Genomic DNA, 114,350 nt, shown 5'->3' with positions numbered 1-114,350 from the left:
GCACGGGGGAAGCCCGGACGCGGACGCGGGTGCACGGTCGGGGCCGTGACCGGGTGCTCGGTCGGGTCGGGGGTCGGGTTCTTTCGCATGGTACGTCCTCCTTCATCGGGTGAAGGGGTGCGGTGTGGTCACTTGGTTGGATGCGTCCCGGAGCGGAAAAGTTGTGGGCCGGCGCCGGGAACGTGGTGGACGGGTACCCGCCGGACGACGGCGCACGGCGGTGGTCCCTCTTTCGTAATCGCCGCGCATGGCTGATCGTTGAGCCGTGCATCGATGACGAACGTCAGGGGGCACAGGATGACGATCAGTCGCAGGACGCTGCTGGCCGCGGGCGCGGGAGCCGCCGGACTGCTCACGGCGTGCGGGTCGAACACCGGCCGCTCGGGCGGTGGTTCCGGGCCGCGGCTGTCGCACTGGTACCACCAGTACGGCGAGGCCGGCACCGAACAGGCCGTCCGGCGGTACGCCGCCGATTACGGCAAGGCGCGCGTCACGGTCCAGTGGCGGCCGGGGAACTACGACCAGCAGACCGCCGCGGCCCTGCTCACCGACTCCGGGCCGGATGTCTTCGAGGTCAACGGGCCCACCATCGACCAGATCCGGGGCGGGCAGGTGCTCGATCTGACCGAGCTGCTGGCGGGGGTCGCGGACGACTTCCATCCGGCCGTGCTCGGGACCAAGACGTACGAGGGGAGGATCTACGGCGTCCCGCAGGTCGTCGACACGCAGTTGCTCTACTACCGGAGAAGTCTGCTGGACGACGCCGGGATCGAGCCGCCCACCACCCTCGACGCGCTCGTCGACGCGGCGAGGAGGCTCACCGGCCGTACGGTCAAGGGGCTGTTCCTCGGCAACGACGGGGGCGCGGGCGTCCTCGGCGGAACCCCGTTGTACGCGGCCGGACTCCGGCTCGTCACCGACGACGGCAAGGTCGGCTTCGACGACCCCGCGGCCGCCCGCACCCTCGGCAAGCTGCGCCGGCTGTACGCCGACGGGTCCCTGCTCCTCGGCGCGCCCACCGACTGGTCGGACCCGTCCGCCTTCCTCCAGGGGCTGACCGCGATGCAGTGGTCCGGGCTGTGGGCGCTGCCGCGGATCGAGAAGGAGCTCGGGGACGATGTCGGGGTACTGCCGTTCCCGGCGGACGGCAGCGGGGGGCGGCCCTCCGTGCCGGTCGGGGCGTACGGCGCCGCCGTCAGCGCCCGCAGCCGGCACCAGCAGGCCGCCAAGGCGTACGTGAAGTGGCTCTGGGTGGAACGCACCGACCACCAGCGCGACTTCGCGCTGTCGTACGGGTTCCACATCCCCGCCCGGCTCTCCCTCGCCGAGAAGGCCACCGCCCTCCGGGACGGCCCGGCCGCCGACGCCGTCCGGTTCGCCACCGACCACGGCTACGCGCAACCGCTGCTGTGGACCCCGGCGAGCCAGACCGCCTACCAGGACGCCCTCAGCCGGATCATCAAGAGCGGCGCGAGTCCGGAGAGCGAACTGCGGGCGGTCGTGCGCAAGGTGTCGGCCGAACTCGACCGTGTGCGGAAGAAGCCGTGAGGCGCAACAGGGCCCTGTGGTTCTGGGTGTTCGTCGGGCCCTTCGCGCTCGGGCTCGCGGTGTTCACCTACGTCCCGCTGCTGTGGAGTGTGGCGCTCAGCTTCTTCGACGCGCACAACACCGTCACGCCCACGCACTTCGTCGGGCTGGACAACTACACGGCGATGCTGCGGGACGAGGCGTTCACCGACAGCCTGGGGACCTTCCTCGCCTTCACCGGCTTCATCGTGCCCGTCACCTACCTGTTCTCCCTGTCCCTCGCCCTGATGGTCAACCGGGTGCGGCACGCCCGGGCCTTCTTCCGGTCGGTGTTCTTCCTGCCGGCCGCGTGCAGCTATGTGGTGGCCGCGCTCATCTGGAAGATGTCGATCTTCAGCGGGGTGCGGTTCGGGCTGGCCAACACCGTGCTCGGGTGGTTCGGCGGCGATCCCGTCGCCTGGCTGTCCACCACCGAACCGCCCTGGTACTGGCTGGTCGTCGTGACCGTACGGCTGTGGCTGCAAGCCGGGTTCTACATGATCCTCTTCCTCGCCGGGCTCCAGCGGATCGACCCCGCGCTGTACGAGGCGGCGGCCGTGGACGGGGCCCGGCCCGGCTGGACCGTGCTGCGGCACATCACCCTGCCCCAGCTGCGGGCCACCTCGGTCGCGGTGGTGCTGCTGCTCGTCGTCAACGCCTTCCAGGCCTTCGACGAGTTCTACAACCTGCTGTCCGACGCGAGGGGATACCCGCCCTACGCCCGGCCGCCGCTGGTGTACCTGTACTACACCGCGCTCGGGCAGGGGCAGGACCTGGGGCTCGGCAGCGCCGGTGCGGTGATCCTCGCGCTGGTCATCGCCGTCGTCACGGTCGGGCAGGCGCGCTGGCTGCGGCTGGGAAGGACGGACACCCGTGGATGACGCCCTGGTGCGGGCGGGGCGGGCGCTGCGGCTGGCCCTGCTGATCGTGCTCGCCCTGCTCTTCCTGATCCCCTTCTACCTGCTGGTGCGCAACGGGCTGGCCGACGAGCGGGACATCACCTCTCCCGCGTGGACCTTCTTCCCGCGCGAGGTGCGGTGGGGCAACGTCGCCGAGCTGTTCGGCGATTCGTCCGTGCCCTTCGCCCGCTCCCTGCTCAACTCCGCGCTGATCGCCGTCGCCACCACCCTCGGCACCCTGCTCCTCGCCTCCCTCGCCGGCTACGGCCTCGCCCGCATCCCCTACCGGCACGCGGACAAGGTCTTCCACGGCATCCTCGGCACCCTGCTGGTCCCGGCCGCCGTCACCTTCGTGCCCAGCTTCGTGCTGGTGTCGTCGCTGGGCTGGATCTCCACGCTCCGGGGGCTGATCGTCCCGACGCTGTTCCCGGCGTTCGCCTGCTTCGTCTTCCGGCAGTACTTCCTCGGTTTCCCACGGGAGCTGGAGGACGCGGCGCAGGTGGACGGGCTCGGGTACTGGCGGACGTACTGGCTCGTCGTCGTACCCCACGCCCGTCCGGTGTTCGCGGCGGTCGGCACGATCGTGTTCCTCGGTGCGTGGAACTCCTTCCTGTGGCCGCTGGTCATCGGGCAGGACCAGAGCGCCTGGACGGTGCAGGTGGCGCTGTCGTCGTTCACCACGTCCCAGGTGATCCGGCTGCACGAGCTGTTCGTCGCGGCCGCCGTGTCGGTCCTGCCGCTGCTGGTGGTGTTCCTGTGCTTCCAGCGGTGGATCGTGGCGGGGGTGGAGCGGTCGGGGATCGACTGACCGCGGCCCGTGGGGCTCAGGCCGTGGAGCCGCCGTCGACCACCAGGTCCGCGCCGACCACCGAGGCCGCGTCGTCCGAGGCCAGGTAGAGCACCGCGGCGGCCACCTCCTCGACGGTGGAGACCCGGCCGAGCGGCACCTCGGTGCGCATGCGCGCGGCCCGGCCGGCCTCGGTCTCACCGGGCTTGAAGGACATGCCGGTGGCGGTGGGGCCGGGGCTGACGGCGTTGATCCGCACGCCGTCGGCGATGTGGTCCAGGGCTGCGGCGCGGGTGAGGACGGAGACGGCCGCCTTGCTGACGGCGTAGCCGGCGGTGCCGGGCAGCCGGCTGTGCACGCCGATCCGGGAGGCGATGTTGACGATCGCGCCGCCCCGGGGCTGCGTGCGCATCTGCGCGATCTCGGCCCGGAGGGCGAGGAAGACGCCCGTGACGTTGATGTCGAGCATCCGGCGCCAGTCGTCTTCGGACAGGTCGCCCACGGCCCGCCCCCGCCCCTCCAGCACACCGGCGTTGTTGACGGCCACGTCCAGGGAGCCGAACCGGTCCACGGCGGCGGCGACCAGGCTCCGCGGCCCGTCGGCGCGGGAGACGTCGGCGGTGACGGCGAGGCCTTCGCCGCCCTGCTCCCCGATCAGCCGGACGGTCTCGGCCAGCGGCTCCGCCCGTCGCCCGGCGACGACGACCCGCGCGCCCTCCCGGGCCAGGGCGAGGGCCACCCCGCGGCCGATGCCGGAGCCGGCACCGGTGACGAGAGCGGTCCGGCCGGAGAAGCGGTGCGTCATGATTCATTCCCTTTTCTTGACCGATCGGTTCAGTATGAAGGCGGCAGAAAGCGCGCCTCCCGAGGGGGCGCGCTCTCGTCAGTCCAGGAGTGCCAGGGCCTGCTCCGCCGCGTCCCGCACCCGGGCCGGGTCCGCCGACGCCTTCCCGACCACCCGCAGGCCCTGGAGCAGGACCAGCAGCGTGCGCGCGAGGGCCAGCGGATCGCGGCCGGCGGCCAGTTCGCCCTGCGCCTGGGCGCGGACCAGGGCGGAGTGCAGCAGGGTCTCCAACGTGTCCCAGCTGTGCTCCACCCGGCGGGCGGCGTCCCGGTCGTGCGGGGCCAGTTCCACCGCCGTGTTGGTGACCAGACAGCCCTGCTCCCGGGTCGTCCGGGCGCCGGCCTCGGCGGCGAACCGCCGGACCAGGGCGCGCACGGCCGGCAGCACCGGGCCGGGCCCGGACAGCTCCCGCGTCAGCCGCGGGTTCTGCGCCTGCCCGTAGCGGTCCAGCGCCTTCAGGTAGAGCTCGTGCTTGCTGCCGAAGGTGGCGTAGAGGCTCGCCTTGCCGATGCCCAGGTGCGCGACCAGGTCGGCCATCGACGTCGCCTCGTAGCCGCGCCGCCAGAACAGCTCCAGGGCTGCCTGCAGCGCGGCGTCGGGGTCGAATTCCTTCGTCCTGGCCACGTACCGCAGCCTAGGTTTTTCTGGAACGATCAGTCAAGTACGGCCGATCAGTCAAGTGCCGATCAGTCGAGTGCCGATCAGTCAAGTACGGTCGAGTACGGCTCAGGCCGCCCGTACCTGGTACGCGGCGATCCGCACCGACTCGTCGTCCAGGCACCGCCCGTCGGCCAGGTCGAAGCGCTGCTTCAGCAGCGGTGACGCCACGAACGGGCGGCCCTGGTGGGTGCCGGTCAGCCCGCGGGACAGCACGGCCGCACCGGTGAACGGGTCGCGGTTGTCGACGGCGTACAGCCGGTCGGCGCGGTCGCGGAAGACGGCCACCTGGCGGCCGTCCGGCAGCAGCGCCGCCACTCCGCGGCCCGGGACCAGCATGCTCAGGTCGCAGACCGTGAACCAGCCGTCGGCCAGCTGGAGCTGGACCTTCAGATCGGTCGTCTCGAGAGCCAGGGTCATCGCTGGGCGCTTCCTTCCAGGACGTCGTCGGCGGGCCGCAGGCCGATGTTCAGCAGCGGCAGGTCGGGTTTGATCTGGTCGCGCTCGGGGACGAAGGAGACCACCGGGTCCGGGGTGTCCGGAGCGTTCACGAAGGACACGAACCGGGCCAGCTTCTCGGGGTCGTTGACCGTCTCCGCCCACTCGTCGCGGTAGTGCGCGACGTGCTCGCGCATCAGCTTCTCCAGCTCGTCGCAGATGCCGAGCGAGTCGTGCACCACCACGTCCCGTACGTGCTCCAGGCCCCCCGGGATGCGCTCCAGCCAGGTGCTGGTGCGCTCCAGACGGTCGGCCGTACGGATGTAGAACATCAGGAACCGGTCGATCAGCCGGACCAGTTCGGCGTCGGACAGGTCCTGGGCCAGCAGGTCCGCGTGGCGCGGGGTGGCGCCGCCGTTGCCGCCGACGTACAGGTTCCAGCCGTTCGCGGTGGCGATCACCCCGAAGTCCTTCGACTGGGCCTCCGCGCACTCGCGCTGACAGCCGGAGACCGCCGACTTCAGCTTGTGCGGCGACCTCAGGCCCCGGTAGCGCAGCTCCAGGTCGATCGCCATCCTGACGGAGTCCTGCACGCCGTAGCGGCACCAGGTGGAACCCACGCAGGACTTCACCGTGCGCAGCGACTTGCCGTAGGCGTGCCCCGACTCGAAGCCGGCGTCCACCAGCCTCGCCCAGATCAGCGGCAGCTGCTCCACCCGGGCGCCGAACATGTCGATCCGCTGGCCGCCGGTGATCTTCGTGTAGAGGCCGAAGTCGCGCGCGATCTCACCGATCACGATCAGTTTCTCGGGTGCGATCTCCCCGCCGGGGATGCGCGGCACGACCGAGTACGAGCCGTTCTTCTGGAGGTTGGCCAGGAAGTGGTCGTTGGTGTCCTGGAGCGCGGCCTGCTCGCCGTCCAGGACGTACCCGCTCGCGCCGATCGTCGGGGCGAGGGAGGCGATGATCGAGCCGACCGTCGGCTTGCACACCTCGCAGCCGTCCCCGCCCCGGGCGCCCTCCCGGCCGAAGCGGTCCAGCAGCTCCTGGTACGACGTGACGCGCAGCGCCAGCACGATCTCGTACAGCTCCTCGCGGGTCTGCGCGAAGCAGCCGCACAGGCCCTTGTCGACCTCGACGCCGGACGCCTCCAGCTCCGCGGTGACCAGCTGGCCCAGCACCTTCACGCAACTGCCGCAGCCGGTGCCGGCCTTGGTGCACTTCTTCACCTCGGGCACGGTCACGCAGTTGTGCTCGGTGACCGCGCCGCGGATCGTGCCCTTGCTGACGTTGTGGCAGGAGCAGATGATCGCCTCGTCCGGCAGCGCCGCCGGGCCGAGCTGGGCCCCCGAGCCCGCTCCGGCGGGCAGGACGAGCGACTCGGGGGAGATGGGGGGCACCGAGCCGGTGAGCGCGCGCAGGGTGCCGTACGCCTCGGCGTCACCGACCAGGATGCCGCCGAGCAGCGTGCCGTCCGCGCCGATGACCAGCTTCTTGTACAGGCCCGCGCGCGAGTCGGAGTAGACGACGTCCAGGCAGTTCTCGGTGGTGCCGTGGGCGTCGCCGAAGGAGGCGACGTCGACGCCGAGCAGCTTCAGCTTGGTGGACAGGTCGGCGCCGGTGAACGTCACCGGTTCGCCCTCGTCCGCGGCGATCGCCGCGGCCACCGTCTCCGCCTGCTCGTAGCCGGGGGCGACCAGGCCGTACACGCGGCCGTCCGCCGCCAGCGCGCACTCGCCGATGGCGAACACGTGCGGATCGGCGACCGTACGGCACTGCTCGTCGACCGTGATGCCGCCGCGCTCGCCGACGGTCAGGCCGCAGTCCCGGGCCAGCTGGTCGCGGGGGCGGACACCGGCGCTGAACACCACCAGGTCGGTTGCGAGCTCGGAACCGTCGGACAGCTTCATGCCGGTCACGGACCCGGAGGCGTCCGTCACGATCTCCTGGGTGCCCACGCCGGTGTGCACGGTCAGGCCCATGCCCTCGATGGTCCGCAGCAGCGCCGCGCCACCGCCCTCGTCCACCTGCACCGGCATCAGCCGCGGCGCGAACTCCACGATGTGGGTGGCGAGTCCGAGGCCCTTCAGCGCGCCGGCCGCCTCCAGTCCGAGCAGGCCGCCGCCGACCACGGCACCCGTGGACGCCGTCTTCGCGTACTCCTCGATCGCGAGGAGGTCCTCGATCGTGCGGTAGACGAAGCAGCCGGCGGCGTCCTTGTTCGGCACCGGCGGCACGAACGGGTAGGAGCCGGTGGCCAGGACGAGGACGTCGTAGCCGACGGTGAGTCCCGAGCGGGCGGTGACCGTGCGCGCCTCCCGGTCGACGTGCTCCGCCGGGTCGCCCACGTGCAGCTCGATGCCGTGGTCCTTGATGAACTCCATGTCGGTCATGGAGAGGTCCTCCGGCGTCCTGCCGGAGAAGTACGAGGTGAGCTGGACGCGGTCGTAGGCCGGACGCGGCTCCTCGCACAGCACGACCACGCGGTGCGTGGCGGTCAGGCCGCGCTCGGCGAGCGCTTCGAGGAAGCGCTGGCCGACCATGCCGTGGCCGACGAGCACGATCGTGGGGGTGGCCCCCGGGGTGGCGGTCATTCAGGAGCCTCCATCGTTGGTGAGCAGGTGGAGCAGGGGACCGTCGTCGGGGAGCGGCTCTGCTCCCTCCCACGCGCGGGCGAGCGCGCCGACGGTGCCGAGTTCGCCGACGAGGACCCCGCCGACCAGGCGGTCGTCGCGGACGACGACCTTGCGGTAGGTGCCCCGGGTGGCGTCCGTGAGCCGGACGACGTCGTCGCCGGGGCGGGGTTCGGTCTCGCCGAACGCGGCGAGGTCGAAGGGGGAGTCGGGACCGGTGAGGGTCAGCCGGGTCAGGGAGCGGGTGCCGGTGTAGCGGGCACGGGTGTCGCCTGCCAGCAGCTCGGCGAGCGCTTCGGCCTGTTCCAGGGCCGGGGCGGCCAGTCCGTAGACCGTGCCGTCGTGCTGGGCGCAGTCGCCGATGGCGTGGATGTGCGGGTCACAGGTGCGCAGCTCGTCGTCGACGACGACGCCCTTGCGTACGGTGAGGCCCGCCTGCTCGGCCAGACCGGTGCGGGGCCGCACCCCGCAGGCGAGGACCACGAGGTCGGCGTCGAGGGCGTAGCCGTCGGCCATCTCCACCGAGCGGACCGCGCCGCCGACGCAGCGCACGTCCCGCACCCGGCACTCGGTGTGCACCTCGACCCCCAGCTCCCGCAGGTGCCGCAGCACCAGCCGGGAGGCGTCCGGGTCGAGCTGGCGTTCCATGAGCCGCTCGGCCTGCTGGGCGAGGACCACCTGCGCGCCGCGCACGGCGAGCGCGCGGGCGGCGGAGACGCCGAGCAGTCCGCCGCCGATCACCACCGCCCGCACCCCGGGCCGCACCGCCCCGGCCAGGCCCAGGCAGTCGTCCATGGTGCGGAACGCGTGGACGCCCGCGGGGAATTGGTGGTCCGCGGTGAACAGGCCGCGCAGCGGCGGCAGCACCGGGTTGGAGCCGGTGGCCAGGACCAGCGTGTCGTAGGCGATCGAGGTGCCGTCGGCGCACTCGACGGTCCGGGCGGCCCGGTCGATGCCGGTGGCCCGGGTGCGCAGCAGCCCGTCGGGCGCCGGCAGGCCGATCACCTCGGCGGCGTACCGGCCGGCCAGCACCTCGGCGAGCAGCACCCGGTTGTACGGCGGGTGCTCCTCTTCGCCGACGAGCAGTGCGGGGACGCCCAGCTCGCCGAGCCGCCGGGCGAGCCGTACGCCCGCGAGGCCGGCGCCGATCACCACCACACGCGTATTCGAGGTCATGTCCCGAGCGTGCGGCCCGGACGTTACCCGGCAGCATCACTGCTGTTTCCCGCGGGGAACGCTGCCCTCAGCGCCGGCGGACGGCGGGTGTGAGGGACCCGCGCACGCCCCTTCCCCGGCTGTGAGGAGCGGACGGCCCCCGCGCCGCAGCGGCTCCCCGGCCACCGTGACGGCTCCGGGCCGGTCTCAGCGGCTGCCCGTCAGGTGGGCGAAGACCACCACGTTGCCCTGGTACCCGGTCGTGCGGGAGTAGCCGCCGCCGCAGGTGATGACGCGCAGTTCGGGGCGCGGGGCGGCGCCGTAGACCTTGTCGTCGGGGAAGTCGCTGGCCGCGTAGACCTCCACCGCGTCCACGGTGAACACGGCCACCGTGCCGTCCCGGCGGTCCACCTCGATGGCGGCGCCCCGCTTCAGCGCGCCCAGGTCGTAGAAGACGGCGGGGCCCTCGGCGTTGTCGACATGGCCCGCGACGATCGCGGTGCCCCTCTCGCCGGGCAGGGTGCCGGCCTCGTACCAGCCGGCGAGGTTCTTGCGCTCGGCCGGCGGCGCGTCCAGGCTGCCGGAGCGGGTGAGGGCCAGGCCGGTCAGCGGGGCGTCCACCCGGATCGCGGGGATGCGGATGCGGGTGGGCAGGGACGGGGCGAGCGCGGGGGCCGCGCCCCGCTCGCCGCCCGGGTCGGGACGGCCCTCGGCGGCGGTCGGCTGCGGCGGCGTGTGGCTGACGGCGCCGCTGCCGAGCAGCCACACCCCCGAACCGAGGGCCACGACGGTGACCGCGGCTATGGCGGTGTCCCCGAGCCTGCCGAACCTGGCGCTGGTGCGCATGTGAACCCCTCTCCCGGGGGCGTGCCCCGAACGGGACCCTTGAGCGGACCGGCCCGGGCCGGCCCCCTCCCCCTCCGGGCCGCGAGGGGCATCGGACCCGGAGGGGGCGGGATGTGCGGTACCGGCGGACGGACAGCGGAGGGTGTCCGTCAGATCCCGTCGCCTCTCGCCCGGCGATGCAGGAGCCAGGTACCGCCCGCGGCGGCGACGGCCAGTGCCGCCACGCCCGCCGCGGTCTGCACGGGGTCGGCGCCGAGTCCGCCGCCGACCCCCGTCTTCACGCTTCCCCGCGGCTGCACCTGCTCGTGCGCCGCGCTCAGCGCAGCCACCGCCACCACCAGGTCGCCCGCCACCTGCCGGTCCCCCTCGGCACACCGGGCGACGATCTCGTACGTCCCCGGCTGCGCGCTCGGCGGCACCCGGAACCCGCCGGTGGCCTCGCCCTCGTGCGCGCCGGGCGCCAGCGTGAAGGTCCCGGCGCCGACCGCGCCCGCGTCCCCGGTCGCCGAGCCCTTCGCCCCGCACGCGGTGGTGTTCACCGTGACCTGCCCGCCCGGTGCCACGGTGGAGGGGGACACGTCCAGGCCCCCCGCGGAGTCGAGCACGGCCGCGGTCCCGGCACCGCCCAGGGCGCCCGGCGGGTGAGCCGCCGCGCGCACCGCGTCCACGGCGTAGGCGGGCGCCGCGGTGGCCACGGCGAGCGCGGTACCGGTCAGCAGACGGGCGGTGCGTCGCATGGTGCTCCCCAGGGCTTGTCCGACTCGTGCCCTACCGAGGTAAGTGGCTCCGCGGCCCGGCCGCTTCCTGAGAGGCCGTCAGAAATGCGGTGAACGGGTGGTGCCCGCGACCCCCGCCCGGCCTAGTCCGCGCGGGGTCCGGGCAGGTCACGGGCGTGCCGGGGGCCGGCGCGAGACGGTTGTATGAAGAGCACACGAATGGCGCGGCGGCGCCGGTGAACGGGTGACGGGCTTGTCTCACCGATCATGCCGGGCTCCCGGCCCGTCAGCCCAGCAGCCTGAGTCCCTCGGGCACCTCGACGCCGAACTCCTCGGTCACCACGCGCCGCGCCTCCGCCTCCCGCGTCAGCGTGCGCCCGGTCACCGTGCCGTCGGCGCGGGTCTCGGTGAACCGGGCGCCGTCCAGGACGAGATGGCGCTCGGCGGTGGCCCGCTGGAGGTACGGGCGGCGGGTGAACGGAGAGTGCGGGCTGGTGCCCACGAACCAGTTGAACATGCCGAAGTCGGCGGCGGTGAACGGCTCCAGCGTGAACGCGTACTGGCCGGCCCACTCCCCGCCCCGCACGTCGTACGTCTGCAGCTCCCACAGCTCCAGCGGCCCCTCGTGCGGCAGGTGCGCCAGCCGGTGCCGGCGCCCGGCGCCCTCGAACTCGGTCCCGGTGACCAGCGGCACCGGCAGCAGCAGCGACCCGGCCGCGCCGAAGCCGACGTCCGCCAGGTACGGCAGCGGCTCCCCGGCCACCTCGACCTTCAGCATCGCGTGCGTCCGCGGCCGGCTCTCCGGCGTCGGTGCGCCCAGAACGACCCGGGCGGCCAGCGGGGTCACCCGGAAGCCGAGTGCCTCCAGCGTCAGCCGCAGCAGGGTGTTGTGCTCGTAGCAGTAGCCGCCGCGCCGGCCGTGGATCATCTTGGCCATCAGGTCGGCGGGCGCCAGAGAGGGCACCTCACCGCGCAGCGGGTCCAGGTTCTCGAAGGTCAGCGACAGCGCGTGCGCCAGGTGCACACCCCGCAGGGTGGCGAGAGAGGCCCGCCGTCCGCCCTTCCAGCCGATGCGGTCGAGGTAGGCGTCGAGGTCGTACTGCTCGGTGTCGGACATGCCCCGAACCTATGCGAGCCGGTCCGCCCGGGGCCGCCTGCCCTGGTCCGGACCCCGCTACGCCGATGGCCCTACGACCTCCACCCGGACCGCGCACGACTTGAACTCCGGCATCCGCGACGTCGGATCGAGCGCCGGGTTGGTGAGGGTGTTGGCACGGCCCTCGCCCGGCCAGTGGAAGGGCATGAAGACGGTGTCCGGGCGGATGGCACTGGTGATCCGGGCCGGTGCCACGGCCCGGCCGCGCCGGGAGACCACCGCCACCGGGTCCCCCTCGGCCGCCCCCAGCCGGGCCGCGAGCCGCGGGTGCAGCTCCACGAACGGTCCGGGTGCCGCCGCGTTCAGCTCCGCCACCCGCCGGGTCTGCGCCCCCGACTGGTACTGCGACACCACCCGCCCGGTGGTCAGCAGCAGCGGGTACTCACCGTCCGGCTCCTCCGCCGTCGCCCGGTACACCACGGGCACGAACCGGGCCCGCCCGTCCGCGGTGGCGAACCGGTCGAGGAACAGCCGCGGGGTGCCGGGGTGCACGGGTGCCGGGGCGCCGGGGGCGGTGTCGGTGTCCGCCGCCGGGTCGTCGGGCAGGGCGTCCAGGCCGGCGTCCTCGCCGTCGGCCGCGGCCGAGCCGGCGCGCCCGGCACCGGCACCCGGCCGCGCACCCGGCACCGCGCCGGCGCCGGACATCCCGCCGGCGCCCGCGCCCGCCGTGCCGCCGGTCCCGGCGCCCGCCGTCGCGCCGGTCACCGCGCCGTCGGTGTCCGCCACGGGCGGGAGCTCCGGGCACGGCCAGAAGACGCCGTTCTCCTCGGCCAGGCGGCGGTAGGTGATGCCCGAGTAGTCGGCGAGGCCGCCCGCGCTGGCGCGGCGCAGCTCGGCGAAGACCTCCTCCGGGTCGGTCGGGAAGCCCTTCTCCACGCCGAGCCGGGCGGCCAGCTCGTGCAGGACGTACAGGTCGCTGTGGACGCCGGGCGGCGGATCGACGGCCCGGCGGCGCAGCAGCACGCGGCCCTCCAGGCTGGTCGTCGTGCCCGTCTCCTCGGCCCACTGGGTGACCGGCAGCACGACGTCCGCCAGCTCCGCCGTCTCCGACAGGACGACGTCGGCCACGGCCAGGAAGTCCAGCGACCGCAGCCGCTCCTCGACGTGGGCCGCGCGCGGAGCGGACACCACCGGGTTGGAACCCATCAGCAGCAGCGACCGGACGTCCGTGCCGAGGGCGTCGAGGAGCTCGTAGGCGCTGCGCCCGGGGCCGGGCAGGCTGTCCGGGTCCACCCCCCACACCCCGGCCACGTGGCGGCGCGCCTCGGGGTCGTCCAGCTTGCGGTAGCCGGGCAGCTGGTCGGCCTTCTGGCCGTGCTCGCGCCCGCCCTGCCCGTTGCCCTGCCCGGTGAGGCAGCCGTAGCCGGACAGCGGGCGGCCGGCCCGGCCGGTCGCCAGGCACAGGTTGATCCATGCGCCCACCGTGTCCGTGCCCTTGGACTGCTGCTCCGGGCCGCGAGCCGTGAGCACCATCGCCGACTCCGGCTCGCAGAACAGCCGTACCGTCTCCCGCAGCTCGGGAACGGACACCCCCGTGATCCGCTCCACGTACTCCGGCCAGTGCGCCATCGCCGCGGCCCGCGCCTCCTCCCAGCCCGTGGTCCGCTCCCGGATGTACGCCTCGTCCGTCCGCCCCTCGGCCACCACCAGGTGCAGCAGGCCGAGGGCGAGGGCCAGGTCGGTGCCGGGCCGCGGCGCGAGGTGCAGGTCGGCCTGCTCGGCGGTCCTCGTCCGGCGCGGGTCCACGACGATCAGCGTGCCGCCGTTCTCCCGCAGTTCGGTGAAGAAGCGCAGCGACGGCGGCATGGTCTCGGCCAGGTTGGAGCCGACGAGGATCACACAGCCGGTCCTGGGGACGTCCTCCAGCGGGAACGGCAGCCCCCGGTCGAGACCGAACGCCTTCGTGCCCGCGGCCGCGGCCGACGACATGCAGAACCGGCCGTTGTAGTCGATCTGCGACGTGCCCAGCACCACCCGGGCGAACTTGCCGAGCGCGTACGCCTTCTCGTTGGTCAGCCCGCCCCCGCCGAACACCCCGAGCGCGTCCGGGCCGTACTCCTCCCGCGTCGCCACCAGCCGCTCGGCGATCAGGTCCAGCGCCTCGTCCCAGCCCGCCTCCACCAGCCGGCCGCCCCGCCGCACCAGCGGCGCGGTCAGCCGTACCGCCGGGGACAGCACCTGCGCCGCCGTGCGGCCCTTGCCGCACAGCGCGCCCCGGTTGACGGGGAAGTCCGGGCGCTCGGTGACCTCGACGCCCGCCTGGGGCAGGGGCGTGATGTTCATCCCGCACTGCAAGGCGCAGTACGGGCAGTGGGTGGGCGTCGAGGTGTTCTCCATACCGCCCAGCCTGCGCCGGGCGTGTTACGTCCCCTGGTCGCATCCGGTTACACGCCCGGCACGGCGACCTCCCCGCCGGCCGCGCGGCGGCGTGAGGTTCCGGTCGGCGGCCCTACGCCGGCTCCCTGGGCTCCCTGCTCAGTCCCGCGCTCCCGCCAGGGCCCTCGCGACCCCGGTCTCCTCCGGGCCGAGGAACCGCGGGTCCGGCCGGAGCACCGCGTCCAGCACCGCCTTGCCCGCGGCGAACACCTCCCGCGTGCCGCCGTAGTACCAGGTCGCGTCGTGCTTGGCGGCGACCCCGACGCCGTACGAGTCGACGCCCGCCGCCTCGCACAGCGCCACCGCCCGCCGGATGTGGAAGTCCTGGCTGATCAGTACCGCCCGGTCGACGCCGAAGATCTTCCGGGCCCGGACACAGGAGTCCCAGGTGTCGAAGCCGGCGTAGTCGCTGACGATCCGCCCGTTGGGAACCCCGTGCTCCGTGAGGTACGTGCGCATGGCGTCGGGCTCGTCGTAGTCCTCGCGGCTGTTGTCCCCGGTGACGAGGACGACCTCGATCCGCCCCGCGCGGTACAGCTCGGCGGCCGCGTCCAGCCGGTGCGCGAGGTACGGCGACGGCTCGCCCCGCCACAGCCCGGCCCCGAACACCACCGCGACCTCGGTGCGCGGCACGTCCGCCGTCGTGCGCAGCCGGTCCGCCGTGGACGCGTACAGCCAGGTCGACGGCAGCAGCGCCAGCACGCAGCCGGCCATCACGGCCTGCACCAGCCGCCGCTGCCCGGTACGCGTGCGCGGCCATCGCGGCCGACGGATTTTCATGCGGTCCCCCCGTGATCGTCTCCGACCAAGGAGGACGCGGGCGGGCACGATCCGGTTCGCCTCGCACCGCACATCCGTGCGAAAGAGACCGGATTCACCTCACAGCGTGCATCCGTGTGCGGTGAACCCGCGGTAAATACCCGTGACGGCCACGCAACGGCCACGCAACGTCTCCCGGCCAGGATCCTTCCATGACGGCGTCCTCCCCCCTCCGCACCAGCAGCCGGCGCGCCTCTCCGCTCGGCCGCCGCCGCCCGGCCCCGCCCGCCCTCGTCCTGGTCGCCCACGGCAGCCGCGACCCCCGGGCCCTCGACACCGTCCGCGCCCTGATGGCACGGGTCCGCGCGCTGCGCCCCGGCCTCCCCGTCCACCTGGGCCACATCGAGCTGAACGAGCCCCTGCTCACCGACACCCTCGCCGCCCTGGGCGGCACCCCCGCCGTCCTCGTCCCGCTCCTCCTGGCCCGCGGCTACCACGTCAAAGAGGACATCCCCCGGATGGCGGCGACCGCACCGGTACCCGCACGCACCGCCGGTCCGCTCGGCCCGCACCCGCTGCTGGCCGAGGCCCTGCACGCCCGTCTCCTGGAGGCCGGCTGGCCCCCCGCCATGGACGACACCGCCCGCCGCTCGACCGCGGTCGTCCTCGCGGCGGCGGGCTCCCGGGACCCCGACTCGGCCACCGACACCCGCCGCACCGCCCGCCTCCTGGCCGCCCGCCTGGGTGTCCCGGTGGTCCCCGCCTACGCCTCGGCGGCGACCCCGGCGGTGCCGACCGCCCTGCGCGCCCTGGCGGCCAGGGGCCGCCACCGGGTGGCGGTCGCCTCCTGCTTCACGGCCCCGGGCCGTTTCGCCGCCCAGTGCGCGGCCCGGTCCCCGTGGATCGCCTCCGCGCCCCTGGGCGACCACGAGGCGATGGCCGGCCTGGTCCTCCACCGCTACGAACAGAACCTCGCGGCACCGTGGAGGTCGGCGGCCTGACCGGGCACGCGCCCGGCCGGACACGGCCGCGCCGCCTGGGCCCGGCGGGCCGGACACGACCGGCGGCCGCGCCGCCTGGGCCCGGCGGGCCGGCTGCGCGACCCCCGCCGCGCCGCCTGGGCCCGACGGGCCGGCTGCGCGACCCGCGGCCGCCCCCGCGGCGGAACCGGGCGGACGATTGGGCTTACTGTTCGACCCATGGAAGGCACCGATCTCCCCACGGCATACGACCCGACGTCAGTCGACCGCTGGGCCCCGGAGCCCGACAAACGCCCGGGCCGCACCGCCTTCCAGCGCGACCGGGCCCGCATCCTCCACTCCGCGGCCCTGCGCCGCCTCGCGGGCAAGACGCAGGTGGTCACCCCGGGCACCCGCGGCCACGCCTGGGACGCCAGCCCCCGCACCCGGCTCACCCACTCCCTGGAGTGCGCCCAGGTCGGCCGGGAGCTGGGCGCGGCCCTCGGCTGCGATCCCGACCTGGTGGAGGCGGCCTGCCTCTCCCACGACCTCGGCCACCCGCCCTTCGGCCACAACGGCGAACAGGCGCTGGACGAGTTCGCCGACGACTGCGGCGGCTTCGAGGGCAACGCCCAGTCCCTCAGGCTCCTCACCCGCATCGAGCCCAAGCGCTTCACCGAGGACCGCTCCGTCGGACTCAACCTCACCCGCGCCACCCTCGACGCCGCCACCAAGTACCCCTGGCCGCGCGGCGCCCACCCGACCGACCCGGCGTCGCGGAAGTTCGGCGTGTACGAGGACGACCGCCCGGTGTTCGACTGGGTGCGGGCCCACGCCCCCGGCACCCGCACCTGCTTCGAGGCGCAGGTCATGGACTGGTCGGACGACGTGGCGTACTCGGTGCACGACGTCGAGGACGGCCTGCACGCCGGCCACATCGACCCCGGCTGCCTGCACGCCGAGCCCGAACGGCAGGCGGTGTTCGCGGTCGCCGTCGGCCGCTACGTCCCCGCGGACACCGACCCGGCCGAACTCGCCGCGGCCCTGGACCGCCTCCAGGACCAGGAGTGGTGGCCGCACGGCTACGACGGCACCGCGGTCGCCCAGGCCCGCCTGAAGGACGCCACCAGCCAGCTCATCGGCCGCTTCTGCCTGGCCGCCGAGGGCGCCACGCGCGCCGCCCACGGCACCGGCCGGCTCACCCGCTACGGCGCCGAACTGGTCGTACCCCGCGACACGCGCATGGAGTGCGCGGTGCTCAAGGCGGTCGCGGACCGGTACGTGATGCAGCGCGCCGAGCAGGAGCGGCTGCGCGCCGACCAGCGGGTGATCGTCGCGGAGCTGGCCGAGGCGCTCACCGCCCGCGCGCCCGAGGGTTTGGAACCTCAGTTCCGGGCCCTGTTCGACGCGGCCGGCGACGACCGGGCGCGCAAGCGGGTGATCGTCGACCAGATCGCCTCCCTCACCGACGCCTCCGCCCTCTCGCTGCACGCGAGACTGACGGGGCATATGTGAGAGGAACATGACCCCGGTGGCCTGATCGGGGCACACCCTCTTCCCGCAGCCCGCCGCGTGCGGGACGCTCGCATGTGGCGGCACCCTTACGAGGAGGCATCAAGTGGTCGACGCGGATCAGACATTCGTCATCGTCGGAGGCGGCCTCGCCGGCGCGAAGGCGGCCGAGACGCTCCGCGCGGAGGGCTTCAGCGGCCGGGTGATACTGATCTGCGACGAACGCGACCACCCCTACGAGCGCCCGCCGCTGTCCAAGGGCTACCTGCTCGGCAAGGAGGAGCGCGACAGCGTCTTCGTGCACGAGCCCGCCTGGTACGCGCAGAACGACATCGAGCTGCACCTCGGCCAGACCGTCGACCGCGTCGACCGCACGGCCAAGACGGTCCACTTCGGTGACGACGGCACCCTCGTCCACTACGACAAGCTCCTGCTGGTCACCGGTGCGGAACCGCGCCGCCTCGACATCCCCGGCACCGACCTGGCGGGCGTCCACCACCTGCGCCGGCTCGCCCACGCCGAGCGGCTCAAGGGCGTGCTGGCCGCGCTCGGCCGGGACAACGGGCACCTCGTGATCGCGGGCGCCGGCTGGATCGGCCTGGAGGTCGCGGCGGCGGCCCGCGAGTACGGCGCCGAGGTCACCGTGATCGAACCGGCGCCGACCCCGCTGCACGGCGTCCTCGGCCCCGAGCTGGGCAACGTCTTCGCCCAGCTGCACCACGAGCACGGCGTCCGCTTCCGCTTCGGCGTCCGGCTCACCGAGATCGTCGGGCAGGACGGCGTGGTCCTCGCCGCCCGCACCGACGACGGCGAGGAGCACCCGGCGCACGACGTCCTCGCCGCCATCGGAGCGGCGCCGCGGACCGCCCTGGCGGAGGCCGCGGGGCTGGAGCTGGCCGACCCGGCGCACGGCGGCGGGATCATGGTGGACGAACGGCTGCGCACCAGCGACCCGGACATCTACGCCGCCGGTGACGTGGCGTCCTTCCCGCTCGGCCTGTTCGACACCCGGCTGCGGGTGGAGCACTGGGCGAACGCCCTGAACGGCGGCCCGGCCGCGGCCCGCTCCATGCTCGGCCGGGACGTCGTCCACGACCGCGTGCCCTACTTCTTCACCGACCAGTACGACCTGGGGATGGAGTACAGCGGCTGGGCGCCGCCCGGCACCTACGACGAGGTCGTGATCCGCGGTGACGCCGGCAAGCGGGAGTTCATCGCGTTCTGGCTGCGGGAGGGACGGGTGCTGGCCGGGATGAACGTGAACGTGTGGGATGTCACAGAGCCCATCCAGCACCTCATCCGCTCCCGGGCCCGGGTGAACAGCGAGGCGCTCTCGGACCCGCACGTACCGCTGGCAGGGCTCGCCTAGGCGCCCGCCGGACCCGGCCGCCGGCCGCCCCGGGGGCCGGCCGGCGCTCCGCGTCCCTCCGGCGGCGCCGCACGTGCCCCGTGCGTGTCGGTCCGCCCCCGTAGAATTCACCCGTGGCAGGACGGATCAACGACGAGGACGTGAAGGCGGTACGGGACGCGGTCCCGATCGACGCCGTGGTCTCCGAGTACCTCCAGCTGCGCAACGCGGGCGGCGGCAACCTGAAGGGCCTGTGCCCGTTCCACGACGAGAAGTCGCCGTCCTTCCAGGTCAGCCCGAGCAAGGGACTCTTCCACTGCTTCGGCTGCCAGGAGGGCGGCGACACCATCACCTTCGTGATGAAGGTGGACCACCTCTCCTTCTCCGAGGCCGTCGAGCGGCTGGCCGCCCAGGCCGGCATCACGCTGCGCTACGAGGAGGGCGGGTACAACCCGGCCCACCAGCGCGGCGAGCGGATCCGCCTGGTCGAGGCGCACAAGATCGCCGCGCAGTGGTACGCCGAGCAGCTCGCCACCAGCCCCGAGGCCGAGACCGGCCGGATCTTCCTCGCCGAGCGCGGCTTCGACCAGGCCGCCGCCGTCCACTTCAACGTCGGCTACAGCCCCCAGGGCTGGGACCACCTCACCCGCTACCTGCGCGGCAAGGGCTTCACGGACAAGGAGCTGATCCTCTCCGGGCTCTCCCAGGAGGGCCGCCGCGGCCCCATCGACCGGTTCCGGGGCCGGCTGATGTGGCCCATCCGGGACATCGGCGGCGAGGTCGTCGGCTTCGGCGCCCGCAAGCTGTACGAGGCGGACAACGGCCCGAAGTACCTGAACACGCCCGACACGGCGATCTACCGGAAGTCACAGGTCCTCTACGGCATCGACCTGGCGAAGCAGCACATCGCCAAGACCAGCCGGGCCGTCGTGGTGGAGGGCTACACCGACGTCATGGCCTGCCACCTCGCCGGTGTGACGACGGCCATCGCGACCTGCGGTACGGCCTTCGGCTCGGACCACATCAAGATCCTGCGCCGGCTGCTGATGGACAACGGCTCGGCCCGCGTGATCTTCACCTTCGACGGCGACGCGGCCGGGCAGAAGGCCGCCCTGCGCGCCTTCGAGGACGACCAGAAGTTCGCCGCCGAGACGTACATCGCCATCGCGCCCGACGGCATGGACCCGTGCGAGCTGCGGCTGGCCAAGGGCGACGAGGCGGTCGCCGACCTGGTCGAACCCCGCACCCCGCTCTTCGAGTTCGCGCTCCGCCAGGTCGTGAACCGCTACGACCTCGACACCCCGGCCGGCCGCGCCGCCGCCCTCGACGAAGCCGCCCCGATCGTCGCCCGGATCAAGAACAGCGGCGCGCAGCACGAGGTCGCCGTCCAGCTCGCCGGCCTGCTCGGCATCCTCGACACCCAGTTCGTCGTCAAGCGGATCGCCCAGCTCGCCCGCTGGGCCCGCGACCGCGGCGGCCGCGGCCCGGCGGCCCCCGAGCAGCGGCAGCGCGGCCCGCAGCAGTACGCGGCGGCCCCCGCCGCCGCCCCCTCCGGCCCGGCCCTCAACCTCCGCAATCCCGTCTACGCCACCGAGCGGGAGCTGCTCAAGCTCGCCCTCCAGCGCCCGGAGCTGGTCTCCCCGGCCTTCGACGCCTACGGCGTGGACGAGTTCACCGCCCCGCCCTACGCGGCCGTGCGCCAGGCGATCCTGGAGGCGGGCGGCGCCGAGTACGGCCTGCCGGACCCGCAGCAGTACCTGGTCCGGGTCATGGAGGCCGCCCCCGACGACGCCGTCCGCGCCATGGTCACCGAGCTGGCCGTCGAGGCGATCATGCGCCGCACGGTGGACGAGGTGTACGCGGGCATGGTCCTGGTCCAGGTCCGCCGCCGCGCCGTCGAGCGCCGCATCCGGGACGTCCAGTCCCAGCTGACCCGCCTCGCGGCCGGCGGCGACCCGTCCGAACTCGCCGCCGTGCAGAACGAGTTGTGGGTGCTCCAGCAGTACGACAAGGCGCTACAGGAGCACGGGGCCGGCGCCCTGTGAGCCCCGCCCCGCGAAGGTCGGCGTCACGGCCCGGACGAGCCGGTCCACGAACCGCTGCTCGTCGTCCGCGTACTGCGGGTACTCGACCACGAAGTGGTTCCACTCGACGTGCCGGAGCAGCTCCACCACGTGGTCGAGCGTGATGTACCGCTCCTGCGGGTAGGGCCACTCGCCCGACAGCTCGAACACCGCGTGCAGCAGCTCGTAGGGGAGCGGGTGCCGCTCGGCGAGCAGGACCGCGTCGTACAGGTCCTTGCCCTGCGCGTAGGCGTCGTTGAGCAGCCACATCATCTTCCAGGCCAGCGACAGCGCGGGCGTCGCCGCCTGCACCACCGCGCCGCCGGGCAGCTCGACCGGCTCGGGCGGCTCGGGCAGCCGCTCGCCGAAGACGAAGTCGAGCTGGACGTGGCCGTGGGGCAGCCCGGGGGCGCTCCAGGGCAGCACCATGCGGCGGCCGGGCACCCGCTCGTAGGTCCAGATGTCCTCCACGACCGCGCCCTCGGCCCAGACGCGCACCTCGTCCCCGGACGCCTCCTGCGCGGCCCGCGCGATACCGTCGAACATCCGGGCGGTCCGCTCGTCGTCGATCTTCCAGGTGTGCGGTACGACGACGAAGTCCAGGTCACCCGGCTCGCGGGCCGCCTCGCCGAACCAGGCCGCCATCAGCACGCTGCCCCGCAGCACCAGCGCGTCCACCCACCCCGAGCCGGCGACCGCGCCGAGCACGAGGTCCAGGGCCCGGCGCCGGGCCGCGCGCCAGGCGTCGGTGCGGGCCGGATCGGCGAAGGCGGGGTCGGTGGCGCGGTAGGCGTTCTGGTGCTGCTTCATGGACGGGTCGAACACCAGGTGCTGGGTGAGCCCCTCGCCGGGCACGGTCCGCAGGGTGAGGGGGAACAGGCGCTCCCGCCGGGTCGCGTCGTCCAGCTCCTCCTTCGGCACGTCCCTGTTCCACAGCGTCCACTCCCGCCACGACCCGCTCATCCCCGCACCCCTCGCCTGACGCCGTCGTCCTCGATCCACCCGTCGTCCACGGACGGATCACTGTCGTGGAGCACGAACTCGCGCTCCACCTCCACCACTTCCAGCCCCGCCAGCTCCGCCAGCAGCGCCTCCAGCGCGCGTCCCGCGCCCTCGGCGTCCACCCCGCGGCACCGCTGGGTCACGAACCGCTCGTGCCGCCCCCGGCCGACCGCCCGCCGCGCGTTCCACGACAGGTGCGCGCCGTGCGGCACCACCCGGGCGGCCAGCGCGTCGAGGTCGGTCCCGGCCGCCAGCCGCAGCTTCACATGGTGCTCGAAGTACTGCGCCCCGCGGCAGGGTCCGCCCGGCACCTCCGGCGCCCACGGCGCCGACTCGGTCTTCACGCGCACCGGCACGAATCCGTCCGCCCGCAGCCGGGCCGTGACCCGCTCGGCCTCCGCCCGCGCGGCGGCGTAGCTCGCCGAGCCGCGCAGGGTGAGCATCGGCTGCGACCGCATCCGGCCACGGGCCAGTTCGACGGACGTGAGCTTCAGACCCGCGGCGGCCGCCCAGCCGGCCAGCCGTTCGCACTGGGCGCGGCTGTCGCAGCGGACCGTCACGTGGGACTCGTACAAGGATCCGGACACCCGGCGAATAGTGCCAGATCAGCGCGGGTGGGAGCATCCGCGTTTCCCCGGCCGGTAAGCGGACGGTCACCGAGCGGACGCAAAAAGTGCTCGCACGCCCCTCGTGGCGGAGTTGTGTCGTACCCCACACTGGGTGCGGTGCCCGAGTCCTCGGAGCGCAGGCCGTCGACTCTCCGCTCCCGCAGCAGCGCTGCCGCAGCCTTCGGCAGCGATCATCCTGGAGGTCGCCCACCCGTGCAGACCCAGACCCGCACCCAGACCCACAGCAGCAGCGCCACCGGCACCACCGCGGACGAGCCGGACGCGGAGTCGGGCGTCCTCGTGGCCGTACCCCCGCAGGGCCCTGCCGCCCTGCACCCGGAGGTGGTGCCGGTGGACCCGACGGAACCGCCCGCAGAGGCGCTCACCGAGGAGCCCGAGGAGCCCGAGACGGTCGAGGAGGCCGCCGAGCCCGTCGAGGCGCCGGCCGCCGCCCGGGCCGACACCGGCGGTCCCTCCGCCGACCTGTTCCGCCAGTACCTGCGCGAGATCGGGCGGATCCCGCTGCTCACCGCCGCCGAGGAGGTGGAACTGGCCCGCCGGGTGGAGGCCGGGCTGTTCGCGGAGGAGAAACTCGGCAGCACCCCCGACCTGGACAGCGAACTCGCGCTCGACCTGGACCGGCTCGTGGTCATGGGCCGGATGGCCAAGCGCCGGCTCATCGAGGCGAACCTGCGGCTGGTGGTGTCCGTCGCCAAGCGGTACGTCGGCCGCGGCCTGACCATGCTCGACCTGGTCCAGGAGGGCAACCTCGGGCTGATCCGGGCCGTGGAGAAGTTCGACTACGCGCGCGGCTACAAGTTCTCCACCTACGCCACCTGGTGGATCCGCCAGGCCATGTCCCGGGCGCTCGCCGACCAGGCCCGCACCATCCGGGTCCCGGTCCACGTCGTCGAACTGATCAACCGGGTCGTCCGCGTGCAGCGGCGGATGCTGCAGGAGCGCGGCTGCGAACCGACCTCCGAGGAGGTCGCCGCCCACCTGGACCTGGCGCCCGAACGGGTCGGCGAGGTGCTGCGGCTCGCCCAGGAACCGGTGTCGCTGCACGCCCCGGTCGGCGAGGAGGACGACGTCGCCCTCGGCGACCTCATCGAGGACGGCGACGCCGCCAGCCCGGTCGAATCGGCCGCCTTCCTGCTGCTGCGCGAGCACCTGGAAGCGGTGCTGTCCACGCTGGGGGAGCGCGAACGGAAGGTCGTCCAGCTCCGCTACGGCCTGGTCGACGGCCGCCCGCGCACCCTGGAGGAGATCGGCCGCATCTTCGGCGTGACCCGCGAGCGGATACGGCAGATCGAGTCCAAGACGCTGAACAAACTCAGGGACCACGCCTTCGCGGACCAGCTGAGGGGCTACCTGGACTGAGGGGCTGCCTGGACACGAGGGGCTGCCTGGACACGAGGGCCTGCCTGGTCACGAGGGCCTGCCTGGACAGGAGGGGCTGCCTGGACACGAGGGCCTGCCTGGACACGAGGGCCTGCCTGGACTGAGGGGCCGCCGTCCCGCGGCGGCCCCCGGCACCTAGTCCACCTCGGCCACGGCCTGCGCGAACTGGGCCTGGTACAGCCTGGCGTACGCCCCGCCGGCCGCCAGCAGCTCCGCGTGGGCGCCCTGTTCCACGATGGACCCGTTCTCCATCACCAGGATCGTGTCCGCGTCCCGGATGGTCGACAGCCGGTGCGCGATCACGAACGACGTCCGTCCGGTGGCGAGTTTGGCCATCGCCTTCTGGATCAGCACCTCGGTCCGCGTGTCCACGGAGCTCGTCGCCTCGTCCAGCACCAGGATCACCGGGTCGGACAGGAACGCCCGCGCGATGGTGATCAGCTGCTTCTCACCGGCGCTGACGCCCGACCCCTCGTCGTCGATCACCGTGTCGTAGCCGTCGGGGAGGGTGCGGATGAAGCGGTCCGCGTGCGCCGCCCGCGCCGCCTCCTCGATCTCCCCGCGCGTCACCTCGCGCGAGGCGCCGTAGGCGATGTTCTCCGCGATGGTGCCGCCGAACAGCCAGGTGTCCTGGAGCACCATGCCGATCCCGGAGCGCAGTTCGTCCCGGGTCATCCGCCGGATGTCCACCCCGTCCAGGGTGATCCGGCCGCCGGAGACGTCGTAGAACCGCATCAGCAGGTTGACCAGCGTGGTCTTGCCCGCGCCGGTCGGGCCGACGATCGCCACCGTGTGCCCCGGTTCCACCGTGAGCGACAGGTCCTCGATCAGCGGCTTCTCCGGGTCGTACCGGAACGACACGTGCTCCAGGCGCACCCGCCCGCGCAGTTCCGCCGGCCGCTCGCCCGGCACCGGGTCCGCCTCCTGCTCCTCCGCGTCCAGGAGTTCGAAGACCCGCTCGGCCGAGGCGACGCCGGACTGCACCAGGTTCGCCATCGACGCGATCTGCGTCAGCGGCATCGAGAACTGCCGCGAGTACTGGATGAACGCCTGCACGTCTCCGATGGAGAGGGCGCCGGACGCCACCCGCAGCCCGCCGACGACCGCCACCAGCACGTAGTTCAGGTTCGACACGAAGACCATCAGCGGCTGCATCACACCGCTGTTGAACTGCGCCCTGAACCCGGCCTCGTACAGCGCCTCGTTCTGCTCGGCGAACTGCCGCGCCGACTCCTCCTGCCGCCCGAACACCTTCACCAGGGTGTGCCCGGTGTACATCTCCTCGATGTGCGCGTTCAGCTTGCCGGTGGAGCGCCACTGCTGCACGAAGTGCGGCTGCGACCGCTTGCCGACCCGGGTCGCGACCACGAACGACAGCGGCACGGTGACCAGCGCCACCAGCGCCAGCAGCCAGGAGACCCAGAACATCATCACCAGGACGCCGATGACGGTCAGCACCGAGTTGATCAGCTGGCCCATCGACTGCTGGAGCGTCTGCCCGATGTTGTCGATGTCGTTGGTCGCCCGGGACAGCACCTCACCGCGCTGGCGCTTGTCGAAGTACGACAGCGGCAGCCGCGACAGCTTCCCCTCGATGTCCTCCCGCAGCCGGTGCACCGTGCGGTTCACGGCCCGGTTCACCAGCCGGGTCGCGACGGCCATCAGCAGACCGGCGGCCAGGAAGGTGCCGAGCGCGAGCAGCAGGACGTCGCCGACGGCCCCGAAGTCGATGCCCTTGCCGGGCGTGAAGTCGGTGCCCTGCAGCATGTCCGCGATCCGGCCCCGGCCGTGCTCGCGCATGCCGGCGAGCACCTGCTCCTTGGTCTGCCCGGCCGGCAGCTCCCGGCCGACGATGCCGGAGAACACCAGGTCGGTGGCGCGGCCGAGGATCTTCGGGCCCATCACGCTCAGGCCCACGCTGATCACCACGCACAGCAGCAGCGCGTAGATCGTGAGCCGTTCCGGTCTGAACTGGGCGACGAGCCGTTTGCCCGACCCCTTGAAGTCCATCGAGCGCTGGTCGGGGCCGCCCCCGGCCATCATGCGTCCCATGGGCCCGGCCATCAGGCGGCCTCCGCTTCCGTCAGCTGGGAGAGCACGATCTCCCGGTAGGTCTCGTTGGATGCCATGAGTTCCGCGTGCCGGCCGGAGCCGACCACCCGGCCCTCGTCCAGCACGATGATCCGGTCCGCCTCGCGGATGGTCGCCACCCGCTGGGCGACGATGACGACGGTCGCCTCGGCGGTCTCCCGGCCGAGCGCGGCGCGCAGGGCCGCGTCGGTGGCGTAGTCGAGCGCGGAGAAGGAGTCGTCGAAGAGGTAGATCTCCGGGCGCTGCACCAGGGTGCGGGCGATCGCGAGCCGCTGGCGCTGACCGCCGGAGACGTTGGTGCCGCCCTGCGCGATCGGGGCGTCGAGGCCGCCCTCCAGCTTCCGCACGAAGTCCCGCGCCTGTGCCACCTCCAGCGCGTGCCACAGCTCCTCGTCGGTGGCGTCCGGGTTGCCGTAGCGCAGGTTGGTGGCGACGGTGCCCGCGAACAGGTACGGCTTCTGCGGTACGAGTCCGACGGTGGTGGCGAGCAGCCGCGCATCGATCTCCCGGACGTCCACGCCGTCCACCAGCACCTCGCCCTCGGTGGCGTCGAAGAGCCGGGGAACCAGCCCGAGCAGCGTCGACTTGCCGCTGCCGGTGGAGCCGATCACGGCGGTCGTCTCGCCGGGCCGGGCCACCAGGTCGATGGACTTCAGCACCGGCTCCTCGGCACCCGGATAGCGGAAGCCGGCGCCCCGGATCTCCAGGTGCCCGTGCGTGCGCAGCTCCGCGACCGGCGCGAGGGGCGGCACGACGCTCGACTCGGTGTCCAGGACCTCCTGGACGCGTTCGGCGCAGACCTCGGCGCGCGGCACCATCATGAACATGAAGGTGGCCATCATCACGGCCATGACGATCTGCATCAGATAGGCGAGGAACGCGGTCAGGTCGCCGATCGCCATCCCGCCGCTGTCTATGCGGTGGGCGCCGAACCAGACCACCGCCACGGACGACACGTTCACCACCGTCATGACGATCGGGAACATCAGGGCGAGCATCCGGCCGGTGGCCATCTGCATGTCGGTCAGCTCGGTGTTGGCCTTGCCGAACCGGCCCCGCTCGTACTCGTCCCGGACGAAGGCGCGGATCACCCGGTTGCCGGAGATCTGCTCGCGCAGCACGCGGTTCACCGTGTCCAGCCGGGCCTGCATCGAGCGGAAGAGCGGGCGCAGCCGGCGCACGATCAGCGTCACGGAGACGCCGAGCACCGGGACGACCCCGACCAGTACCCCGGACAGCGGTACGTCCAGGCCGAGGGCGAGCACGATGCCGCCCACACACATGATGGGCGCCGACACCATCAGGGTGAACGTCATCAGGACCAGCATCTGCACCTGCTGGACGTCGTTCGTCGTACGGGTGATGAGTGAGGGCGCCCCGAAGTGACCCACCTCACGCGCGGAAAAGGACTGCACGCGGTCGAAGACGGCCCCGCGCACGTCCCGGCCGAGCGCGGAGGCGGTCCGGGCGCCGTAGTACACGGCGCCGATGTTGCACACCACCTGCGCCAGCGAGATGCCGATCATCAGGGCACCGAAGGACAGGATGTAACCCGTGTCACCCTTCACGACACCGTTGTCGATGATGTCCGCGTTCAGTGTGGGCAGGTAGAGGGTGGCGCAGGTCTGCAGAAACTGCAGCAGCACCAGCAGGGTGATGGGTTTCTTGTAGGGCCTGAGATAGGTCCGCAGAAGTCGTATGAGCACGCTACGTCTCTCGGAGTCGGCGACAGGGCTGGTCGGTTGCCCCTGGCCCCTATCGTCGGACACCGCACCGGTGTTACCTCAACCGATTAACCCGGCGGTGCTCCGGCCGCGCGGCTCCGCGCCGGGCGGCCCGGCGCGGAGCGCCCGCGTACGACCCCCTAGAGACCGAACGCCCCCGGGTGGGTCTGTTCCCGCACCGCCGTGAACTGCTGGCGCACCGCCTGGCCCACGGCCAGTTCCTCGCCCGGCTCCAGTACCTGCGCCGCCGCGCCCTGCCAGGCCGGCGGGGTGTGCGGGTCCAGGGTGCCCTGCGACACGCCGAGCGCCCAGGCCGCCTGCCGGGCCGCGCCGATCGCCGCGTAGTCCGCCGGCTGCGGTACGACGACCTGCGCGCCGAACAGCGAGGGCGCCGCGGCCTGCACGGCGGTCAGCTCGGCGGCCGGGCCGAGCAGGAAGATCCGCCGTACGTCCACGCCCCGCCCGCGCAGCACGTCCAGCGCGTCCGCGAGCCCGCACAGCATGCCCTCGAACGCGGCCCGCGCCAGATGCTCGGGCTTCATCGACTCGCGCCGCAGCCCCGCCAGCGTTCCCGCGGTGTGCGGCAGGTTCGGCGTCCGCTCGCCCTCCAGGTAGGGCAGCAGCACCAGCCCGTGCGCCCCCGGCGTGGACTTCATGGCCAGGTCGGACAGGCTCTCCAGGTCCGGCAGCCCGAGGAGTTCGGCGGTGCCGCGCAGGGTGCGCACGGCGTTCAGGGTGGTGACGACCGGCAGGTGCATGCCGGTGGCGTCGGCGAGCGAGGTGATCATCCCGGACTGGTCGGCGAGCGCCTCCGGGTGCACGGCCATCACCGATCCGGACGCGCCGAGCGAGACGACCGCGTCCCCGAGCCCGATGCCGAGCCCGAACGCGGCGGCCATGGTCTCCCCGGTGCCGGCCGAGATCAGCAGCCCCTCCGGGGTGGTGCCGGCCGCGTCCGCCGGGCCGATCACCTCCGGCAGCATCGTCTGGTGGCCGAGCGCCAGCTCGACCAGGTCGGGCCGGTAGGCGCCGGTGGCGGCCGACCAGTAGCCGGTGCCGGAGGCGCCGCCGCGGTCGGTGGTCCTGCGCACCGGCCGGCCGAGCAGCTGCCACACGAGCCAGTCGTGGGCCTGGAGCAGGACGGCCGTCCGCAGGGCGTTCTCGGGTTCGTTCTTCGCCAGCCAGCGCAGCTTGGTGACCGGCTGGGCGGCCTGCGGCACGCAGCCGACCGCCTGCGCCCAGGCCTCCCGGCCGCCGAGCGCGTCCACGAGATCGGCCGCCGCGACCTGGGCGCGCTTGTCGCCGCCGACCAGGGCCGGGCGGACGGTGTTGCCCTGGGCGTCCAGCGGGACCAGCGCGTTCTGCTGCGCGGAGACGCCGATGGCCTGGACGCCCTCCAGCAGACCGCCGCCCGCGGCCTCGCCCAGGGACAGCAGCCAGGCCTGCGGGTCGACGTCGCTCGGGCGGCCGCCGCCCTCCGGCGTCTCGGCCGGGTGCGGCGCGTATCCCTGCCGTAGTACGGCACCGGTGTCCGTGTCGCAGACCACGATGCGAGTGAAAGCGGACGAGCTGTCCAAGCCGGCGACTATCCCCATGCCGAGAATTTTGCAGCATCGCCGCGCATGCGGTGGTCCGGGGCGCACATGGGGAGGGGGATACGGGCGGTGCGGGGCCGGTCAGGTGTTGCTCGTGCCCCAGTCGTCCTCGCCCGTGCCGTTGACGCTGCGCTCCCGCAGGGACCTCACCCGCTGGGCCACCGACTCCGGGACCCGGTCGCCGACCTTGTCGCTGACCGTGTGGAAGGCCTTGCCGGCGTAGACGCGGCCCTGCTGGGCGGCCGTCTCGGCGGTGTTGCGGACCGCGGGGTTCGCCGCGATCTGCCGGGCCGACTTCTTCAGCTGCTCGTAGCGCTCTCGTCCGGCCCTCGTGCCGAGTACGTAACCGAGGGCCAGACCGGCGAGGAACGTGAGCCGGTAGCGCATGGCTGCCACCCTTCCCGTGCGTAGGTCTCTGGTGCGGCGCTGGCGCCGGGGGGTACCGATTGGCGGAGCACCCCCCTGCTTGCGCTAATGTATGTGTCGCAGCGAGCGCCCGCCCCCTGGCGAATACCCAGGTAGGTACGTTCGATGCAACGAGGCGATCCTCCGTAGCTCAATTGGCAGAGCAGCCGGCTGTTAACCGGCAGGTTACTGGTTCGAGTCCAGTCGGGGGAGCTTCGGTCCTCCGTAGCTCAATTGGCAGAGCAGCCGGCTGTTAACCGGCAGGTTACTGGTTCGAGTCCAGTCGGGGGAGCGCTGAACGAGGACCCCGCAGGGGTCCTTTTTCATGTCTCCGGGAACCGCCGCGCCCCGCGCCGTTGTCCTGTGGGTCGTGAGCAGCGCGGAAGCCGACCATCCGAAGCAGGAGATCGTATGAGCGGCTATGCTGCGGCAGACGGCGCGCACACTTGTACGCGACACGCCGCTATGGGGCGGTAGCTCAGCCGGTTAGAGCAGCGGACTCATAATCCGTCGGCCGTGGGTTCGAGTCCCACCCGCCCCACCGTCGCCCGTCGGTGCAGGAACGTTTTCACCTGTGCCGCAGCGTTAACCCCCTCCGGCCGGAGGGGGTTACGGCGCTTCCGCAGATCATTTTCCCGGGCCGACGCGGCCGGGGTGGCTGTCCGTGGCCGGTTGACTGCGCAGGGTCACCGTGGCCCGGTGGGCCGGGGTCGTCAGTGGGTCGCCCCGACGGCGATGTCGATGTCGCTCTCGTGGGCCAGCGCGGTCGACAGCACGATGCGCAGGCCCCTCGCGGTGAAGTCCACCGGGAGCGACGGGGCCCGGCCCTGGGCCACGGCGGGCATCTCGGGGGTGTGCGGGATGTGGACGAAGCCGCCGCGCCGCTGCTTCCCTTCGGTGGCCAGCAGGTGCATCAGGCCGTAGAAGACGTGGTTGCAGACGAAGGCCCCGGCCGTGTGGGAGATCTCGGCGTACATGCCGTTCTGCCACACCTCCTTGGCGCAGCGCTTGATCGGCAGGGTGGAGAAGTAGGCGGCGGGGCCGTCGGTGACGATGGGCTCGCCCTTCGCCGTCCGTCCGGCGTTGTCGGCGACGGGGCAGTCGTCGACGTTGATGGCGACACGCTCGATCGAGATGCCGCTGCGGGGGGAGAGGCCGAGCGACAGGACCAGGGCCGGGTCCGTCTCCAGTACCGCCTTGCGCAGTACCCTCAGTGACTCGCCGTAGGCGCACGGCAGTTGGACGGCCGTCACCTCCACTCCCGCCGGCGGGTCCTCCTGGAGCAGCCGGGCCGCGGCCCAGGAGGGGTTGTAGGTGTCCTGGTCGAACGGCTCGAAGCCTGTCACCAGTACGCGGGTCATGTGAACTCCCTCGTCGCTCGTGCGAGTTGCTAGTCGATGTAGACGGACGCGCCGTTCATCTGGGCCTGGCCGCCGGGCTGCACCCAGCCCTCGTACTGCCCGAAGCAGCCGCCGTTGGGGTAGATGTAGGCCGTCCGGTCCGTGTGGTTGACGACGGAGACCATGAAGCCGCCCGCCGGGTAGCAGCCGTGCGGGTCGGTGTGCGGGACGCCGTTGACGATCAGGGTGCCGGTGGCCGCCCCGGTGCCGGTGGCGGCCGTGGCCGGCGTGCAGGCCGCGCCGGACACGGCGGTGACGAGGGCGGCGCCGATGACGGCGAGGAACTTGCGCATGGTATGACCCTTCTGTCGGGATGATTCGCGTTTCCGTGCGGTCCATCCCCGTTTGTTTGATTTGTTGTGCTCTTTTTGTCATGTGTTCGCCCGAGCGGACGCTCTGTCAGGCGTACGTGACCGCAGGGTCGGTGGGCAGGGCGTGGCGCCGCTGGAGGACGGCGACGGCGCCCGCGGACAGGGCACCGAGCGCGGCGCAGCACGTCCAGGGCAGCCAGGCCCGGCCGCTTTCCGCGGCCCGGTCCATCACCCATCCGACCCCGCTGGTGCAGGCCGCGCCGACGGTGCCCGACAGGACGTAGAAGAGGCCGAAGTAAGTGCCCGTCAGGTGGTCGGTGGCGTACCGCGAGACCAGTTCCATGGCCGGCGGCTGGGCGACCATCACCCCCAGCGCGAGCAGGAGCGCGCCGAGCAGGAGCGGGGCGAGCCGTACGGCGGTGCCGAGCGGGCCGGTGGCCGGGTCGGGGCCGTCCGTCAGGGCCGGGGGGAGGAAGCCGAGCCCTATGAGCAGCACGCCGGGCGCGATCCAGGCTTCCGCGCCGCCGCGCAGCCGGGTCAGGGCGGTGATCCGCAGCTGGAGCGCCAGGTTCGCCACGGTGCCCACCAGGGGCAGCAGGGCGGCGGCGCCGTCCCAGCCGGAGGTGTGCCGGGCGCTCTCGGTGAAGAGCAGGTACACCTGGCCCTCCAGTGCCGACATCCCCGACATGGTGAGCGCGAAGGCAAGGAAGGCGTGGTTGCCGAGGGCCTGGCGCCAGTCCCGTAACACCGTGCCGGTGGCCGGCCGGACACGGTGCTCGGGTAACGCGAAGAACTGAGCGACCGTCAGGACGCCGAAGACGGCGGCGGCGGTGAGCGCGGTGACCCGGAAGTCGATGAGGCACAGCACGCTGCCCAGCAGCAGGCCGAGCAGCCCGCCGGTGGTGGCGAAGACGTTGAACAGGGCGAACGCCTCGGCCTTGCGGTCGGCGGCGGCCTCCGCGACGTAGGCGCGCACCGCCGGGTAGAACAGTGCGCCCGCCAGTCCGCTGAGCACCGAGGCGGCCAGCGTGGCGGGCACTCCGTCGCTGAAGGCGAAGAGCGCGAAGCCGGCCGTGCGGACCGCGCAGCCGAACGGGATGACCCGGTGCGCGCCCAGCCGGTCCGCCGCCGTGCCGCCCACGACGAACAGGCCGTGCTGGCTCAGCTGGCGCGCGCCCAGGATCGCGCCGGTGGCGGCCGCGGACAGGTGGAGGTCGCCGCTCAGGTGCGTGGAGAGGTAGGGGATCAGGAGGTAGAAGCCGACGTCGATGCCGAGTTGGTTGACGAGCAGGAGGCGGATCGTCGGCGGAAAGCTGCGAACGGTTCGGAAGGTGTGCATGGCGCTTCCTTCGGCGCCGCCGCTCCGTCAGGCGGGCGGCAGGGCGCGGCTGTTCATGCGTTTCCTTGACGACCGTAGGCAGATATGCAGAGCTTCGGACCGAATGCAGCAATGAGCACTCATAAAGGGGACTTACGTCTGATCTGCTCACTATCAGCTGGTTTGACGTCAATGCGCGGGCTCGCAAACGTGCGACGCGGTGGTGAATCTGGCGGCGCCCGCGCGTCGCTCAGCGCGGGCGCGGGAAGCGAGGGAGCGTGGAACGCACCTCTTCGCACCAAGGCCCCGAACCACGTCAGCCCTTATCCACGGCCATACCGTCCGCCTCCGACACCGTCCGCCGGGAGGAGCGGAAACTCCGCAGGCACCTGGGCTTCTGGGCGCTGACGGCGGTCGGCTTCAGCGACATCGTCGGCTCCGGCTGGCTGTTCAGCGCGATGTACGCGGCACAGACCGCGGGCCCCCTGTCCGTGCTGTCCTGGCTGGCCGCCGGGGCACTGGCCATGCTCGTCGCGCTGGTCCTGGTCGACCTGGCGGGCCGGATGCCCGAAGCGGGCGGCACGGTGCGCTGGCCGCTGTACGCCAACGGTCCGCTCGTCGCCGGGGTGATCAGCTGGGCGGTGCTGCTGTCCGTCGGCGCGAACGCGGCCGAGGTCACCGCGACCGTGCAGTACCTGACCCGCTGGTTCCCGCAGCTTCACACGCACGGCCGGCTGAGCTGGCCCGGTGTCGCCGTCGCGATCGTCCTCACCCTCGTCTTCGCGACCCTCAACTGGTTCGGCGTCCGCCTCTTCACCCGCGTCAACATCGCCCTGACCCTCGTCAAGACGTCCGTCCCGGTCCTGACCGTCGTGCTGCTGCTGGCCTCCGGCTTCCACCCGCACCGGCTCACCGACCACGGCGGCTTCGCCCCCTACGGCTGGTCCGCCGGGCTCGCCGCCCTCTCCGCGGGCGGTGTCATCTACGCCGTCAACGGCTTCCAGGCGCCCGTCGACCTGGCGGGCGAGGCCCGCGACCCCGGCCGGCACCTGCGCCGGGCGGTGCCGACCGCCATCGGGCTGGCGATCCTGCTGTACGCCGGTCTCCAGCTCGCCTTTCTCTTCGCCGTCCCGGACAGCGCCCTCACCCACGGCTGGCGGGGCGTCGACTTCACCTCCCCGTTCGGCCAGCTGGCCCTGCTGATCAACCTCCACTGGCTCGCCCTGCTGCTGTACGCCGACGCCGTCGTCTCACCGGGCGGCGCGACCTTCGTCGGGGTCGGCATCAACGCCCGGCGGTCCTACGCGCTCGCCAAGAACGGCATGCTGCCCCGCTGGTTCCTGAACGTGCACGCGGGCTCCGGCATCCCGCGCCGCGCCCTCGCCCTGAACGTCACGGTGATGATGGTGTACCTGCTGCCGTTCGGCACCTGGCAGGACGTCGTCGGCACCCTCGGCAACCTCTTCCTGCTCGTGTACGCCACCTCCGCCGTCGCCGCGGCCGTCCTGCGCCCCGCAGGGCGGCCCACCGGGGCGATGCGCTGGATCCCGCCGCTCAGCTTCCTCGTGGCCACCCTGTTCGTGTACTGGTCCACCTGGCACCGCCTGCACCTGACCCTGCCCCTGGCGCTGGCCGGCGTACCGCTGTCCTGGCTGGTCCGGTCCGGCCGGGGCCGGTTCCCGCTGCGCCGGGAGCTGCGCGACGGCGCCTGGCTGCTGGTGTGGCTGACGGGACTGCTGTGCTGCTCCGCGCTCGGCTCCTTCGGCGGCTCCGGAGTGCTCCGGCAGCCCTACGACAGCCTCGTGGTCGTCGTGTTCGCCGCCGGGGTGTTCGCGTGGGCGGTGCGCTCCGGCCGCCGGCACGTGGCCGATGCCCGCCCTACCGGCCCGAGTTGACCGCTCCTTACGCTGGTTCGGCACCGGGAGCGACGCCAACCGATACCCCCTGCCTGGAGGGCGGCATGACGGTCAGCAACGGTTCGGGAACCCCACGCCCCGCGCTCGCCGACGGGGTCGTCGTGACCATCGCCGGCACCGGCCAACCCGGCTACGGCGGCGACGGCGGGCCTGCGGCCAAGGCGATGCTCAACCAGCCCAGGGCCCTCGCCGTGGACCCGGCCTCCGGCGCCTGGTACGTCGCCGAGTGGAAGGGCCACCGCGTCCGGCGCATAGCCGCGGACGGCACCATCACCACGTACGCCGGCACCGGCGAGCCGGGCTACGGCGGCGACGGCGGCCCCGCCGACCGGGCCCCGCTGCACGAGCCCGGCGGGCTGGTCGTCGCCCCCGACGGCGCCCTGTACGTCGCCGACTACTGGAACCACCGCATCCGGCGCGTCGACCGCGACGGCATCATCACCACCGTCGCCGGTACCGGCGAACCCGGTTACGGCGGCGACGGCGGCCCGGCCGTCGCCGCCCGGTTCACCGAACCCCGGGGGCTCGCCCTGGACGCCGAGGGCACCCTGTACGTCGCCGAGTGGGGCGGGCACCGGGTCCGGGCCATCGGCGCCGACGGCATGATCCGGACCGTGGCCGGCACCGGCGACCCCGGCTCCGGCCCGGACGCCGTCCCCGGCCCCGCCAGCGCCCTGCACCACCCGATCGACCTCGCCGTCGACGCCGACGGCCGGCTGTACATAGCCGACTGCTTCTCGCACCGGATACGGGTGGTGGAGCCCGACGGTGTGATCCGTACCGTGGCGGGCACCGGTGAACCCGGCTCCGGAGAGGGGCGGTTGCACCAGCCGCGCGGGGTCGACCTCGGCGAAGACGGTTCCCTGTACATAGCCGACTCCCTCAACGAGCGCGTCTGCGTGCGGACTTCGGACGGTGTGCTGCACACGCTGGCCGGGGGCCCGCCCCACCACGAAGTGGAGGGCGGGCCCGCGCTGGGTGCTCGGCTGCGGCTGCCACGGGCGCTCGTCCTGGCCGGGGACGGGAGCCTGATCGTGGGGGAGACCGACAACCACCGGGTTCGTTTGGTGACGTGCAGTCAGTAGGCGTAGACGGTTTCGTCGCTGCCCATGGCAACGCGGGTGAACGGGTTGGTGGTCTCCGCCTCCTGCGCGAAGATCGTCACGTACTTGTCGTTGTTGGTCAGGTTGTGCTCCGAGGTGTCACCACTGCCGAGCTGGCCGTACGTGTTCACACCCCAGCCGATGATGTCGTTGCTGGTGCCGCTGCCGGCGGTGCGGACGGCGACACCGCCGTTGTAGCCGGCCGCGATGGACTTCACCGGAGGAAGCTGCGTGGCCTCGTGGGCGCTCGTCCGGTCGTCCGTCGTCCCGTCGGCCAGCTGACCCTTCCCATTGCTGCCCCAGCCGTAGACCTTGTTGTCGGAGTAGAGGGCGTAGGCGTGGTCCCAGCCGGCGGCGATGTCCAGCAGCCCCGGACCCGTTCCCTGGGCCGTCCCCGTCCCGGTGCCGCTGCCCGTTCCGCCGCTCTGGTCAGTCGGGTTCCCCTGGCCGGCCTGGCTCGCGGGCAGACCCTGGACCTGCACCGGCTTGTTGCTTGACGCGAGGGCGCTCTTGTCCTTGTTGACGCCGAGCTGACCGTGCGTGTTGTCACCCCAGGCCCAGACCGTGCCGTCGGACTTCACGGCCAGGCTGTAATCGCAGCCGGCGGCGATCTTGACCACGTTGGTCAGGTCCGGGACGTCGACCGGGGTGTTGTGATTGGCCGTGTCCTTGTCCCCGAGGCCGAGCTGACCCTTTTCGTTCGCGCCCCAGACCTTCACGGTGTTGTTCTCGGTCAGGAGCATGCTGTGGTTGCATCCGGCCGCGACCTGCTTGCCGCCGTGCATGCTCTGGACCAGCTTGGGAACCGAGCGGTTCGCGTTCGTGCCCTCGCCGACCTGACCCTTGTCGTTGAGGCCCCAGGCGTACACACCGTCAGCCTTACCGGTGTTGACCCGCAGAGCCAGCGCGTGCTGGCCGCCGGCGGCCACATCTACGATGCCGTTGAGACCGGGCACCTTGCCCAGCCCGGACTGGTACTTGACGGTCTCGCTGGCGGGTCCGGTGCCGAGTTGGCCCTTGTCGCTCTGACCCCACGTCCAGACGCTGCCGTCATTGCGCAGGGCCACGGCGAAGCCCGTGCCCCCGGTGACGCCGCCGCCGGGAGCGATCTTGAACACGTCCTGCTTGGGCAGAGAGGGGATCGCGGCCGGCGCGTACCGGTCGATGGTCGTGGAATTGCCCAGCTGGCCGCCCTTGTTGGCGCCCCAGGCGTACACCAGCGGGTCGTGCCCCTCGGCGGGGAGGGCGGGGGCGGCCGCCGCGCCCAGGGCGGTGGCGGTGGCTATGACGGTCAGGGCAGCGCGCAGGCGCAGTCCACGGGACTTGGCGTTCATGGGATTTCCGTTCTCTCGGGCAGCACGACGTAAGCGTGGCGCCGAAGTTGGGGGAGAGGACCGCCCACTCGGGTCGGGGCGTCCAGCAACATGTCTGCCGCGTCCGAATCGCTTTTCGGCCTTCGACGGCCTGAGTTCACGCCATTGGGCGGTGGCCGCCGCCGAACCTTGGCTACGCCAAAGTCCCGTCGGCTTGCGGCCAGTCGGAGTCACTTCGCTGCAATCGGTGCAAAACGGGGCAAGTTCAGGTGGCGACGATCACTGCCCTGCCGGAATGTGAGACCGGCGGCCCCCTCCGTGGCGTGGCTCTGTGGTCGCCGCTCCCCCCATCACCGAAGGAGAACCATGCGCGTTCCCGTTGTGCGCCGTGCCCTGCTCGCGGCCGGAATCGTCACCGTGGCGGGTGCCTCCGCCCTGGGCCTGAGCAGCCTGACCCCGGTCGCCGCCGTACCCACGGCCGTCGTGGTCAGGGCGGACGAGACACCCGCGTCCTTCAGCCCGGCGCCCAAGCCCGACACCCAGACGGCACCGGCTCCGGCGGACCCCGGACAGCCCAAGCCGCCGTCGATCGGCTCGGGCTCACCCGTCCCGTCCCCGCCCGGCACCAACCCCTGCGCCAGCGCGGGCATCAACGGCATCCCGGCGAGCGAGCAGTGCGGGGCCATCTCCAAGAACCAGGCGGCCAACGACAAGTGCCAGGTGGAGAAGTTTCACGAGTGCAACAGGCCCATCTCCGGCGTGGCGCAGGACAAGTGGCAGAAGGACCAGGACGCCTACCACGGCAAGCACAAGGACTTCGACGACGTCACGCGGTCCGCGCCTCCGAAGGCCGCGGTGGGCGACCAGTGCCGCGTCACCTCCGGCATGCGTGACCGGCTGACCGACGACCAGGTCATCGTGCCGCACTCCTCCTGGTGGGAGTGCTGAAACCCGCCGCCCGTCCAGGCCCTCACCTCACCGCTTCGCTCCAGGAGACACACATGCCCCGACGCACCCTGACGTACTGCCTGTCCGCCCTGCTCGGCAGCTCCCTCGCGCTGGGCGCCCTGCCCGGTGGCGCGCTCGCCGCAGACCCGGTCGACGTGCCGATCGAGAACCCCGACCTCGCCCGTCCCGCCGTGTCGGGCAACGCCCAGAGCATCGCGCCCGAGGGCTGGGACGGCCAGAACACCCAGCTGTACTCCGCCGCCCTCGCCGACCACCGCCTGAAGCTCCAGGCGGCCTCGCTCAGCGGGGGTTCCGTCGGCCCACTCGGTCCCGGTGGCCCCGGTGGCCCCGGTGGGCCTGGTGGCCCCGGTGGTCCCGGTGGGCTCGTCAACAGCGGCCCCGGTCCGGTCGGCAACGGTGCGGCCGGCACGCTCAGTACCCGCCTGTGGCGCGTCCAGAAGGGCTCCAAGGTCACCGTGACCTGGGACGACAGCCCCAGTCCGCTCAGCAACTGCGGGGCGGACGATCCCACCAAGGGCCAGCAGTACCGTGTGTCCGTCGCGGGTGAAGGGAACGAACTGACGCAGGACTTCACCACGGACACCACCACGTCGGGCAAGGCCAAGTGGCACGAGGGACGCTCGTACTCCTTCACGGCCGCCGAGAACAGCCCGAAGATCAGCTGGGCCTACCGGAAGGCGTCCGCCTGCGGCCCGCTGGTCACCCACTTCCGGGCCACACAGGACCCGGCCCCGGTTCCGTACGACCTCAAGAAGGCGCGGCTGCCCATGCCCCAGGCGTATCAGGGGCGCACGCCGATCGAGGCGAGACTGGTGGCACAGGACTGCCTGGCGGGCCCCCGGACCTGCCACTTCGAGAAGGACGAGCGCTACTCCTACCGGTACTACGACCGGCCCCGCATGGTCGGCCAGGCGTACATCAACTGCACCCGCAACTCCATCACCGACCAGCGCCCGGTGAACTGGGAGGAGCTGCCGTACGACAACATCACCCAGTACTTCGCCCAGAAGGACGGCGATTCAGAGAAGCCGCAGCAGCTCGGTCCGCAGGGGCTGCAGCAGCAGGCCGCTCCGCAGCAGCCGCACCAGACCGACGTGCGGCAGGGATTCCAGAACATCGCCACGCAGATCGCGGCCGGCTTCACCCGCGCCGACGGCAACCCGCTGGAGATGGCGACGAACAACCCGCTGCTCTACGGCCGCAAGGAACAGCGGAACCTCTCCGTCACCGTGCAGCCGGGCGAGGTGAGCTGGATCGAGGTCCAGGCGGCCCGGGAGCGGATCGCCGGCAGCCTGATCCACAACACCAAGAACGAGCGCATGGACGTCTTCGCCGACCTTCCCTCCGGCTCCTTCGGTGACCGCTTCTACCAGCGCACCGGCCCGATGAGCAAGGTCGAGCTGGCCCGCTGTGCCGACGCCCGCGACAACGCCCGCACCCCGGACAACACCATCGGCGCGCCCACGCTCCGGACGGCCGCGCACCTGGTGCCGGTCGGCGCGGCACCCAAGGGCATCAAGACCCGCACCGTTCCGCTGACCGCCGACGGCTCCCGTGGCCGGGACTGACCGACAACCCAAGGAGACACTCATGGTTCACACCGCGCGACCCTCCCGGCACCGGCGAGCGGCAACCCGTCGTGCGCTCGCGCTGCTTCCCGTCCTGTCCGCCCTCACCCTCACCGCCGCGCTCCCCTCGGCGGCCGCCCCCCTGGGCGGTCAGGCAGCGGACTACGGCATCGGGGCGATGCCGACACCGCGGGCCTTCGACGGGAAGAAGCCGCTGAAGTCGGTGGACGAGGTGACATCCCTGTGCGGGCAGCGGGAACGCTACAGCTGCTCGTTCAAGCTGGCCCCCGAGCGCAAGAAGGAGTTCACCAGCGCCGTCTACTCCGTGTCCAACGGCGCCATCAACTGCACCAACGCGGACATGACCATCAAGCGCACGGTGAAGCTGGACACCACCAGCACCGACAACCTCGGCGGCGAGATCTCCGGCAGCGGCACCATCGAGGGCACCGCCTGGACCGACAACGAGGTCAGCGGCTCGGCCACCGGTGAGGTCCAGGCGCAGCAGACTCTGCAGAACGCGGCCAAGGGCAGCGCCACCAAGGAGAACACCAGCAAGAGCAGCCAGACCAACCACTCGGCGCCCAAGGACAAGGGCCCCAACCAGGACACCACCTCCGAAGCCACGTCCAAGGTGAGCGCCACCGTGGAGGACACGGTGACCACCACGGCCCAGATGACCGAGAAGGGCAGCACCACCGGGGCGTTCAAGAGCCTCATCCACCTGGCCCTGCGCGGTGCGTTCACCGCGGCCTTCAAGGGGACGTGGAACCACACCTGGAGCATGACCAACTCCGAGGCCACGGAGGTCACGTTCACCCTGAAGCCCAACGACGAGATCCAGTTCGGCGCCCTCAACTCCATGTCCCGCATCGTCGGCGACCTGCACGTGGACGGCACCGGCAAGCTGGTCAAGGACATCGCGGTGGACGGCCCGTCGACCACGAACTCCTCCACCGTCGTCGCACAGACCTACACCAACCCCGACAAGTGCCAGACGGTGCGGCCGTCCGGTGCCACCGCCAAGCAGCCCGACGACAACGGCAAGCGCAGGAGCATCGAGCGCCGGAGCGTCCAGCCGCGGGCCGGCGCGGGTCAGCGCAAGCCCACCGGGACGTTCGTCCTGCAGAAGGGAGGCACCTGGCGGAAGATCGCCTGACGCCGGGACGCACGGGCGGCCGGAGCCGGGACCTCTCCGGCCGCCCGCGCCCACGGTGGTTCAATCCGGCCTTGTTTTGAGGGAGTTGGGTGTCCGGATCCGTCCCTGGCGGCCGGCCGGGGCCGGTCCGGACAATACACCTGTCGGGAGGCGAGCGTGGGCGGATCAGGACGGGCGGAGGTCGAGGACGGGTCCCTGGCCCGGCTCCACGACGCCGTCCTGCTCGACCTGGACGGGGTCGTCCGGGTCGGCTCGCGGCCCGTGCCGCACGCGGTGCCGGTGCTGGACCGGCTGCGCGGGGCGGGCTGCCGCACCGCCTACGTGACCAACAACGCGGGCCGCCCGCCCGCCGAGCTGGCGGGCGAGCTGCGCGGACTGGGCCTGACCGTGGCCGACGCCGACGTGGTGACCTCCGCGCAGGCCGCCGCACGGCTCGCGGCCGAGCGGTGCGCGCCGGGGGCGTCCGTGCTCGTCATCGGATCGACGGCACTGCGGACGGCGGTCGAAGGACTGGGGCTGCGGCCCGTCGCCTCGGAGCGGGACGGGCCGGCCGCCGTGGTGCAGGGCTTCGCCCCCACCGTGTCCTGGCGGGAGCTGGCCGAGGCGGGGTACGCGGTGGCCCGGGGCGTGCCCTGGATCGTCACCAACACCGACCCGACCGCGCCCACCCAGCGGGGTGTCGCCCCGGGCAACGGTGCACTGGTCGCGGTCGTCCGGGCCGCCACCGGGGCACGGCCGGTGGTCGCGGGCAAACCGGCGGCCGCCCTGTTCCGGGAGGCCGCCGAGCGCACCGGGGCGCGGCGGCCGCTGATGGTCGGCGACAGCCTGGACACCGACGTGGAAGGCGCGCGCCGGGCCGGGTTCGACAGTCTGCTGGTCCTCACCGGCCGGACCGGGGCCGCCGACCTGCTCGCCGCGCCGCCGCACCGCCGGCCCACCCACGTCGGGCGGGACCTGCGGGCGCTGTGCGCGCCGCCGCAGGCCGCCGGGCGGCAGCCGGACGGGTCGTGGCGGTGCGGGGGCTGGCAGGCCGAGGTCGCGGACGGGCAGGTGCTGCTGGCGGGGCGCGGCGAGCTGTGCGACGGGCTGCGGGCCGCCTGTGCGGCGGCCTGGTCCGCGCCCGCGCCCCCGGATCCGGGCCGGGCGCTCGCGGTCCTCGACCGGGTGCCGGACGGCTAAGCCGGGCGGCCCGTCTCCGACTCCGTCCACATGCGTGCCAGTTCGGAGGTGGTGTACCCCCGCTCGAAGTGGCGGGGGTCGGACAGCATCAGCGACACCAGCCGGTGCAGCGTCACGGCGTACCGCTGCGCCGTGCCCTCCCACCGGGTCGCGTACAGCATCCAGGGCGGGGTGCCGGGGGACAGCTCCGCCCTGCCCTCCCGCATCAGGGACTTGGAGAGTTTGGCACCGGACGCGGACAGGACGACGGGGGTGAAGACACGGGCCGGCGGGTGAGCGCCGGGGAAGCAGAGGAACGCCTCGTCCAGCAGCCGGCACCCCGGCGCCCAGTCGGCGCCCTTGACGATGACGGGCATCGCCTCGTCCCGGTCGGCCAGGCGCTCCTTGACGAGATTGCGGTGCAGGGTGGTCAGGCCGAGCCACGCCTCGCCGTCGGGCCGTACGTCGGTCTCGTACCGCCCGTGGTCCAGGCAGACCGCGGCGAACCGTGCACCCCGCTCGCCCGCTTCGAGGAGTTCGGTGTGCTCGCCGGCCTTCTGCAGCCAGCCGCACTGCGGGCACGGGAAGCTGATCGGCACGTGCCCGCTGGACGGCGCCAGCGTCCAGCGCAGCTCCTCCCACCGGCCGAGCGAGGCCAGGAACTCCTCCCGGAAGGCGGGGGAGTGCTGCTGCCGGGTGTACGTCTCGACCGTGTACGGCACCCCGGTCAGGGCCGTGAGCGCGTCGAAGAGGCCGCCGTAGAACCGTTTCACCAGTTCCTCGGTCCGGGCCGGCCCCAGGGCGTGGTGGTACGACCGCGTGTACCGGGTGCCGGTGCGCGGGCAGACGCGGGTGTCGTGGGGGGCGTTGTCCAGCGCGCCGAAGCGGAGTTCGGCCGCCACCCCGAGCCGGTCCCGGGCGGCCGCGGCCAGCAGGAAGGCCGCCGTCTGCATGACGTTGGTGCCGACGTGCGGCGCCCCGTTGATCTGCACTCCCGCGTACAGGGCGACCCGGCGGGCCGCCCGCGCGCGCAGCCGGGGGCGCACGAAGTCGACGCTGTGCTCGACGGCGTCCACGGTGACGCTGACGGGGGAGACGGGCGCGTTGGGCTCCGGGACCGGGGACACGGACGACGTCATGGGCAGGGCTCCCTGGGCTGACGGGCCGCCACCGACGGCGGACGGCTGCGGGCCGGCCGGCCGGGGTGACGGGTGACGGCGGGCGGGCCGGCCGGGGTGGCGGGTGACGGCGGGCGGGCCGGCCGGAGTGACGGGTGACGGCGGGCGGGCCGGCCGGGGTGGCGGGTGCGAGGCCGGCTGCCGGTGACGGGGTGGCGGCGGGCGGGCTACCAGTGGTGGCGGGCGGCTGCGGGCGGCAGGTCCAGGATCCGTACCGGCCAGGGCGGCGGCGCCCCGCCCGGGGCGTCCAGGCTCTCCAGCCGGGTCGTGGTGGACCGGGCCGCCGTGCGCAGCAGGCCCATGAGGTCCTCGGCGCCGTCGGGCCCCGGCGTGCCGTCGGTGCGGCGGCAGGCCAGGCCGACGACGAAGTAGGCGAGCGGTTCGGGGCCGCCGCGCCACAGCACCGCCTCGCCCCGCTCCTCCAGGGCGAGGACTTGCTCGGGGTGGCGCAGGGTGAAGTCGCCGAACGGCAGCGGGCAGAGCGTCACCACGGCGATGCGGTAGCCCGCCTCGGCGAGCAGAGCCGCGGCGCGGCGCGGAGTCGAGTAACTGCCGATGGTCAGGCCGAGGTCCGCGTCCAGGGCGCGGGCGTGGCCGATGATGGCCCCGGCCCACTTGAGGCCGTCCGTGCCGCCGCTGATCGAGGGCCGGGTCCGGGCCGCCTCCTCGGGCAGCGGCACATAGGCGGGGTTGCTGGTGACGACGAGCGGGCGGGGCAGCGGCCCGGGGGCGCCGGCCAGCAGCTCCCGTGGGCCCAGCACCGCGTAGTCGCCGAGCGCGAAGCTGACCCGCCCGTCGGGCGTGGCGTGGTGGCGCTCGGCCCAGCGCAGCGTCTGGCGGCCGTTGTCGACGCCGTGCACCCGTGCCGCACCGGCCCGGGCCATGGCGGCGGCCGCCGCCCCGCTGCCCGAACCGAGGTCCAGTACGGTGCCCCCGCCCCCGGAGGGCAGCAGGTCGGCGGCGACCCACACACCGATCTCGGTGTCGGCCGGTTCGAAGAAGACCTCGGGCTCCCCGGGCGGCTTCAGGTCCTCCGGGGTGAGATGGGTGTACTCGCCGACCCGCGAGATGGACGGCATGGCACGCTCCTTCCGTACGGGCGCCGGGGCGCCGGTGGTCACGCGGGCAGCGATCCGCTGCCGTGCTCCAGGACGGCCATGGCGCTGGGCAGTTTCATCGCGGCCTGCGTCCAGGCCAGCGACCGCGGGCCGTCCAGCACCTCCCCGGCGACCTCGTCGCCCCGGTGGGCGGGCAGGTCGTGCAGGAAGAGCGCCCGCGGCCACCGCGCGAGCAGCGCTCCGTCCACGTGGAACGGGCGGAAGACCTCCCGCCAGGACGGGTCGGGCTTGCTGGTACCGGTGGTCTGCCAGCGCGTGGTGTACACGACGTCCACCTCGGCCGGTGCGTCCGCGAGATCGTGGATCTCCTCGATCCGGGCCCCGCCGCCCGCCGCGCTCTTGCGGGCCGCGGCCAGCGCGTCGGCGGGCAGGCCGTAGCCGGGCGGGGTGGCGAAGGTGACGTGGGCGCCGGGCACCGTCGCCAGGCCGTGGGCGAGGGCGGTGGCCGTGTTGTTGCCCTCGCCGGTGTACAGCACCCGGATGCCGCTGAGGTCGCCGAAGGCCAGGAGCAGTACGGCCAGATCGCACACGCCCTGGGTGGGGTGCTCCTCGGCCGCCATCGCGTTGACCACCGGCAGCCCGCCCGCCCGGGACAGCTCCCGCAGCTCCGCCAGCGGGCCCGCGGTGCGCGCCACCAGCAGGTCGAGCATGGCGCCGAAGACCCGGCCGGTGTCCGGCACCGACTCGCCGGTGTTCAGCTGGAGATCGCCGGGGCCGTACGCGATCGGCGTGCCGCCGAGCCGCACGGTGGCGCTGTGGAAGGCGGTCCGGGTGCGGGTGGAGGTCCGGGTGAACAGCACCCCGACGACCCGGTCGCGCAGCGGCCGGTCGTGGGCGCCCCGGTCCCGGAACAGCTGGACCGATCTGGCGACCAGGTGGTGCAGGTGCGCGGGCTCCAGCTCGGCCAGCGAGAACAGTCCCCGCTCGGGGACGGGGGCCGGGGTGCCGAGGAGGGAGGGGAGTTCACCGGCGGGGTCGGGCATGGAGCGGTCCACCTCTTCCTGTCGCGGGAAACGCGGGGGAAACGCGGGGGGAACTCGGGGGAACTCGGGGGAACTCGGGGGAACTCGGGGGAACTCGGGGAAACAGGGAGAAACAGGGGGGAACGCGGGATGCGGGGCCCTCTGCGGTCGTGTGCCGTCCTCCGTCGTGTGTCGTCCTCCGTCGTGTGTCGTCCTCCGTCACGCGCCGTCCGCCTCCGCCTCGGTCAGCAGGCCCGCCGCGAGGAAGGCGTCGAGGGCGCCGTCGACCGCGAGCACGCCCGTCTCCTGGAAGAGCCGCAGCGCGTGCCGCGCGGCCTCGCGCATCCCGCGCTCCGTCGCGGCGCGCGGGTAGGAGTCCCGCACCACCTCCTCCACCTGTGCCGGACGCAGTCCCGCGACGGTCAGCGCGGCCCGCACCGGGCGCAGGTCGGGCAGCAGGCTGCCCCGGACCAGCCCCGGCAGGCAGCGGGCGACGCGGACCCGCTGGGCGGGCGGTTGCTGGGCCCACAGCTCCCGGAAGAACCGGGAGAAGTAGGCGTGGTGCCAGCCCTCGTCGCGGGCGTGGTCGCGCACGATCTGCCGCACCACGGTCAGTACCCGGTCGTCCTTGGGCACGTCGTTGAGGATGGCGGTGACCAGCGTCTCGAACACCACCACCTGGAGCAGCTGGGCGAGCGCCGGCTGGCCCGGCAGCGACTCCACGCCGACCGCGTCGAGCCGTTCCCGGAACGGACCGAAGTCGTAAGGCAGCGGTTCGATGCCCGAGGCGTCGGCGATCTGCCGGATCACATCGAAGCTGTACAGCGCGTGGTAGCCCTCGTCGCAGTAGATCCGGAAGGCGTCCAGGCGGTGCTCGGCGGTGCTGTGCACCCCGCTGCGGCCCGTCGCGATGCGCTGCGTGGCCCGGTTGACCACCTGCGTCTCGAAGTGCGTGGTGAAGCCCAGGTACTGGAACAGGTGCCGGGCGGCCAGCGCCTCCCGCGCGGCGGCGGGCAGGGCGAGCACCAGCGGGTGGGCGGCGTACGGGACGAGAGCGGGCGGGAAGTACAGCCGTCCGGTGCGCAGTTCGTCGTCGAGCAGCCGGCGGGGGTCCCGGCGGACGCCCGCCCTGTCGTACCAGTCCCGCTCACCGCCGCCCGCGGTCACCACCGGACCCCCTCGGCCAGCGGCCCGGGGCCGTCCGTGGTCAGGAGCCGCACCCCGGGCAGCGGGGCGGGCGCGGGCATGCCGTGCGCCCGCCGCCAGTCCGGGGAGTACACCGTGTCCAGGTACCGGTCGGCGCCGTCGGGGCACAGGCAGGCGACGCCGGTGCGCCCGGCGTCGGCCAGGAACAGCCGCAGCGCCGCCGCGACCAGGGCGCCCGCGCTGGCGCCGACACCGATCCCGGTGGTGTCGCGCAGCCACAGGCACATCGCGACCGCCTCCCCCGGATCGACGTACACCGTGGGCCGGTGGCCGTCGGGCAGGAAGACGGACGGGCGGCTGGCGCCGAGGCCGGACAGCAGGCGGGGGCCCACCGCGCCGCCCAGGGCCGCCGAACCGGCCGCGTCCACCCCGACCAGCTCCCAGTCCGCGCCGGACTCGGCGGCGTACTGCCGGAAACCGGCGAGGGTGCCCCCCGTGGACACCGCCACCAGCACGCTGAGCCGTGCCCCGCGGGTCTGCCAGTGCAGCTCGGGTGCGGTCCAGGCGGCGTGGGCGGCCGGGTTGGCCGGGTTGCGGTACTGGTCGGTCCAGACCAGGCCGGGGTGGTCGCGGAGCAGGGCCCGCACCCGGGCGAGCCGGTTGAGGAGGTAGCCGCCGGCGCCGTCCGGGACGTCCACGGTGACGACCCGGGCGCCGAGCGCGCGGATGTCGTACAGCAGCGATGCGCTGGTGCGCGGGTCCACCACCGCGGTGAACGGCACCCGGTGCGCGGCGGCCAGCGCGGCCAGGGCCAGACCGAGGTTGCCGGAGGTGGACTCCACCAGCCCCGCGTCCGGGGCCACCCGGTCCGCGACGTCCCGCCACAGGGCGAGCGCCGTACGTCCCTTGATGGACCCGTACGGGTTGTACCCCTCCAGCTTCAGCCACAGCTCCCGCGGTGTGCCCGCGACCTCCACCTCCAGGCGGACCACCGGCGTCGGCGCCAGGCCGTCCCCCGCCCCCGGCAGCCGGGTCATCAAAGGGTGCCGTTCCCGGTCGCCTCCCGCCACACATGCTCCGCGACCTGGGCATGGGTCGCGTACCAGACGTCCCCCCGGGCGGCGATGTGGTCCAGCAGCTCCGCCAGGACCACCATCCGCGAGCGGTGCCCGATGACGTGGGGATGCATCGTCAGCTGGAACAGGCCGCCCTCGGCGTGGGCCGCGTCGAACTCGTCCCGCCACAGCGGGATCAGCTCCCGGGGCGGCGTGTAGGGGCGCACGGCGGAGTAGCGGTCCATGTTCAGGTAGGCGGCGTCGTCGCGGATCCACTCCGGGGGTATCTCCACCACGCCGGTGGGTTCCCCGTGCGCGAGCAGCTCGTACGGCTCGTCGTCCGCCATCAGCGAGGAGTCGTAGCGCAGCCCCAGCTCCCGGGTGATGTCCAGGGTGTGCTCGCTGAAGTCCCAGGAGGGGGTGCGGATCCCCACGGGGCGCGTGCCCGTGATCCGTTCCAGGGTGTCCGCGCTGCGGAAGGCGAGGTCGCGCTCGTGCTTGTGCTCCAGCTCCATGTTCCGTTCGTGGATCCAGCCGTGCAGGGCGACCTCGTGGCCGGCCTCCACGTAGCCGCGGGCCTCCCCGGGCCGCAGCAGCGCGGACACCGCCGGCATGAAGAACGTGGCGGGTACGGCGTGCCGGGCCAGCAGGCGCAGGATGCGGGGCACGCCGACGCGCGCGCCGTACTCGCCCTGCGACAGCTTGCCGGGCATGACCTCGCCGTCCCGCAGCGGGATGGTCTCGTGATCGGGATCGAAGGAGAGCGCCACCGCACAGCGGGCCCCGCCCGGCCAGGACGCCGGCCGGAGACTCCGCCCGGCGCGGACCCGGCCGACGTGCCGCCGCCATTCGGCCTCGTCCCATTCCCAGGGGTGTCGGGGAACTCCCGCGGACGCAGACATCGCCATGGAACGGTCCTCACCCTCACTCGGGCCTGCGGGCTGTCCTCACCCGAGGATGTCAGCGCGTCGACCGCTGGTCAGGGGGCGGAATCCGCCATCCTGTCAGCAACCGCCCCTGTCCGGATCCGGTACGCCGGGCCCCTCGCGGTCTGTCCGGACGGCACCGCGGTGCCTACCGTGGGGGAGCACCGCCTCCTCGTCCGCCGCCGCCGCGGGCCGCGCCGCCATGGGCCGGGCCCGGGAAGGAGGAACGGCCGCATGACACCTGCGCCCCGGTCCGCGCCCGGCACACCCGACGCCGCCCGGTCCGCGGCCGTCGCCGGCCCGGCCCTCCTCGACGAGGCGCGCCGGGCGGCCCCCGAAGCGGTCGCCCTGCGCCGCGCCCTGCACCGGGGCCCGGAAGCGGGCCTGGAACTGCCCGCCACCCAGCGGCTGGTGCTCGACGCGCTCGACGGCCTGGGCCTGGAGGTCCGTACCGGCCGCGCCCTGTCCTCCGTCACCGCGACCCTCACCGGAGCGGCCGACGGCCCGGCGATCCTGCTGCGCGCCGACATGGACGCGCTGCCGCTCACCGAGGGGACCGGGCTGCCGTACGCCTCGGGCAACCCCGGCCTGATGCACGCCTGCGGTCACGACGCCCACATGGCGATGCTGGTGGGCGCCGCGCGGCTGCTCGCCGGGCGGCGGGAGGAGCTGGCCGGGCGCGTGGTGTTCATGTTCCAGCCCGGCGAGGAGGGTGAGCACGGCGCCCGCCGGATGATCGAGGAGGGGGTGCTGGAGGCGTCCGGCGCCCGCGTCGACGCCGCCTTCGCCCTGCACGTGCACCCGAACCTGCCCGCCGGCGCGCTGCGGCTGCGGCCCGGACCGCAGATGGCGGCCTCCGACCGGTTCCGGGTCCTCGTCCGGGGCCGCGGCGGACACGCCTCGGCCCCGCACACCACCTGCGACCCGGTGCCCGTGGCCTGCGAGACCGTGCTGGCGCTGCAGACGGCGGTGACCCGCGGCCTGGCCGCGGACGACAGCGCCGTGCTCAGCGTGACCCGGCTGGCCGCGGGCACCGCGGCCGGCATCATCCCGGACACCGCGGAACTGGGCGGCACCCTGCGCACCCTGGCCGAGCCGACCCGGCGGCGGCTGCACGAGGCGATCAACCGGGTCGCCCGGGGAGTGGCCGCCGCGCACGGGGCGACGGCGGAGGTGACCATCGACACCGGCTACCCGGTCACCGTCAACGACCCCGCGTTCACCGACTTCGTGCTGCGCACCGCCGGCGACGTGCTCGGCGCCGGGGCGGCCGAGGTGCTGCCCGCCCCGCAGATGACGGCGGAGGACTTCTCCTACGTGCTGCGGGCCGTCCCCGGCGCCCTCGCCTTCCTCGGCGCGTGCCCCCCGGACCTGGCCCCCGAGGAGGCCCCCTCGCTGCACTCGACCCGCATGCGCATCGACGAGGACGTGCTCGCCACGGGCATCGCCTGCGAGGCCGCCGTGGCGCTGGCCTTCCTCACCGGCCGCGGACCGGAGCCGGCCCCGTGACCGCCCCCGGCATACGGGCCGCCCGCCCCGGCGAACTGGAGCGGGTCGAGGCCCTGTGGCTGGAGGCGAGCCGCTGGCTGGCCGGCCGGGGCCTGGACCAGTGGCAGTACCCGCCGCGCCGGTGGCGCATGGCGGAGGCCATCGAGGCGGGCGACTGCTACCTCGCCTTCCAGGACGGCCGGGCCGTCGCCACGATCACCGTCCACGAGCGGGCCGACCCCGAGTGGTGGCGCGACGACGACCCCGCCTGCGCCCTCTACGTCCACGACCTCGCGGTGAGCCGCGCCGCCGCCGGCCAAGGGCTCGGCGCCCGGCTGCTCGACTGGGCGGGCGCGCTGGCCGCCCGGCGGGGCAGGCGGCTGCTGCGCCTGGAGGCGTGGAAGACCAACCACCAGCTGCACCGCTACTACCTGGACCAGGGTTTCGAACTGCTCCGGATCGTGGACCTGCCGCACCGCAACTCCGGGGCCCTGTTCCAGCGTCCGGCCGCCGCGCCGGCCGGTCCCGCCGCGTCAGCCGAACCGGAGGAACGATGACCACCACGGCGCGCCCCGCCGACGCCGGGGACCCGTACCCCACCCGCACCGCCGAGGCCCCGCCCCCGTTCCCGCGCCGGCACCCGGTCGTCTGGAACCCCGCCGCGGCCGGCCCGTTGTCCGCCGCCGAGCTCGCCGCCTACGACCGGGACGGATGCCTGCACGTGGAGGCGGTGCTGACCGCCGGTCAGACGGCGGCCTGCCTGGCGGAGACCGGACGGCTGGCGGCCGACCGGTCCCTGCGCGCTTCGGGGCGGGTGGTGCCGGAACCCGACGGCGACGGCATCCGCTCGGTGTTCGAGGTGCACGCGCTGAGCGAGACGTTCCGCGAGATCGTCCACTCCGCGCGGCTCGCCGACATCGCACGCCAGATCCTGGGCTCGGACGTGTACGTCCACCAGACCCGGGTGAACTTCAAGCAGGCGTTCGAGGGCTCCGGCTTCGGCTGGCACTCGGACTTCGAGACCTGGCACTCGGAGGACGGCATGCCGGCGCCGCGCGCCCTGAGCCTGTCCGTCGCCCTCACCGACAACGGCCCGCACAACGGCCCCCTCATGATCATCCCGGGGGCGCACCGCACCTTCGTCCCGTCCGCCGGTGAGACACCGCCCGACTACCACCGCACGTCCCTGCGCGGGAAGAACCTGCCCGCCGGGCCGGCGGACCGCGCCGCGGTCACCGCCCTGGCCCGGGAGTTCGGCATACGCCAGTTCACCGGCCCGGCGGGCTCGGCGACGGCCTTCGACGCCAACAGCCTGCACGCCTCCGCCCCCAACGTCTCACCGTTCCCGCGCACCAACCTCTTCGTCGTCTACAACAGCGTCGAGAACCGCATCGGCACCCCCTACGCGGCCCCCCGCCCCCGGCCCGCCTACCTGGCGAGCCGCACCTTCACGCCCGTACCGCGCCGGGCGGGAGACCACGCCGACCCGTGATCCCGTCGGCCCCCGCACGGAACGGCCCGTGAAATCAGGTGCGCGGCGTCCCGGGCCGACGGCTTGTGGGCGGGAACGGACGGGTGCGGGCGGGGGCGTGGACGGGCCGGGTCCGGCGGTCATACTGTCCGCATGGAACGCATCGGGGGATACCTCATCGAGCGCCCGCTCGGCGAGGGAGGCATGGGAACCGTCCATCTCGCGCGGACACGCGGTGGACGCGCCGTCGCGCTGAAGGTCGCCAAGGCGGAGCTGGCGGCCGACCCGGTCTTCCGGGAGCGGTTCCGCAGCGAGGTCGAGGCGGCCCGCGCGGTGGGCGGCTTCCACACCGCCCCGGTGGTCGACGCCGACGTCGAGGGCGACCCGCTCTGGCTGGCCACCGCCTACATCCCCGGCCCCACCCTGGCCGAACGGCTCGCCGCCGAGGGCCCGATGGACGAGCCGCGGCTGCGGTCGCTGGCCGCCGCGCTCGCCGAGGCCCTGGAATCCATCCACGCCTGCGGCCTGGTCCACCGCGACCTCAAGCCGGGCAACATCATCATGGCCGCCGACGGGCCGCGCGTCCTGGACTTCGGCATCGCCCGGGCCGTGGAGTCCACCCGCCTCACCGCCACCGGCACCGCCTTCGGCACGCCCGGCTTCCTCGCCCCCGAACAGGCCCTCGGCAACGACGTGACCGGCGCCGCCGACGTGTTCGCCCTCGGCGCCGTGCTGGTCGCGGCGGCGGGCGGCACGGCCTGGGGGGAGGGCACGCCGATGGGGCTGATGTACCGCTCCGTGCACGAGCCGCCGGACCTGTCCGCCGTCCCCGCCGGCCTGGCGGAACTGGTCTCCGCGTGCCTGGCGAAGGAGCCCACGGCCAGGCCCACGCCCACCGCGCTGCTGGACCTGCTGACCGGCCCGGCACCCGACCCGGCCCGTCCCGCGGCACCGCCGTACCCGCCGACCCTCACAGCGCCCCCGGTACCGGCCCCCACACCCGCCGTACCCGTCGACGCACCGCCCGCGACGGCCGACAGGCCCCCGGCCCCCGTCGACACCCCACCGGCGGCGGCCGGCACGCCCCCCGCTCCGCCGGTGTTCGGCGCCCCGCCGCCGCCCACGGCACCCCCGGGGTTCGGCGCCCCGCCGCTGCCGCATCCGCAGGCGGGCCCGCCGCCGGCCCCCTACGGCTTCGGACCGCCGGTACCGTACGGCGACCCGGAGGTCGTGCTCGCCGACGCGCAGTCCGGCGCCGTCGTCAACGCCGCCGGAGTGCTGCTCGAAGTGGCGGGCGCCGCCGCCGACTTCGGCTGGGAGGAGATCGCGCGCGTCGAACGCACCTGGCGCGGCCACCGCCTGACCCTCACCGTGCGGCTGTGGGACGGCGGTGTCTACTCCTGCGAGCTGAACGCCCGCCGCAAGGCCCGCCTCGACGCCTGGGTGGCCCGGCTCGACCCGGTCCTCCACCGCTACCTGACCCGCTAGCGGGACGGCCCAACCGCCGTGCCGGTACCGGCACTTGCGCGCTCGCACGCTTGAACCGGCCGGGTCCTGGGCACGGACCTCCTACCGGCGTCCACCGCCGCCGGTGTCGGCAGCAGGAGGGCGTCATGGACCGTCGTATCCGGGTACGTGTCAGCCGGCGGCCCGCCGCCCCGCGTGAGCAGGAGATCGACCGCAGGACCCCTTCCGGGCGTCCGCTGCCCTACTGACCCGGCCGGTGTACCGGGCCGCCGCGGCGGCCAGCGCCGTCCGCAGGGGCGCGGGCGGTGCCGGGCCGTCGGGTGCCGCGCTCGCCGTGACCGCCTCCGCCACCTGCCGCAGCTTGGTGTTGGACCGCTGGGACGCCTCCCGCAGCATCTCCCACGCCTGCTCCGGGGTGCACCCGTGCGCCGCCATCAGGATGCCGCGGGCCTGGTCGATCACCGGCCGGGAGTCCATGGCGTGGCGCAGCTGCTCTATCTCCAGCCGCAGCAGGTCCAGTTGCTCGGCACGCTCCCGGACCACCGCGGAGGCCGCCCGCGCGGGCAGGCCGGCGGGCGGATCGGCGCTCAGCGGGTCGTCGGGGTCCAGGCCCGCCAGTTCCAGCACCCGGCGCGGCTGGCCCCGCCACCCGGTCGCACCGACCGGTACGCCGTACCGGCGGCCGTACTCCTTGAGGGTGTCCAGGGCCGCCAGTCCCGCCGTGTCGAGGAAGGCCACCCCGCTCACGTCCAGGTCGACCCGGGCGGCGTCCGCGGGCAGCGCCGCCAGCGCTTCGGCTAGGGCGTCCGTACAGCCGCGGACCAGCTCCCCACGTGCGGTGAGTGCGATCCGCCCGCCCTCGGCGCGGGTGTCCACGGTCAGGGCGGCCGGCCGCCCGGTGTGCGGTGCGGGTGCCGCTGAGGTCATGTGTTTCGTCCCCGGTCCGCTGTGTCCGCCGTTCGTGCTCTGCCCCTCCGCCTGCCCTCCGTACCGGGACCTACACCCCGGGCGGTGCAAGCTCTGCCGCATACTGGGCACTCTGCTGTCTGTACGGCTGGGAGATGACGTGAGCGGAAGCGAGCCGGTGCGGCCCCTGCCGGCTGCCGCCGTGCCGAAGTCCTCGGTGCCGCGGCTCGATGTGTACCCGCTGTCCGGGCGGACCGGGTTCCGGGCGGCGGGCGAGGTCAGTCTGCCCACGCGTGCCGTCTGGGAGCGCGCGCTGGAGCGGGCCGTTGGCGAGGGCGAGGACATGTATTACCTGGAGCTTTCCGCGCTGACCTTCGTCGACGTCGCGGGCGTCGGCGCGCTGGTGGACACCGCCCGCAGCCTGCGCGAGCCGCGCCGGCTGGTGCTGCACCGGCCGCCACCCGCGGTGCCACGCCTGCTGGAGCTGCTCTGGCCCGGGCTGCCGGGGATCGAGGTGTCGGCGTCATGACCACATCGGCCGAATCCGTCGACCCGTTCGTGCACCCCGCGCTGTTCTACGCCGACACGCCGCAGTACCTGGCCGGCACGGTCCCCTTCGTCCGCGCGGCGCTGGCGGCGGACGAGCCGGTCGCGGTCGCCGTCCCCGGTGAGAACCTGCGGCTGATCCAGGACGAGCTGGGTGCCGACGGCGCCGGGGTACGGTTCCTGGACATGCGGGAGGCCGGGCGCAACCCGGGCCGGATCATCCCGGGCGTGCTGCGCGCCTTCGCCGACGTCCAGCCGCCCGGCCGGCGGGTGCACATCATCGGCGAGCCGGTCTGGGCGGGCCGCAGCCCGGCCGAGTACCCGGCCTGTGCCCAGCACGAAGCGCTGATCAACGCGGCGTTCCAGGGCCGCGAGGTCACCATCCTGTGTCCGTACGACACCGCCCGCCTGGACGAGCGGGCACTCGCCGATGCCTACGCCACCCACCCGGTCGTCGTCCCGGCCGGCTCCGCCACCGGGCGCACCAGCGCCGCCTACGACCCGGAGGGTGTGGTCGCCCGCTACAACCAGCCGCTGCCGCCCGGACCCGGTACCGGCCCGGACGTGCTCGGCGTCGCCTTCGACGAGGAGTCGCTGTCCGCCGTCCGGCACCGGGCCACCGACCACGGCGCCCGGCTGGGCCTGTCCGGCCTCGCCCTGGAGAACCTCACCCTGATCACCGCGGAGCTCACCACCAACAGCGTCGTCCACGGCGGCGGCACGGGCGAGCTCACGGTGTGGTCCGAGGACGGGTACGTGCTGTGCGAGGTCCGCGACGGCGGCCGCCTCACCGACCCGCTGGCCGGCCGCCGCCCCGCGGCCCGCGACCAGCGGGGCGGACGCGGACTGCTGCTGGTGAACCTCGTCGCGGACCTGGTCCGGATCCACACCGGGCCGTGGGGCACCACGATCCGCTGCTACCTCAGCCGCTGAGACGAGACCGCCGAGACCGCCGAGACTGCCGAGACCGCCGAGACCGCCGAGACCGCCGAGACTGCCGAGACCGCCGAGACCGCCGAGACCGCCGAGACCGTTGAGATCCTGAGACCGCGGAGGCCATCGAGGCCACTGGGGCCCCTGAAGCGCTGAGGCCGCCGGGGCTTCCGGGTGCCGGCGAGGCCGCCGTCACGGCCGGCGGGCCGTCCGCCCGGCTCAGGCGGCGAGCGGGTCCAGGATGAGTGGTTCGATGGTGCCTTCCAGCATGGCGCCCAGGCCCTGCGCCACGCAGATGTCGGGCCGCTCGGCGATGTGCACCGGCATCCGGGTGGCCTGCCGCAGCATCTCGTCGAACCCCGGCAGCAGTGCCGAGCCGCCGACCATCATGATCCCGCGGTCGGCGAGGTCGGCCACCAGGTCCGGCGGGCAGTCCCGCAGCACCTTTCCGATGCCGTCCAGGACGGCCGTCAGCGGGGTCTGGATCGCGTCGCGCACGGCGGCGGTGTCCACCCGCACACTGCGCGCGAGCCCCGTCGCCACGTCCCGGCCGTGGATCTCGGTCGACGCCGGGCCGTGCGGGGTCAGGCCGTTGCCGGACAGGGCCAGCTGGAGCGGCCGCACCGCCTGGCTGGGCAGCATCAGCTCGTGTGCGTGCCGCAGGTGCTGCACGATCGCGTGGTCCACGGCCTCCCCGCCCACCGGGATCCGCTCGGCGGTGACGATGGAGCCCAGCGAGAGCACCGCGACCTGGGTCGCCGCCGCCCCGCACACCATGACCATGGTGGCCTCGGGCCGCTCCACCGGCAGCCCGCAGCCCACGGCGGCGGCGATCAGCGTGTCCACCAGCTCCACCCGACGGGCCCCCAGCCCGACCAGCGTCTCGATCGTCGCCCGGCGGGCCAGCGGATCGGCGTCGTGCGGCGCGCAGGCCGCCGCCCGCAGCCGGGGCTTGCGGCGCAGGGCCCGGCGCATCTTGTCGCCGAGCAGGTGCCGCAGCATCCGCTGCGCCATCTCGATGTCGACCACCGTCCCACCGGAGATGGGCCGCACCACCCGGATGTAGTCGGGGGTACGCCCCGTCATCTTCTCCGCGAACTCGCCGACGGCGATGAGCCCGCCGGTACGGGTGTTCACGGCCGCCACGGAGGGCTGGTCCACGACGAGACCGGAACCCTTCACGTACACCCGGGTACGGGCCGCGCCCAGGTCGACGGCGAAGTGGCAGCGGCGCAACTGCTCCAGGCTGACGGTCACGGCGGTCCTCCCGAGTACGCGGGCCTTGAGGCTCCCGCCCGTACGGCGGGTTCACTGGCATCCTGTCCGGGCCCGGAAGCGGGCGCCTTTCCTGGACGGCCGGGCGGGGCGCCGCTGAACGGGCGTATTTCCCGGCCTCCACGGAGTGTCTGCCGCGAGCCGGCCGCGTCAGAGGGAGCGGGCCGCCTCCAGCAGCGGCTCGAGGGACGACACGGCGACCTCGCTGCCGCCCTCCCGCAGGCCGCGGCGCCCGGCCTCGGAGGGGGCGTAGCCGATGAAGGGGAGGCCGAGCTGCTGGGCGGCGGTGAGTTCGGCCACCGAGGAGCTGATCAGCACGGCGGAGCGGGCCGGTGTGCCGGCGGTGTCCAGGGCGCGCCGCAGGCAGTCGGGGTGCGGCATCAGCAGGCCGAGGTCGTGGCGCCGGCCGTGCACACCGGCGAGCGGCAGGCGGTAGGGCTCCAGGTAACGGCGGACCGCCCCGGGGCCGGCGTCCGTCACCACGCTGACCGGGCGGCCGGAGGCGTGCAGGGCGCGGACGAGCGGGAGCGAGCGGTGGGTCGTGGGCGCGTCGGGTACGGCGTCCAGTTCGAGGGCGTCGAGGCGCTCCCGCAGCACGGGGCCGAGCCGGTCCTGGGCGAAGGCGCGCAGCAGGTCCAGCGGGTGCACGAACGCCTCCCGGCCGGCGGCGCCCGCGAGGGGGAGCGGCCGGCCCGCCAACGCCTCCTCGACGGGGCGGTGCTCGACCACCAGGGACAGCAGCTCGCGCACGGCCTCGCGGGCCCTGCGCGCGGGGAAGAGCCGGGCGAGGGGTCCGTCGAACCCGATCAGCACCGCCTCGGCGTCGCCGAGGAGGGCGGCCAGCCGGCGGCGCGACGGGGCCGGCCGCTCGGGCTCCGGCTGCGGCAGGGGCCGCCCCTCCGGGGCCAGCAGCACGCTGTACGACACGGCCAGCCCGGGCACCGGCCAGCCGCGCACCGCCGTGTTCACCTGCCGCTGGGCCGCGTTCACCCGGCGCAGCGGATGACGGCGGGTCAGCCGGGCGGCCGCGCCGCGCAGGTGTTCCAGCAGGAGCCCGCCGACACCGCTGGTCTCACTGCGGACGAAGGCGACCGGGTCGACGACGTGCCAGGACAGCTCCACCACGGCCGTGAAGGCGCCCGGGCCGGAGCTGGGCAGCGACACCGTGTGCCGGGCCTGGTGCGGGGTGAGGTCGACCGAGTAGTACGTCTCCGGGCGGGGCGGACGCGTGCCGTAGGGCCGGATCGGGTCGAGCAGGGTGAGCGGGCCGTCGGGCCGGGTGTGGACGACGGCCGTACGGCCCGGGGTGGGCAGGCCCAGCTCGCGCAGGTCGGGGCAGATGAAGGGGCCCTGGACCAGGTCCCGCTCCGCCGGTGCGGCGGCCGGCACGAGGACGCAGTACCAGGCGACCGGTGGGGTGTCCGGGGTGTCGTCGCGGTAGAGCGGCCGGAAGCGCGCGGAGCCCTGCGCGGCGGAGCTGGCGGCGAAGTCGTCGTACAGGGCGGGCGGTACGACGACCGTCACCTCCGCGGCTTCCCGCGGCGGCCGGGCGGGGGGCTGTCCGAAGGTCACCCGCAGCCGCGGGGGATCGGTCAGCCGGGCCCGGGCCTGGGGGAGTTCGCGCAGCACGGCGACCAGGACGGGCAGCAGGAAGACACCGGGTTCGGTGCGCACCCGGTAGCCGTCCGGGCGGACGTCCACCCGGTACCGGCGGGGGCTGAGCGCGCCGCGCGCGAGGACCTCGTGCACGGCGGCCTCCAGGGTGATGCGGGCCTCGGGGCGGCCGGCGAGCTCCTCGGCCGTGAAGTGGATCTCGGGTTCGGTCCCGGTCCCCCCTTCCCCTCCCGAATCGGCCCCGGCCTCGTTCTCGGCCCCGGCACCGGTTCCGTCCTCGCCCCCGGTCTCCGCCTCTCCCTCCGCCTCTTTCTCCGCCTCTTTCTCCGCCTCTGCCTCTTTCTCCGCCTCCGCCGCGCCCGCCCGGAGGCGGCGCACGCTGTCCTCGCTGACCGTGGCGAAGGGATCGCCCTCCACGGCCGTGCCCGCGCCGCGCGCGGCGGGGACCGACGCCCGGAACTCGCCCGGTGCCCGGCCCGCCGTGCGGTCGATGAACTCGCCGATCCGGCCGAGGAGTTCGCTGGTGCGGTGGCGGGCGGTGCGGGGCAGGCCGAGCAGGAGCAGCTCGCGTACGCCGTCCCGGAAGGCGTAGGCGCCGGGCGGGCCGCCCGGAATGGTGGTGAGCATGCCGCTGAGGATGACCTCGGCCAGGTGCTGGGGGCGCGGATCGGGTTCCACCGCGGCCTGCACCAGGCGCATCACCGGCAGGTCGGGGCGGCCCACCGCTAGATGGCCGGCCAGCCGGAACGCCTCGGGCGAGGCGGTCGCGCGGAACCGCAGGACCAGCTCCTCGGCGGAGAGCAGACCGACATCCGTACGGTCCTCGGCGTCCGCCGGCAGCGGACGGTCCAACGTGGCCACCGCCGCCGGCACCTCCGTACCGCCCGGAGTCGTCAGCAGCGCGGCCCAGTGCGCCAGCCAGCGCGGCTCCGGCTCCAGCACGGGGAGGAAGACCACGCCGCGCGCAGCACGCCGCTCGGCGTGCTCGCCGCGCTCGTATGTCCCGTACATCCCGTACATGCCGTAGGTCTCGTACGGCTCGGAGGTCTCGTACGGCTCGAACGCGAGCGACGCCGTGGGGGCCGCCGGGTGCGGGGCGGACAGCCGGCCGGGGGCGGCGGGCAGCGCCGTGTCCCGCCACAGGTGCTCGGGCAGCGGCTGAACGACGGCCAGCGGCATCCGGCGCGCCCAGCGGTGCAGGGTGGCGTACCACCGGTCTCCGGCGGGACCCTGCCGCCACTGCGGGCCCATGCAGTCGCTGATCAGCAGCGTGACGGTACGGCCGTCGGAGGGGGCGTGCGCGTCGGGGCCGTGCAGCGTGCCGTCCGCCTCGGCCCGGTACAGCACGACCGTGCGGAACACGCCCGACTGGGCCAGCACCGTGTGCAGTTCGCGGATCAGCGGGCGCCAGACCGGCATGGTGGGGCCGGCGTCGTACACCAGGTTCAGGCGCAGCCAGCGCTCGCGCGCCGGCCGCAGCACCGGCAGCCACCACTCGGGGTCGGCGCCCAGGCGGGCGATGCGGTCGGCGGTCGCCCGCTCGTCCAGTTCGTGGCCCACGGGGGCCTCGGTACGGCGTGCCAGCGGGCGCAGCGAGCGCTGGAGCGCGAGCGGGTGGCGCAGCATCGGGGGCGCCGGGGCGAGGAGCGAGGCGTGGGACCGGTCCGCCGCGGTGGCGGGGTCGCGGGAGGGGAGGTGCAGCGGGACCCGGGCGGGCGGGGCGGCGGGCCGGGCGGGTCCCGGCCCGCCGGTCTCCTGCCGGGGCGGTGGCAGGTCCGGGGACGGTGGCTCGGGCGGCGGGGCCGGCCGCCCGGTGGACAGGCCGGCGGTGGGCCGGTCGTCCACGGACCGGCCGTCCACGGACCGGCCGTCGGCGGCCGCGAGACCGGCGGCGTCGCGGTCGGCGGCGTCGGGGCCGGGGACGCCGGTACCGGGGGCGTCCGGATCGCCGGGCGTCATGTGCCGGGCCAGCCACAGCACTTCGGCCAGTTCCAGCGGGGTCGGGCGGGGCCCCTGGGCCGCCTGGGCCAGGACGTCGGCCAGGCGGACGAGGGGATCCGGGGAGCCGGGGCGGTCAGAAGACATCGGAGCCGGCCGTCTGCCCCAGGTACGGCATCAGCTGTTCGGCCAGCCGGTCCAGGGATTCGGTGTCCAGGTCGGCGGAACGGGCCAGGTAGATCGCGTTGAGGAGCTGGTCGGTGGCCAGGTCGCCGACGCCCGCCCGGGACAGGAAGCGGTCGATCAGGGTCCGCGCGTACGCGTCGGGTTCACCGAGGTGGGCGCGGACGATATCGGCGAGGTGCCGGTCGTCGGGCTGGCGCAGGTGCAGCGTGACACAGCGGCGCAGGAAGGCGGGCGGGAACTCGCGCTCGCCGTTGCTGGTGAGGACGACGAAGGGGAAGGCCCGGCAGCGGACCCGGCCGCGGGCCACCGGGACCCGCTCGTCGGTTCCGTCGGCCAGCACCTCGGCGACGCCGCCCGGCGCGAGCCGGGAGGCGCGCACCAGCTCCGGGATCTCGTACTGGCCCTCCTCCAGCACGTTCAGCAGGTCGTTGGGCAGGTCCAGGTCGCTCTTGTCGATCTCGTCGATGAGCAGCGCGCGGGGGCGGGCGTACGGCAGCAGGGCGGTGCCGAGCGGTCCCAGCCGCAGGTGGTGCTCGATGCCCGACCCGTCGGCCGCGCCCTCGGTTTCCTCCCGTCCCTCCGGCCCCTCCGGCCCCTCCGGCCCCTGCGCCCTTTCCGCCCGGTGCGCCCCGGCGGCCTCCTGCCGGGCCGCGTACAGCCGTGACAGCGGGTCGTACTGGTAGAGACCGTCGTGCAGCGTGCTGCGGCTGGTGATGTTCCAGCGCAGGACCGGGCCGAGCCGCAGCTCACGCGCGACCGCGTACGCGAGCGAGGACTTGCCGGTGCCGGGCGGACCGGTGACCAGCAGCGGACGGCGCAGGTACAGGGCCGCGTTGACCAGCTGGACCGTGTCCTCGGTGGCCTGGTACGTCTCGGCGCGGTGGGTGCGGTCGGGGGAGACGGCGGCGGCGTCGGCGGACGCGTCCGGCGCCGGGAGCACCGGCCCGCCGTCGAAGGCCCGCCAGGGCGGCGGCGGGGGCAGCTCGGTGATGCCGTCGTGCGGCTCGTTCGTACCGGTGTAGACGGGCCACAGGGGCATGGGCTTTTCTCCGTGGGGGGCGCGGTCGGTCGTGCGGTCGGTCAGGCGACGGGTGAGTGCAGGCTCGCGGTGGTCTCCGGGAAGCAGCGCGGGTCGTCCCAGAGCAGCTGGAGGTCCCTCGCCCAGTGCCGGTCCGGTTCCTCGGCGGCGTCCGCGGTCAGCCGCAGCTCCAGGACGTGCCGGGGCAGCTCGACGGGCGGGACGCCGGCGAGCGCGGCGGTGAGCTGGTCGAGGAACGCGGTGCCGGGGCAGGCGGGTTCCCGCCCGTCGGCGCCGGTCCGGGCCGGATCCTGTGCCGCGGCACCGGGCCGGGCCGCATCCGGTGCCGCGGCACCGGGCCCCGGCGCACCCCGTGTCCCGGTGCCGGGGTGCGGTGCTTCCCGGTCCGCTTCGGGGTCCGTGGTGTCCGCGCGGGGCGGTTCCCGGTCCGTGGTGCCGGGGCAGGACACGTCCGCGTGGGCGGCGCACGGGACGTCGGCCCGGGACCACAGCAGGACCGGCACGGGCACGGTGAGACCGACCTCGAAGTGCTGCCGTGCCACGGCCGGCGGCGCCGCGAAGCCCGCCAGCCCCGCGTCGCCGTCCCACAGCCGCTTGCGCAGACTCGGCGGCCGCTCCCGCGTACCGCACTCGACGCGGTGCACCTCGACACCGCCCCCGGAGTCCAGTTTCTGCCACTTCTTGCGCAGCTGGTGGCGGAGCCGGCCGCTGTGGTGGCGGGCGCGGTCGGCCACCACCAGGGGATAGGCGCAGCCGAGCGGCGTGCTGTCGTCCGCGCCGCACTCCCAGTGCGCCACCGCCTCGTTCAGCCACTCGCGCGGCAGGACGAACGTCACCAGCTCGTCGGCGTCCGGGGCGAGCTGGGCCACCGCGTCGTCGATACGGCTCTGGACGTAGGCCCGGACCCCATTGCGCGGCAGCCGGCGCGCGCCCACCGGCCTGCGGTGGCCGTCGCGGTACGCGGACACCTCCACGGTCACCTGGTCGGGACCGGCGCCACTGTGGTCGATCTCGACCACGACCGGCGACCAGGCCGGGGCCGCCGGCCCGGCCGGACCCGCCGGGGCGTCCGGCGCGGCGAGCGGGTCCGGCGCGTCGAGCGGGTCCGGCGCCGCCGGGACGCGTAACCCGGCCCCGCCGTCCAGCAGTTCGCCGAGCCGGTCGGCGAAGCGGCTCACCGCGTCCGGGTCCGGGACCTCCCACTGCACGTACGCGGCGGCCTCCCACAGGGAGGGGAAGCCGCCCGGCGGCAGGGGCGGTCCGAAGGCGCCCACCGCGTCCACGTACAGCCGGTTCGGGTCGCCCGCCCGGCCGGCACCGGACGCGGCCCGCCGCAGCAGGGCGTACAGCCGGCGGCGGGCGTCGTCCCGGTGGCCGGGCGTGGGCACCAGCTCGCCCAGCTCGGGCCAGTACCGGGCGATCACGTCCAGCGGCAGCATGCGTCCCTTGCGCACGTCCGGCGACCCGGCGGCCGCGGTGACCATGCCGGCCACCCTGCCGTCCGGCAGCGTCGCCGCCGCCCCGCTGAAACCGGCCACGAGCGGCTGCCCGTGCCCGTGCCACGCCACCAGCTCCAGCCACTCACCGGCGATCAACTGGCCGGAGACGGCCTGGTACTCGGCGAGCGTGCCCTCGTCGTAACCCTCCGGGAAGCCGTACGCGATCAGCTTGGGGCACGGCTCGGTGTACGCGGCGTCGGGCGGTGCGAAGCCGGCCGGGGCGAGCGGGACGGCGCGCTCCAGTTCGAGTACGGCGACGTCGCCGGGGTCGGTGGCCGCACCCGCCCAGCCGCCGTGCGCGACCACCGACGCGGACAGCTCGCCCAGCTCCCGGGCGTGCGGGAAACTGACGGTCACCGTGGCCCGGTCGCTCCACCGGACGACGTGCGCGCAGGTGAGCACCCGTCGCCCGCCGATCAGGAAGCCGGCCCCCACCTCGTTGCCGCAGGCGATCCGGGCGTGCCAGGCAGCGCTGCTCCTCACCGGCCGGCGGACTCCGGGTCGGGTGCGGGCTCGCCCGGCGCGCTCTGGCCCGGCACCGTCCGGGCCGGCGGGGCCGGCTCCGGCGCGGCCTGCTCCGGCTGCTGTCCCGGGGACCAGCTGAGCTTCACGACCAGGTGGCCCTCCGCCGACCCCTTCGCGATGACGGCACCGGCCTCCGCGGACAGCCGCACGCCGAACTCGATCTCCACCGCGTCGGGGCGCAGGCTCCCGTCCCGGAAGACCCGCAGCGCGGCCGCCGCGGCCGCGCGCACGCCGTCCAGCGCCCCCTCGAAGGTGCGGGCGGCCTGCGCCGGTCCGTCACCGCGCGAGACGAGGCGGGCACCGGACCGGGTGACCACGTCCTCCACCACCACGTGCGCGCCGTCCTCGGTCCTGAACTCCACCCATCCGTCCATGGCGCCGGCGGCTCCCCCGTCGTATCTGACTCGTGACCAACTCCCATGTTACGGACTGTGCTTCGGGTGTCACATCCTCGAACACATGTGGCGGAACACCTCCGGCGTGGCGAGAACCCGCCGCCGCGCCGGCCCGCCGCCTCCGGCCGGCCCCGGTGCGCCGCGCGCCGCCCGGCACCCATCGCGGCACCCGACGCGCTCCACCCGCACGAGAAGAGGCGTGGATGACCAGAGCACGAGGAGCAGGCAGACGCGGTACGGCCGTGCTGGCGGCGGCGCTGCTGAGCACCCTGCTGCCCGGCGGCCCGGCGGCCGCCCGGCAGGAGACCGCCGCCCCGCCCGCCGCCCGGCAGGGAACCGCCGCCCCGCCCGCCGCCCGGCAGGGGACCGCGGCCCCGCCCGCCGCCGGGCAGGGGACCGCGGCCCCGCCCGCCGCCCGGAGCGCCACCGGTGCGCCCGCCACCGTCACCCTCGTCACCGGCGACGAGGTGACCGTCACCGACCTCGGGCACGGCCGCCGCACGGTCACCGTGCGGCGGCCGCCCGGGGCCACCGGTGCCGTCCGGACCCGGTCGGACGGCGGTCACCTCACCGTCGTACCGGACGAGGCGCTGCCGTACCTGCGCGACGGGACGCTGGACGGGCGGCTGTTCGACGTCGGCGCGCTGATCCGGCAGGGACTCGCCGACGCCGGCGCGCTGCCGTTGATCGTGACGTACGACCGGCGGGCGCGGGCCGCCGTCCCGGCCGGCGCGCGCCGGATCCGCACCCTGGCCGCGCTGCACGGGGCGGCGCTGGAAGCGGACCGGGGCCGCACCTTCTGGCGGTCCCTCACCCGGACGCCCGGCATCGCCAAGGTCTGGCTGGACGGGCGGGTGCGGGCCGCGCTCGCCGAGAGCAACGCGCAGATCGGCACCGGCGCGGCCTGGGAGGCGGGGCTGACCGGCAAGGGCGTCACCGTCGCCGTCCTGGACACCGGCGCCGACCTCGGCCACCCCGATCTGCGGGGCCGGATCGGTGCCGTGCGGAGCTTCGTCGAGGGGGAGGAGGCCGCCGACCGCAACGGGCACGGCACCCATGTCACCTCCACCGTCGGCGGCAGCGGCGCCGCCTCCGGCGGCAGGGAGAAGGGGGTGGCGCCCGGCGCGACGCTCGCCGTCGGCAAGGTGCTCGGCGACCAGGGCTCCGGCAGTGAATCGCAGATCATCGCCGGGATGGAGTGGGCCGCGCGGGACGTGCGCGCCCGGATCGTCTCCATGAGCCTCGGCTCGACGGAGCCCAGCGACGGCACCGACCCCATGTCCCAGGCGGTGAACGCCCTCTCCCGGGAGACCGGCGCGCTGTTCGTCGTCGCCGCCGGCAACACCGGCGCCCCCTCCTCCATCGGCTCGCCCGGCGCAGCCGACGCGGCCCTCACCGTCGGCGCGGTGGACTCCGCCGACCGGGCGGCCCCCTTCACCTCCGCCGGACCCCGGTACGGCGACCACGCCCTCAAGCCCGACCTCGCCGCCCCCGGCGTCGACATCCTCGCCGCCCGCTCCCGGCTGGTGCCCGGCACCGGCGACTACACCCCGATGAGCGGTACGTCGATGGCGGCACCCCAGGTCGCGGGGGCCGCCGCGCTGCTCGCCGAGCGGCATCCGGACTGGACCGGCACGCGGCTGAAGGACGCGCTGATGTCCGGCGCGCGCCAACTGGACGACTCCGCCTACCTGCTGGGCGCCGGCCGGCTGAGCGTGCCGGACGCGGTGCGCGCGACGGTCGTCGCCACCGGCAGCGCCGACCTGGGCTTCCACAGCTGGCCGTACGAGGACGACGAGCCCGTCACACGGACCCTCACCTACACCAACACGACCGGTGAACCGGTCGAGTTGAGGCTGTCGGTGCGGGGCGCGCCGGACGGCGTCGCCACCCTCGGCCGGGACACCCTCACCGTCCCCGCCCACGGCACTGCCGGCACCACCGTCACCAGCGACGCCTCCAAGGCGCCGACGGGCCGCACCAGCGGGCGGATCGTCGCCGCCGGCCCGGCCGGCGACACGCTCGCGCACACCGTCTTCGGGCTGGTCAAGGAGGAGGAGCGGTACACGCTCACCGTCCACGTCAGGGACCGCGCGGGCGCCCCCGCCGCCGCCGACCTCACCCTCCAGCGGCTCGCCGCGGACACGGAGGCCCAGCCCGCCCACGTCGGCGGCTCCGGCACGCTCCGGCTGCGCCTCGCGCCCGGCACCTACTCCCTCGACTCCTTCCTCGACGTGCCCGGCGCCCACGGCGCCGACTCCCTCGGCCTCGCCTTCCTCGCCGCCCCGGAGATCACGCTCGACCGCGACCGGGACGTCACCCTGGACGGCCGGCGGCTCAGGGAGATCAGCGCCGACGTGGACCGGCGCACCGAGACCCGCCAGCTCGTCATGGAGTACGGCCGGCGGGCGAACGGAGCCGACCTGTTCGCCGCCGTCCAGGTCCCCCTCGCCTACGACAGCCTCTTCGCCGCGCCCACCCCCGGGGTCACCCAGGGCACCTTCGCGTACCGGACCGTGTGGCGGCTGGCCAAGCCGCTGCTGGAGGTCGCCGGGGTGCGGGAGGCCACCGTCCAGCCGGGCGGCACGCTCGTCGCGGGCCGCACGCGGCTGCCGCTGGTCGACGTGGGCGACGGGCCCGTCGGCGGGGTCGCCGGCAAGGCGGTCCTCGCGCATCTGGCCGCCGGCGCCGACCCCGTGGCGCTCGCGCGGGCCGCCCAGGACGCGGGCGCCCGGGCACTGTTCGTCACCGACGACGCCCCCGGCCGGCTGATGGCCTGGTGGGGTACGGACGACAACGCCGACCGGCCGCTGCCGATCGCCACGGTCGACCGGGCGGACGCGGCCCGCCTCAGGGCGGCCGGCCGGGCCGACCTGACCGGCACCCCCGACGCGCCGTACGTGTACGACCTCTCGGCGGGCCACGAGGGGGCCGTACCGGACCGCGACCTCACCTACGCCCCCGGCCGTGACGGACTGGCCGCCGTCCGCGTCCGGTTCCACGCCGCACGGACGCCGAGCGGCGGCGAGTTCCGCTACGCGGTCTCCGGCGCCTTCCCGATCGGCCTCGGCTTCCCCGAACGCGTCTCGCTGCCCGCCGAGCGCACCGACTACGTCTCCACCGGCCCCGGCCGGCTCTGGCAGGAGACGGTCACGACCGCCGACGGCGCGCTGGAGGAGCGCGGCGGGCCGGTGCGGTACGACGGCGGGTCGCGGCCGCGGCTGGACTGGTTCCGCCCGGTGTGGCACCCCTGGCTGGGCACCGGGCTGGGCTGGGGCCAGCAACGCGCCGGGAACCTGCTCCGGCTGAACACGCCCGGCTGGGGCGACTCCGGGCCCGACCACACCGGCTTCGGCGACGTGTGGAGCGACGGCAGCGGGATGAGCCAGACCACCGCCGTGTACCTGGACGGCACGCTCGTCGACCGGGGCACCGGCTCCGCCGTCCAGGTCCGGGACGCGCCCGCCGACGAGCACGCCTACACGGTGGTCACCGACACCGCCCTGGACGCCGGGCGCTGGCCGGTGGCCACGCGGGGGCACACCGAGTGGACCTTCCGGTCCGCGGCCACCCCGGAGGACCGCTGGACCGCCCTGCCGCTCGTCAACCTCGCCTTCGACGTCCCCACCGACCTCGCCGGCCGGGTGCGCGGCGGCCACCGCACCCGTGTCGGGCTCCGCGCCGGCCACATGGCGGGGGCGGCCGGCACCGGGGCCCTGGGCGGCGGCCGCCTGGAGGTGTCCTACGACGACGGTGCCACCTGGCGGCCGGTCCCGCTGACCGGCGGCCCGGGCGCCTCCTGGCGGGGCACGCTGGACGTGCCGCGCGGCGCCGCCCACGTGTCCCTGCGGGCCTCGGCCCGCGACGACCGGGGCGGCTCGGTGACCCAGGAGGTCATCCGGGCGGCCGCGGTGCGCTGAGCCCGGGGCGGGGGTGGCCCGCGATGCCCCGGACCACCCCCAGCTCCACCAGGTCCTGCGGCCGGATGCGCAGCTGTCCGGCGGTCGCCGCCACCTCCTCGGGCGGGCGTTTCAGGATGGCCGCGGCGAGCTCCGGGGCGATCACCGAGAAGTAACCGTCCGGGGCGATCCAGGTGTTGCCGGGCGCGGCGAGCGCCAGGGCGCCGCCGGAGCCGCCCTCGCCGATGACGAGGGTGGTGACCGGCACCCGGGCGGCGGCCACCGCGCCGAACACCTCGGCGATCGCCGCGCCGACGCCCTGCCGCTCCGCCTCCGCGTCGTTCGCGGCGCCCGGGGTGTCCACCAGCGTGAGCACGGGGATGCCGAGCCGGTCCGCCAGCCGGATCAGCCGGGCGGCGGTGCGGTACCCGGCCGGCCGGGTCGCCGTGCCGGTCTGCGCCGCGTAGGCCACGGTACGGCCGTCCCGCTCACCGAACCCGCACAGCATGCCGTCGGGGTCGCTCCCGCCGCACCGGTCCCCGGCGATGGCCGCCCGGTGGTCGAAGTAGGCGTCCAGGTAGGCGTGCGCCCGTGGCCGTCCGGCGTCCCGGGCGCGCCGGACGGCGTCCATGCCGGTGGTGGGCAGCCCGCCCGCACCGAGCGCGGCGGGAACGGGCGCGGGTTCGCCCGGCCGCCCGGCCGCCGCGCGGGACAGCAGCCGCAGCCACCGCCCCAGCGTGTCCCGCAGCTCCCGCGGGGGGACCACCGCGTCCGCCGAGCCCGCCGCCACCTGCGCCTCGGCCGTGTAGGCCGCCGGGTCGGCGCCGGGCGGGCGGACCCGGGAGCCGGCGAAGCCCACCTGGGCGTCGGGCAGGGCGAGGATCACGTCCGCGCCCGCGCCGAGCGTGGCCCAGCCGCCGCCGGTCGTCGGGTCCCGCACCACCGCGATCTGGGCCAGCCCGGCCTCCCTGGTCCGCGCGGACTCGCGGGCCACCCGCTGGAGCTGGGTCAGCGCGAGCATGCCCTCCTGCATGCGGCTGCCGCCGGTCGCGGTCAACGGCACGACCGGGAGCCGGTGTTCCCGGGCGTGGCGGTAGGCCGCCTCCAGCCGGTCCCCGGTGCGCCGGCCCAGGGATCCGCCCAGGAAGCCGAACTCGAAGGCGATCAGTACGGCCCGGGTGCCCCGCACGTCCGCGGTGCCGCAGACGACCGACTCCCGCTCGCCGGTGCGGTCGGCGGCCCGGGCGCGTGAGGCGTCGTAGCCCTGCCAGCCGAGCGGGCCGTCCGGCTGCGACTCCCCTGGCGGGTCGGGCAGTTCGCGGAAGGTGCCGGGGTCCGCGACCAGCGCCAGGACCTGTCGCGCCGAGAGCCGGTCAGGCATCGGGCAGGGCCCGCTTCATGATCTTCCCCATGTCGTTGCGCGGGAGCGCCTCCAGGTACCGGACGACCCGGGGGCGCTTGTGCGGGGCCAGCCGCCCCGCCACATGGTCCGCCAGCTCCCGCGCGCCGGGCGGGTTCCCCGCGTCCGCCGGCACGATCCAGGCCACGATCCGCTCGCCCAGGTCGGCGTCCGGCTCCCCGGTGACCGCCGCCTCCCGCACCCCCGGGTGCTCCAGCAGCGCGTTCTCGATCTCCCCGGCCCCGATCTTGTAACCGCCGCTCTTGATCAGGTCGGTGGCCTTGCGCCCGACGATCCGCACGTACCCGTCCGGCTCCCGCACGGCCATGTCCCCGGTGCGGAAGAAGCCGTCGGAGGTGAAGGCGGCGGCGGTGGCGTCGGGCCGGTTCAGGTACGCGGTGAACAGGTTCGGGCCGCGCACCTGGATCTCGCCGACGCTCTCGCCGTCGTACGCGGTGATCTCCGTGCCGTCCTCCTCCACCAGCCGCAGTTCCACGCCCGGCAGCGGCACGCCGACCGTTCCGGCCCGGGCCTCGCCGTCGGCCCGGACGCTGGTGTTCATCAGCGTCTCCGTCATGCCGTACCGCTCCAGCACGCGCCGGCCGGTGGCCGCCGCGATCCGCTCGTGGTCGTGGACGGGCAGCGCGGCCGAGCCGGAGACCAGCAGCCGGGCCCGGGCCAGCGCCTTCGCCAGCTCCGGGTCGTCCGGCAGGGCCTCGGCGATGCGGTGGTACATCGTCGGCACCCCGAACATCATGGTCGCGCCGTCGTTCAGCTCACGGGTCACGCCCTCGGTGCCGAAGCGGCCCAGGTGCCGGACGCAGCCGCCGCGCCGCAGCGGCCCGAGGACGCCCAGCACCAGCCCGTGCACGTGGAACAGCGGCAGGCCGTGCACCAGTACGTCGTCGGCGGTCCACTGCCAGGCGTCGGCGAGCGCGTCCAGCGTGGTGGCGAGGGCCCGGCGGGGCAGCACCGCGCCCTTGGGCGGGCCGGTGGTGCCGGAGGTGTAGACGATCAGCGCGGGATCGCCGTCCTCGGCCCGCTCCGCGGGCACGCCGGCCCGGGCGGACGCGTCGACGTCGACGCGCGCGAGGTCCGCGAGGACCGAGGGCAGTTCGGCGCCGGGCGCGGCCAGGACCAGCGACGGCGCGCTGTCGGACAGGATGTGCGCCAGCTCCTTCCCGCCCGACTTCGGGTTGAGCGGCACCGCGGCCACGCCGGCGAGCAGCGCGCCGGTCACCGCGACGGCGGTCTCCAGCTCCGCGGTGGCCCACACGGCGACCCGGCCGGCGTCCCGTACCCGGGCGGCGACCGCGCCCGCGGCGCCCGCGAGTTCGCCGTACGTCAGGGTCCGCGGCCCGAACCGCAGGGCGACCCGCTCGCCCGGACCGTCCGTCAGGGCGGGAAAGAGAGAGGACACGCGGCGCACTCCTTGGCTGTCGGGAAGAGCTGTCGGGAAGAGCTGTCGGGAAAAGCTGTCGGAAAGAGCCGTCGGGGGACGACGCCACGATTATCCGGCCGGGACGGGCGGCCCGGAGGGCGAAACGGCGTCACCGGCGGCACGGCCGACGGCGCCGGCCCCCGCGGAGGGAAGGCGAGCGCGAGGTGTTCCGGCGCACCGGTGCTTGTTAGCCTCGCAGCCGCACCGCCCATCGAACCCTCGTACGACAGGGAGTCCGCCGTGCCCCGCATCGCCCTCGCCACCTACGACCCCGGAGCCGAGCCGAGCAAGGACACCGATCTGCCGGTGCTGGTGCGGGCCCTCACGGACGCCGGTGCCGAGGCGGAGGCCCGGTACTGGGACGACCCGGCGGTGGACTGGGGCGGCTACGACCTCGTCGTGATCCGCTCCACCTGGGACTACAGCTGGCGGACCGCCGAGTTCACGGCCTGGGTGGAGCGGGTCGGGGCCGCGACCCGGCTCGCCAACCCGGCCCCCGTGGTGCGCTGGAACGCCGACAAGCGCTACCTCGGACAGCTGGCGGCGGCCGGCGTGCCCACCGTGCCCACCCGCTACCTGGCGCCCGGCGAGCCGGCCGTCCTGCCCGACGGCCACGAGTTCGTGATCAAGCCGGTCTCGGGCGCGGGCGCCCGGTTCGCCGCCCGCTACACCCCCGCCGAACACGGCACGGCGGCACGGCAGCTCGCGCGGATGCACGCGGAGGGCCTCACCGCGATGCTCCAGCCGTACCTGCCGGCGATCGACGTGACCGGGGAGCGGGCGCTCCAGTTCTTCGGCGGCCGGCTGCTGCACGCCAGCCGCAAGGGGGCCGTCCTGGCGCCCGGCACGCCGTACGACGCCGACAAGGTCGCCCACCCCCGCCTTGTGCGCTGGCGGCCCACGGACGCCGAACTCGCCGTGGCCGAGAAGGCCTTGGCGGCCGTGCCCGGCGGTCCGGAGCTGCTGTACGCGCGCGTGGACCTGGTGGACGGCGACGACGGCGAGCCCCGCCTGATGGAACTGGAACTGGTGGAGCCGAACCTGTTCCTGTCACTGCACCCGGACTCGCTGCCGCACGTGGCCCGGGCGGTCCTGGCGGCGGCCGAGGACCCGGCCTAGGGGGTGTACCGCCGGTCGCGCCGGCCCGCTGCGGGGCTCAGCCGGCGGCCGCCGTCCGCTGGAGCAGGCCCCAGGTGAACTCGGCGACCACCTCGTGCCGTACGCCGTCCCGGTCCGGTGCGGTGAAGGCCAGCCCCCACCGGGTGGGGGCCGTGCCCTGAAGCGGCCGGGCGGGGGCGAAGGCGCGGGCGGCCTCGTCGACCGTGCAGGACCAGGGGGTCAGGTCCTCCAGGGTGCGCAGGGACGGCGCCGGGGCGCCCGGCGCCCGTACCAGCCAGGCGTTCCAGACCCCGCCGTCGGGTCCGACCAGCACCTCGAAGCGCAGGTCGGGCCAGAGCGGCAGCGCCCAGCGCCGTGCCTCGCAGTCCACATCGCCGAGGCGGAGCGGCACGACGGACTCCGGTTCGCCGAGGACGGAGCGGTACCCGGCGGCCGCGCCCCGGGCCCGGGGCGAGCGGACCATCGCCTGCCACCGCTTGTTGGCCTCGCGCATGTCGGCGGCCGACGCGCCGAGCCGCCGCCGGGCGTCCTCCACGAGGTCCGGGTTGTGGTCGCCCATGCGGCGCAGCAGAACCAGCTGGAAGTCCAGACGCATGCCGTCCATGGTGCCCGGCCGGCCGCCGACCCATTGCCGGGACCACCCGGCATGACTAGCCTGTGTTCGTCATGCCGATCGCCTGTTGATATCTCGAACGTCCCCCTGGGGGGCCGCCGGTGTCGCGCAGGCGCTTAGACCCAAGGGAGGGGGCCGGACGTGGGACGCCTCGTGCCTGCCGTGACCCGGGCTCTCGACATTCTGGAGCTGTTCCTCGACGGGGACGGGACGCTCTCCGCCCCCGACATCGTGCGCAAGCTCCAGCTGCCGCGCACCACCGTGCACGAACTGGTCACCACGCTCGCCGCACGGTCGTACATCGTGCCGGTGCCCGGACAGCCCGGACGGTACCGGCTCGGTGTCCGCCCGTACCAGCTCGGCAGCCGCTACGCCGAGCAGCTCGACCTCGCCGCCGAGGGCCAGCAGGTGGCCCGCTCGGTCGCCGAGACCTGCGACGAGACGGTCCACGTGGCCATCCTGGAGGACACGGACGTCATCTACATCGCCAAGGTCGACTCCACGCACGCGGTCCGCATGGTCTCCGCCGCCGGCCGCCGGCTGCCCGCCCACTGCACCTCGGTCGGCAAGATGCTGCTGGCCGCGCTGCCGGAGCAGGAGCTGGCCGCCCGGGTCCCGGACGGCACCGAGCTGGCCGCGATGACCCCCAACAGCATCACCGACCCGGCCGCCCTGCGCGCGGCCCTGGCCGAGGTCCGGCAGCGGGGCATCGCGGTGGAGAACCGCGAGTCCAACCCGGACGTCTCCTGCGTGGCCGCGCCGGTCCACGACCGCACCGGCCGGACCGTGGCCGCGCTGTCCATCTCCGTCCCGATGATCCGCTGGAGCGAGGAGCGCCGGGCCGAGCTGGAGCAGCTGGCCGCCAAGGGCGCGGCGGAGCTGTCGGAGCGGCTGGGCCACAGGAGCGCGCTGTGACGGCGTACGAGGTGGCGGTGCGCGCCGAGGCGGCGCTCGGCGAGGGCCCGACCTGGGACCCGGCGACGGGCCGGCTCCTCTGGCTGGACATCCTGGGCATGCGGATCCACACGTACGATCCCGTGTCCGGCCGCCGGACGGTCCGTACGACGGGGCAGCACGTCGGCGCGGCCAAGCCCCGGGCGGGCGGCGGCCTGGTGCTGAACCTGCGGGACGGCGTCGGGCTGCTGGACCCGGACGACACGTTCCGCTGGCTGCACCACGAACCGGTCGCGGGCCGCCGCGCGAACGACGCCGCGGTGGCGCCCGACGGGTCCCTGTGGGCGGGCACGATGCGCTACGACGAGGCGACGGGCGGCGGCACGCTGTCCCGGCTGACCGGGGACGGCTCCGTGCGGACGGTCCTGCCCGACGTCACCATCAGCAACGGCACCGGCTGGAGCCCCGACGGCAGCCTCATGTACCACGTCGACACCCCGACCCGCCGCGTGGACGTCTTCGACCACGACGCCGACGGCGTCGTCCACGACCGGCGCCCGCTGGTGGAGATCGAGGAGGGTGCGGGCTTCCCGGACGGCCTGACGGTGGACGCGGAGGGCTGCGTCTGGGTGGCCCTGTGGGACGGGGGAGCGGTACGCCGCTACACGCCCGACGGCGAGCTGGACCGGGTGATCACCCTGCCCACCCCGCGGACGACGGCCTGCGCGTTCGGCGGCGCCGGCCTGACCGACCTGTACATCACGACCGCCCGCACGGGCCTCGCGGCACCCCACCCGGTCGCCGGCTCCCTGCTGGTCGTACCGGACGCGGGCAAGGGCCTGCCCCAACCGCCGTTCAGGGGCTGACCTGGTGCGCCCGGGCGACCGGGCGGGCCGCACGCGCGCGTACGGCGGCGATGTCGTCGGGACGGCGCAGCGCCCGGGAGACGGCCCCGATCTCCCGTAGCAGGTGGGTGGTGTCGGGCCCGGTGGCCGGCTCGGCCGGCTCCGGGCCACGGGCCCGGGCCTCGACGGCGTCGAGGATGCTCACCGCGGCCGCCAGCGCCCGGGCCCGCTCGGGCGGATGACCGAGGGCCAGCGCCGCGTCGTACGCGCGTGCGGCGAGGCCGGTGTCCATGTGCCGGGCCAGCGGCAGCAGCACGTCCCGGATGAACGTCTCGCGCCGGGTGAGCCGCAGCTCGGGCGTGGCGCGCAGCACGAACGGCACGCCCTCGCCGCTCGCGCCGCGCATCAGCTGGTAGAGCGGGCGCAGGTCGCGGTGGGCGAGCCGGACCCGCCAGCGGTCGTGCAGGTACTGGCCGGCGTGCGGCAGGATGAAGCCGACCGCGATGAGGATGGCGGACAGGGCGGCCACGGGCGGTGCGAGGTCGGTGCTCAGCCAGTCCAGGTCCCGCCCGCACCAGCGGGCGGTGACGGCGGTCAGCTTGACCCCGTCGAAGATCAGGTTGAGGACGTAGCCGGCGCCCAGCAGCTTCAGGCCCCAGCGCAGCCAGGCGTCCAGGCCCTCGGTGCGCACCCAGTTCCCTATGAGCCGCGAGGTGATCAGACAGGCCGCGGCGTGCGCGACGAGGTAGAGCAGGATCTCCTCGCGCATGAACGGCGTGCGGGCGTAGTAGGTGTCCAGGTCCCGCAGCCGCTCCTCGGGGGCGTCGGCGAGCAGGAACAGCACCCACAGGGCCACGATCACCGCGGAGTACACCGAGACCACCCAGCGCATCGCGCGCCGGGTGGCGGCCGAGCGGTCGGACAGGCCGTTGCGCCAGGTGATGATCAGCAGCAGGCAGGACCCGCAGAACGCGGTGATCAGCGAGTAGCACCAGGGCGCCGAGATGTTGGGCACGCCGGTCAGCCGGTTGACGAAGGCGATGACGGACGGCGTGCAGAACACGAACACCGCGCAGGCGAGCAGCAGCAGCCCGCCGACCGCCCGCAGCAGCGGATCCCGCCACAGCCGGATGATCGTCGGCAGCTTGATGGCCAGGGCGGCGGTGAGCACGGCCGTCGGGATCCAGAAGGAGATGTAGAACTCGTCGAGGAGTGCGGCGGGGCTCAGCGCCAGGACGGTCACCGGGCGGGCCCCCCGGGTGTGGACGTCCGGCCCGCCCGCTCACGTCCGCGGTAGCCGAGGGAGCGCTGCACGGGCCCCGGCGGGGTGCGCGGGGTGCCGGAGAGGTGGTCGCGGAACAGGGTGGCCAGGCGGTGGCCGAAGTCGTCGGCCTCGGCCTCCTCCGTCTCCCGGGAGCCGTCGCGGGCGGCCACCGTGAGGGCCGCTTCCCGCCAGCAGGGCCGTTCGGCGAGGGCGCGGGCCGCCTCGGCCCCGGCCAGGTGGTGGTGCCGGTGCCCGGCGTGCAGGTGCCACAGCTCGTGCCCCAGGATGACCAGTTGCTGCACGGCCTCGGCCCGCTCCTCGACGATGACCACGTCGAAGTCGGCGAACTCCACCCACAGCCCGGTCACTTCTATCTCGTCCGGGAACCTCTCGAACCGCAGCTTCAGCGGCCGCCCGCCGCGCAGCGCGCTCATCTCCTCGCACAGCGCCCCGCACAACTCCCGCACGCCTCGCGGCGGCTCGGGCCGGCTGCGGACGGCGGCGGCGAGCTCGCCGGCCAGGGAGCGCATCGCCGCTCCGGAACGGAGGCCGCGCAGCCGCGTGGCGAGCCGTGCGGCTCGCTGTCGCGCGCCCGCGATGGTCATCGGTCTCCCTTCTCACCGCCGGTGTGCGGCTGGTCCGAGCGTACGCGCCCGGATGTGCTCCCGTCATGCGATCCGGCGACCGTCGTTCAAGGCCAAACCACCTGTGAGCTTTGTTCAACCCATTGACGCGCGGTCGCTTCGAATCTACGGTCCCGTTCGAAGTTACGGTCGGCATTCGCAATATCGAACGTGGGGGCAGGGTATGGGACAACCGGGCCTGCATCGCAGGCGACTTCTGGCCGGGGCGGGCGGACTGGCGGTGGCCGGCGGCTTCGGCTTCGCGGCACTCGGTACCGGGGCCGGTGCGCTCGCCTCCGGCGCGGACACCCGCGTGCGCTACTGGAACCTCTTCAGCGGCGGCGACGGCGCCAACATGATCGCGATGCTGGACGCCTTCCGGAAGGCGAACCCGGACATCGACGTGAAGGACTCCACCCTCCAGTGGGGCAACCCCTTCTACACCAAGCTCGCCATGGCGGCCGCCGGCAACCGCGCCCCCGACCTCGGAGTCATGCACATGGGCCGGGTCACCGGCTTCTCGCCCGGCCGTCTCCTCGACCCCTGGGACGTCGGCCTCCTCGCCGAATACGGCGTACGGCAGCAGGACTTCAACCCCGCGCTGTGGAACCGCGGCGTCGTCGACGGCGAGCTCTACGCCCTCCCGCTCGACATCCACGTCCAGCTCTGCTTCTACCGCAAGGACGTGCTGAAGAGGGCCGGCCTGCTCGGCGACGACGGCAGGATGATCCCGGTCACCTCCACCGGCGCGTGGTTCGACGTCCTGAAGGAGGCCAGGGCCGCGCAGAAGAAGGGCCTCCAGACGATCGGCCTGTGGACCAACGAGCAGAACTTCCAGTGGTGGTTCTTCGTCGCCTTCTACACCCAGCTGGGCGGCCGGTGGTTCGACGAGGACAACACCGAGGTCCTCTTCGACACCGACAAGGCCACCGAGGTCCTCGAGTTCCTCCGCAGGCACGTCACCGACGGGTACGTCGTCCCCGGCGCACCCACCGGCGAACAGTTCGTCAACGGCGCCCCCTTCACCTGGGAGGGCAACTGGTCCGTGCCGGTCTTCTCCGGCGCGCGCCTGGACTACGGCGCGACCCCGCTGCCGCCCGTCTTCGGCGAGCGGGCCACCCACGCCGAGTCGCACGCCTTCGTCCTGCCGCACCAGGCGGGCCGCGGCGGCGACACCAACAAGGGCGCGCACCGGCTCGCCGCCTACGTCGTCAGGCACGCCCTCCAGTGGGCGGCGGGCGGTCACATCCCCGCCTACACGCCGACCCTCTCCACGGCCGCCTACAAGTCGCTGACCCCGCAGAACGAGTACGTGAGCGCCATGGACCACCAGGCCACCGAGCCGAAGGTGTGGTTCGCGGGTTCCACCGGCGTCCTCGCCCAGGACCTCGGCCCGGTCGTCGTGTCCTCCACCATGGGCTCCGCCCGGCCGGCCGCGGCCGCGCGGACGATGAGGAAACACCTCACCAGGCTGCTCGCCGCGAAGAACCCGATGGACGGCACGTCCGCCGCGCAGGGAGGTGCGGCCGCATGACGACCAGCGCCCGGACCGTCGTCGCACCGGTACGCGTCAGGACCGCGAGCGCCGGCGCGACCCTCCGCCGCAAGCAGGGCTTCCAGCACGGGGGCTGGTTCGTCGCCCCGTTCCTGCTGCTCTTCGTGCTCTTCGTCGTCTGGCCGCTGCTGCGCGGCGTCTACCTCAGCTTCACGGACGCCAACATCTCCGGCGAGGGCGCGGGCTTCGTCGGCCTCGACAACTACCGCGAGGCCCTGCACGACTCGGCGATGTGGGACGCGCTCGGCCACAGCGCCTACTTCACGCTGCTGGTCGTCCCGTGCATCACCGTCCTCGCCTTCCTGCTCGCGATGCTCGCCCACAGCATCGAGCGCGGCAGGTGGCTGTGGCGGCTGTGCTTCTTCATGCCGTTCCTGCTGCCCTCGACGGTCGCCGCCAACATGTTCCAGTGGCTGTTCACCCAGGGCATCGGCCTGGTCAACGAAACCTTCGGAATCGACACGCCCTGGCTGACCGACAAGTCGTACGCGATGCCCGCCATCGTCATCGAGACCCTGTGGTGGACGGTCGGCTTCAGCTTCCTGCTCTACCTCGCCGCCCTCCAGGGCATCCCGGAGCACCTGTACGAGGCCGCGAAGCTGGACGGCGCGAACGCCTGGCACCGCATGGTCCACATCACGCTGCCCATGCTGCGCAACATCACCGGCCTGGTGATCGCGCTGCAGATCCTCGCCTCGCTCCAGCTCTTCGACCAGGCCGTCGTGATGATGGACTTCTCGCCGGGCCCGGAGCTGAGCACCCGCCCCTTCGTCCAGTACACCCTGGAACAGGGCTTCACCAGCTACCGCGTGGGCTACGCCTCCGCGATGTCCATCGTCTTCTTCCTGATCATCGCAGTCGTCGCCCTGACCCGGATGTGGCTGCTGCGCAACCGAGAGGAGGGCGGCCGATGAGCGCCACTCGGACACGGACCACGGCCCGCAGGCCCTGGACTCCCGGCCAGATCGTCCTCACGCTGACCGGCGCCGCCGTCTCCGCCGTCTTCATGGCGCCGATCGCCGCCGCCCTGCTCACCTCGTTCAAGTCCGAGGCGGAGGCGGCCGCGATCCCGCCGCACTGGCTGCCCGAGGTCTGGACGGCCCAGGCGTGGAAGGGGCTGTGGGAGACCGGCAACATCACCGACTGGTTCGTCAACTCCCTGGTGGTGTCGGTCTGCGTGACCGCCCTGGTGCTGGCGGTCGCCGCACCGGCCGGGTACGGCTTCGCCCGCACCGAGTTCCGCGGCAAGAACGTCCTGATGGGCATCGTCATGGCGGGCCTGATGATCTCCCCGGCGGTCCTCGGCGTACCCCTGTTCACCACGGTCCAGCAGATGGGCATGGTCGACACCTACTGGGGCATGATCCTGCCGCAGTGCGCGCCCGCCGCGATGGTCTACATCCTCTACAAGTTCTTCCAGGGCGTCCCGCGCGAGCTGGAGGAGGCCGCCTTCATCGACGGCGCCGGCCGCTGGCGGGTCTTCTTCACCATCGTGGTCCCGCTGGCCCGCCCCTCCCTCGCGGCGGTCGGCATCTTCACCTTCATCGCCTCCTGGAACAACTTCCTGTGGCCGTACATGGTCACCAACAACCCCGACCTGATGACCATGCCGAACGGCATCGCGACCGTCATGAACTCCTACGGCATCCAGTGGGCCCAGCTCATGGCCGGCGGCCTCATGGCCGGGCTGCCGCTGATCGTCGTCTTCGTCTTCTTCCAGCGGCAGATCGTGGCGGGCGTCGCCCACACGGGCCTGGCCGGACAGTGACCGGCGGGCCGACCCGTCTCCCCGTGACCCGGAAGGATCCCATGAGCAAGACCACCGCCCGTTTCACCCTCGACCCCGCCTTCACCGTCGGCGAGGTGAACCCCCGCCTCTTCGGCTCCTTCGTCGAACACCTCGGCCGCTGCGTCTACACCGGCATATACGAACCGGACCACCCCGCGGCGGACGCCGACGGCCTGCGCACGGACGTACTGGAGCTGGTCCGTGAACTCGGTGTCACCGCCATCCGCTACCCCGGCGGCAACTTCGTGTCGGGGTACAAGTGGGAGGACTCGGTCGGCCCCCGGGCGGAGCGTCCCCGCCGACTCGACCTGGCCTGGCACTCCACCGAGACCAACCGCTTCGGCCTCTCCGAGTACATCGCCTTCCTGAAGAAGATCGGCCCCCAGGCCGAACCCATGATGGCCGTCAACCTCGGCACCCGGGGCGTGGCCGAGGCGCTTGAGCTCCAGGAGTACGCCAACCACCCGTCCGGCACCGCCCTCTCCGACCTCCGCGCCGCGCACGGCGACAAGGAGCCCTTCGGCATCAGGCTCTGGTGCCTGGGCAACGAGATGGACGGCCCCTGGCAGACCGGCCACAAGACGGCCGAGGAGTACGGCCGCCTCGCCGCCGAGACCGCGCGTGCCATGCGCCAGCAGGACCCCGGCGTGGAACTGGTCGCCTGCGGCTCCTCCGGCCAGGCCATGCCCACCTTCGCCGAGTGGGAGGCGACCGTCCTCCAGGAGACGTACGACCTGGTCGACTACATCTCCCTGCACGCCTACTACGAGCCCGTCGACGGCGACGTGGACTCCTTCCTCGCGTCCGCCGTCGACATGGAGTCCTTCATCGAGAACGTGGTCGCCACGGCCGACCACGTGGGCGCGCGGCTGAAATCGAAGAAGAAGATCAACCTCTCCTTCGACGAGTGGAACGTCTGGTACCTCTCGAAGTGGGAGGAGCACGCGAAGACCATCGACCGGTCCGACTGGCCGGAGGCCCCCCGCCTGCTGGAGGACAACTACAGCGTCACGGACGCGGTCGTCTTCGGCTCGCTGCTCATCGCCCTGCTCCGGCACGCCGACCGGGTCACCGTCGCCTGCCTCGCCCAGCTCGTCAACGTGATCGCCCCGATCATGACCGAACCGGGCGGCCCGGCCTGGCGGCAGACCACGTTCTTCCCGTTCGCGCAGGCCTCGGCGTACGGCCGCGGCGAGGTGCTCGACGTCCGCGTCGACTCGCCGACGTACCAGACGGGGAAGTACGGCGAGACGGACCTGCTGCACGCCACCGCCGTGCGCGCGGCCGACGGCACGGTCACGGTGTTCGCGGTCAACCGCGGCCGCACCGCGTCGCTGCCCCTCGAAGTCACCCTGAACGGGCTGGAGCTGACCTCGGTCACCGGGCACACGGCCCTCGCGGACGCCGATCCCGACGCCCGCAACACCCGCACCGAGCCCGAACGCGTCACCCCGCACCCGGTGCGGGGCACCACCCTGACGGACGGCACCCTCACCGCCGTACTGGAGCCGCTGTCCTGGAACGTGATCAGACTGGCCTGACCGGAATGCCGCCGGCCGCCTTGCCGAGCAGCGTCAGGCGGACCGTCCCGGGGCCCGACAGCGTGGTGAACTCGCTGAGGACCGCCAGCGCCAGGGTGTTGGTGCCCCGGGTGCGCAGGACGCCGTTCGGCAGGACGAAGGTGTGCTGCGGGCCGACGTTGTTGATGTACTGGCCCAGGTTCCAGCCGTTGAGGAAGATCTGCGCACGGTAGGCGCGGTACGGGTCGTCCTCCAGGACCAGGCCGACCGAGGCGTCGACGTCGGCCGGCACCGACAGCCGGAACGTGGTCCGGTACCAGGTCACGCCCTGCCGCCGCTCGGCGCGCGGGAAGGCCGCCTCCTCCCAGTCCCGGTCCCGGAAGCCGGGCAGGTGCCAGCCCTCCCGCTCGCCGTACAGGCCGCCGTTGTTCATCGGCCCGCGCACGGGGTCGCAGGGGCCCTCGCCCTGGATCCGCCACCTCACCTCGGGCGTGCCGCCCCGGAAGGTGACGGCCGTCAGACCGCGCGCCACCTTGTGCGTGTCGAGCGCCTTGCCGTCCTGGTCGTGCTGCATGCGCCGGACCAGGACGGACAGCACGTGCCGGCCGCGCGAGCGCAGCCGCTCGCGCACCGGGAAGGACGCGGTCGCCGCCCAGCTGCCCTTGCGGACGGTGGCGTCCTTGTCGGGCACGGGCATCCGGTGGGTGCCCAGCGGTTCACCGTCCAGCCAGGCCATCAGCAGGCCCTGGGTGCCCGTGGAGTAGGCGAGCGAGACCTCCTCGATGCCGGTGGCGCCGGTGAAGGTGCCCCGGTACCAGACGTCCCCGTAGTGGAAGCCGTAGTCGTCGGCGAAGAGCACCGGCTGGCCGTCGGGGACGGCCGTGGTGCTGTGGGAGGCCGTCTTGTCGGCCGTCTTCCAGGAGCTGTCGTCGAAGCTCGGGCCCGCCTCCGGGTTCTCGGTGCGCATCCGCCAGCCGCCCAGCTCGGGCAGCCGGACCTCGGGCACGTCCGGCAGCAGCTCGGTGGTCATCAGGCTGCCGGACAGGGTGACCCGGGTGGCCAGCCTGCGGCCGTTCCACACCAGGGTGTCGATGCCGCGCGGCGCCCACACCTCCAGGGCCGTCCGCTCGGTGACGTCACCCGTCAGGCGGACCTCCGAGCCGTGCAGTTCGGCGTGCCGCAGCAGCGCGGGTCCGTAGACGAGCAGGGTCCCGGACGGGGTGTCGTACGGGAACAGGCGGACGGCGGTGGCGTCGTCGGCGAAGAGCAGCAGCAGCGGGGTGTCGGACTCGCCCTTCTGCACCAGCACCCGGGTCAGGCCGCCCTGCCCGAGCGGGGCGTTGACGTGCAGCTCGCCCCGGTCGTAGACCCAGGCGGCCTCCGGGTCCAGGCGCTGCACGTACGGCTCGGCCGGGCAGGTGAGCACCAGCTCGGCCATCTCGTCCCGCCGTCCGGCGAACACGGCGATGTCCTGCCGGCCCGCCGTCAGGCGCATCATCGGCTGGGCGGTGCAGTACTTCAGCGTCCGCTCGCCCAGCGACAGCCCGGTGGTCAGCAGCTTGGCGTCCTTGCCGGGCACGGTGACGCGCAGCGCGCCGGCTTCGGTGGGCAGGTCGGTGGTGACCGGGTCCGTGCCGTCGTTGCGGGCGATGTACACGTGGCTGCCGGTGTCCGGGTTGGCCAGGTGGTAGACCCGCAGCCCCTCGGCCGTCACGTCCGCCGCCCGGTCCAGCCTGGCGAAGTCGGGCACCCGCTGCAGCAGGTGGCCGATCTGGTGCATCGGGGCGATCTTGTCGGTGACGTTGCGGCCCTCGTCGATCGCGGCGCCGTAGTCGTACGACGTGTAGACGACCGGCGCGGGCAGCCAGCCCCACGAGGTCCCGCCGAAGGTCATGTACACGTTGTGCAGGGTGAGGCCGTTGGCGAGGTTGGTCAGGTAGAAGCGGCGTTCGTAGGCCGCGTCCCGGGTGCGCCGCGACTCGGCGTACCCCTTGCCGTCGAACCAGGCCCCGCCCCACGGATCGAACCAGCCGCCCCCGAACTCGGGCACGAACCCGGGCGTGCCCGGCGAGGCGGTGGCCCCGCCCTTCGGCCCGCCGGGACCGTAGCGCCCCCAGTCCGGCGGGGTCTGGGACGGCGACGGGTAGCCGTCGAAGCCGTACAGCCAGCCGCCCTTCTCCCCGCCGGTGTCGAAGGAGCCGGGGACCCAGTAGCCGTTGCGGCCCTTGTCGTTGTGGAACAGCGGGACGTCGATCCCGTCGGCCCGCACCTTCCGGTACAGGTGGGCCATGTAGTTCCGGCCGGTGGCCTCCCGCACGTGGGCGTCGTACTCGTTCTCGATCTGGTAGAGCAGGACCGTGCCGGTGCCCCGCGTGAACAGGTGCCGGCGGGCGATCCGGTTCACCTGGGTGAGCCACTCGTCGACGTGCGACAGGTAGGCCGGGTCGTCGGTCCGGGCCGTGCCCTTCGTCGCGGTCAGCCAGCCGGGGAAGCCTCCGCCGTCGACCTCGGCGTTGATGTACGGGCCCGGCCGCAGGATGACGTACAGCCCCGTCTCGGCGGCCGTGCGCAGGAAGAGGTCGAGGTCCCGGACGCCGGTGAAGTCGTACCTGCCGGGCGCGGGGGAGTGGTAGTTCCACGCCACGTAGATGCTGACGGCGTTGTAGCCGTGCGCCCGCATCTTCTGGAGCACGTCCCGCCACAGGGAGGGGCTCGGCAGCCGGAAGGGATGCATCTCGCCGGACCACACGACCAGCCGCCGGCCGTCCACGATCAGCGAGTAGTGGTCGTAGCCGATGGTGTGGCGCTCGCCGTCGGCGCTCGGCGGGGCCGGCGCCGGTCCGGTCGGCACACTGCCGCCCGCGAACGCCGAGGGCGCCCCGGGGCCGCCGCTGCCGCCCAGGACGAGACCGAGCGCGGTCGAGCCGGTCAGGGCACTGAAGGTACGTCTGCTGAGCGCCAAGGTGGATCCTCCCGGGCGATCTTACGGGGCGCGGGTGCGGCCATTCTCCACGGAGGCACGCCTCACAATGGACGCATGAGGATCTCGGCGCGGGCGGATTACGCGGTACGGGCGGTACTGGAGCTGGCCGTACGGCAGGGTAACGGCCCGGTGAAGGCCGAGGAAATCGCCGCCGTACAGGCCATCCCGCACAAGTTCCTGGAAGGCATCCTCGGCGACCTGCGGCGCGCCGGGATCGTGGACAGCCGGCGCGGCGGAGGCGGCGGCTACCGGCTGGCCCGGGAGGCGGCCTCGGTCACCGTGGCGGACGTCATCCGGGCGGTCGACGGCCCGATCGTGTCGGTACGCGGCGAACGCCCGACGGGCCTCGCCTACACCGGCACCGCCCGGCCCCTGCTCCCCCTGTGGATCGCCCTGCGCGCCAACGTCCGCCGCATCCTGGAGGGCGTCACCCTCGCCGACCTCGCCCAGGACGCGCTCCCGGAGCCGGTCCGCGCACTGGCGGCGGAACCGACGGCCTGGGAGAACCCCTAGGGGGTGCCGCACCGGTCATCCCGGGCTCCCGGCGCGCGTCCGGGCGGCATCGCCCGGTCGGCGGACGGGGCGCGTTTCCCCGGCGGGTGTCGGTCGTTGGGCCCCGCATGATCAAGAAGCTCGCCTGTGTCTCCGTCCTGGCCGCCGCCCTCCTGGCCGCCGCCCCCGCCGCCGAGGCCGCCCAGCGCCCCGCCCCTCCCGCCGGCGTACCCGGCGGCGACCTGCTGAAGGGACTCCTCGGATCCCTGGAGATCGGTCACCCCGTCACGTCCCTGCGCACACTGCTCCCCACGGGTGTCCGGGGCGAATGACGAGCCGATGACGACGAGTGAGGGGTGCGCGTGAGGGGCGCGTGAGGGGCGCGTGAGGGGCGCGTGAGGGGTGCCCGCCCCTCGGCGGGCGGGCGTGAAAAGCCCGGTGTGAATGGCCGGAGTCGGCTCTCCCGGCCCGGGGCGGGGCTTCCTACGATGCCCACGCCCTCCATCCCCGGTTCACAGGGACGGCACAACTCCTTCACCTGTGAACGGCCGCGGCGGGAGGTCCACCCCCCACTCGACAACCGGGAGAAACCATGGCCGGCGGACTCCTCCTGAGCGGCGCGGTCGCCGCTCTCCTCACCACCGCGCTACCCGCCCAGAGCCCCTCCTCCGTCTTCGACGACCCGCCCCCGGACAAGATCGTCATCGACGTGGCGACGGTGAACGGCTCCGGCTGCCCCGCGGGCACGGCCGCCGTCGCCGTGTCCCCCGACAACACCGCCTTCACGGTGACCTACAGCGCCTATCTGGCCCAGGCCGGCGGCAACTCCGACCCCACGGCCTTCCGCAAGAACTGCCAGCTCAACCTCGTGGTCCATGTGCCGCAGGGGTTCACCTACGCGGTGGCCAGCGCCGACTACCGCGGCTTCGCCTCGCTCCAGCGGGGCGCCACCGGCACGCAGAAGGCGTCGTACTACTTCCAGGGCTCGCCGACCACCGTGCCCAGGACCCATCCGTTCACCGGCCCCTACAACGACGACTGGCAGGCCACCGACTCCACCGACTGGGCGCAACTGGTCTGGGCGCCCTGCGGCGTCCTGCGCAACTTCAACATCAACACCGAACTGCGCGTCAGCGCCGGCACCGCGACCCCCGACAAGGTCAGCTTCATGACGATGGACTCGACGGACGGGGACATCAGCACGGTCTACCACCTGGCGTGGAAGGAGTGCCCGAAGCCCTGACCGACGGCGGAGGGGGCGCGCTCGCGCCCCCTCCCTGCGACCGGTGCTGCGCGAACCGTTGACTCCCGAACCATTCGATCCTACGGTCCCGTTCGACTGCACGACCTCGGTTCGAAGTGTCGAACAAGGGAGTCCCGCGTGAACCGCACCCGCACCGCACTCCTCGCCGTCCCCGCCGCCCTCCTGCTCGCCCTCGTCCCGGGCAGCGCCTCGGCGTACCCCAACCCCGGCACGGTCACCGGCGCCGTGGTCGTCCACGACCCGACGATGATCCGTACCTCCGCCGGCCGCTACCTGCTCTACGCCACCGGCGGCGGCCTGGGCCACCGGACCTCCACCGACCGCACCGCCTTCACCGCGGGAGCCGACGCCTTCACCACCAAGCCCGCCTGGTGGGCCTCGTACGCCACCGAGGCGTGGGCGCCGGACATCTCGTACCACGGCGGCAAGTACCTGATGTACTACGCCGTCTCCAAGTTCGGCGAGAACACCTCGGCGATCGGGCTGGCCGGCTCCACGACCGGGCTGCCCGGCTCCTGGACCGACTACGGGGTCGTCTACACCTCCACCTCCGGCAGCGACTACAACGCCATCGACCCCAACCTCTTCGTGGACGACGACGGCAAGTGGTGGCTGTCCTTCGGCAGCTGGTGGACCGGCATCAAGATGATCCGGATCGATCCGTCGACCGGGAAGCGGTACGCCGGCGACACCACCCGCTACTCGATCGCCTCCCGGCCCACCGGCAGCAAGGCGGTGGAGGCGCCGTACGTCGTCAAACGCAACGGCTACTACTACCTCTTCGCCTCCTACGACGTCTGCTGCCAGGGCACCGGCTCGACGTACAAGGTGAAGGTCGGCCGCGCCACCTCGGTCACCGGCCCGTACCGCGACAGGAACGGGGTGGCGATGACGAACAACGGCGGCACCCCGGTCCTGGAGTCCCACGGCAGCGTCATCGGGCCCGGCGGGCAGTCCGTCATGCACGACGTCGACGGCGACCTGATCGTCTACCACTACTACGACGGCAACGACGGCGGCACCCCGAAGCTCGGCGTCAACCTGCTCGACTGGTCGACGGGCTGGCCGGTGGCGTACTGAGCGCGGCCCCCGGGGACCGTCCCCTAGCCGGCCGCCTGACCCGTCCCCGCCGCGCTCGGCCAGCTCCGGGCGTTCGGCCAGCCCGTCGCGGGGGCCGGGGTCAGGCCCGCCGCGGGTGCCGGGGCCGTCATCCCGCGCACCTGGGCCGCGGTGAGCCCGCCACGGGCCGGGACCCCGGGCGGGGTCGGGGCGGCGGCCGGCACCGCGGCGGCGGCCGGTGCCGGTACGGAGACGAAGGGCGGGGCCGGGACGGGCGCGGGGAACGCCGGCTGCGGGGTGGGCGCGGGCATCGGCTGGGCTGCCGCCGGCATCGGCATCCCGCCGCCGGCCGGCGCCACGGCGGCGGGGAGCGGCATGCCGGTGCCGGCGGCCGGAGCGGGACCGGCCGCGGTGAGCCGTAGACCGGCCCCGTTGGTCTCGCTGACCAGCCGGTCGACGGCCGCCGTACCCGAGCTGTAGTCGGTCCCGGTACCCGGCTCGGGTACGGCGGCTCCCCTCCCGGACCCGTAGAGCACCTGTTCCAGGCCGGACACCAGGCGACGCACGTCGACCTGGGGGCGCACCACGAGCCGCAGGAAGCGGCTGGATGATCCGATCTTGTTGCCGCACTCGCGGACCAGGATCCGGTGCTCGGTGAGCATCCGGTCCCGCACCACCGTCCCCTCGGCGCCGACGGGCAGCCGTACGAAGAGGAAGTTGCCCTGGGAGGGGTAGACGGTGAGGCCGGGGAGCGCGGAGAGGTGGCTGGCCATCTCCAGCCGGTCGCGGCGGACCTGCGCCAGGCTCTGCGCGTACTCGGTGCCGTGCTCCTTCAGCATGAACACCACGTGCTCGGCGAAGGAGTTGAGGTTCCACTTCGGCAGCATCGAGCGGATCCTGCCGGCGAGCGCCGGGTTGGCGACGAGGTAGCCGAAGCGTATGCCGTGCAGACCGAAGTTCTTGCCCAGGCTGCGCAGGACGATCACGTTGGGGCGGAGCATGGCCTCCTGGACGACGCTGGGCTCGGCCTCCGCGTCGGCGAACTCCAGGAAGGACTCGTCGATCACCACCAGGTCCAGGTCGGCCATGGCGTCCATGAACTGCACGACCTGCCGGCGGGTCAGATAGCCGCCGTCGGGGTTGTTCGGATTGCAGACCACCGCCACCCGGGTCCTCCGCGACCGGATGAACTCGGCGTACTGGGCGAGGTCGAGGGCGAAGCCGCTCACCTCCTGGAGCGGGAACATGTCGACCCGCTTGCCGGTCTCCATCGGCTGGTCGGTCCAGCGGCCGAAGGTGGGGACGGGGACGGCCAGGGACTCACGGACGAGGAGGTGGTCGATCCAGGTGATCAGCTCCGTGGAGCCGTTGCCCATCGCCACGCACTGCGGCGGCAGGCGGAGCAGCCCGCACAGCTCGCTCGTGATGGTGTCGGCGCCGCTCGGGTAGTACGTGATGATGTCCCGCAGCCGGCCGGCCAGCTCCTCGAACATGGCCGGCGTCGGGAAGTACGGGTTGCACGGGATGCAGAAGTCCACCGGCCCGGTCCCGTCGCCGCCCTCCCGCGTCAGCGCCGCCATGGAGGGGCTGTGCGCGGCGGTGCCGCGGAACAACGAGGTGACGTTGCCGGCCAAGGGGACCTCCGTTCAGGGTGGCCCGTGCGGGGGAGCACGGGCCGCCCTTGGATACGGAGGGGACGGACGGGGTGTTCAACTCACGCGGCGCGTGAGCGGCTTCACGCTCCGAAGGAGTGGATCGTCGTCGTCCGGTAGGTCTGCCCCGGCCGCAGGACCGTCGACGGGAAGTGCGCGTGGTTCGGCGCGTCCGGGAAGTGCTGGGTCTCCAGGCAGAGGGCGTCGCCCTGGCGGTAGGTGCGGCCTCCGGTGCCGGTCAGGGTGCCGTCCAGGAAGTTGCCGGAGTAGAACTGGAGGCCCGGCTGGTCGGTGGCGATCCTCAGGGTGCGGCCGGAGCGCGGGTCGCGCAGGGTCGCGACGTGCTCGGGCCGCGCGGTGACGCCCTTGTCCAGGACCCAGTTGTGGTCGTACCCCTTGGCCCGCACCTGCTGCTCGTGGCCCGCCCGGATGTCCCGGCCGATCGGCTTGGCGCGCCGGAAGTCGAACGGGGTGCCCGCGACCGTGGCCAGCTCGCCGGTGGGGATCAGGTCCGCGTCCGTGGGTGTGTAGCGGCCGCCGGCGATCGAGAGTTCGTGGTCCTCGATCGTGCCGCCGCCCTCGCCGGCCAGGTTCCAGTAGACGTGACTGGTGAGGTTGACGACGGTGGCCTTGTCGGTGGTGGCCTCGTAGTCGACGCGCCAGTCGCCGTGCCGGGTGAGGGTGTACGTCACCCGGGTCCGGAGCGTACCCGGGTAGCCCATTTCGCCGTCGGGGCTCGTGCGGTACAGGCGCAGCCCGACGTCCGCACCCCGGGTGAACGGCTCCACGTCCCACACGTGCTTGTCGAAGCCCTGGGCGCCGCCGTGCAGGCTGTTGTCGCCGTCGTTCACGGAGAGCTGGTACGACGTGCCGTCCAGCGTGAACCTGCCCTTGCCGATGCGGTTGCCGAACCGGCCGATCAGGGCGCCGAAGTAGGGGCTGTCCGCCACGTAGCCGGCGAGGTCGGCGAAGCCGAGGGAGACGTTGGCGCGGCGGCCGTGCCGGTCCGGGATCTCCAGCGTCTGGACGATGCCGCCGTAGGAGAGCACCTTCAGCCGGGTGCCGCCGTTCTCCAGCGACCAGCGGTGGACCTCCGTGCCGTCGGCGAGCGTGCCGAAATGTTCCTTCACCGGCTTCCTTCCCGTGGCCGCCCGGGCCGGGCCGGCCAGGGTGGTGGCGGCGAGGCCCGCCGCCGCGGCTCCAGCGATGACCGTGCGTCTGTTCAGTTCCATGCCTGCGGCTCCCTCGTTGGGCGCTTACGAACCGGACTTGCGCTTGTTCCACACGTCGAACCCGACCGCCACCAGCAGGGCCAGGCCCTTGATGACCTGCTGCCAGTCGGTGCCGACGCTGAGGAGGTTCATGCCGTTGTTCAGCACGCCGAGGACGAGACCGCCGATGATGGCGCCGAGGACGGTGCCGACACCGCCGCTCATGGACGCGCCGCCGATGAACGAGGAGGCGATGGCCTCCAGTTCGAAGTTGACGCCCGCCTTCGGCGAGGCCGCGTTCAGCCGGGCGGCGACCACCAGACCCGCCAGGGCCGCGAGCACGCCCATGTTCAGGAAGACGAGGAAGGTGACCTTCTTGTCCTTCACTCCGGACAGCTTGGCCGCCGGCAGGTTGCCGCCGATGGCGTAGATGTGGCGGCCGAAGACCGCGTTGCGCATGACGTAGCCGTAACCGACGACCAGCGCGCCGAGGATGATCAGCACGATCGGGGCGCCCTTGTAGCTGGCCAGCAGCAGGGTGAGGACGACGATCGCCGCCACCAGAGCCGTCAGCTTCAGCAGGAACAGCCGGGTCGGTACGACGTCCAGCGAGAACTCCTGCTGGCGGCGGCGGTCCCGGAACTCCTGCCGGAGCACGGCGGCGATCAGGACGAGCCCGAGCAGCAGGGTCAGGTTGTGGTAGTTGGTGTTCGGGCCGGTCTCGGGCAGGAAGCCGTTGCCGAGCTTCTGCAGCCCGTCGGGGAAGGGGCCGAGGGTCTGGCCCTTGAGGAGGATCTCTGTCAGGCCGCGGAAGAGGAGCATCCCGGCGAGCGTGACGATGAAGGACGGTATGCCGAGGTAGGCGATCAGATAGCCCTGGACCGAGCCGGCCACCGCGCCGACCAGCAGGCACAGCACCAGCGCGACCGGCCAGGACACGCCGTGCTGGACGGTGAGCACGGCCGCGAAGGCGCCGACGAACGCCGTGAGCGAGCCGACCGACAGATCGATGTGCCCGGCGATGATCACCAGCATCATGCCGATCGCGAGGATCAGGATGTAGCTGTTCTGCAGCACCAGGTTGGAGACGTTGCGCGGCAGCAGCAGGTCCCCGTCGGTCCAGACCGCGAAGAGGACCACGATCAGGCCCAGGGCGATCAGCATGCCGTACTGGCGCATGTTGCGGCGCAGGCCGGTCAGCACCAGGCCGAGCAGTCCGCCGTCGGCCGGTCCGCTGCTGCCCGGCGGCGCGGGGGCCGGGCTCTCGGCGGTCACATCCGTGCTCATCGCGTTACCTCTTTGTCCTTCGTCATATGGCGCATCAGCACTTCCTGCGTGGCCTCGGCCCGCGGCACCTCACCGGTCAGCCGGCCGGCGGCCATCGTGTAGATGCGGTCGCACATGCCGAGCAGCTCGGGCAGCTCGGAGGAGATGAAGACGACCGCCTTGCCCTCGGCGGCGAGCTGGTCGATGACCGTGTAGATCTCGAACTTGGCGCCCACGTCGATGCCGCGGGTGGGCTCGTCCAGGATCAGCACGTCCGGCCCGGCGAAGATCCACTTGCTGAGGACGACCTTCTGCTGGTTGCCGCCCGAGAGCTTGCCCACCGGCTCGAACACCGTGGGCGCCTTGATGTTCATGGACCTGCGGAAGCCCTCGGAGACCTGCCGTTCCTCGTGCTCGTCCACCACACCCCGGCGCGCGACCCGGTGCAGCGCGGTCAGCGAGATGTTCCGGTTGATGGTGTCGATGAGGTTGAGGCCGTAGTGCTTGCGGTCCTCGGTGACGTACGCGATGCCGTGCCGGACCGCCTCCGCGACGGTCTTCGTCCGGATCTCCCGGCCGTCCTTGAGGACCGTGCCGCCCGCGTAGCGGCCGTAGCTGCGCCCGAAGACGCTCATCGCGAGTTCGGTGCGGCCCGCGCCCATCAGGCCCGCGATGCCGACGATCTCCCCGCGGCGGACCTCGATCGACACGTCGTCCACGACCTTGCGCTGCTGGTCGACGGGGTGGAACACGGTCCAGCCGCGGATCTCCAGCGCCGGGGCCGCGCCTTCCTCCGGCCGGTGCGGGGTGCGCTCGGGGAAGCGGTGGTCGAGGTCGCGGCCCACCATCCCGGCGATGATCCGCTCCTCGGTCGTCTCCGGCGCCCGCACATCGAGGGTCTCGATGGACCGGCCGTCCCGGATGATCGTCACCGAGTCGGCGACCTTGCGGATCTCGTTGAGCTTGTGCGAGATGATGATCGAGGTGATGCCCTGGTTCTTCAGCTCCAGGATCAGATCGAGCAGCTTGCCGCTGTCCTCGTCGTTCAGGGCCGCCGTCGGCTCGTCGAGGATGAGCAGCTTCACCTCCTTCGACAGCGCCTTCGCGATCTCCACCAGCTGCTGCTTGCCCACGCCGATGTCGGCGACCCGGGTCTCCGGGTGCTCGTCCAGGCCGACCCGGCGCAGCAGCCGGGTGGCGTGGCGCAGGGTCTCGCGCCAGTTGATGAGCCCGCGGGTGGCGTGCTCGTTGCCGAGGAAGAGGTTTTCCGCGATGGACAGATGCGGCACCAGCGCCAGTTCCTGGTGGATGATGACGATGCCGTGCTGCTCGCTCGCCCGGATGTCCTTGAACCGGCAGACCTCTCCTTCGAAGAGGATGTCCCCCTCGTAGCTGCCGAACGGGTGGACGCCGGAGAGGACCTTCATCAGGGTCGACTTGCCGGCGCCGTTCTCCCCGCAGATGGCGTGGACCTCGCCCCGCCGGACGGTCAGGGTGACGTCCGACAGCGCCTTGACACCGGGAAAGGTCTTGACGATCGAGCGCATTTCCAGGACGGGTCCCGCCATGGTCGTGCCTTCCAATCCTTAGACGACGGGGGCGGGTTACTTGAGCTCGGCCTCGGTGTAATAGCCGCCGTCGACCAGCACCTTCCGGTAGTTGGCCTTGTCGACGCTGACCGGCTGGAGCAGGTAGGCGGGCACGACCTTGCTGCCGTTGTCATAGGTCTTCTCGTCGTTGACCTGCGGCTTCTTGCCCTTGAGCGAGTCGTCGACCATGGCGGCCGCGACCCTCGCCAGCTCCCGGGTGTCCTTGTAGACGGTCTGCGTCTGCTCACCGGCGATGATCGACTTCACCGAGGCCAGCTCGGCGTCCTGGCCGGTGACGACCGGCAGCGGCTTGCTGCCCGAGCCGTACCCGTCCGACTTCAGCGCGGACAGGATGCCGATGGAGATGCCGTCGTACGGCGAGAGCACCGCGTCGACCCGGCCGGTCTTGTAGGAGGAGGTGAGGATGTCCTCCATGCGCTTCTGCGCGGTGGTGCCGTCCCAGCGCAGGGTGGTGACCTGGTTGAGGCCGGTCTGCCCGGACTTGACGACCAGCTGCTTCTTGTCGATGTACGGCTGGAGCACCTTCATGGCGCCGCCGAAGAAGTACTTGGTGTTGTTGTCGTCGTTCGAGCCGGCGAAGAGTTCGAGGTTGAACGGGCCCTTCTTGCCGCTGTCCAGGCCGAGCTCGTGCGCGATGTAGGTGCCCTGGAGGACGCCGACCTTCTCGTTGTCGAAGGAGGCGTAGTAGTCGACGTTTTTGCTGCCGAGGATCAGCCGGTCGTAGGCGATGACCGGGATGTCCGCGTCCGCGGCCTCCTGCAGGACGTTGTTCAGGGACTTGTTGTCGATCGCCGCGACGATCAGGCCCTTGACGCCCTGCGTGATGAGGTTCTCGATCTGGGCGACCTGGGTGTCCGGGTCGTCCTCGCCGTAGACCAGCTTGGTCTTGTAGCCCTTGGACTCCAGGTTCTCCACGACGTTCTTGCCGTCGGCGATCCAGCGCTCGGAGGACTTCGTCGGCATGGCGATGCCGATGGTGGCGCCCTTGGCGTCACCCGACTTGGCCTTGCTGCCGCCCTCGCTGTTCTGGCCGCAGGCGGTGAGGGCGAGGGCGAGCGAGGCGGCTCCGGCTATGACGGCTACGGCGCTTCTGCGAGTGCGCATGGTGATCGTCCCTGTTCTTCTCTTCGTCGAGATGTTCGGCGCGGTCGGTTCGAGCGCCCTGAAGGGGCGCGGGGCTGCGGTTGGTGTGCGGCTGCGCCGCGCGGACGCGGCCGGCCGCACACGGCCCGCGGCCCCCATCGGTCACCCAGCGGCACCTTCGGAGGGGAACCGGTGCAAAGACCCCGGCAGCCGGGAGCCGAGCGGCGCCATGTCACCGTCCGCGCCGTGCCGGGCGAGCAGGTCGAGGGCGAGCCGGCCGCGCCGCACCCGCTCCCGGGCGGTGTCCAGGGTCACGTCCCGCAGGTGGGTGCCCCACGGGTAGATGCCGGGAGCCTTGGACAGGCCGAACTTCAGGTAGAGCGGTGCGCCGCGCCGGATCAGCTCGGCGACCTCGTACATCCGCACGTAGCCGCCGAGGTCGTCGGGGGCCTCGATGTACATGTCCATGGGGGCACCGGAGACCCGGCGGATCTCGGTGAGGTGGTCCAGCGTCAGATCGCTGGGCACGTTGACGGAGTCGGCGCCGAGCCGTTCGTAGACGGCGTACGCGGCCGGGTTGACCGGGCCGATCAGCGCCGAGACCTTCAGCGTGGTGTCGGCCGGGATGATCCCTGACTGCCGGGCCCGGTGCAGGGTCCACAGCACGCCCTCGTCGGCCACCAGCAGGCACTTGACGCCCAGCGCGGTCGCCCGCACGGCGTCCTCGACGCAGCCCGCGACGGCGTCGTGGCCCCGCGCGCGCAGTCCGGCCCCCCGCGAGTCGGACCGCACCGAGCCGCCGATGTCCCAGGTGCCGCGCGGGCCGGTGAACAGGCAGAGTTCGATGTCGCGTTCGGCGGTGGCCTCGACCATCTCGGTGATCTCGGCGTCGGTGAGCATCCACACGCCGCTGCCCTGGCTGATCCGGTGGATCGGCACGTCGAGGCGCGAGGCTTCCTTGAGGACGACGGCCAGCGCTTCCGGACCCTCGCACGAGGGGATCTCGGTGCGCCAGCGGCCGCCGCCCGGGAAGGTGTGGGCGGAGGCGTCGGCGGGATCGAGGGCGGGCGCGTCCAGGCCGAGCGCGGCGAGCACCTGCTCGCCGGGCCTGCGGGCTGCCGGGGCGGAAGCGTCGGTCACAAGCTGTCCTTAAGATCCGGTTGTTCGAAATATCGGACGAGGTTCGCGGCTCTGGGTGTGAAAAAGCCTTGGTGGTACGCCGGCCGGGGCGCCGTCAGGTCACCCCCCGGCCGGCGTACGTCAGGGACGGAGCAGCACCTTGCCCACCTTCGGATCGCCGGCCCCGACCAGCTCGATGGCGCGCGGGAACTCGGTCAGCGGCAGCTCGTGCGTGACCAGGGGCAGCGGGTCCAGCAGCCCGGCGCCGAACACCCGCACGGTGTGCGCCCAGGCGTCCGGTGGCGCCCCGAAGACGGTGTGCACCTCCAGCTGCCGTACGACGAGGTCGGTCGGGTCGAGCCCGTCCGCGCCCGGCGCCGGGATCCCGGTCAGGACCAGGCGCCCGCCGCGCCGGAGCAGCGAGGCGGCCGTGCGCGCGGCGGACGCGGACCCGGCGGTCTCGATCACCACGTCGTAGCCGGCGGGCACCTCCTCGTCCCGGAGCCGGAAGTCGGTCGCCCCGAACCGCCGGGACAGCGCCTCCCGGTCGCCCCGGGTGCCCACGACGAGCAGCTCCGCCGGTGAGACGGCCTTCAGGAACTGCACGGCGAACATGCCCAGGGTGCCCGTGCCGACCACCGCGACCCGCTCGCCCGGCCGGGCGTTCGCCTTCAGTGCGGCGGCGGCGACGCAGGCGGCCGGCTCCAGCAGGGCGGCGGCGGTCAGGTCGGCCTCGTCCGGCAGGACGTGCAGCAGCCGGGCCGGCAGGGTCAGCGTGGCCGCCATGGCCCCGGGCAGGGTGAACCCGGTCTCCTCGTACCCGGCCGTGCACAGCGTGGTCTCGCCCGCGTGGCAGCGGTCGCAGACCTGGCAGTTGCGGAAGCCCTCCCCGACGACCTTGCGTCCGACGAGGCCCTCCGGCACGCCGGCGCCCACCGCGCGCACGGTCCCCGACCACTCGTGGCCGGGCGTGAGCGGGTAACGGACGTACCCCTCGGGCCGGTTGCCCTGATAGACCTCGCGGTCGCTGCCGCAGATGCCCACCGCGTGGACGGCGACCAGCGCCTCCCCGGGGCCGGGGTCCCGGGGCGTGTGGTCCTCCACCCGGTGACTGCCCGGCGCCTGGACCAGGACCTGGGAGCTCACTTCGTGCCCTTCGGCTTGCGCTGTTCCCAGCCCTCGGCCCACAGGTCGAACCGGGCCTGCTGCTGCGGGAACTCGGCGGCCGCGTCGGTGTCCAGCTCGACGCCGAGTCCGGGCCGGTCGGAGAGGTGGAAGTAGCCGTCCACGACCTCCGGCGCCCCCTTGACGACCTTCTTGATCTCCGCGTCGGCGAAGTCGTTGAAGTGTTCGAGGATCTTGAAGTTCGGGGAGGTGAAGCCGACCTGGAGGGAGGCGGCGGTGAGCACGGACCCGCCCACGTTGTGCGGGGCGACCAGCATGTAGTGGGTCTCGGCGGTGGCGGCGAGCTTGCGGGTCTCCCAGATGCCGCCGATGTGGCCGACGTCGGGCTGGATGATGTCCACGGCCTGGCTGTCGAAGAGCTCGCGGAACTCGATCCGGTCGTGGATGCGCTCACCGGTGGCGACCGGGACGTCCACCTTCGCGGCGACCTTCTCCAGCGCCTTGAGGTTCTCCGGCGGCACCGGCTCCTCCAGCCACGCGGGCTTGAAGGGTGCCATCTCCTTGGCCAGCCGGACGGCGGTGGCGGGGGAGAAGCGGCCGTGCATCTCCAGCATCAGCTCGGCCTCGGGGCCGATGGCGTCGCGCACGGCCTCGATGAGCGAGACGGCGTACAGGGTCTGCTTGTGGTCCAGCTCGAAGTGCCCGGTGCCGAACGGGTCGATCTTGAGCGCCCGGTAACCGCGCTCCATCACCCCTTGGGCTGCCTTGTGGTACGCCTCCGGCGTTCGCTCGGTCGTGTACCACCCGTTGGCGTACGCCTTGACCTTGTCGGTGACCTTGCCGCCGAGCAGCTGCCACACGGGCACGCCCAGCGCCTTGCCCTTGATGTCCCAGCAGGCCATCTCCACGACCGCGATGCCGGACATGACGATCTCGCCGGCGCGGCCGTAGTCGCCGTACTTCATGCGGCGGACGAGGTCCTCGACGGCGAACGGGTCCGATCCGAGGATGTGGTTGGCCTCGGCCTCCTTCAGGTAGCCGATCAGCGCGTCGGTGTGTCCGAGCATCCGGGTCTCGCCGACGCCCGTGATTCCCTCGTCGGTGTGCACCTGGACGTAGGTCAGGTTGCGCCACGGCGTGCCGACCACGTGCGTGCTGATTCCGGTGATGCGCACGGCAGTTGCCCCTCAGCTGTTCGAGATTTCGTCACACGTTCGAAATGCTGGCGTGACAGTAAAGACGGTGCGGCGGGGGTGTCAATGGGTCGAACGGGTAACGGTTTCGGCACGCCTTTCGACAACTCTTTCGACCCCGCACGAAACCTTCACAGCGGTGTCTGGAACCGGGGGGTGCGTGGACTCTAGTCTTCCCGCGTCATGGACTTCTGCCTCCCGTGCCAACGGCACCTCAACGGCGCCCTGGCCTGCCCGGGGTGCGGAACTCCCGCCGACCGGCTCGCCGTCGCCACGGCCGTGCCCGCCGGGCACGGGTACGCCGGCGGGCACGAGCACGCGCAGGCGCCGACGGCGTACGGGGAGCAGGCGTACGGGGAGCCCTCCGTGCGGCCGTACGAGCAGTCCCCCGAGCAGCCGTACGGCTCCGGGTACGAGGCACCCCACGAGGGGCGGCCGTCCGGGGAGCCGTACCGGGATCCGTACGACGTCCGCGGCGCCGACGGGTTCGGTACGGCCGGCGCGTCCGCCGCGCCCGGCGAGGCGGACCGGGACGACCGGGACGCCTCCCAGGAGGCCGTCGAGGACACCGCCGACGGCGCCGCCACGGCCGGCCGGCGTGCCGCCGGCAGCCGGCGCGACCGCAAGGCCGCCGTGCACCGGCGCCGCCGGCGCCGCACCGTGCTGGTCGCGGCCGGCTTCGTCCTCGCGGCCGGCGGACTCAGCCTCGCCGAACTCGGCACGGACGCGCCTTTCCTGCCCTTCTCCGGCGACACCCCGCAGCCGGCCGGGGACGCCACGGTGGACGGCGGCGCGGCCTCGCCCGCCCCCGGCCGCACCGCCGGCCCGCTCGACGCGCCCGGTGCCACGCCCGGCGCCAAGGGCTCGGCGTCCTCCGGGGCCTCGGCCTCCGCTGCCGCCTCGAAGTCCCCCGAGGGCAAGGACTCCACGGACTCCGCTTCACCCTCCGCCCACGACACCGAGCAGGCAGAACAGTCGGCCTCGGCGGATTCCGGTGCGACCGCGGCGCCCCCCGCGCCCTCCGCCAGCACGGCCCCCGCCGCCAGCCCGACGGCGGCCCCGACGACCGCCGACCCGACCCCCCAGCCGTCGCCCACCAAGACGTGCGACCGTGTTCTGTGGTGGTGCGCCTGAGGCGCGCCGCACCCGGCACCCCGCGACGGAAGCAGCCGCACCCCACGTCCAAGGGTGCGGCTGCCGTTGTGTGGAACGACCGGGTCAGACCAGCGTCACGCTGATGTTCCCGCGGGTCGCCTTCGAGTAGGGGCACACCTGGTGCGCCTTCTCGACCAGGTCCCTGGCGGTGGCCGCGTCGACGTTCGGGATGCTCGCCGAGATCTCCACGATGATCCCGAACCCGTCCTCGTTCCTGCCGATCCCGACCTTCGCGGTCACGGTCGACCCGGAGACGTCGGCTCCCTCCTGACGGGCGACGACACCCAGCGCCCCCTGGAAGCAGGCGCTGTACCCCGCGGCGAACAGCTGCTCCGGGTTGGTGCCGGTGCCGCTGCCACCCATCTCCTTGGGCGGGTTCACGACGACGTCGAGCGTGCCGTCGTCGGTGGCGACGCGGCCGTCGCGGCCGTTCTCGGCGGTGGCGACGGCGGTGTACAGGACGTCGGACTGCGTGATGGGCATGCGGTTGTCTTCCTCCTCGGTCCGCCGCGACTCGCGCCCACGATCGACGGCGGATTTCGGAAAGAAGTTACCGCATGCCGGAATCAGCGGAAAGGCCGCCGGGGGACCGTCAGAGCTTGACGACCATCTTCCCGATGTTGTCGCCGCGCAGGACCCCGAGGAACGCCTCCACGGTGTTCTCGATGCCCTCGACCACCGTCTCGCGGTACTTCAGCGCGCCCGAGGCGACCCACGGGCCGACCTCCTGCACGAACCGGGGCTGGAGGTCGTAGTGGTCGCCGACCAGGAAGCCCTCGATCCGGCCGCGGGTCTGGATCAGCCGGGCCAGGTTCTTCGGGCCGGGCGCGGGCTCGGTGTCGTTGTAGACCGAGATCATGCCGCAGACCGCGATCCGGCCGCCCTGGTTCAGGGAGCCGATGGCGGCCTCCAGGTGGTCCCCGCCGACGTTGTCGAAGTAGACGTCGATCCCGTCGGGCGCCGCCTGGCGCAGCTGCTCGGCGACCGGGCCGTTGCGGTAGTTGAACGCGGCGTCGAAGCCGTACTCCTCGACCAGCAGCTTGACCTTCTCGTCGGACCCGGCCGAGCCGATGACCCGGGAGGCGCCCTTGAGCTTGGCGATCTGGCCGACCTGGCTGCCGACCGCGCCGGCCGCGCCGGAGACGAAGACGGCGTCGCCCTCCTTGAAGGCGGCCGTGCGCAGCAGGCCGGCGTAGGCGGTCAGGCCGGTCATGCCGAGGACGCCCAGGTAGGTGGAGAGCGGCACGTCCTCCGCGTCGACGGTGACGGCCGGGACGGCCGTCGGACCGACCTTGACGGCGTTCTTCGCGTCCACGACCGCGTACTCGCGCCAGCCGAAGAAGTGCAGCACGTGGTCGCCGGCCGCGATGCCCTCGGCGCGGGACTCGACCACCTCGCCGACCGCGCCGCCCTGCATGACCTTGCCCAGCTCGAAGGGGGCGACGTACGACTTGGCGGCACTCATCCGGCCGCGCATGTACGGGTCGACGGAGAGGAACTTGTTCCGTACCAGCACCTGGCCCTCGCCCGGGGTCGGGACCGGCGCCTCGACGAGGGCGAAGTCCTCGGGCTTCGGCCAGCCGACGGGACGGCTGAGCAGATGCCACTCGCGGTTGATCATGACGGAGCCTTTCGTATTACTTCAGTGCCTGAAACAACCATGCTCCTGAATATTTCATGATGTCAAGTAACCGGGTATCCTGGCGGGCATGTCCACCCCATCGAAGGCCCACCGTCCCGACGCCCTCACCATGGAGGTCGTCGAGCTGATCGGTGACGTCGTGGCCCGCTACTACGCGGACTACGAGAAGGCGGCGGGCGAGCACACGCTGACCGGCGCGCAGGCCCGGCTCCTCAGCCTGCTCTCGCTGGAGCCGCTGCCCATGCGCAAGCTGGCGCAGAAGCTGAAGTGCGAGCCGTCCAACGTGACCGGGATCGTGGACCGCCTGGAGTCCCGTGGACTGGTGGAGCGCCGCCCCGACCCGGCCGACCGCCGGGTGAAGGTGGCCGCGGCCACCGACGAGGGCCGCCGGGTGGCCCGGGACCTGCGCGAGGGCCTGCACTTCGCCCGCGAGCCGCTCGCCGGCCTCTCCGCGGACGAGCGCCGCTCGCTGCGCGACCTGCTGCGCCGGATGCTGGACGACTGAGGGACCCGCAGGCCCGCGCGGAGCCAGTAGAGTCTCCGGCATGCGCGATCTTGGGGTGGGTTTCGGTTATCTGCTGAAGGGGCAGCGGTGGGTGGCCCGGCACGGGCGCCGGTACGGGTTCGGGCTGCTGCCCGGGCTGATCACGCTGGTGGTGTACGCCGCGGCGCTCGTCGCCCTCGCCGTGTGGGGCGATGACGCGGTCGGCTGGGCGACCCCGTTCGCGGACGACTGGTCGAGCCCCTGGCGGGGCCTGTTCCGCGGCTTCCTGACGGGCGTCCTCTTCGCCCTCGGCCTGCTGCTGGCCGTGCTGACCTTCACGGCCGTGACCCTGCTCGTCGGCCAGCCCTTCTACGAGAGCCTGTCGGAGCAGGTCGACGCCGACGTCTCACCCGACGGCACCGCCCCCCGCTCCGACCTGCCGCTCTGGCGCGAGCTGTGGATCTCGGCCCGGGACAGCCTGCGCGTCCTGGTCCGGGCCGGGCTGTGGGGGCTGCTGCTCTTCGCCTGCGGCTTCCTGCCGTTCGTCGGGCAGACCGCCGTCCCCGTGATCGGCTTCTTCGTCACCGGCTTCTTCCTCACCGAGGAGCTCGCCGCCGTGGCGCTGCAGCGCCGGGGTGTCGAACTGCGGGCCCGGCTCGCCCTGCTGCGCTCCCGCAAGACGCTGGTCTGGGGTTTCGGCACCCCCCTGGGCCTGGCCTTCCTGGTTCCGTTCGTCGCGGTGTTCCTGATGCCGGGCGCGGTCGCGGGCGCCACCCTCCTCGCCCGCGACCTGCTGGGCGAGGAGAGTGCCGCGGAGCGCAGCGAGGACGGTCAGGAGGTCACGTCCTGACGGTGGCCGCCACGGCCACCGCCACGACGGCCCGTACCTGTCCGACGATGTCGAGCCGGTTGCGGACGAACTCCGGGTCGGTGACCGTGCCGGTCGCCGGGTCGGTGTTCCCGGCGCCGAAGCGCAGCACCGGCGTGTGCACATGGCCGCCGGGCAGGGTGCCGTGCAGCCCGAGCCGGTCGCGCAGCAGGGTGGCCCGGTAGGCGATCTCGTTGGAGAGGTAGTCGCCGCCGGCCCCGGCGCGGGCGGTGGAGCCGGGGGTCGGCCCGTCCGGCCGTACGACGGGGTCGGTTCCGCCCGCCGGTATCTCGGTGACCTCGGTGTGGTCGTACACCGGGAACGGGCCGGTGTGCGCCGCCACGATGGCGCCGTACGGGAGGGTGGTGCCCGTCCACTGCGGCTGCGAGGCGGGGCCGGCGACCGGAACGGTCCCCGTCCGGGAGACGTTGTCGTTGTCCGGGAAGCCGCCCCGCCAGGCGCCGTTGGTGCGCTCGATGTCGAACCGGCCGGCCCGGCCCTGGCTCACGGTCGTGAACAGGTCGACCCGCGGCAGGTGCGGCCGCAGCGTCCGCTCCACCGTGCCCTCGGCGAAGTCCTGCCAGCGCACCGGGAACACGGCGGTCTCGACGCGGGCCGGCCCCCGCGCGGTCTCGACGACCGTGCCGTCCAGCGCCAGCGCGGTCGCGCCGGACGGATTGGAGATGCGGACGTCCCGGTCGAGGGTGAAGGGGTCGAAACCGGTGAGCAGCACCCGGCGCATCGCGCTCCCGCCCGGGTAGCGGATGTCCGTCTGCCCGCGCGAGGACCGCTCCAGCCGGTCCAGCAGGGCCGAGCGCTGCCCGTCCGTCAGCCCGAATGCCGGCTGCCAGGTGCGCAACTGGCGGGTCAGGCCCAGCCGCGCCCAGTACAGCGGCCGGTCGTCGTCCCGCGAGAGGTCACCGCCGGCCGGCCCCCGCCCCTGCGCCCGGTCCACGGCCCGCCGCCACAGCGCGCTCCCCTCGCGGGCGACGAGGCGGCGGGCCTGCGCGTAGGAGCGCGCGTGCGCCAGTGCCCGGGTGAACCCCGGTGCCACGTCGTCGAAACCGGACCGCCGCAGGATCTCCTGCGGTACGGCTCCGGCGAGCCGCTGCTCCTCGACGGTGGGGGAGGGGGCGGCGGCCGGTGCGGCGCTGACCGCGGCCGGGGGAGCGGACAGGCCCGCCAGCAGGGCGAGTCCGAGGACACCGAGACGAAGTCGTGCAGCACTCACGGGAGTTGTGGTCCTTCCGGTAGGCGCCGTGGCTGCGGCCCACCGTACTCGGCCCCGCCGGTCCGCCGGCCGTACTCGGCCCGGCATCCGCCAGGCCGGCGTGTGCCCGTGGGAGCCGCGGCGGACCGCCGGCCGACCGGCCGCACCCGCCCCGTCAGTCCACCGGCTCCCCGAGCAGCCGCAGGAAGTCCCGGAACGCCCCCGGCATGTCGACCGACTCCGGGTCCAGCAGCCACTGGTACTGGAGGCCGTCCATCACGGCGACCAGCAGCGGGGCGGTGCGCTCCGGAGTGAGGCCGCTCGGCAGCAGGTCGCCGTACTCGGCGCGCAGGACCGCGGTCATGGACTCCCGGACGCGGGCGTAGCGCTCGGTGAAGTAGGCGCGCGCCGGATGGCCCTCGGTCACGCTCTCGCCGAGCAGCGCGCAGAAGGTCTGGATGATCGCCGGGCGCATCGCGTTGTACTCGACCAGCGAGGCCAGCAGGTCCACCCGCCACCGCTGGTCCGGCACCGCGTCCCACCGGTCGCGCTCCTGGAGCACGGCCACCAACAGGGCTTCCTTGGTGGGGAAGTGGTGCAGCAGGCCCTGCTGGGTCAGCCCCACCCGCTCGGCCACCGCGGCCAGACTCGCCCCGCGGTAGCCACGCTCGGCGATCACCTCCAGGGCGGCCCCGACGATCTCCGCGCGCCGCTCCCCGCTCCTGACCCTCGCGCTCATGACGTCACCGTACGGCATCACCCTCACCCGCATGTGACGGCCAGGTGACGAAACCTACCGTGCTACAGGTGACGGGGGCACGATGGAGGCTCGTGCAACGGACCCGACGAGGAGGAACCGCGATGGCGGGAACCCAGCGCACCCCGGCCGACGAGGCCCGCGAGGCGGTCGTGGAGGCCGCCCTCGCCGCCCTCGACCTCGACACCAAGGCCCGGCTGCTGGCCGGCCAGGACATGTGGACCCTGCCCGCGCTGCCGGAGATCGGCCTCGGGTCGCTGGTCATGTCCGACGGCCCGGTCGGCGTCCGGGGCGTGCGCTGGAGCGCCGACGACCCCTCCGTGGCCCTGCCCTCACCGACCGCGCTCGCGGCCTCCTGGGACCCTGAACTGGCCCGTCGCGCGGGCGTGCTGCTCGCCCAGGAGGCCCGCCGCAAGGGCGTCCACGTCCTGCTCGCCCCCACGGTCAACCTGCACCGCTCCCCGCTCGGCGGCCGCCACTTCGAGTGCTACAGCGAGGACCCCCACCTCACCGGGGCGATCGGCACCGGATACGTCCGCGGCGTCCAGTCCGGCGGGGTCGGCACCACCGTCAAGCACTTCGTCGCCAACGACGCCGAGACCGACCGCTTCACGGTGAACAACCTCGTCTCCGAACGCGCCCTGCGCGAGCTGTACCTCGCCCCCTTCGAGGCGATCGTGGCGCACGCCCGCCCCTGGGGCGTCATGACCGCCTACAACGCCGTCAACGGCACGACGATGACCGAGCACCACCACCTGGTCAACGAGGTGCTGCGCGGCGAATGGGGCTTCGACGGGGTCAACGTCTCGGACTGGACGGCCGCCCGGGACACGGTGGGCGCCGCCGCGGGCGGCCTCGACATCGCCATGCCCGGCCCGCGGACCGTGTACGGCCCGGCCCTCGCCCGGGCCGTCCGCGACGGCCGGGTCGGCGAGGCCACGGTCGACGCGGCCGTCCGCCGGGTCCTGCTCCTCGCCGCCCGCGTCGGCATCCTCCAGGGCGCCGAACCGGTGGTCGCCGAACCGCCCGCGCCGGTCGACGGGGCGGCCCTGGCCCGCGAGATCGCCCGCCGCTCCTTCGTCCTCGTCCGCAACGAACGCGGCGCGCTGCCGCTGAAACCGGGCACCGTGGCCCTGATCGGCGCCGCCGCCCGCGACGCCCGCGTCCTCGGCGGCGGCTCCGCCACCGTCTTCCCCGCCCGGGTCGTCTCGCCGCTCGACGGCCTCACCGCCGCCCTCCCCGACGGCACCCTCGCCTACGCCGTCGGCGCCGACCCGGCCACCGAACCGGCCGTCGCCGACCGGGGCTTCACCCTGCGCGCGGTCTGCCGCGACGCCGACGGCGAGGTCATCGGCGTCCGCTCCGCCCCGAGCGGCCTGATCCAGTGGATGGGCTCCGACCTCCCCGAGGGCGTGTCCCACGACCGCCTGCACACCGTGGAACTGACCGGCACCCTCACCCCGCGCGAGACCGGTCCGCACACCTTCGCGATCAAGGGCACGGGCGCCTTCACGCTCACCGTCGGCGGGACGACGTACCACGACGGCGTCCAGCGCCCCGCCGAGGAGGACCCCTTCGAGACCTTCTTCGGCGCCCCCGTCCCCCGCGCCCGGGTCGAACTCACCGCCGGCGAGCCGGTCGACGTCTCCCTCACCCACGTCGTCGAGCTCCCCGAGGACGTGCCCATGAAGGCCGTCACCTTCGCCCTCGCCCACAGCGGACCGCAGCGCGACCCCGACGAGCTGATCGCCGAGGCCGTCGAGGCCGCCCGCGCCGCCGACACGGCCGTCGTCGTGGTGGCCACCACCGACCGGGTGGAATCCGAGGGCTTCGACCGGACGGACCTCCGGCTCCCCGGCCGACAGGACGACCTGGTCCACGCGGTGGCCGCCGCCAACCCGAACACCGTCGTGGTCGTCAACTCCGGCTCCCCGGTGGAACTGCCCTGGCGGGAGGAGGTCGCCGCCGTGCTGCTCGGCTGGTTCCCCGGCCAGGAGGGCGGCGCCGCCCTCGCCGATGTCCTCACCGGCGCCCACGAGCCCGGCGGCCGGCTCCCCACCACCTGGGGTCCCCTCGCCGACGCCCCGGTCACCCAGGTCGTCCCGGCCGGCGGCGAGCTGCCCTACCGCGAGGGCGTGTTCATCGGCTACCGCGCCTGGGAGCGGGCCGGCCGCACCCCGTCGTACCCCTTCGGGCACGGCCTCGGCTACACCGACTGGGCCTACGAGTCCCTCCACACCGACGGCACCACCGTCCGCGTCCGCGTCCGCAACACCGGCGAGCGGCCCGGCCGCGAGGTCGTCCAGATCTACGTCGCCCCGGCCGGGCCCGATCCCGAGCGCCCGGCACGCCGGCTCGCCGGCTTCGCCTCCGTCGAGGCCGGGCCCGGCGAGAGCGCCGAGGTCACCGTCGAACTCCCGCGCCGCGCCTTCGAGGTGTGGGACGAGACGGCGAAGACGTGGTGCTGTGTGAAGGGTTCGTACGAGATCGCCGCCGGACGCTCGATCGCGGACCGCAGGCTGACCGCGCCGATTAACGTCTGATCCGGGACAAGTCCCCCCACAGGGGCGGGGGCCGTCCCCACGAGCAGCCCCGGTCCGGGACCTGACCCCTGGACCGGGGCTTCCGCCCCCCGCTAGCGGTCCCGCGTGCCGAAGCCGTACACGGTCTCCGACCGGAACACCTCGCCGGGCCGCAGCACCGTGCTCGGGAACTCCGGCCGGTTGGGGGAGTCCGGGAAGTGCTGCGTCTCCAGGGCGATCCCGGCGCCGGGCAGGAACGGTCCGGACAGGTGGTCGGCGGTGTAGAGCTGGAGCCCGGGCTCGGTCGTCGCCACCGTCAGGGTCCGCCCCGACCCGGGGTCGTACAGCTCGGCGACCTCCTCGGCCGTCCCGGTCACCCCCTTGTCCAGCACGAAGTTGTGGTCGTAGCCGGAACCCACCGGGCGGGCCGTACGGAAGTCGAAGCGCGAACCCGACACGTCCTCCAGCGCCCCCGTCGGGATCAGGTCCGCGTCCACCGGCGTGTACCGGGAGGCGGCGAGCCGGAGTTCATGCCCGCCCGCGTCACCGGAACCGCTCAGGTTCCAGTACCCGTGGTGGGTCGGGTTCACGATCGTCGGGGCGTCGGTGACCGCCTCGTAGGCGATCCGCAGCGCCCCCGAGGCCGCCAGCGTGTACGTCACCGTCACCGCCAGCCGGCCCGGGAACCCCTCCTCGCCGTGCGGGCTCACCCGGCTGAGCCGCACCCCGTGCGCCACCGGCGCCACGTCCCACACCCGCCGGTCGAACCCGCGTTCGCCGCCGTGCAGCGAGTTGGGGCCGTCGTTGCGCGCCAGCGCGTACTCCCGGCCGTCCAGGGGGAACCGGCCGCCCGCGATCCGGTTCGCGTACCGGCCGATCACGGCGCCCAGGAACGGCTCCGGGTGCTTCAGGTAGCCGTCGAGGTCCGGGAAACCCAGCACCACGTCCGCCGTCCGCCCGGCCGCGTCCGGGACCTCCACCGACTGCACGATCCCGCCGTACGACAGCACCCGCACCCGCACCCCGGCGCGCTCCAGCGTCCACCGGTGCACCGCGGTGCCGTCGGAAAGTGTGCCGAAAAGTTCGTCCATGGGGGAGACCCTAGGTCACGGCCGCCTCGCCGTGACCGTGCGGTACGCGATCTCCGCCAGCCGCGCCTGGCCGTCCTTGCTCGGGTGGAACCAGTCCCAGTGGCTGAGCTGGTCCGTGCCGAAGCGGTAGTCGTGGACCGCGTTGCCGTCGAAGCGGCAGCGGCGGTCCTGCGCGCAGACCTCCTCCAACACCGTGTTGTACGCCACCACCCGCTGCTGCACGGTCTCCCGGCGCAGCATCGCCGCGCTCGTCAGATCGTCCGCGTCGCCCAGCATCGAGGGGCAGATGCCGAGCTTCCACACCTGCTTGCCCAGCGCGTTCGTCCGGCCCTCGGACCACAGCCGCTTCAGGTTCGGCACGCTCGCCACGTACACCTGGGTCTTCGGCAGCGCCGAGCGCAGTGTGCGCAGCGCCTCCTCGAAGTCCGCGCGGAAGTCCGCCACCGGGGTCATCGCCGTCGCCGAGGAGCGGCAGGCGTCGTTCGCCCCCACCATCACCGTCACCAACTGCGGGCCCCGGGCGGCCGCCTTCGCCATCTGCTCCGGCAGATCGGCCATCCGGGCGCCGGTCACCGCGTAGTTCCAGCTGCGCTCCGCCGCCCCCGTCACCCCGAGCAGCCGCACCGCCAGGCTGTCCACCCTGGCGTCGCTGCCGGTCGCCCACGACACCTCGGGGCAGTCCGACAGCACCGCGCAGGCGTCGAAACCGCGCGTGATGGAGTCGCCCACCGCGGCGATCGAGTCCGGGCTGCGGTCCCAGACCGGGGGCCGGGCCGCGCGCGCCTTCGTGCCCTCCGGCTCGGCCGGGCCGCCGTCTCCGCCGTCACATCCGGCGGCCCCCAGCAGCACGGCCGCCGCGACGGCGAGAGCGGCCCGCACACGCTGGCTTCGCTTCCGCATTCCCTGCTGTTCCCCTCGCTCGACGGTCCGGCACTCCCTCCCATGACAACGAGCGGGGGTTCCCGGCCGGGCACCCGGGAACGGCGCACCCCCGTACAAGCGTCCCCCTGGGTGAATGGCGGCGTTTTCCTGGCACCGGGACCGACGGTACGTCACACTCCTTGCCCCGCCGCAGGGTAGCCTCGCCATCAACGCGGCCGTCGCGCCACTGCCGCCCAGCCAGTCCGCACAATGTCCCGCTCTGCCCGGAGGTCCCGGTGACGACACGTGGAGTTCTGTACGTGCACTCCGCGCCGCGCGCGCTGTGCCCGCACGTCGAGTGGGCCGTCGCCGGGGTGCTCGGCACGCGCGTCAACCTCGACTGGATCCGGCAGCCCGCGGCCCCCGGCACCTGGCGCTCGGAGTTCTCCTGGCAGGGCCAGGCCGGCACCGCCTCCAAGCTCGCCTCCGCCCTGCGCGGCTGGCACCTGCTGCGCTTCGAGGTGACGGCCGAGCCCTGCCCGACCGCCGAGGGCGAACGCTACAGCTGCACCCCCGACCTAGGTATCTTCCACGCTGTCACCGGCATCCACGGCGACATCCTGATCCCCGAAGACCGCCTGCGCGCCGCCCTGCTGCGCAGCCAGAAGGGCGAGACCGACCTGGAGGCCGAGCTGTCCCGGCTGCTCGGCAAGCCGTGGGACGACGAACTGGAACCGTTCCGCTACGCCGGAGAGGGCGCCCCGGTGCGCTGGCTGCACCAGGTGGTGTGAGCCGTCCCCGGACCCGCGACCGGACTCGGCAGACCCGGACACGCGTGAAGGGCCCCCACCGGCCGGTGGGGGCCCTTCACGTCTGGTCTCACAGGGTCCTGAACGCCAGCACCACGTTGTGCCCGCCGAAGCCGAACGAGTCGTTCAGCGCGGCGATGCGGCCCTCGGGCAGCGCCCGCGGCTCGCCGCGCACGACGTCCGCGTTGACCTCGGGGTCGAGGTTCTCGACGTTGATCGTCGGCGGAGCCGTACGGTTCACCAGCGCCAGGATCGACGCGACCGTCTCGATGCCGCCGGCGCCACCGAGCAGGTGACCGGTCATCGACTTCGTCGCGGAGATCGCCATGTGGTCGAGGTCGTCGCCGAACACCTTGCGCAGCGCCTTGATCTCGCCGACGTCACCCTGCGGCGTGGAGGTGGCGTGCGCGTTCACGTGCACGATCTCGGCCGGCTTCAGGTCCGTGCTGTCCAGCAGGTTCTGCAGGGCGTGCGCGATGCCGTTGCCGGACGGCTCCGGCTGCGTGATGTGGTGGGCGTCCGCGGAGATGCCCTGGCCGACCGCCTCGACGTAGATCCGGGCGCCGCGGGCCTTCGCGTGCTCCTCGGACTCCAGGACGATCACACCGGCACCCTCGCCGAGCACGAAGCCGTCGCGGTCGGTGTCGTAGGGACGCGAGGCGCCCTGCGGGTCCTCGTTGTTCTTGGACATCGCCATCATGTTGCCGAAGGCGGCGATGGGCAGCGGGTGGATGGCGGCCTCGGTACCACCGGCCACGACCACGTCCGCACGGCCGGTGCGGATCATCTCGATCGCGTACCCGATGGCCTCCGCGCCGGAGGCGCAGGCCGAGACCGGGGTGTGCACGCCGGCGCGGGCACCCAGCTCGATTCCGACGTTGGCCGCCGGGGAGTTGGGCATCAGCATCGGCACGGTGTGCGGGGAGACGCGGCGGACGCCCTTCTCCCTGAGCACGTCGTACTGGTCCAGGAGCGTCGTCACGCCGCCGATGCCGGAGGCGATGACCGCACCGAGACGATCGGGGTTCACGGACGCGTCCTCACCGGCCCTGGCGGTGAAACCGGCGTCCTTCCAGGCCTCCTGAGCGGCGATCAGCGCGAACTGCGCGGACCGGTCCAGCTTGCGGGCCTGCGGGCGGGGGAGGACCTCGCCCGGCTCGACGGCGATCTGCGCGGCGATACGGACCGGCAGTTCGGCCGCCCAGTCCTGCTCCAGGGGGCTGACGCCGGACTCGCCGGCGAGCAGGGCCTCCCAGAACGAAGCTGCGTCGCCACCCAGCGGTGTGGTTGCGCCGATACCGGTGACGACCACGGTGCGATTGGTCGGGCTCACGGGAATTCTTTCTCCAACGGATGCGGGATTCTACGGCGCCACCGCCGGGTGGCGGGGCCTTGCAGCCTGACGGCCTTACGGCCTACGAGGTGGCTCAGGCCTGGTGGGCGAGGATGTACTTCGTCGCGTCGCCGACGGTCTTCAGGTTCTTGACGTCCTCGTCCGGGATCTTGACGTCGAAGCGCTCCTCGGCGGCCACGACGACCTCGACCATGGACAGCGAGTCGACGTCCAGGTCGTCGGTGAAGGACTTGTCCGTCTGGACGTCCTCGACCGGGATGCCGGCGATCTCGTTCACGATCTCGGCGAGACCTTCGACGATCTCTTTCTCAGTGGCGGCCATGTCAGGCGCTCCTTCTTCATATCCAGATGGTTTACGGCATTCGTCCCCGTCCCGGACCGCATGATCCGGCACGGAGTGCCTAGGGGAGGGTAACGACCGTGGCGGCGTAGACGAGACCCGCCCCGAATCCGATGACGAGCGCGGTGTCGCCGCTCTTCGCCTCCCCGGTCGCCAGGAGCCGCTCCATCGCGAGCGGAATCGAGGCGGCCGAGGTGTTGCCGGTGGTGCGGATGTCACGGGCGACCGTGACGTGCTCCGGCAGTTTCAGCGTCTTCACCATCGAGTCGATGATCCGCACGTTGGCCTGGTGCGGGATGAAGACGTCCAGGTCGTTCGCGGTGATCCCGGCCGCGTCCAGCGCCTGCTGGGCGACCTTCGCCATCTCGAACACGGCCCAGCGGAACACCGCCTGGCCCTCCTGCGTGATCGCAGGGAACTTGATGTTGCCCTCGGTGTCGAGGGGCAGTTCGGACAGGTCTCCGAGCCGGAACCGGTCCCAGGGGACGGTCTGCTTGATCGTCTCGGACTTGTCGCCCTCGGAGCCCCACACGGTCGGGCCGATCGCCGGCTCCTGCGAGGGACCGATCACGACCGCGCCGGCGCCGTCACCGAACAGGAACGCGGTCGCCCGGTCCTCCAGGTCGGTGAGGTCGCTCAGCCGCTCCACGCCGATCACCAGGACGTACTCGGCGGAACCTTCCACCACGATGCCCTTGGCGAGCGTCAGGCCGTAGCCGAAGCCCGCGCAGCCCGCCGAGATGTCGAAGGCGGCCGCCTTGGCGGTGCCGAGCTTGTCCGCGATCTCGGTGGCGACGGCCGGCGTCTGGCTGAAGTGCGAGACGGTCGACACGACCACCGCGCCGATCTGCTCGGCGTCGATGCCGGCGTCCGCGATCGCCTTCCCGGACGCCTCGATCGCCATCGCGGCCACGGTCTCCTCGGGGCCCGCCCAGTGCCGGGTCTCGATGCCGGAGCGCGAGCGGATCCACTCGTCGGAGGAGTCGATCTTCTCGAGGATCACCTCGTTCGGCACCACCCGGGTCGGCCGGTAGCCGCCGACCCCCAGGATGCGCGCGTACGGGGCGCCCTTGCTGGGCTTGATCTTCGACATGCGTCGAGCTCCTTCTCAGGCGTGCTCGGCGATGAGCTCGCGAGCCGCGTCGAGGTCGTCGGGGGTCTTCAGGGCCAGCGTCGCCACGCCCGGCAGGGCCCGCTTGGCCAGGCCGGTCAGCGTGCCGCCCGGGCACACCTCGACGAGCGCGGTGACGCCGAGCTCCTTGAAGGTCTCCATGCACAGGTCCCAGCGCACCGGGTTGGCGACCTGGCCGACCAGCCGCTCCAGCACCTCGGCGCCGTCCGCGACGGCCCGGCCGTCCTTGTTGGAGACGTAACGGACCTTCGGGTCGGCGGGCGCGAGCTCCGCGGCCGCCTTGGCCAGCGTCTCCACGGCCGGGGCCATGTGCTGCGTGTGGAAGGCACCGGCGACCTTCAGCGCGACGACCTTGCGCACGCCCTCGGGCTTGTCCTCGGCCAGCGCGGCCAGCTGCTCCAGCGTGCCGGCGGCGACGATCTGGCCCGCGCCGTTGATGTTCGCCGGGGTCAGGCCCAGCTTCTCCAGGTGGGCGACCGACGTCTCGGGGTCGCCGCCGAGCAGCGCCGCCATGCCGGTCTCGGTGACCGCGGCGGCGTCGGCCATGGCCAGACCCCGCTTGCGGACCAGGGCGAGCGCGTCGGCGTCGGTCAGCACGCCCGCGAAGGCGGCGGCGGTGATCTCGCCCACGCTGTGGCCCGCGACCGCGCCCGGGGCGATCTCGGTGATGTCACCGAGTGCCGCGGCGGACAGCAGGCCGGCGGCCACCAGCAGCGGCTGGGCCACCGCGGTGTCACGGATGGCGTCGGCGTCGGCCTGGGTCCCGTAGTGGACCAGGTCCAGTCCGATGGCGTCCGACCACGCGGCGACGCGGTCCGCGGCACCGGGCAGTTCGAGCCAGGGAGTCAGGAAGCCGGGCGTCTGGGCGCCCTGGCCGGGAGCGACGAGTACGAGCACTCTCACACTCTCTCTTGGGGACGGCCGCGGCCGCCCGTGAGGACAGGGACGAAGAACACGAAGGGCTTTTGTGGGAGCCCCACAAAACCCTATGCCTGGGTATCACCGTCGGCCAGACGCCCCAGGATGAGCGCGATCCGCAGTGTGAACGCGGATCGTACATCGGACGGCGACCAACCGGTGACATCAGTCACACGTCGGAGCCGGTAGCGCACGGTGTTCGGGTGAACGAAGAGCATGCGGGCTGCGCCTTCCAGGCTGCTCGCCTGCTCCAGGTAGACACTCAGGGTTTCCAGCAGCGCCGACCCCGCTTCTTCCAGCGGTCTGTAGATCTCCTCCACCAGCTGCTCCCGGGCGCTCGGGTCGCCCGCGATCGCCCGCTCCGGAAGAAGATCGTCCGCCAGTACCGGACGAGGTGCGTCCTGCCAGGCGGAACAGGCCTTCAGCCCCGCCGCGGCCGCCTGCGCGGACCGGGTCGCGGCCAGCAGGTCGGGTACGACGGGTCCCGCGACGACCGGCCCGGCGGCGAACGGCCCGATCAGCGACTTGGCGACGGCGAGCGGGTTGTCGCTGCCGCCCGCGATGACCACGAGCCGGTCCCCGAGCACCCCGGTGAGCACCTGGAGCTTGGCGTGCCGGGCGGCCCGCCGGATGGCCTCCACCGTCAGCTCGCTGTCGCCGTCGGGGGCGGTGCCGAGCACCACGCACACGTGCTCGGGCGAGTTCCAGCCCAGCGCCGCGGCCCGGCTGAGGGCCCCCTCGTCGGCCTCGCCGCTGAGGACGGCGTTGACGACCAGCGACTCCAGCCGCGCGTCCCAGGCACCCCGTGCCTCGGCGGCCTGGGCGTACACCTGGGCGGTGGCGAAGGCGATCTCCCGGGCGTAGACGAGCAGGGCCTCCCGCAGCACGGCCTCGTCCCCGGGGGCCGCCACCTCGTCGATGGCGCTCTCCATGACCTCGATCGTGGTGCGCACCATCTCCACGGTCTGCCGCAGCGTGATGGCCCGGGTCAGCTCGCGCGGCGCCGTCCCGAAGACGTCCGTGGAGATCGCCTGGGGGGTGTCCGGGCGCCGGAACCACTCGGTGAAGGCCGCGATGCCCGCCTGGGCGACGAGGCCGATCCAGGAACGGTTCTCCGGGGGCATGGCCCGGTACCACGGCAGAGTCTCGTCCATGCGCGCGATGGCCTGCGCGGCGAGACTCCCGGAGGATTTCTCCAGCCTCTTCAGGGTCGCGTCGTGCGGGTGGACGTCGTGTACTGCGGGATCGCCGCTGTGGGTCTCGGGTTCGGGCACGTGGACAAGACTGCCTCATCCGGACGGACCCGTGCGCCGCCGGGGGTGCGGTGCCCGGCGGCCCGGCCGCCTCCCGGGCGCCTCGCCCGGTGCGGTTAACGTGGTGCCCGTGATGGACGTACGGCGCGCCGGCGAGCGCTACCGAGGCGGGGAACCGGAGGCCGGGATCGACACCCGCCACGCCTTCTCCTTCGGCCCGCACTACGACCCCGGCAACCTGCGGTTCGGCGCGCTGATCGCCTGCAACGAGGAGCGGCTCGCCCCCGGCGCCGGCTTCGACGAGCACCCGCACCGGCACACCGAGATCGTGACGTGGGTGGTCGAGGGCGAACTGACCCACCGTGACTCGGCGGGGCACGAGACCCGGGTCCGCCCCGGGGACCTCCAGCACCTCAGCGCGGCGGCGGGCGTCCGCCATGTGGAACGCAACGACGGCCCGGTCCCGCTGACCTTCGTCCAGATGTGGCTGACACCACGCGACCCCGGCGGCGACCCGGCCTACGAACTCGTCCCCGGCATCGCCGACGAGACGCCGTACGCGGTGCCGAACGCGGGCGCGGTGCTGCACGTACGACGGCCGGCCCCCGGCGAGCGGGCGGCGGTGCCGGACGCGCGGTGCGTGTACGCGCACGTGGTGCGGGGCGAGGTCCGGCTGGCCGGGGAGCGGCTCGGGGCGGGCGACTCCGCACGGCTCACGGACGCGCGGGGTCTGGAGGTGGTGGGGGTGAGCCCGGCGGAACTGCTGCTGTGGGAGATGACGGGGTGACCGGGCGCGGGCGGCGACCGCGCGACCGGGCGGGCGGTCGCCCCGGCCGGCGTCAGCCCCGCAGCTCCGCGAGCACCGCGTCCGTGAACACCGGCCACGCCTCGATCGCCCAGGGGCCGAACGCCCGGTCCGTCAGGGCGGCCGCCGCCACCCCCGCGTCGGGGTCGATCCACAGGAACGTACCCGACTGCCCGAAATGCCCGAACGTCCGGGGCGAGGACGAACCGCCCGTCCAGTGCGGCGACTTGGCGCCGCGGATCTCGAAGCCCAGCCCCCAGTCGTTCGGGTTCTGGTGGCCGTAGCCCGGCAGGACGCCCTTCGTCCCGGGGTACTGCACGGTCATCGCCGCCGCCACCGTCCGCGGGTCCAGCAGCCGCGGCGCCTGCACCTCCGCCGCGAACCGCAGCAGGTCCGCCACCGTCGACACCCCGTCCTTCGCCGGCGAACCCTCCAGCGACGTCGACGTCATGCCCAGCGGCTCCAGCACGGCCTGCCGCAGGTACTCCGCGAACGGGATGTCCGTCGCCTTGGCGATGTGGTCCCCGAGCTGCTCGAACCCGGCGTTGGAGTACAGCCGGCGCTCCCCGGCCGCAGCCGTCGCCCGGTGCTCGTCGAAGGCCAGCCCGGAGGTGTGCGCGAGCAGATGGCGGACCGTCGCCCCGGGCGGCCCGGCCGGCTCGTCCAGCTCGACGGCGCCCTCCTCGTACGCGACCAGCGCCGCGTACGC

Annotated in this window: 96 protein-coding genes, 3 tRNA genes and 1 pseudogene (2 of these 100 only partly in view); 41 read left to right on the top strand and 59 right to left on the bottom strand. The window is 73.5% G+C overall.

The features are described from left to right. Positions 1-89: the beginning of a DUF4232 domain-containing protein gene (locus ABZ576_RS02745; RefSeq protein ID WP_360735023.1), read on the bottom strand. The gene continues 517 nt to the left of window position 1, outside the view; 89 of the gene's 606 nt are visible here — the first part of the coding sequence; it begins with the start codon at positions 87-89; its stop codon lies beyond the left edge, outside the window. A 208-nt stretch (positions 90-297) separates the two neighbouring features. Between ABZ576_RS02745 and ABZ576_RS02740 the strand changes: the two genes are divergently transcribed. Genes ABZ576_RS02740 through ABZ576_RS02730 form a run of 3 tightly spaced genes read left to right on the top strand, consistent with a single transcriptional unit; the run spans position 298 to position 3,273 of the window. Further along, complete coding sequence (locus ABZ576_RS02740) at positions 298-1,548, top strand: sugar ABC transporter substrate-binding protein (RefSeq protein ID WP_360735021.1); 1,251 nt, start codon at positions 298-300, stop codon at positions 1,546-1,548. Next, positions 1,545-2,447 carry a sugar ABC transporter permease gene (locus tag ABZ576_RS02735; protein WP_360735019.1) on the top strand — a complete coding sequence of 301 codons (903 nt, stop codon included), beginning with the start codon at positions 1,545-1,547 and terminating at the stop codon, positions 2,445-2,447. The genes ABZ576_RS02740 and ABZ576_RS02735 overlap by 4 nt, the downstream gene beginning before the upstream one ends. Then, complete coding sequence (locus ABZ576_RS02730) at positions 2,440-3,273, top strand: carbohydrate ABC transporter permease (RefSeq protein WP_360735017.1); 834 nt, start codon at positions 2,440-2,442, stop codon at positions 3,271-3,273. The genes ABZ576_RS02735 and ABZ576_RS02730 overlap by 8 nt, the downstream gene beginning before the upstream one ends. A gap of 16 nt (positions 3,274-3,289) precedes the next feature. On the opposite strand, the gene ABZ576_RS02725 is transcribed toward ABZ576_RS02730, so the two are convergent. The 10 genes from ABZ576_RS02725 to ABZ576_RS02680 all read right to left on the bottom strand — a co-directional run bounded on the left by ABZ576_RS02725 (position 3,290) and on the right by ABZ576_RS02680 (position 14,853). Continuing rightward, positions 3,290-4,057, bottom strand: coding sequence for a glucose 1-dehydrogenase (locus ABZ576_RS02725; protein WP_360735015.1), 768 nt, complete (start codon positions 4,055-4,057; stop codon positions 3,290-3,292). 78 nt (positions 4,058-4,135) lie between these two features. Beyond that, complete coding sequence (locus ABZ576_RS02720; RefSeq protein ID WP_360735013.1) at positions 4,136-4,720, bottom strand: TetR family transcriptional regulator; 585 nt, start codon at positions 4,718-4,720, stop codon at positions 4,136-4,138. A 102-nt stretch (positions 4,721-4,822) separates the two neighbouring features. Further along, positions 4,823-5,173 (bottom strand): nitrite reductase small subunit NirD, encoded by a 351-nt coding sequence (gene nirD, locus ABZ576_RS02715; protein ID WP_360735011.1) that lies wholly within the window; start codon positions 5,171-5,173, stop codon positions 4,823-4,825. After that, positions 5,170-7,785 (bottom strand): nitrite reductase large subunit NirB, encoded by a 2,616-nt coding sequence (gene nirB / locus ABZ576_RS02710; RefSeq protein WP_360735009.1) that lies wholly within the window; start codon positions 7,783-7,785, stop codon positions 5,170-5,172. The genes nirD and nirB overlap by 4 nt, the downstream gene beginning before the upstream one ends. Further along, complete coding sequence (locus ABZ576_RS02705) at positions 7,786-9,000, bottom strand: FAD-dependent oxidoreductase (protein ID WP_360735007.1); 1,215 nt, start codon at positions 8,998-9,000, stop codon at positions 7,786-7,788. A gap of 186 nt (positions 9,001-9,186) precedes the next feature. Continuing rightward, the gene (locus tag ABZ576_RS02700) at positions 9,187-9,825 is read right to left on the bottom strand and encodes a class F sortase (protein ID WP_360735005.1); all 639 of its coding nucleotides are present in this window, start codon (positions 9,823-9,825) and stop codon (positions 9,187-9,189) included. Positions 9,826-9,974: 149 nt separating this feature from the next. Next, positions 9,975-10,562, bottom strand: coding sequence for a hypothetical protein (locus ABZ576_RS02695; RefSeq protein WP_360735003.1), 588 nt, complete (start codon positions 10,560-10,562; stop codon positions 9,975-9,977). 265 nt (positions 10,563-10,827) lie between these two features. Continuing rightward, the gene (locus tag ABZ576_RS02690) at positions 10,828-11,658 is read right to left on the bottom strand and encodes an arylamine N-acetyltransferase (RefSeq protein ID WP_360735001.1); all 831 of its coding nucleotides are present in this window, start codon (positions 11,656-11,658) and stop codon (positions 10,828-10,830) included. 57 nt (positions 11,659-11,715) lie between these two features. After that, on the bottom strand, positions 11,716-14,034 hold the full coding sequence (locus ABZ576_RS02685; RefSeq protein ID WP_360734999.1) for a molybdopterin-dependent oxidoreductase: 2,319 nt from the start codon (positions 14,032-14,034) through the stop codon (positions 11,716-11,718). Positions 14,035-14,172: 138 nt separating this feature from the next. Then, entirely contained in the window at positions 14,173-14,853 is a 681-nt protein-coding gene (locus ABZ576_RS02680) for an ElyC/SanA/YdcF family protein (RefSeq protein WP_360734997.1), read from the bottom strand. Positions 14,854-15,044: 191 nt separating this feature from the next. Between ABZ576_RS02680 and ABZ576_RS02675 the strand changes: the two genes are divergently transcribed. From ABZ576_RS02675 to dnaG, 4 genes are all read left to right on the top strand, one after another. After that, a complete protein-coding gene (locus ABZ576_RS02675) occupies positions 15,045-15,833 on the top strand; it encodes a sirohydrochlorin chelatase (protein WP_360734995.1) in 789 nt (262 codons plus the stop codon). A gap of 198 nt (positions 15,834-16,031) precedes the next feature. Then, positions 16,032-17,306, top strand: coding sequence for a deoxyguanosinetriphosphate triphosphohydrolase (locus tag ABZ576_RS02670; RefSeq protein WP_360734993.1), 1,275 nt, complete (start codon positions 16,032-16,034; stop codon positions 17,304-17,306). Positions 17,307-17,409: 103 nt separating this feature from the next. After that, a complete protein-coding gene (locus tag ABZ576_RS02665; RefSeq protein ID WP_360734992.1) occupies positions 17,410-18,672 on the top strand; it encodes an FAD-dependent oxidoreductase in 1,263 nt (420 codons plus the stop codon). Positions 18,673-18,785: 113 nt separating this feature from the next. Next, positions 18,786-20,696, top strand: coding sequence for a DNA primase (dnaG, locus tag ABZ576_RS02660; RefSeq protein ID WP_360734990.1), 1,911 nt, complete (start codon positions 18,786-18,788; stop codon positions 20,694-20,696). Here dnaG and ABZ576_RS02655 read toward each other — a convergent pair. Then, the gene (locus ABZ576_RS02655; protein WP_360734988.1) at positions 20,667-21,677 is read right to left on the bottom strand and encodes a nucleotidyl transferase AbiEii/AbiGii toxin family protein; all 1,011 of its coding nucleotides are present in this window, start codon (positions 21,675-21,677) and stop codon (positions 20,667-20,669) included. The two genes, dnaG and ABZ576_RS02655, sit on opposite strands and share 30 nt — an antisense overlap. Further along, positions 21,674-22,303: a hypothetical protein gene (locus ABZ576_RS02650; RefSeq protein ID WP_360734986.1), complete on the bottom strand. Its 630-nt coding sequence runs from the start codon at positions 22,301-22,303 to the stop codon at positions 21,674-21,676. The genes ABZ576_RS02655 and ABZ576_RS02650 overlap by 4 nt, the downstream gene beginning before the upstream one ends. A 190-nt stretch (positions 22,304-22,493) precedes the next feature. On the opposite strand from ABZ576_RS02650, the pseudogene ABZ576_RS02645 reads away from it, so the two are divergent. Then, positions 22,494-23,704, top strand: a pseudogene (locus ABZ576_RS02645) (RNA polymerase sigma factor). Positions 23,705-23,860: 156 nt separating this feature from the next. Here the strand turns inward: ABZ576_RS02645 and ABZ576_RS02640 are convergent. From ABZ576_RS02640 to ABZ576_RS02625, 4 genes are all read right to left on the bottom strand, one after another. Then, a complete protein-coding gene (locus ABZ576_RS02640) occupies positions 23,861-25,789 on the bottom strand; it encodes an ABC transporter ATP-binding protein (protein WP_360734984.1) in 1,929 nt (642 codons plus the stop codon). After that, positions 25,789-27,522, bottom strand: a complete 1,734-nt coding sequence (locus tag ABZ576_RS02635) for an ABC transporter ATP-binding protein (protein WP_360734982.1) — start codon at positions 27,520-27,522, stop codon at positions 25,789-25,791. The genes ABZ576_RS02640 and ABZ576_RS02635 overlap by 1 nt, the downstream gene beginning before the upstream one ends. 158 nt (positions 27,523-27,680) lie before the next feature. Next, positions 27,681-29,135, bottom strand: coding sequence for an FGGY family carbohydrate kinase (locus ABZ576_RS02630; RefSeq protein ID WP_360734980.1), 1,455 nt, complete (start codon positions 29,133-29,135; stop codon positions 27,681-27,683). Between the two features lie 81 nt (positions 29,136-29,216). Beyond that, positions 29,217-29,522 (bottom strand): YtxH domain-containing protein, encoded by a 306-nt coding sequence (locus ABZ576_RS02625; protein ID WP_360734978.1) that lies wholly within the window; start codon positions 29,520-29,522, stop codon positions 29,217-29,219. Positions 29,523-29,680: 158 nt separating this feature from the next. Here ABZ576_RS02625 and ABZ576_RS02620 point away from each other — a divergent pair. From ABZ576_RS02620 to ABZ576_RS02610, 3 genes are all read left to right on the top strand, one after another. Then, positions 29,681-29,753, top strand: a tRNA-Asn gene (locus ABZ576_RS02620). A gap of 6 nt (positions 29,754-29,759) precedes the next feature. After that, positions 29,760-29,832: transfer RNA gene (locus tag ABZ576_RS02615), tRNA-Asn, on the top strand. A gap of 175 nt (positions 29,833-30,007) precedes the next feature. Beyond that, positions 30,008-30,081: transfer RNA gene (locus ABZ576_RS02610), tRNA-Ile, on the top strand. A 172-nt stretch (positions 30,082-30,253) separates the two neighbouring features. Here ABZ576_RS02610 and pcp read toward each other — a convergent pair. The 3 genes from pcp to ABZ576_RS02595 all read right to left on the bottom strand — a co-directional run bounded on the left by pcp (position 30,254) and on the right by ABZ576_RS02595 (position 32,590). Beyond that, entirely contained in the window at positions 30,254-30,901 is a 648-nt protein-coding gene (pcp, locus tag ABZ576_RS02605; RefSeq protein ID WP_360734976.1) for a pyroglutamyl-peptidase I, read from the bottom strand. Between the two features lie 29 nt (positions 30,902-30,930). Beyond that, a complete protein-coding gene (locus ABZ576_RS02600; protein WP_360734974.1) occupies positions 30,931-31,233 on the bottom strand; it encodes a hypothetical protein in 303 nt (100 codons plus the stop codon). Between the two features lie 106 nt (positions 31,234-31,339). Continuing rightward, positions 31,340-32,590, bottom strand: coding sequence for an MFS transporter (locus ABZ576_RS02595; protein ID WP_360734972.1), 1,251 nt, complete (start codon positions 32,588-32,590; stop codon positions 31,340-31,342). 257 nt (positions 32,591-32,847) lie between these two features. Between ABZ576_RS02595 and ABZ576_RS02590 the strand changes: the two genes are divergently transcribed. Together ABZ576_RS02590 and ABZ576_RS02585 are read left to right on the top strand one after the other, a co-directional pair. After that, positions 32,848-34,464, top strand: a complete 1,617-nt coding sequence (locus tag ABZ576_RS02590) for an APC family permease (protein WP_360734970.1) — start codon at positions 32,848-32,850, stop codon at positions 34,462-34,464. A 65-nt stretch (positions 34,465-34,529) separates the two neighbouring features. Further along, positions 34,530-35,570, top strand: coding sequence for a hypothetical protein (locus ABZ576_RS02585; RefSeq protein ID WP_360734968.1), 1,041 nt, complete (start codon positions 34,530-34,532; stop codon positions 35,568-35,570). Here ABZ576_RS02585 and ABZ576_RS02580 read toward each other — a convergent pair. Further along, a complete protein-coding gene (locus ABZ576_RS02580; RefSeq protein WP_360734966.1) occupies positions 35,564-36,922 on the bottom strand; it encodes a sialidase in 1,359 nt (452 codons plus the stop codon). The two genes, ABZ576_RS02585 and ABZ576_RS02580, sit on opposite strands and share 7 nt — an antisense overlap. 345 nt (positions 36,923-37,267) lie before the next feature. Between ABZ576_RS02580 and ABZ576_RS02575 the strand changes: the two genes are divergently transcribed. The 4 genes from ABZ576_RS02575 to ABZ576_RS02560 all read left to right on the top strand — a co-directional run bounded on the left by ABZ576_RS02575 (position 37,268) and on the right by ABZ576_RS02560 (position 41,776). Then, positions 37,268-37,849 carry a hypothetical protein gene (locus ABZ576_RS02575; protein ID WP_360734965.1) on the top strand — a complete coding sequence of 194 codons (582 nt, stop codon included), beginning with the start codon at positions 37,268-37,270 and terminating at the stop codon, positions 37,847-37,849. A gap of 53 nt (positions 37,850-37,902) precedes the next feature. Further along, positions 37,903-39,438 (top strand): hypothetical protein, encoded by a 1,536-nt coding sequence (locus ABZ576_RS02570; RefSeq protein WP_360734963.1) that lies wholly within the window; start codon positions 37,903-37,905, stop codon positions 39,436-39,438. Between the two features lie 22 nt (positions 39,439-39,460). Then, complete coding sequence (locus ABZ576_RS02565) at positions 39,461-40,597, top strand: hypothetical protein (protein WP_360734961.1); 1,137 nt, start codon at positions 39,461-39,463, stop codon at positions 40,595-40,597. 156 nt (positions 40,598-40,753) lie between these two features. After that, on the top strand, positions 40,754-41,776 hold the full coding sequence (locus ABZ576_RS02560) for an HAD-IIA family hydrolase (RefSeq protein WP_360734959.1): 1,023 nt from the start codon (positions 40,754-40,756) through the stop codon (positions 41,774-41,776). On the opposite strand, the gene ABZ576_RS02555 is transcribed toward ABZ576_RS02560, so the two are convergent. The 6 genes from ABZ576_RS02555 to ABZ576_RS02530 all read right to left on the bottom strand — a co-directional run bounded on the left by ABZ576_RS02555 (position 41,773) and on the right by ABZ576_RS02530 (position 48,116). Continuing rightward, a complete protein-coding gene (locus tag ABZ576_RS02555; RefSeq protein ID WP_360734957.1) occupies positions 41,773-42,894 on the bottom strand; it encodes a hypothetical protein in 1,122 nt (373 codons plus the stop codon). The genes ABZ576_RS02560 and ABZ576_RS02555 overlap by 4 nt on opposite strands. A gap of 206 nt (positions 42,895-43,100) precedes the next feature. Beyond that, a complete protein-coding gene (locus tag ABZ576_RS02550) occupies positions 43,101-44,012 on the bottom strand; it encodes a methyltransferase domain-containing protein (protein ID WP_360734955.1) in 912 nt (303 codons plus the stop codon). Between the two features lie 38 nt (positions 44,013-44,050). Continuing rightward, positions 44,051-45,034, bottom strand: a complete 984-nt coding sequence (locus tag ABZ576_RS02545; RefSeq protein WP_360734953.1) for an ornithine carbamoyltransferase — start codon at positions 45,032-45,034, stop codon at positions 44,051-44,053. Between the two features lie 198 nt (positions 45,035-45,232). Then, on the bottom strand, positions 45,233-46,183 hold the full coding sequence (locus ABZ576_RS02540) for a diiron oxygenase (RefSeq protein ID WP_360734951.1): 951 nt from the start codon (positions 46,181-46,183) through the stop codon (positions 45,233-45,235). Continuing rightward, positions 46,177-47,196 carry a pyridoxal-phosphate dependent enzyme gene (locus tag ABZ576_RS02535; RefSeq protein WP_360734950.1) on the bottom strand — a complete coding sequence of 340 codons (1,020 nt, stop codon included), beginning with the start codon at positions 47,194-47,196 and terminating at the stop codon, positions 46,177-46,179. The genes ABZ576_RS02540 and ABZ576_RS02535 overlap by 7 nt, the downstream gene beginning before the upstream one ends. After that, on the bottom strand, positions 47,196-48,116 hold the full coding sequence (locus ABZ576_RS02530) for a polysaccharide deacetylase (RefSeq protein ID WP_360735503.1): 921 nt from the start codon (positions 48,114-48,116) through the stop codon (positions 47,196-47,198). Before ABZ576_RS02530 ends, ABZ576_RS02535 begins: the two co-directional genes overlap by 1 nt. Before the next feature lie 258 nt (positions 48,117-48,374). On the opposite strand from ABZ576_RS02530, the gene ABZ576_RS02525 reads away from it, so the two are divergent. The 4 genes from ABZ576_RS02525 to ABZ576_RS02510 all read left to right on the top strand — a co-directional run bounded on the left by ABZ576_RS02525 (position 48,375) and on the right by ABZ576_RS02510 (position 52,587). After that, entirely contained in the window at positions 48,375-49,649 is a 1,275-nt protein-coding gene (locus ABZ576_RS02525; RefSeq protein WP_360734948.1) for a M20 family metallopeptidase, read from the top strand. Then, the gene (locus ABZ576_RS02520; protein WP_360734946.1) at positions 49,646-50,185 is read left to right on the top strand and encodes a GNAT family N-acetyltransferase; all 540 of its coding nucleotides are present in this window, start codon (positions 49,646-49,648) and stop codon (positions 50,183-50,185) included. Before ABZ576_RS02525 ends, ABZ576_RS02520 begins: the two co-directional genes overlap by 4 nt. After that, positions 50,182-51,120 carry an ectoine hydroxylase gene (gene thpD / locus ABZ576_RS02515; protein WP_360734944.1) on the top strand — a complete coding sequence of 313 codons (939 nt, stop codon included), beginning with the start codon at positions 50,182-50,184 and terminating at the stop codon, positions 51,118-51,120. Before ABZ576_RS02520 ends, thpD begins: the two co-directional genes overlap by 4 nt. Before the next feature lie 132 nt (positions 51,121-51,252). Further along, positions 51,253-52,587, top strand: a complete 1,335-nt coding sequence (locus ABZ576_RS02510) for a serine/threonine-protein kinase (protein WP_360734942.1) — start codon at positions 51,253-51,255, stop codon at positions 52,585-52,587. 150 nt (positions 52,588-52,737) lie between these two features. Here the strand turns inward: ABZ576_RS02510 and ABZ576_RS02505 are convergent, their stop codons facing one another. Beyond that, entirely contained in the window at positions 52,738-53,493 is a 756-nt protein-coding gene (locus ABZ576_RS02505) for an ANTAR domain-containing protein (protein ID WP_360734940.1), read from the bottom strand. A 139-nt stretch (positions 53,494-53,632) separates the two neighbouring features. Between ABZ576_RS02505 and ABZ576_RS02500 the strand changes: the two genes are divergently transcribed. Together ABZ576_RS02500 and ABZ576_RS02495 are read left to right on the top strand one after the other, a co-directional pair. Beyond that, positions 53,633-54,001 (top strand): STAS domain-containing protein, encoded by a 369-nt coding sequence (locus ABZ576_RS02500; RefSeq protein ID WP_360734938.1) that lies wholly within the window; start codon positions 53,633-53,635, stop codon positions 53,999-54,001. Then, the gene (locus ABZ576_RS02495) at positions 53,998-54,951 is read left to right on the top strand and encodes an anti-sigma factor RsbA family regulatory protein (RefSeq protein WP_360734936.1); all 954 of its coding nucleotides are present in this window, start codon (positions 53,998-54,000) and stop codon (positions 54,949-54,951) included. The genes ABZ576_RS02500 and ABZ576_RS02495 overlap by 4 nt, the downstream gene beginning before the upstream one ends. Positions 54,952-55,170: 219 nt before the next feature. Here ABZ576_RS02495 and ABZ576_RS02490 read toward each other — a convergent pair whose 3' ends face one another. The 5 genes from ABZ576_RS02490 to ABZ576_RS02470 all read right to left on the bottom strand — a co-directional run bounded on the left by ABZ576_RS02490 (position 55,171) and on the right by ABZ576_RS02470 (position 63,401). Beyond that, on the bottom strand, positions 55,171-56,208 hold the full coding sequence (locus ABZ576_RS02490) for a rod shape-determining protein (protein ID WP_360734935.1): 1,038 nt from the start codon (positions 56,206-56,208) through the stop codon (positions 55,171-55,173). Positions 56,209-56,376: 168 nt separating this feature from the next. Next, positions 56,377-59,925, bottom strand: coding sequence for an SAV_2336 N-terminal domain-related protein (locus ABZ576_RS02485; protein ID WP_360734933.1), 3,549 nt, complete (start codon positions 59,923-59,925; stop codon positions 56,377-56,379). After that, the gene (locus ABZ576_RS02480; RefSeq protein WP_360734931.1) at positions 59,915-61,003 is read right to left on the bottom strand and encodes a MoxR family ATPase; all 1,089 of its coding nucleotides are present in this window, start codon (positions 61,001-61,003) and stop codon (positions 59,915-59,917) included. The genes ABZ576_RS02485 and ABZ576_RS02480 overlap by 11 nt, the downstream gene beginning before the upstream one ends. Before the next feature lie 41 nt (positions 61,004-61,044). Beyond that, entirely contained in the window at positions 61,045-62,985 is a 1,941-nt protein-coding gene (locus ABZ576_RS02475) for a trypsin-like peptidase domain-containing protein (protein WP_360734929.1), read from the bottom strand. Further along, the gene (locus ABZ576_RS02470; RefSeq protein WP_360734927.1) at positions 62,982-63,401 is read right to left on the bottom strand and encodes a CU044_2847 family protein; all 420 of its coding nucleotides are present in this window, start codon (positions 63,399-63,401) and stop codon (positions 62,982-62,984) included. Before ABZ576_RS02470 ends, ABZ576_RS02475 begins: the two co-directional genes overlap by 4 nt. Before the next feature lie 224 nt (positions 63,402-63,625). Here ABZ576_RS02470 and ABZ576_RS02465 point away from each other — a divergent pair, with 224 nt between their 5' ends. Further along, the gene (locus ABZ576_RS02465) at positions 63,626-67,342 is read left to right on the top strand and encodes a S8 family serine peptidase (RefSeq protein WP_360734925.1); all 3,717 of its coding nucleotides are present in this window, start codon (positions 63,626-63,628) and stop codon (positions 67,340-67,342) included. Here the strand turns inward: ABZ576_RS02465 and ABZ576_RS02460 are convergent. Both ABZ576_RS02460 and ABZ576_RS02455 read right to left on the bottom strand, forming a co-directional pair. Continuing rightward, a complete protein-coding gene (locus ABZ576_RS02460; protein ID WP_360734923.1) occupies positions 67,317-68,702 on the bottom strand; it encodes a carboxyl transferase domain-containing protein in 1,386 nt (461 codons plus the stop codon). The genes ABZ576_RS02465 and ABZ576_RS02460 overlap by 26 nt on opposite strands. Then, positions 68,695-70,140: an acyl-CoA synthetase gene (locus ABZ576_RS02455; RefSeq protein WP_360734921.1), complete on the bottom strand. Its 1,446-nt coding sequence runs from the start codon at positions 70,138-70,140 to the stop codon at positions 68,695-68,697. The genes ABZ576_RS02460 and ABZ576_RS02455 overlap by 8 nt, the downstream gene beginning before the upstream one ends. A 261-nt stretch (positions 70,141-70,401) precedes the next feature. Here ABZ576_RS02455 and ABZ576_RS02450 point away from each other — a divergent pair, with 261 nt between their 5' ends. Beyond that, entirely contained in the window at positions 70,402-71,280 is an 879-nt protein-coding gene (locus tag ABZ576_RS02450; RefSeq protein WP_360734919.1) for a hypothetical protein, read from the top strand. Between the two features lie 37 nt (positions 71,281-71,317). Here ABZ576_RS02450 and ABZ576_RS02445 read toward each other — a convergent pair whose 3' ends face one another. Further along, on the bottom strand, positions 71,318-71,875 hold the full coding sequence (locus ABZ576_RS02445) for a hypothetical protein (protein WP_360734917.1): 558 nt from the start codon (positions 71,873-71,875) through the stop codon (positions 71,318-71,320). 159 nt (positions 71,876-72,034) lie between these two features. Between ABZ576_RS02445 and ABZ576_RS02440 the strand changes: the two genes are divergently transcribed. Next, positions 72,035-72,808, top strand: coding sequence for an IclR family transcriptional regulator (locus tag ABZ576_RS02440; RefSeq protein ID WP_360734915.1), 774 nt, complete (start codon positions 72,035-72,037; stop codon positions 72,806-72,808). Beyond that, positions 72,805-73,653 carry an SMP-30/gluconolactonase/LRE family protein gene (locus ABZ576_RS02435; protein WP_360734913.1) on the top strand — a complete coding sequence of 283 codons (849 nt, stop codon included), beginning with the start codon at positions 72,805-72,807 and terminating at the stop codon, positions 73,651-73,653. Before ABZ576_RS02440 ends, ABZ576_RS02435 begins: the two co-directional genes overlap by 4 nt. Here ABZ576_RS02435 and ABZ576_RS02430 read toward each other — a convergent pair. Together ABZ576_RS02430 and ABZ576_RS02425 are read right to left on the bottom strand one after the other, a co-directional pair. Beyond that, positions 73,643-74,875 carry an MAB_1171c family putative transporter gene (locus tag ABZ576_RS02430; RefSeq protein ID WP_360734911.1) on the bottom strand — a complete coding sequence of 411 codons (1,233 nt, stop codon included), beginning with the start codon at positions 74,873-74,875 and terminating at the stop codon, positions 73,643-73,645. The genes ABZ576_RS02435 and ABZ576_RS02430 overlap by 11 nt on opposite strands. Further along, entirely contained in the window at positions 74,872-75,501 is a 630-nt protein-coding gene (locus tag ABZ576_RS02425; protein ID WP_360734909.1) for a toxin-antitoxin system, toxin component family protein, read from the bottom strand. The genes ABZ576_RS02430 and ABZ576_RS02425 overlap by 4 nt, the downstream gene beginning before the upstream one ends. Positions 75,502-75,703: 202 nt before the next feature. On the opposite strand from ABZ576_RS02425, the gene ABZ576_RS02420 reads away from it, so the two are divergent. Genes ABZ576_RS02420 through ABZ576_RS02405 form a run of 4 tightly spaced genes read left to right on the top strand, consistent with a single transcriptional unit; the run spans position 75,704 to position 80,404 of the window. Beyond that, a complete protein-coding gene (locus ABZ576_RS02420; RefSeq protein WP_360734907.1) occupies positions 75,704-77,053 on the top strand; it encodes an extracellular solute-binding protein in 1,350 nt (449 codons plus the stop codon). After that, positions 77,050-77,988: a sugar ABC transporter permease gene (locus ABZ576_RS02415; RefSeq protein WP_360734905.1), complete on the top strand. Its 939-nt coding sequence runs from the start codon at positions 77,050-77,052 to the stop codon at positions 77,986-77,988. Before ABZ576_RS02420 ends, ABZ576_RS02415 begins: the two co-directional genes overlap by 4 nt. Continuing rightward, positions 77,985-78,842 (top strand): carbohydrate ABC transporter permease, encoded by an 858-nt coding sequence (locus ABZ576_RS02410; RefSeq protein WP_360734903.1) that lies wholly within the window; start codon positions 77,985-77,987, stop codon positions 78,840-78,842. Before ABZ576_RS02415 ends, ABZ576_RS02410 begins: the two co-directional genes overlap by 4 nt. 41 nt (positions 78,843-78,883) lie before the next feature. Then, positions 78,884-80,404, top strand: coding sequence for an alpha-N-arabinofuranosidase (locus ABZ576_RS02405; protein ID WP_360734901.1), 1,521 nt, complete (start codon positions 78,884-78,886; stop codon positions 80,402-80,404). Here ABZ576_RS02405 and ABZ576_RS02400 read toward each other — a convergent pair. Further along, a complete protein-coding gene (locus ABZ576_RS02400) occupies positions 80,391-83,345 on the bottom strand; it encodes a beta-galactosidase (RefSeq protein WP_360734899.1) in 2,955 nt (984 codons plus the stop codon). The two genes, ABZ576_RS02405 and ABZ576_RS02400, sit on opposite strands and share 14 nt — an antisense overlap. A 75-nt stretch (positions 83,346-83,420) precedes the next feature. Between ABZ576_RS02400 and ABZ576_RS02395 the strand changes: the two genes are divergently transcribed. The 4 genes from ABZ576_RS02395 (at position 83,421) to ABZ576_RS02380 (ending at position 86,202) form a co-directional block, all read left to right on the top strand. Continuing rightward, complete coding sequence (locus ABZ576_RS02395; protein ID WP_360734897.1) at positions 83,421-83,879, top strand: Rrf2 family transcriptional regulator; 459 nt, start codon at positions 83,421-83,423, stop codon at positions 83,877-83,879. Between the two features lie 107 nt (positions 83,880-83,986). Then, positions 83,987-84,190, top strand: a complete 204-nt coding sequence (locus ABZ576_RS02390; RefSeq protein ID WP_360734895.1) for a hypothetical protein — start codon at positions 83,987-83,989, stop codon at positions 84,188-84,190. Between the two features lie 260 nt (positions 84,191-84,450). Continuing rightward, complete coding sequence (locus ABZ576_RS02385) at positions 84,451-85,101, top strand: DUF4360 domain-containing protein (RefSeq protein ID WP_360734893.1); 651 nt, start codon at positions 84,451-84,453, stop codon at positions 85,099-85,101. 138 nt (positions 85,102-85,239) lie between these two features. Continuing rightward, entirely contained in the window at positions 85,240-86,202 is a 963-nt protein-coding gene (locus ABZ576_RS02380) for an arabinan endo-1,5-alpha-L-arabinosidase (protein ID WP_360734891.1), read from the top strand. A gap of 23 nt (positions 86,203-86,225) precedes the next feature. Here ABZ576_RS02380 and ABZ576_RS02375 read toward each other — a convergent pair whose 3' ends face one another. The 8 genes from ABZ576_RS02375 to ABZ576_RS02340 all read right to left on the bottom strand — a co-directional run bounded on the left by ABZ576_RS02375 (position 86,226) and on the right by ABZ576_RS02340 (position 96,422). Then, positions 86,226-87,815, bottom strand: coding sequence for a histidinol-phosphate transaminase (locus ABZ576_RS02375; RefSeq protein WP_360734889.1), 1,590 nt, complete (start codon positions 87,813-87,815; stop codon positions 86,226-86,228). Positions 87,816-87,916: 101 nt separating this feature from the next. Then, the gene (locus tag ABZ576_RS02370) at positions 87,917-89,065 is read right to left on the bottom strand and encodes an aldose epimerase family protein (RefSeq protein WP_360734887.1); all 1,149 of its coding nucleotides are present in this window, start codon (positions 89,063-89,065) and stop codon (positions 87,917-87,919) included. A 24-nt stretch (positions 89,066-89,089) separates the two neighbouring features. Next, positions 89,090-90,331 carry a multiple monosaccharide ABC transporter permease gene (gene mmsB, locus ABZ576_RS02365; protein ID WP_360734885.1) on the bottom strand — a complete coding sequence of 414 codons (1,242 nt, stop codon included), beginning with the start codon at positions 90,329-90,331 and terminating at the stop codon, positions 89,090-89,092. Beyond that, entirely contained in the window at positions 90,328-91,878 is a 1,551-nt protein-coding gene (gene mmsA, locus ABZ576_RS02360; RefSeq protein ID WP_360734884.1) for a multiple monosaccharide ABC transporter ATP-binding protein, read from the bottom strand. The genes mmsB and mmsA overlap by 4 nt, the downstream gene beginning before the upstream one ends. 36 nt (positions 91,879-91,914) lie before the next feature. Further along, entirely contained in the window at positions 91,915-93,024 is a 1,110-nt protein-coding gene (gene chvE / locus ABZ576_RS02355) for a multiple monosaccharide ABC transporter substrate-binding protein (RefSeq protein WP_360734882.1), read from the bottom strand. A 141-nt stretch (positions 93,025-93,165) separates the two neighbouring features. Next, positions 93,166-94,143 (bottom strand): hypothetical protein, encoded by a 978-nt coding sequence (locus tag ABZ576_RS02350; RefSeq protein WP_360734880.1) that lies wholly within the window; start codon positions 94,141-94,143, stop codon positions 93,166-93,168. Between the two features lie 120 nt (positions 94,144-94,263). Next, positions 94,264-95,268 carry an alcohol dehydrogenase catalytic domain-containing protein gene (locus tag ABZ576_RS02345; RefSeq protein WP_360734879.1) on the bottom strand — a complete coding sequence of 335 codons (1,005 nt, stop codon included), beginning with the start codon at positions 95,266-95,268 and terminating at the stop codon, positions 94,264-94,266. Beyond that, positions 95,265-96,422, bottom strand: a complete 1,158-nt coding sequence (locus tag ABZ576_RS02340; RefSeq protein WP_360734877.1) for a mandelate racemase/muconate lactonizing enzyme family protein — start codon at positions 96,420-96,422, stop codon at positions 95,265-95,267. The genes ABZ576_RS02345 and ABZ576_RS02340 overlap by 4 nt, the downstream gene beginning before the upstream one ends. A 201-nt stretch (positions 96,423-96,623) precedes the next feature. Between ABZ576_RS02340 and ABZ576_RS02335 the strand changes: the two genes are divergently transcribed. Further along, positions 96,624-97,574 carry a hypothetical protein gene (locus ABZ576_RS02335; protein WP_360734875.1) on the top strand — a complete coding sequence of 317 codons (951 nt, stop codon included), beginning with the start codon at positions 96,624-96,626 and terminating at the stop codon, positions 97,572-97,574. Positions 97,575-97,658: 84 nt separating this feature from the next. Here the strand turns inward: ABZ576_RS02335 and ABZ576_RS02330 are convergent, their stop codons facing one another. Together ABZ576_RS02330 and ABZ576_RS02325 are read right to left on the bottom strand one after the other, a co-directional pair. Then, positions 97,659-98,078: an organic hydroperoxide resistance protein gene (locus ABZ576_RS02330; RefSeq protein WP_360734873.1), complete on the bottom strand. Its 420-nt coding sequence runs from the start codon at positions 98,076-98,078 to the stop codon at positions 97,659-97,661. Positions 98,079-98,187: 109 nt separating this feature from the next. Beyond that, complete coding sequence (locus tag ABZ576_RS02325) at positions 98,188-99,216, bottom strand: NADP-dependent oxidoreductase (RefSeq protein WP_360734871.1); 1,029 nt, start codon at positions 99,214-99,216, stop codon at positions 98,188-98,190. Between the two features lie 88 nt (positions 99,217-99,304). Here ABZ576_RS02325 and ABZ576_RS02320 point away from each other — a divergent pair, with 88 nt between their 5' ends. Continuing rightward, positions 99,305-99,742: a MarR family transcriptional regulator gene (locus ABZ576_RS02320; RefSeq protein WP_360734869.1), complete on the top strand. Its 438-nt coding sequence runs from the start codon at positions 99,305-99,307 to the stop codon at positions 99,740-99,742. A gap of 40 nt (positions 99,743-99,782) precedes the next feature. Then, complete coding sequence (locus tag ABZ576_RS02315; RefSeq protein ID WP_360734868.1) at positions 99,783-100,571, top strand: EI24 domain-containing protein; 789 nt, start codon at positions 99,783-99,785, stop codon at positions 100,569-100,571. Here the strand turns inward: ABZ576_RS02315 and ABZ576_RS02310 are convergent. Together ABZ576_RS02310 and ABZ576_RS02305 are read right to left on the bottom strand one after the other, a co-directional pair. Further along, a complete protein-coding gene (locus ABZ576_RS02310; RefSeq protein WP_360734866.1) occupies positions 100,561-101,820 on the bottom strand; it encodes a pyroglutamyl peptidase in 1,260 nt (419 codons plus the stop codon). The genes ABZ576_RS02315 and ABZ576_RS02310 overlap by 11 nt on opposite strands. Positions 101,821-101,974: 154 nt before the next feature. Beyond that, positions 101,975-102,556: a TetR/AcrR family transcriptional regulator gene (locus ABZ576_RS02305; RefSeq protein ID WP_360734864.1), complete on the bottom strand. Its 582-nt coding sequence runs from the start codon at positions 102,554-102,556 to the stop codon at positions 101,975-101,977. A 104-nt stretch (positions 102,557-102,660) separates the two neighbouring features. On the opposite strand from ABZ576_RS02305, the gene ABZ576_RS02300 reads away from it, so the two are divergent. Further along, positions 102,661-105,099, top strand: coding sequence for a glycoside hydrolase family 3 C-terminal domain-containing protein (locus tag ABZ576_RS02300; protein ID WP_360734862.1), 2,439 nt, complete (start codon positions 102,661-102,663; stop codon positions 105,097-105,099). 92 nt (positions 105,100-105,191) lie between these two features. Here the strand turns inward: ABZ576_RS02300 and ABZ576_RS02295 are convergent, their stop codons facing one another. Both ABZ576_RS02295 and ABZ576_RS02290 read right to left on the bottom strand, forming a co-directional pair. Next, a complete protein-coding gene (locus ABZ576_RS02295) occupies positions 105,192-106,169 on the bottom strand; it encodes an aldose epimerase family protein (protein ID WP_360734860.1) in 978 nt (325 codons plus the stop codon). Between the two features lie 15 nt (positions 106,170-106,184). Beyond that, complete coding sequence (locus ABZ576_RS02290; protein WP_360734858.1) at positions 106,185-107,069, bottom strand: SGNH/GDSL hydrolase family protein; 885 nt, start codon at positions 107,067-107,069, stop codon at positions 106,185-106,187. Between the two features lie 257 nt (positions 107,070-107,326). Between ABZ576_RS02290 and ABZ576_RS02285 the strand changes: the two genes are divergently transcribed. After that, complete coding sequence (locus tag ABZ576_RS02285) at positions 107,327-107,821, top strand: DUF3145 domain-containing protein (protein ID WP_360734856.1); 495 nt, start codon at positions 107,327-107,329, stop codon at positions 107,819-107,821. An 88-nt stretch (positions 107,822-107,909) separates the two neighbouring features. Here ABZ576_RS02285 and fabF read toward each other — a convergent pair whose 3' ends face one another. The 5 genes from fabF to fasR form a co-directional block, all read right to left on the bottom strand. Beyond that, positions 107,910-109,172 carry a beta-ketoacyl-ACP synthase II gene (fabF, locus tag ABZ576_RS02280; protein WP_360734854.1) on the bottom strand — a complete coding sequence of 421 codons (1,263 nt, stop codon included), beginning with the start codon at positions 109,170-109,172 and terminating at the stop codon, positions 107,910-107,912. 94 nt (positions 109,173-109,266) lie between these two features. After that, complete coding sequence (locus ABZ576_RS02275; protein WP_360734852.1) at positions 109,267-109,515, bottom strand: acyl carrier protein; 249 nt, start codon at positions 109,513-109,515, stop codon at positions 109,267-109,269. Positions 109,516-109,594: 79 nt separating this feature from the next. Beyond that, positions 109,595-110,626, bottom strand: coding sequence for a ketoacyl-ACP synthase III (locus ABZ576_RS02270; protein WP_360734850.1), 1,032 nt, complete (start codon positions 110,624-110,626; stop codon positions 109,595-109,597). A 15-nt stretch (positions 110,627-110,641) separates the two neighbouring features. Next, the gene (locus tag ABZ576_RS02265; RefSeq protein WP_360734848.1) at positions 110,642-111,562 is read right to left on the bottom strand and encodes an ACP S-malonyltransferase; all 921 of its coding nucleotides are present in this window, start codon (positions 111,560-111,562) and stop codon (positions 110,642-110,644) included. Positions 111,563-111,651: 89 nt separating this feature from the next. Next, positions 111,652-112,857: a fatty acid biosynthesis transcriptional regulator FasR gene (gene fasR / locus ABZ576_RS02260; RefSeq protein WP_360734846.1), complete on the bottom strand. Its 1,206-nt coding sequence runs from the start codon at positions 112,855-112,857 to the stop codon at positions 111,652-111,654. Between the two features lie 112 nt (positions 112,858-112,969). Here fasR and ABZ576_RS02255 point away from each other — a divergent pair, with 112 nt between their 5' ends. Continuing rightward, entirely contained in the window at positions 112,970-113,623 is a 654-nt protein-coding gene (locus ABZ576_RS02255; RefSeq protein ID WP_360735501.1) for a pirin family protein, read from the top strand. Positions 113,624-113,675: 52 nt separating this feature from the next. On the opposite strand, the gene ABZ576_RS02250 is transcribed toward ABZ576_RS02255, so the two are convergent. Further along, positions 113,676-114,350 carry the 3' portion of a serine hydrolase domain-containing protein gene (locus tag ABZ576_RS02250; RefSeq protein ID WP_360734844.1) on the bottom strand. 147 nt of this gene lie beyond the right edge of the window, so 675 of the gene's 822 nt are visible here — the last part of the coding sequence; its start codon lies off the right edge, out of view; its stop codon occupies positions 113,676-113,678.

This window comes from Streptomyces sp. NPDC013455 (assembly GCF_040632975.1).
Lineage (GTDB): Bacteria > Actinomycetota > Actinomycetes > Streptomycetales > Streptomycetaceae > Streptomyces.
Note: the sequence above shows the minus strand (reverse complement) of the source record. Positions and strands in the feature narration are given on the sequence as shown.

Excerpts from the sequence above, each read along its gene's own strand:
- ABZ576_RS02740 (WP_360735021.1), top strand. The coding sequence starts at position 298 with ATGACGATCAGTCGCAGGACGCTGCTGGCCGCGGGCGCGGGAGCCGCC.
- ABZ576_RS02725 (WP_360735015.1), bottom strand. The coding sequence starts at position 4,057 with ATGACGCACCGCTTCTCCGGCCGGACCGCTCTCGTCACCGGTGCCGGC.
- nirD (WP_360735011.1), bottom strand. The coding sequence starts at position 5,173 with ATGACCCTGGCTCTCGAGACGACCGATCTGAAGGTCCAGCTCCAGCTG.
- nirB (WP_360735009.1), bottom strand. The coding sequence starts at position 7,785 with ATGACCGCCACCCCGGGGGCCACCCCCACGATCGTGCTCGTCGGCCAC.
- ABZ576_RS02705 (WP_360735007.1), bottom strand. The coding sequence starts at position 9,000 with ATGACCTCGAATACGCGTGTGGTGGTGATCGGCGCCGGCCTCGCGGGC.
- ABZ576_RS02700 (WP_360735005.1), bottom strand. The coding sequence starts at position 9,825 with ATGCGCACCAGCGCCAGGTTCGGCAGGCTCGGGGACACCGCCATAGCC.
- ABZ576_RS02695 (WP_360735003.1), bottom strand. The coding sequence starts at position 10,562 with ATGCGACGCACCGCCCGTCTGCTGACCGGTACCGCGCTCGCCGTGGCC.
- ABZ576_RS02690 (WP_360735001.1), bottom strand. The coding sequence starts at position 11,658 with ATGTCCGACACCGAGCAGTACGACCTCGACGCCTACCTCGACCGCATC.
- ABZ576_RS02685 (WP_360734999.1), bottom strand. The coding sequence starts at position 14,034 with ATGGAGAACACCTCGACGCCCACCCACTGCCCGTACTGCGCCTTGCAG.
- ABZ576_RS02680 (WP_360734997.1), bottom strand. The coding sequence starts at position 14,853 with ATGAAAATCCGTCGGCCGCGATGGCCGCGCACGCGTACCGGGCAGCGG.
- ABZ576_RS02675 (WP_360734995.1), top strand. The coding sequence starts at position 15,045 with ATGACGGCGTCCTCCCCCCTCCGCACCAGCAGCCGGCGCGCCTCTCCG.
- ABZ576_RS02670 (WP_360734993.1), top strand. The coding sequence starts at position 16,032 with ATGGAAGGCACCGATCTCCCCACGGCATACGACCCGACGTCAGTCGAC.
- ABZ576_RS02655 (WP_360734988.1), bottom strand. The coding sequence starts at position 21,677 with ATGAGCGGGTCGTGGCGGGAGTGGACGCTGTGGAACAGGGACGTGCCG.
- ABZ576_RS02640 (WP_360734984.1), bottom strand. The coding sequence starts at position 25,789 with ATGGCCGGGCCCATGGGACGCATGATGGCCGGGGGCGGCCCCGACCAG.
- ABZ576_RS02630 (WP_360734980.1), bottom strand. The coding sequence starts at position 29,135 with ATGGGGATAGTCGCCGGCTTGGACAGCTCGTCCGCTTTCACTCGCATC.
- ABZ576_RS02625 (WP_360734978.1), bottom strand. The coding sequence starts at position 29,522 with ATGCGCTACCGGCTCACGTTCCTCGCCGGTCTGGCCCTCGGTTACGTA.
- pcp (WP_360734976.1), bottom strand. The coding sequence starts at position 30,901 with ATGACCCGCGTACTGGTGACAGGCTTCGAGCCGTTCGACCAGGACACC.
- ABZ576_RS02600 (WP_360734974.1), bottom strand. The coding sequence starts at position 31,233 with ATGCGCAAGTTCCTCGCCGTCATCGGCGCCGCCCTCGTCACCGCCGTG.
- ABZ576_RS02595 (WP_360734972.1), bottom strand. The coding sequence starts at position 32,590 with ATGCACACCTTCCGAACCGTTCGCAGCTTTCCGCCGACGATCCGCCTC.
- ABZ576_RS02585 (WP_360734968.1), top strand. The coding sequence starts at position 34,530 with ATGACGGTCAGCAACGGTTCGGGAACCCCACGCCCCGCGCTCGCCGAC.
- ABZ576_RS02580 (WP_360734966.1), bottom strand. The coding sequence starts at position 36,922 with ATGAACGCCAAGTCCCGTGGACTGCGCCTGCGCGCTGCCCTGACCGTC.
- ABZ576_RS02575 (WP_360734965.1), top strand. The coding sequence starts at position 37,268 with ATGCGCGTTCCCGTTGTGCGCCGTGCCCTGCTCGCGGCCGGAATCGTC.
- ABZ576_RS02570 (WP_360734963.1), top strand. The coding sequence starts at position 37,903 with ATGCCCCGACGCACCCTGACGTACTGCCTGTCCGCCCTGCTCGGCAGC.
- ABZ576_RS02565 (WP_360734961.1), top strand. The coding sequence starts at position 39,461 with ATGGTTCACACCGCGCGACCCTCCCGGCACCGGCGAGCGGCAACCCGT.
- ABZ576_RS02555 (WP_360734957.1), bottom strand. The coding sequence starts at position 42,894 with ATGACGTCGTCCGTGTCCCCGGTCCCGGAGCCCAACGCGCCCGTCTCC.
- ABZ576_RS02550 (WP_360734955.1), bottom strand. The coding sequence starts at position 44,012 with ATGCCGTCCATCTCGCGGGTCGGCGAGTACACCCATCTCACCCCGGAG.
- ABZ576_RS02545 (WP_360734953.1), bottom strand. The coding sequence starts at position 45,034 with ATGCCCGACCCCGCCGGTGAACTCCCCTCCCTCCTCGGCACCCCGGCC.
- ABZ576_RS02535 (WP_360734950.1), bottom strand. The coding sequence starts at position 47,196 with ATGACCCGGCTGCCGGGGGCGGGGGACGGCCTGGCGCCGACGCCGGTG.
- ABZ576_RS02530 (WP_360735503.1), bottom strand. The coding sequence starts at position 48,116 with ATGTCTGCGTCCGCGGGAGTTCCCCGACACCCCTGGGAATGGGACGAG.
- ABZ576_RS02525 (WP_360734948.1), top strand. The coding sequence starts at position 48,375 with ATGACACCTGCGCCCCGGTCCGCGCCCGGCACACCCGACGCCGCCCGG.
- thpD (WP_360734944.1), top strand. The coding sequence starts at position 50,182 with ATGACCACCACGGCGCGCCCCGCCGACGCCGGGGACCCGTACCCCACC.
- ABZ576_RS02510 (WP_360734942.1), top strand. The coding sequence starts at position 51,253 with ATGGAACGCATCGGGGGATACCTCATCGAGCGCCCGCTCGGCGAGGGA.
- ABZ576_RS02505 (WP_360734940.1), bottom strand. The coding sequence starts at position 53,493 with ATGACCTCAGCGGCACCCGCACCGCACACCGGGCGGCCGGCCGCCCTG.
- ABZ576_RS02495 (WP_360734936.1), top strand. The coding sequence starts at position 53,998 with ATGACCACATCGGCCGAATCCGTCGACCCGTTCGTGCACCCCGCGCTG.
- ABZ576_RS02485 (WP_360734933.1), bottom strand. The coding sequence starts at position 59,925 with ATGTCTTCTGACCGCCCCGGCTCCCCGGATCCCCTCGTCCGCCTGGCC.
- ABZ576_RS02480 (WP_360734931.1), bottom strand. The coding sequence starts at position 61,003 with ATGCCCCTGTGGCCCGTCTACACCGGTACGAACGAGCCGCACGACGGC.
- ABZ576_RS02470 (WP_360734927.1), bottom strand. The coding sequence starts at position 63,401 with ATGGACGGATGGGTGGAGTTCAGGACCGAGGACGGCGCGCACGTGGTG.
- ABZ576_RS02465 (WP_360734925.1), top strand. The coding sequence starts at position 63,626 with ATGACCAGAGCACGAGGAGCAGGCAGACGCGGTACGGCCGTGCTGGCG.
- ABZ576_RS02460 (WP_360734923.1), bottom strand. The coding sequence starts at position 68,702 with ATGCCTGACCGGCTCTCGGCGCGACAGGTCCTGGCGCTGGTCGCGGAC.
- ABZ576_RS02445 (WP_360734917.1), bottom strand. The coding sequence starts at position 71,875 with ATGCGTCTGGACTTCCAGCTGGTTCTGCTGCGCCGCATGGGCGACCAC.
- ABZ576_RS02425 (WP_360734909.1), bottom strand. The coding sequence starts at position 75,501 with ATGACCATCGCGGGCGCGCGACAGCGAGCCGCACGGCTCGCCACGCGG.
- ABZ576_RS02420 (WP_360734907.1), top strand. The coding sequence starts at position 75,704 with ATGGGACAACCGGGCCTGCATCGCAGGCGACTTCTGGCCGGGGCGGGC.
- ABZ576_RS02415 (WP_360734905.1), top strand. The coding sequence starts at position 77,050 with ATGACGACCAGCGCCCGGACCGTCGTCGCACCGGTACGCGTCAGGACC.
- ABZ576_RS02410 (WP_360734903.1), top strand. The coding sequence starts at position 77,985 with ATGAGCGCCACTCGGACACGGACCACGGCCCGCAGGCCCTGGACTCCC.
- ABZ576_RS02405 (WP_360734901.1), top strand. The coding sequence starts at position 78,884 with ATGAGCAAGACCACCGCCCGTTTCACCCTCGACCCCGCCTTCACCGTC.
- ABZ576_RS02395 (WP_360734897.1), top strand. The coding sequence starts at position 83,421 with ATGAGGATCTCGGCGCGGGCGGATTACGCGGTACGGGCGGTACTGGAG.
- ABZ576_RS02390 (WP_360734895.1), top strand. The coding sequence starts at position 83,987 with ATGATCAAGAAGCTCGCCTGTGTCTCCGTCCTGGCCGCCGCCCTCCTG.
- ABZ576_RS02385 (WP_360734893.1), top strand. The coding sequence starts at position 84,451 with ATGGCCGGCGGACTCCTCCTGAGCGGCGCGGTCGCCGCTCTCCTCACC.
- ABZ576_RS02370 (WP_360734887.1), bottom strand. The coding sequence starts at position 89,065 with ATGGAACTGAACAGACGCACGGTCATCGCTGGAGCCGCGGCGGCGGGC.
- mmsB (WP_360734885.1), bottom strand. The coding sequence starts at position 90,331 with ATGAGCACGGATGTGACCGCCGAGAGCCCGGCCCCCGCGCCGCCGGGC.
- mmsA (WP_360734884.1), bottom strand. The coding sequence starts at position 91,878 with ATGGCGGGACCCGTCCTGGAAATGCGCTCGATCGTCAAGACCTTTCCC.
- chvE (WP_360734882.1), bottom strand. The coding sequence starts at position 93,024 with ATGCGCACTCGCAGAAGCGCCGTAGCCGTCATAGCCGGAGCCGCCTCG.
- ABZ576_RS02335 (WP_360734875.1), top strand. The coding sequence starts at position 96,624 with ATGGACTTCTGCCTCCCGTGCCAACGGCACCTCAACGGCGCCCTGGCC.
- ABZ576_RS02330 (WP_360734873.1), bottom strand. The coding sequence starts at position 98,078 with ATGCCCATCACGCAGTCCGACGTCCTGTACACCGCCGTCGCCACCGCC.
- ABZ576_RS02325 (WP_360734871.1), bottom strand. The coding sequence starts at position 99,216 with ATGATCAACCGCGAGTGGCATCTGCTCAGCCGTCCCGTCGGCTGGCCG.
- ABZ576_RS02320 (WP_360734869.1), top strand. The coding sequence starts at position 99,305 with ATGTCCACCCCATCGAAGGCCCACCGTCCCGACGCCCTCACCATGGAG.
- ABZ576_RS02315 (WP_360734868.1), top strand. The coding sequence starts at position 99,783 with ATGCGCGATCTTGGGGTGGGTTTCGGTTATCTGCTGAAGGGGCAGCGG.
- ABZ576_RS02305 (WP_360734864.1), bottom strand. The coding sequence starts at position 102,556 with ATGCCGTACGGTGACGTCATGAGCGCGAGGGTCAGGAGCGGGGAGCGG.
- ABZ576_RS02300 (WP_360734862.1), top strand. The coding sequence starts at position 102,661 with ATGGCGGGAACCCAGCGCACCCCGGCCGACGAGGCCCGCGAGGCGGTC.
- ABZ576_RS02295 (WP_360734860.1), bottom strand. The coding sequence starts at position 106,169 with ATGGACGAACTTTTCGGCACACTTTCCGACGGCACCGCGGTGCACCGG.
- ABZ576_RS02290 (WP_360734858.1), bottom strand. The coding sequence starts at position 107,069 with ATGCGGAAGCGAAGCCAGCGTGTGCGGGCCGCTCTCGCCGTCGCGGCG.
- ABZ576_RS02275 (WP_360734852.1), bottom strand. The coding sequence starts at position 109,515 with ATGGCCGCCACTGAGAAAGAGATCGTCGAAGGTCTCGCCGAGATCGTG.
- ABZ576_RS02270 (WP_360734850.1), bottom strand. The coding sequence starts at position 110,626 with ATGTCGAAGATCAAGCCCAGCAAGGGCGCCCCGTACGCGCGCATCCTG.
- ABZ576_RS02255 (WP_360735501.1), top strand. The coding sequence starts at position 112,970 with ATGGACGTACGGCGCGCCGGCGAGCGCTACCGAGGCGGGGAACCGGAG.